We start from the raw sequence: 90,235 nt of genomic DNA, 5'->3' as shown, positions 1-90,235 counted from the left end.
ACTTAGACATAGCCTTGGTCTAAGCTCCTGCGGTAGCCCACTTCAAAACTCGTAAGTCATGTACTCTTAACTCGTCACTCAAAAATACCAATCATTCAAGGGATTTTCCCTTACCCCAGCGCCACATCCAACACCATCATGATGCTAAACCCCGTCAACGTTGCCATGGTCGCCAAATCGGTATTGCCTGCTTGCTGCGCCTCGGGGATCAACTCTTCCACCACCACATAAATCATGGCACCCGCAGCAAAAGCCAAGGCATAAGGCAGAATAGGCTGCATTACCAACACCGCAGCGGCACCAATTACCCCGGCGATGGGCTCCACTACGCCCGACAATTGCCCATACCAGAAGGCCTTCCGACGCGTCATCCCTTCCCGGCGCAAGGGCACGGATACGGCAGTACCTTCGGGGAAGTTTTGAATCCCAATCCCAATTGCCAGGGCTACGGCTGCCCCCAAACTCGCGCTGGGTATCCCTTGAGCTACTGCACCAAAAGCGACTCCGACCGCCAAACCCTCCGGGATGTTGTGCAAGGTAATGGCCAAAACCAGCAAAATGCTGCGCCTCCAACTGGTGGGCACCCCCTCCGCTTTCTCAAAGCCCAGGTGCAAGTGGGGCAGATATTGGTCGATAAAATGCAGAAACAAACCTCCACCCATAAAACCAATTAGAGCAGGCAACCAGGCAGGCAAACTTTTGCCCTCACTCATTTCAATGGCGGGCGCCAATAGTGACCAAAAACTGGCCGCAATCATTACTCCAGCAGCCAGGCCCAACATGGCATCGAGTACCTTTTGGTTAATGGTTTTGAAGAAAAAAACCAATGAAGCCCCCAAAGCCGTTACGCCCCAGGTGAAACAGGTGGCCAGCAAGGCTTGCAAGACAGGATGCAAGCCGATGAAACTTTCGGTAATGGTATTGATTGACAACATAGCTTGATCTTTATTTGATTGACCAAAAATATAATTTAGATTGGTCTAAATAAAGATTGAAGCACTACTTTTTTAAACCTACAATCGAAGGGTTCTACGATTTTTAAAAGATTAAAATTCCGGAAAGTACAAGACGATTTACACCTCCTCAATCTTCGAAGCCTTGATTGGTGGCACTTGTGGTATGCTGATGCCAGCCTGATCAAAACGTTTTTTTACGGATTCAAACATGTCGCAGGAGATGACAAAGGCATCGGCAGAGTTTTTGGCCCAAACCCAGGCCCGCACCCGAATGCCGTATTCATCGATGCGGATTACCCGCACCAAAATTGCCGGCTTACCCTTCTCAATGTCCTCGGGCGTACGATTGTCGCAGCGCAGGGGATGTTTGATGGCTTCATCAAATAGAATACTTTTGACCAAATCGATGTCCGACTTGACATCTACCGTAATTTCAAACCAGGCACAAATTTTATCATCCGCAAAATCGGCATTGATGATGATTTCCTGGTTGATCACCGAATTGGGGATGATGATGCGGCGGTTTTCAAAATCGCGGATGATGGTGTGCCGCAAGGTGATGTCCTCCACTTGGCCGCTGAGCTTGTTGTCGCGCAAACGCAAGCGGTCGTTAATGCTAAAGGGCTTGAAAATAACAATAAAAATTCCACTTACAATATTGGATAGGGCATTTTGTGAGGCCAAACCAATCGCCACCGCTAAAATCCCCGCTGCACCTAACAATGAGGTTGCGATCGCTTTCAAACTGGGCACCGAAGCAATGGCCCAACTGATGCCAATCACATAAATCACCCCGGACAAAAAATGCCGCAAAAAATGGTAATGAATGGGATCACCCTTGATCAGCTTGATGGCTTTTTCAATGAAACGTTTGGAGACCCGGTCCATGATGTAAGCCACAATGGAAGTGGCCAGCAAAATGCCGAGGAAGGTAACGACCAAGCCGAAATGGGTGCGGAAAAATTCGTTCATTGCAGGGTATGTGGGTTGGGGGTAAAGGTAGTTGGTTTTTTAGAGATAAGAACAAGAAATCGGCGCGATGGATCGCTGCCAGTGCGAAAAAAAATTAAAGAACATATTCCTATTTTAGTTCCTAAAACCTACATTCCCCCAATCTTTCCTACCTTGCACCTTCAAAAAACAAGCATGATGAACTACTGGCTCGTCAAATCCGAACCCGACGCTTACAGCTACGATGAACTGGAACGCACTGGCCGCGGCATGTGGGATGGTGTGCGCAATTATGCAGCCCGCAACAACCTGCGCGCCATGCAGGAAGGCGATCAGGTTTTGTTTTACCACAGCAATATTGGTCTGGAAGTGGTGGGCATTTGCCAGGTAGCCAAAGAGCATTACCCCGACCCCACGGCAGAATCGGGCGATTGGTCGGTGGTGGAGGTGACTCCGGTGCGGCGTTTGAAGCGGGGAGTTACTTTGAAAGAAATCAAAGCTACGCCAGAATTGGCGAACATTGGCTTGATCAAGCTGAGCCGTTTGTCGGTGATGCCAGTGACGGCAGAGGAGTTTGAGAAGATCCTGGCGATGAGTGAGGAGTAGTTTTGATGCTAAACGAAGTGCTCTAAGGTGTCCCTTGAGTGCCTAAGGTTTCTAAGGTGGTGAAAATAAATTCTGTGCACTTCTTTTTTCACCACCTAAGCAACCTTAGGCACTCAAGAAGCACTTCAGCTTGGAATCGTAATTCACCCATTTTCAAGTCCAGCATGGGATCGAAAAACCAGTAGTTTGCTGTCCAGAAACAAAACTACATGAACGACTCAAACATTCTGGACAAGCCGATCATCCACCCGGCCATTGAAGCCAAATGCCAGGAAATTGGCTTTACCATGCCTTCCGATCTGTACATCGGTACCTTACTAAAAACCTTAATTAGCTCCAAACCGGCAGCCAATGTGCTGGAATTGGGCCCCGGAATCGGCCTGTCCCTGTCCTGGATGATCGACGGCCTGGATGCCCATTCCAAACTCACCACCGTTGACAACGACCCGGCCTTGTGTGCCATCGCGCAGGATTTTTTTGGTTCCGATTCCCGCCTCAACATCGTTTGTGTGGACGGAACGGAATGGATCAAAAATTACCAAGGTGATGCGTTTGACCTGATTTTTGCCGACGCCTGGCCTGGTAAATACAGCGAGATAGATGAAACCCTGGCTTTACTGAAAATTGGTGGCTTTTACGTGATTGATGACATGTCCGCCCAACCCAATTGGCCAGCCGGACACCAGGACAAAGTGGATGCGCTGGTGGCTTATCTGGAGCAACGCGAAGACCTGACTTTAACCAAAATGAATTGGTCGACCGGCGTCATCATTGCAAGCAGAAGGTTTTGGCTTAAAAGATCTTTGGCCCCAATCCCTCCAACAAATACCCCTTGACATAATCTTCAATACCTGCTTCCAGACTGTAAAATGGCTCAGCATAACCCACGCTGTGCAACTTGGCCATGTTGGCTTCGGTGAAGTATTGGTAGGTATCCCGAATATCAATGGGGGTATCCACAAAGTCGATTTTGGGCTCCAGCCCCATAGCTTTGAAGGTATTGCTGGCCAAATCCAGGAAGGTGCGGGCCTGGCCCGTCCCCAGGTTGTACAAACCATTTTGGGGCCGCTGTTGGTACAAAAAGTACATCACCTTCAGAACATCTTTGACGTAGATGAAGTCTCGGCTTTGTTCACCGTCCTTAAAATCAGGGCGGTGGGAGCGGAACAATTTCATGCCACCCGTTTCTTTGATTTGGCGGTAAGTATGCCAGATCACGGAGGCCATGCGCCCTTTGTGGTATTCATTGGGGCCGTAAACGTTGAAGAACTTCAAACCAGCCCAGAAAGGCGGCGTTTTTTCCTGCTGCAAAGCCCAGATGTCAAAGTCATTTTTGGAGCGCCCATAAGGATTAAGGGGTTGCAATTGGCCTACTATTTCGTGCTGGTCTTCATACCCCAGTTCACCCAGGCCATAGGTAGCTGCACTCGAAGCATAAGTCATGGGGATGTTGAAACGGGAACATTGCTCCCACAATTTTTGAGTGTAATGCAGATTAAGGTGGTCAAAAATGGCAGTGTCCTGTTCGGTGGTATCGGTGCGTGCGCCCAAGTGGAAAATGAAATCTACGCTGGCATGCATGCGCTCCAGCCAGGAAAACAGTTGCTCCCGATCCAGTTTTTGGATGTAGGATTTGCCCAGGAGGTTGCGATTCTTGTCCGGCCGGCTGAATTCATCCACCACTACGAGGTTCAAATGCCCGGCATCGTTGAGTTGCCGTACCATGGCGCTACCAATAAAACCTGCTGCTCCAGTTACTATGATCATTGCAAATGGGTTAATTATTGGCTCAAAGGTACAAAATAGCTGAGCTTAAAGGACGTTGAACGGAAAGAACAATCATTCCTTTTTTGGAGGGGGCTGATAATCCAGTGGCAACAAATCGCCCAACAATTGGGATGCCCAAAATCCCTCTACCTGCACGGCAGCGGGCTCGAGGATACGTCCCGTAGCGTCCAGTTCAATGGAGGCTTTGTCCAAAAAAATCAGGGAAGTACGTGGTCCGTACTGGCCAGGTGCCCAGGAGTAGGAGGATTTGGTGTATTTTACTTGCAAGTAATTTTTAAATTGTAAAAAAAGACTGGAATCTCTTTCCACCAGAAAATCTGGATAGTCCACTTTATTGGTGTCTACCCTTTCGATGAATTTCTGCACCTCCGAGGCATTTAGCGTCTGCTGATAGGGATTGTCCTTACGAACCGCCTGATAAAAAGGGATTTTTTTCAAAGCATTTAATGCCGATTTGCTTTGGGCGCTTTCCCGAAAATTGGGATTGGGCATACGCTCTACCCAGTGCAATTCAAACCCCTGTTCTTGCAGTTTTCGCTGACGAACAGCATGACCAAAGTGCAACAAAGAACCTTCATACGCCAATAATTGATTGTTTTTCCAGCGTCGCTCCTGTTGCTTGCTGCCAGTCATAAACGTAAAAAAAGGATACCCGGTAATGACAAAATTGTGATTGACCACATTGTATTCATACTGGCTTAGGTCGTAATTGATTTTGTATCCAAAAGCTTTGTGTTCAATCTGTAGCGGTTCATCGGCGCTTGCCCGCATGGTGAACGTGGCGGTATCATAGGCAAATTGCAAAACCTCTGGATTGAGAATGGTACAATCGCTGGCAAAAAAGGTAGTGCCAATGGCCAGTTCTTTAAACACTTCGAGATTTTCGTACCATGCCTTTCCACGTTTGGCATTGACTTCAAAGGTCTTTATTTCATTGACTTTGGGGACTAGTTTAAAAACAAGAATTTTTCCTGCTAAGGATTCGGTTATGGGAAAAATCAAGGTCTCGTACCCCAAATAAGAAACCACCAACTCAACCTGTAAACCCATCGGCTTGATGCTGAAATTTCCCTCAATATCACTTTGGACTCCAATGGTGGTATTGTTGTAATAAACGTTGGCAAAAGCCAGAGGCTCGTTGGTGCTGGCGTCGACGATGCGGCCCCTTAGGCTTTGTGTATGTCCAGCAGATGCCAATCCAAAAATCAGCAGAAAAGAAAGCAATGTAGGCAATCGGGAAGCTGGCATAGGTGGGAGATGAAGGGTTCCAAGTTCCAAGGCTCAAAACCCCGAAACTCGGAACCAACAAAACAATTATTCTGCATAAGCCTCCAGCGGCGGACAAGTACAAATCAAATTCCGATCGCCAAAAGCATTGTCGATCCGGCTCACCGAAGGCCAAAACTTGAAGCCTTTGCGCAGGTAGGGCAGGGGATAGGCCGCTTTTTCACGGGAATAACTGTAAGGCCATTCATCCGCTGTGACCAGATCAGCCGTGTGGGGCGCGTTGCTCAGTACATTGGACTTTGCATCCGCTTCACCCGTGGCAATTTCGTCAATTTCTTTCCGAATCAACAAAAGGGCGTCACAGAAACGATCCAGTTCGTCTAAACTTTCACTCTCCGTCGGCTCGATCATAATCGTACCAGCAACCGGGAACGAGAGGGTAGGCGCGTGGAAACCGTAATCCATCAAACGTTTGGCCACATCTTCTGCACTGATCAAGGCTTTGAATGGGCGCAAGTCGACGATCAATTCGTGGGCGCTGCGGCCTTTTTCACCCGTGTACAACACCTCGTACTGGCCTTCCAGACGGGCTTTGATGTAGTTGGCGTTCAGGATGGCGTATTCCGTAGAAGCTTTTACCCCCACTTTGCCCAACATGCGCACATAGCCATAGCTGATCAGCAGGATGCTGGCACTGCCCCATGGCGCAGCAGATACGGCGTGGATGCCTTGATCACCACCGGTAGCAACCAGGGCGTGTTTGGGCAAAAATGGCTTCAAACTGTTGTTGACACAAATTGGTCCCATGCCCGGACCACCGCCGCCGTGTGGAATGGCGAAGGTTTTGTGCAGGTTCAGGTGACACACATCCGCACCAATTTCGGCAGGGCTGGTCAGACCTACTTGAGCGTTCATGTTGGCGCCGTCCATGTATACTTTGCCACCGTGTTGGTGGATGATGGCACAAATTTCTTTGATGCGGGTTTCAAACACTCCGTGGGTAGAGGGGTAAGTCACCATCAGGCAGGAAAGATTGGCACTGTGCTTTTCGGCTTTAGCCCCCAGGTCCTCCAAGTCGATGTTGCCCTGGTCATCGCAGCTAACTACCACCACTTCCATACCCGCCATTACGGCGCTGGCTGGGTTGGTACCATGCGCAGAAGATGGAATCAGGGCTACATTGCGGTGAGTATTGCCATTGGCTTCGTGGTAGGCGCGAATGGTCAACAAACCAGCGTATTCCCCTTGTGCGCCAGAATTGGGCTGTAGCGAGCAGGCATCAAACCCCGTACAAGCGCAAAGGTAGGCTTCCAATTCATCAAAAATTTGCTGGTAACCCTTTGCCTGATCAGCAGGAATGAAGGGATGCAAATTGGCAAAAGCTGGCCAACTTACCGGCATCAACTCGCTGGCGGCATTGAGCTTCATGGTGCAGGAGCCCAATGGGATCATGGAGTGGGTCAGGGACAAATCCCGGTTTTCCAGGCGCTTGATGTAGCGCATCATTTTGCTCTCGGTATGGTAGCTATTGAATACCGGATGGCTCAGGTATTCGGTTTCACGCTGGAGTGGAGCGGGGATTTGAGGCGTCAGGGTTCCACTAAAATCAATCGCCGCATTGGCATTTTTGATTTTGGCAAAAACCTCAGCAATGTCACTCAGATCAACTGGCAGAACTGTTTCATCCAAGGTGATTTGTACGGCTCCGACTGGATAGTAAAAATTGATTCCGGCAGCCAATGCAGCCGTTTGAATGGCTTGCTGAGTGTCAGCATCGGTTTCAATGAACAGGGTATCGAAGTAGTAGGTATTCTTTTGGTTGTAGCCAAGCGCTTGCAGGTTTTTGGCCAGAATTTGCGCGCTGCCATGCACCCTCTGGGCAATGGCTTTGATGCCCTTTGGCCCATGATAAGCTGCGTACATGCCCGCCATGATGGCCAACAATGCCTGCGCTGTACAGATATTGGAAGTCGCTTTTTCACGGCGGATGTGTTGCTCGCGGGTTTGCAGTGCCATGCGCAGGGCCCGTTTGCCGTGGCTGTCTACAGATACCCCGATGATGCGACCGGGGATCAAACGTTTGTATTCGTCTTTGGTGGCAAAAAAGGCAGCGTGTGGGCCACCATAACCCATAGGTACTCCAAAACGTTGGGAGTTGCCTACCACTGCGTCGGCGCCCCATTCACCCGGAGGGGTCAAAAGGGCCAGGGCCAGCAGATCAGAACACACGGTAACCGTAATGTCTTTGGCGTGGGCTTCCTCGGTCAGCGCGCGGTAATCTTCCACTGATCCATTACCAGCAGGGTATTGGAGCAAAATGCCGAAGCAGTTTTCATCCAATACAAAATCAGCAACCGCTTTTATCACCACCTCAATCCCCAGTGGTTTGGCTCGGGTGATCAACAAATCGATGGTTTGTGGGTAAACCTGATCGGAAACGAGATAAGTATTGGCGGTTTTGCGTTTTTTGCTCACCACACTATGGAACATGGCCATGGCTTCCGCCGCAGCTGTACCTTCATCCAACAAAGAAGCGTTGGCGATGGGCAAGGCAGTCATGTCGCTGACCATGGTCTGAAAATTGAGCAATGCCTCCAAACGCCCCTGGGCAATTTCCGCCTGGTAGGGCGTGTACTGGGTATACCAACCTGGGTTTTGGAAAATATTGCGGGAAATAACCGAGGGAGTAATGGTTCCGTAGTATCCCAAACCCAGGTAAGAACGGAAAACCTGGTTTTTGGCGGCAATTTTTTCCAACTCACGCAAGTACTCGAATTCAGAAAGTGCGTCGGGCAAAGCCAGGTCCCCTTTGAGGCGAATGGCTGCGGGTACCGTTTCATCGATGAGTTGATCGAGGGAAGAAACGCCGATTGCCGTCAGCATTTCTTGTAATTCTGCGGCATTGGGGCCAATATGTCGATCAATGAACTGATCAAAAAATGTCATTGTGCTCATGTTGCAAAACCCTGCTTGGTTTGGTTAGGAAAAAGAAAGCGCAAAGGTAGTAATTCAAGCAATAAAAATGATGGTCCTATTGTGCTTAATTACCATGACAATGATCAATTGCGCAACACTGGAACTCAAAACGAGGATCTTTGGTTGAGCACTTTTGATTTTTATTTTATCTTTAATCACAATTAAAAACATCAAACCCTGTAATCATGCAAAACGTGCAATTCCCAGTCCAGTTTACTTTCAAAATTGGTACTCTTTCCAACGATTTTTTGGTTGAAGACGCCATGGGCAACGACATTGGCTACGTGCGTCAAAAAATGCTCAAACTGATTGATGAAGTTGTAGTGTACGACAACGACCTCAAATCCAATATTTTATTCACCATCAAAGCAAACAAGTGGATTGATTTTTCAACCACTTATACCTTTACCAATCACATGGGCCAGGAAATTGGCCGGATTGGCCGCAAAGGCTGGGCTTCAATCTGGAAAGCCCGCTATGAAATTTTTGATGAAAAGGTGAACCAGGATTTACTGATTCAAGAAGAAAATGCCTGGGTCAAGGTAGCAGACGCTGTACTCAGCGAGATTCCCATCCTGGGGCTGTTTACCGGATACCTTTTTAATCCCTCTTACATCGTCACCCGCCCCGATGGCACCGAAGTCATTCGTTTGAAAAAGCAGCCTTCACTGGTGGGCCGGCGCTTTTTGCTGGAAAAATTGAACAACTTCGAACCAGGTGAAGAAGAACGAGTCATCCTGGGTTTGATGATGATGATTTTGATGGAAAGACGGCGGGGCTAATTAAGACATCCGAAAAACTGGCTTGGGGTACCCCGGTTGAAATGCCGCCTCCTGGTGCAGCAACAACTTATAATCGTATTGATTCTCGATGGTTTTGCAGGCCTCCCGGATGAGGTGTTGAATCTCTTCCGGGGTACTTTCCACGCGCATGTTGAGGAGTAGATTGACCGAGGACTTGGGCAAAATATTGAGCTGAGCCTCCACTTGGGTGTTGTTGGTAAAACTGACCTTGGTTTCGCCGTCAATTAAAAACTTCAGGTGCCCAATATTGTAACCTTGGGCCACGGTTTTGTGGTAAATTTCATTGATCAGGTATTCAGTACCTTGCAGTGCGTTTTCGCCAGTTACTTCCATGGATTGATCCAGCCAGGCCAGTCTGGCCTCGCCCTGGGCGTAGGTATCATAGTCGATTTGCAAGGATTCGAGTTTTGCGGCGCGTGAATCTGCATCAATGGTTTCCAACCAGTTTTTCAAGCTTTCTGGATCAAAGGTGTTTTGGTACAACACGATTTTGTCGCCATACTTTTCCTGGATCAATTGCTGAACATTTTGTAAGACTTCGGCACTGATCAAATCAATTTTGTTGACGACGATGATTTTGGCTTCTTCGAGCTGCTTTTTAAAAATATACAAAATCGTTTCGTCAAAACTTACGGCATCTTTTAAAACCAATTGCAGCAGCCGAACGTCGGCAAAAGTGGAAAGACTCACCACCGCATCGGGGCGGTAGAGTAGCAGGGGCTTCAATACGGTGGCCACAATGTCGGTACAAGAGCCCACCGATTCTGCAAAAATCACTTCCGCCTGGTATTCTTCCAGCAAAGCCTGAATGTTGTTGTCCAGATCCTGGTAATTGCAGCAAAAACAACCGTTGATCACTTGTCTGCTGGGAATATCCTGGTTTTTAAACAGTCCATGATCCACCAGAATCATCCCCTGGTCGTTGGTGATGACGCCAATTTTTTGACCTGCCTGGATCAATTGACGGGCAGCCTGGTGGATGGCCGTGGTTTTGCCACTGCCCAAAAAACCGCTTAAAAGATGGATTTTCATGGTTTTTTATTTTGAACAAGCGATGGGGATTTATACATCATAACAATCACAATCCTCTTCACATTTCGGGGGCACTTGCAAAGGATACCCCAACACGATTTCTGCCTCAGTGGCCTCGCGCACCGCATCAATAATGACTTCAAAAACAAAATCTTCATGCGCGGAAAGGGTTAAGGACACCCGAGGTTTATCCCCCACTTTAAACCCATTCAGCTGCTTTTGCAAATCGGGATGAATGGCCGCTGAGCCGTGTAAAAACCCGATTGGGTCACGGCTCAGGGTATCTTCCAGGATTTCTCCGGCCTGATTTTTCATCAAATAGCGGATAAAAACCACCCGATTGTTTTCGATCTGCATCAGCTGGTTTTTGCTTTGACCACAGTTTTTTGAACATCGATTTTTCCATAAACCACTTGTACTGTAGCTTTTCCTGCTTTCAGACTAACCGTGCCAAATCCGGTTTCCGTTGATAAAAACGAAGTAAAATCGCCGATTTTGGAATCTACGTACAAGGTTTTGTCCACTGCATCGTAACGTACCCCGGTAAGCGCCTGTAAGTAGCCATAACTGGACAACGCCCTGCCGTACCAGTGACCACATTCGTATTCATTAAAGGGGTTGCGGATGCGCCCATCGTAACGGTTGCGGCTGACTTGCAGGATTTCCAGCCCTTCGGCCACATTGCCGACCAACATCAAGTGGGATGCAACCTGGTGTTCGATGCCTGTCCACACTTCGTCGCTGTATACAAAAGGTAGGGAGAGTTTGCCACCCTTGGGCCAGGAACAAAGCAATAAACCACCGTCATCGCCAAACGCGAAGGAGGGACGCTGAGGGTTGGCGTGTTCGCTCAGATTTTGTTTCAGGTTGTATTTGTGCACTGCCTTGAGGTGGCTTTTGATTTTAACCTGATCCACCACATCGTTCAAGCCACACATCAGCGCAATCCAGGAACCCAATACACCATCGGAAAGGCAACCTTTGCCGTATTGGTATTTCGGGCCTTCTTTTACCAGCAACTCCTTGGCCTCTTTGGAATATTCACCCCCAAAACTTTGGGCCTTGGTGGGGTCTTCGGCAATCAGGCCTTTGAACTGAATGTCTTGGATGAAAAACTCCCCGTCGTAGAGGCGGGTTTCCATTTCTTTTTTGCCTTTTTCTAAAATGGACTGGTAGCGGGCCATGTCCTTTTTGAGGTAGCTGCCCATAGTAATGAGTGCATTCAAAGCCCCCAGATAAAAGCTGCTGTGCATACCATCTGCGCCCCAAAATTCAATGTCGTAGGTATTGTGATGGGGTTCTTCAAGTACTCCTTTTTCTTTCGGGTCCCAGGTGCTGATGCAATAATCCAGGCTCTTTTTCACCATGGGGTAAATCTTTTTGAGCCAGGTATCGTCGCCACTGATGCGCCACTCGCGGTGCACTTTCATGATGCCACCCAATTGGCCATCGGCAGCAGCGTGGAATTCGTGGGTATTGGGCGTGATTGGCAAACGGGTGCGGAAGTTTTGGTGCCCCTTGTCGTCCTGGCTTTCACAAAATTCCGTATTGCGTAAACTGCGCTCCAGGGCCGGAAACAAGTGGGCTATGGCTTGTGCATAGTTCCACACGTGGGTACAGGAACCGTGACAACAACCCCAGGAATCCCCACAACCTTCAAAATTCCACAAACGGCCATCGTACTGCCGCATTACCGTGGGGGATTTGAGGATGGTCAGGTTGGCCGCTACTGCTTCGATGACTTCGAGGGGCAAGGTGCTTTTGTAAAATGCATCGGTAAAAAGCAGGGTGTTTTTCCGCAGTTCAGGGTATTGTTTTTGCCATAAAGCTGCTACTTCTTCAATGTTTTTGAACTGGCTGCTGTACCAAGGTTTGAAATATTGCCCAGCAAAATCCTGGTCGTATTTGTCCAAACCAATGTCGCCGGGAGAGTTGCAGCAGCCTGATTCAGGGTCGCAATTTTCCTTGCGGATGCCCAAGGTGCCGTGGGTTTGTTTGGTGTCGGGCGTGTACCAGGCGACGAATACTTTGATGGTTTTTTCCTGCCCTTTGGCCAGGCTGAAGGGCACGTAAAGTGAAGCACCTGGTGCGGCTTTTTCTACAGGAGCTACTGCCTTGGTTTCCGCATTTTTGACCGTATTCCAGGCCATCGTGAGGGGATCCCACCAGCCTCCCCGGAACCAGCAATGGTCAACAATGGTGTTGTCTTCTTCGGTGAAAAAGGCAAAATCACTGCGCAATGGGTCTTCTTTGGTGCCTTCTTCCGTTAAGATGAACCCATTTTTTAAGGGGCGGATCAGGTTGTTTCCACCATTAACTTTTAAAAAATTGGGCGAATTGACGGAGAAAATGGCCTCCAAGGGTTTTTCACCCAGGTTTTTAAAACTGTACTCCAATGCACCAATGGGCAGGCTGGAGTTGTTTTCGTCGGTTGGAATAAATGGACTCCAACCCGTCAGGCGCACCTTAAGTGGCAGGTCTTTGTCGGCAAGGTCAATGTGCGAAAAAGGAAAACGGATGTTACAAGTGGCCTGACGAAAATGGGGCAAACCCGTAGTTGCGCCAGTTGAGCCGTTGCCGGCGTCGCGTTGTCCGAATTTTTTCCAATTGGGTGGAGGGCCTTCCAGCACCTTGGCACCATTGGGCAAACCTTTGACGGAAATGGCTGCAAAAATATTGGGTACGCTAAAAATATCGGGCTTGTTTTTGATCGACATATGGGAAATCGCCCCGGTTCCTTCCAGACAAAACATACCTGCCCCGATACCCCCAATCGGAAAGGCGACTTGGTTGAGGTATTCTCCGGTATAGGGCGAATTGTAAGGTCGGAGGCGTTTAGGAGGCTGTTCAAGCGCTACTTCGGCTTGCACATTGGGTGGTGGTACATTTTCCTCTGCTTTGGTCACATTGAGCGGAAAGGTTGCGCCCAGGGTACCGATACCAATGTTGCGGATGAATGCGCGGCGATCTGATGTTTTTTTCATTGGCAAAAGTTAAAGGTGTTGTGGTTTACTGCCAATGAAAAGTAATAATAATCAATGAATTTTGAAGTTTTTTACTACAATTTATTCGGCATTTTAAATTTGGGGCCATTGTCAAAAACCAGAACCCAATCTTCCTCTGAAGGAGGGACAACGCCAAATCTTTCTTTATCCGCCACACCAATTCTGAGTGCTGTACAAGTGCGGGGATTGTACCTATGCATGTCCATAGGTTTGCCGGAGATTTTTTTGACATTGACCTCAAAAGCCTGGCCTTGGGGAAGCTACATCACATAAAAGCTGCCGTCGGAAGCCCTGGCTGCACAAATGAAACACATCTTGCTCGAAAGAAAAAAATCAAAGGGCTAATGTTCCTTTTACCAACATTACCACCTTTCCGCCGAGTTCAACACGATCGGGCAATGCCATCACATATACTTCGCCACCCCGTTGGGAGCATTGAAAGGCTTTGAGTTGTTGTTTTTTCAATTTTTGCTGCCAATAATGCGCCAGTACCGAATGCACTGAACCCGTTACAGGATCTTCATCAATGCCTATCCAGGGGCAAAAAGAGCGGAGCAAAAAATCGAATTCCGGATCATCTGAAGGGGACATGACGACCACCTCTTTTAGGCTGGAATCGGCTGCTATCATGCTGGAGAAGCTTGGCTGCAAGTTCCTCAAAATCCCAGGTTCTGCTATTTCAATAAAAAGGCTTTCCAATGCTGTACAAAAGCCAAGTTTTACATGTTTTTTTAGCCCCAAGCTGGCCAATATCTTAGGGTTTAATACCCAATCCTCCAGCTCATATCGGGGGTATTTCATCCAGATGATTTCGGAATCTTGTTCTACTTCTATCTGAATGCCTTCAATGGTGAAAAACTGTAATTGCCTGTATTTTTCAAATTCAAAGACCACTTTTGCAGCGGCCAGGGTTGCATGACCACAAGCAGGAATCTCGGTGGTCTGTGTGTAATATTGGATATAAAAATGGGCGGCTTCCTTTTTTTGGATAAAAGCGCTGACGGGAAATTGTAGCTCCTGAGCAATGGAAAGCATCGAGGAGGCATCCAGGGAGTGGTCAAGCACGCAAACACCAGTGGGATTGCCCTGGAATGGAAAGCTGGTAAAGGTGTCTACGATAAAAAAAGGAATTTTCATCGCAACAAAAAGCTTGGGTGGAATAGGTTAGATTGCATCATGGCTCATTTGAGTATGGTCCTCAAATTTACACTTTTCCGCTAAAGTTGAACCCTAAGGCTTGAACCTATTTTGAGAGATCGGTAGGAATTTAAACTGCACTATTATATCTGAGGTGCCCCCTTATGTGCCTTAGGTGGTATGAAAAATAGCCTCTTCGCGCTTGTGCGCAAGAATTTTATTTGAACCACCTAAGGCACCTAAGAATCACCTCAGACCCGTTCAATCACCATAGCCGAGGCACCACCACCACCATTACAAATGGCTGCCAAACCAATTTTGGCTTCTTTTTGGTTCAACACATTGGTCAAGGTAGTCACGATACGCGCACCGGAAGCACCGAGCGGGTGACCCAGGGCACAAGCGCCACCGAATACATTGACCTTGGCCTCATCGATCCCCAAAACCTGGTTGAAGGCCATCGGCACTACCGCAAAAGCTTCGTTCACCTCAAAAAAGTCGACATCACTGGTGCTGATGCCGGCCCGTTTCATTGCTAAGGGTGCCGCAATGGTGGGGGTAGTGGTGAACCACTGTGGCTCCTGCTCAGCATCGGCAAAAGCGAGGATTTTGGCAATGGGGGTGAGACCCAGTTTTTCCACCATTTCTTTGCTGGCCAAAATCAGTGCTGCGGCACCATCATTCAAGGTACTGGCGTTGGCTGCAGTAACCGTTCCAGTTTTGCTGAAGGCCGGGCGGAGGGTGGGAATTTTGCTGAAATCTACTTTTTTGTATTCTTCGTCTTCCACCAGGTCGATGGCATCGCCCTTGCGCTGGGGAATGCTCACGGGTACGATTTCGTTTTTGAACCAACCCTGTTGCGTTGCTTCGGCGGCCAGGGTGTAGGAGCGGATAGCAAATTCGTCCTGGGCTTCGCGGGAAATGTTGAATTTCGCCGCGGTAGCGTCGCCGCAGGTGCCCATGGCCTGGTGGTCGTATGCATCGGTGAGGCCGTCTTTGGCAAGTCCGTCGATGAGTTCCATATTGCCGTATTTGCTACCCCAGCGCGCGGAAGGCACGTAGTAAGGGATATTGCTCATGCTTTCCATCCCACCTGCTACCACCAGATCGGTGTAACCCAGCATGATAGATTGGGCACCGTACATGATGGATTTCATGCCGGAAGCGCATACTTTATTGATGGTGGTACAAGGTACTTTGTCGGGAATGCCCGCACCTCGGGAGGCTTGCCGGGCGGGAGCCTGGCCCAGATTGGCGGAGCAGACGTTGCCCATCAGCACTTCCTGAACTTGATCGGGGGCAACTCCAGCTTTGGCCAGCGCACCTTTGATGGCGATGCTGCCCAATTGGGTAGCGCTAAAACCAGCCAGTGCGCCGCCAAAACTGCCCATTGGGGTACGAACGGCCGAAACGATGAATACTTCTTTCATATAAATGGTTTGGAAAGGACTTGGACACAAAATTAAACCTGTTTTCCAGTCCAGTATTCAACAGCAAGGGAATTATTCCGGTTGACTTAAAGCGCGAAAGTTTTTTTCGAAAATCAAAACCCTGTTGTTCAGGTTTTTGAAGCAAAAAATAGCAGGTAGACGCAGAAAAAATAGTTTTTATTTGCAAAAAGGATTGTTTAATCCAAAAACCTGCTCTATATTTGCAGTCCTAAACAGCGCGGCGTGGAGCAGTTGGTAGCTCGTCGGGCTCATAACCCGAAGGTCGTAGGTTCAAGTCCTGCCGCCGCTACTAAATAAAGCTGGATGATGTAATGTCATCCGGCTTTTTTATTTTGTGCTCGATTTCAGAGCGTAGTTACATCAAAACCCATTTCCCAATGATCATCCAGGAACTTATTCACTCACTCCCCCAAATCGGCAAAGTGGAATGGATTGGCTTGCGGCCTGCCGCGCGCGCGCGCCTAGTGCCAGTAGCATCCGTAGAAGCCCAAACCGAAAATGGGTTGACTGGCGATCGGTATGCAGGTCAAAACGGCAAACGCCAGGTGACCTTGATTCAGGCGGAGCATTTGGTGGCAGCAGGAGCAATTTTGGGGCAAGAACCCATTGATCCTCAATTGACTAGGCGGAATATTGTGGTGTCAGGAATCAATTTATTGGCTTTAAAAGACCAGCAATTCCGCATCGGGGAGGCCGTATTGGAAATGACAGGCAAGTGTTTTCCCTGTCAGAGAATGGAAGAAAACCTGGGGCCAGGAGGCTATAATGCGATGCGTGGGCACGGCGGCATTACGGCCAGGGTGATCAAGGGAGGGAGCATAAATCTCGGCGATGAAGTTGCCTTGATTCTGCCTGAAAAATTGGTGTAACTTTTTTAAGACTTAAACTGTTTTTGAGTGTGTGTTTGGAATTTTACTTCGCGCTCCAAATACACACATATCAACCCAAACAGCACGAATTGCTATTATGGACAACATGATCAACATTACCCTCTTCGATCGGGAAGGGGTAAAACACGAACTGGAAGGCCCGACAGACATGAACATGAACCTCATGGAACTGTGTAAAGCCTACGAATTGCCAGTGAAAGGAACCTGTGGCGGGATGGCCTTGTGCTCTACCTGCCATGTATACGTACTGAGCGATCACGATTTGCCGGAGATGAGTGAGGATGAAGAAAACATCCTGGATCAGGCCTTTTTTGTGAAAGACAATTCCCGCTTGGGTTGCCAGTTGCATTTGCATGATGAGCTGGAAGGGCTTAGCGTCCAGTTGGCACCTGAGTCAGAAAATTAAAACATATGGGCGCTACCAAAGATAAGCTTTTTACGGCTGAACAAAACCGCCTGGCCCAATTGTTTCGGGCTGTAGCACATCCGGCGCGGATTGCCATTCTGGAGTATTTGCTACAGGTGCAGGGCTGTGTGTGTGGAGATATTGTACACGCCATTCCACTTTCGCAGTCTACGGTGTCGCAACACCTGAGTGAACTAAAAAAGGTTGGCCTGATCAAAGGTGAGGTGGAAGGTGTGCGGGTTTGTTATTGCATTGATCAGAAGGCCTGGACGGAGGTAAAAACCATGCTGGACGGCTTCATGGCCAAAGCCAAATGTTTCTGCTAACTTCGACAAATCCAAATGTTTATCAACCTTAGATGCTCCTTAGATGTCTTAGATGGTTCAAAAGAAACATTTTTTTGAACCATCTAAGACATCTAAGAACCACCTAAGAGTTATTCCGTTTTGGAGATCAAGCCACCTTTGCGGCTATCCACCTCCACCGTCACCTTATCTGCTTTCCCACTCACAATCCAGCGCACTTTTACAAATCCCATTCCGGGGATGTTCGGCACTTCGATCGTTTGTGGAGTGTATTTCTGTTCTTTGGTTTGGTTGAAATCCTCATTTTCAACAACCATTCCAGCTATCACCGTAGCATTTTTCAAGCTGATGTAATCTGGCCTTTCAATTTTGTACTTCAAGTCGTGTGCCGAGTGGGTGGGCATGATGCGGCTGTTGTACACAGTAGCCGTAATTTCCGTTAGGTTGTTGGCCAGGGACTTCTTCACGATGCTGAATACCTCCAGTTTTGGCATTTGATAAGCGTGCAGGAGGGTGAAGGACATGTTGCGGTGGGCATCTTCTTCCAACAGAAAGCCTGGGTGGTTGCGCAGGTAATTCTTTTTGGGGCCACCAATTTCAATGTCACCAAACTGCGGGTGTTTGAACGGTTTCCACTGCACATAACCATCGCCCATCAACAGATATTTGTCAAACTCTTCAAAATCGGAGTTTTGGAGGCGATTTTGTTGTTGTGCGTTGGGCTGCTGGTTAAACAATTTGAAGGGCGTCATCAATTCATTGCTGAAGGTAAACACCCCGCGGGTCAAGGCAAACCAGTCGATCTCACCACCGTATACTGTGTACAAGTCTTTGTGAATGATGAAATATTTGTATCCGGGGACAATTTTTTCCCCAATTCTACCAATCACATCGTATACCGCAATGTCACTCTGGTTGTAAAAGGGATCGTCCTCGGCAGCGCCCGGGCCGCGCAGGAACATCCCTCCATTGTTGTGGTAGCTCTGGGCACCTGCGATGTTGGGATGAGCCAGAACGAAGTTTTTGATGTTGCGGGTTTCAGGCAGGGTGCCGGGGTAAAACAGGGCACCATTCTGGACGTAATTGGGCTGCCAGTTCCAGGCCCAGTCGCGGTTGGGATCGTAGGTGCCCCAGTTGTCTTCATTCACCTGGCCATCGCCGTCGTTGTCAAGTCCTTCAGAACCCAATAATTCATACTCACCTGCTTCGTCGTTACGGGCTGGCACCATGCGGGTAGGATAAACAGGATCAACTTTCCAGCGGCCAAGTGGGTTTTTGCGACGCATGGTCACAATGTTGCCGTCACCATCCAGGTCGTCTAGTTTGTCTTCATCAATCACCCCATCGTCGTCGTCGTCCAGGGGCATCATTCCTGAGCGGGAGGTGCTGGTGGTGTTGGGATTGTGGATGAAGTTTTCACGGCCATCCAGGTTGATGGACGGGATGATGTAAAAGACCCGGTCGCGCAGCAACTCACGGATGAAAGGCATGGTATAAAAATTCTCAGCCAGGTACCAGGCGGTGTACATTGCGATTTCACCGCCCTGGATCTCGTTGCCGTGGATGTTTCCATCGATGTAAAATCCAGGTTTGTGGTCAGGAATGCCGGATTTGAAATCGGTGATGGTCATCAGCCACATCTCGCGACCCTGGAAGGACTTGCCGATGGATTGCAATTTGACCAAATCAGGGTGTGCCTTGACCATGCGTTGGCAAAAATCGGTGATTTGAGCATGGTCGTGGTACTTCCGCCACTCCTCCTTGACCTTGGGATCGGCGGGTGAACCTACAGCGCGCATGCCGTTGAGGTCGGCAGGGCTGATGTTGGGTTGGGTTTGCGCAAAGGCAGCAACACTCAACAAACAGAAGAAAAACAATAATTTATTCATAGTGTGGTGAGTCTAAAAGAGTTGTTAATTGAGGGTGAATTCCACAGTTTTGGTGCCTGCGGTAGGACAGGTGACGGTGACGGAGATTTTACCCGTACCATTTACCAACCAGCTATATTCCACAAATTCGCCAGCCCCCATCGAAGCTTGTTGGTTCATTTTTTTGCCAGAAAGGAGGGTTTGCGTAGTAGTATGATTCAAGGTGGTGCGCACTTTGGACACGTACTTGACCCGATTGCCCAGGTCGGCAAAAGTGGGCAGAAACCCTTTATTGATCACTTGCACCGTGATGCGGTTTACGCCAGCGGAAAGGGGCTCTACTTTAGTATTGACGATATCCAGACTAGGCATGGCTGCGGCCAAATCCAATAAAAATTTATTGTGTTTTTGGGCAATGTCGTCGAGGTAAGAAACGGGTGGGTTCCACCGCGCATAGGGCAACAAACCTCCAACTTCCACCTTTTTACCCGGAAAATCAGGGTGTTTGATTTCCTTCCAATCAGCAAATACGGCTACTTTTTCGGCGTCGGCCCATTTAAAGAAAATTTCGTCTGCACTTAAGGTCGCAGCAGTTGGTGCTTTTGGTTTTTGTGAAGAATCTTGGGGCGGCATTTGTGGCCACCAACCTGGGGTACCAAAACCAAAACGGCCAGCATGGTAATAGGCGGTTTGAACCAAACTTCCTTTGCCCAGGGGCATGGCGGGTGCATTTTTTAGCCCGGTAGAGGTATTGTACATTTTGGAGACGTATTCGCCTACTGCAGCGTCTTTTTCCAAGGGGCCGGTTACGATGCGGTTGCGGGCCTTGGCAGCATCGAATTTGGTGGGAGCAGAAAGGTTGTTCTCAGGACCAAATACAATCACCCCGTAGATGTTGAGGTTGCGGTACAACACTTCCAGCACGGCCTTGGTTTCTGCTTCCGAAGCAGCGTAAATGCCCGATTCTTTTTCAAAATAAGGGTAATTGAAGGTGAAGTTTTTATTGATGTTGATCCCACCTTCGCCATCTTCATTCCACTTGTCGTCCTTGTCATTGTCGGTACCTTCGCTAAGCAGCAGGTATTTGCCCGCTTCATTTTTGCTTGGATCAGCCTTGATCAAAATGCGCGGGTCGCTCTTGCTAGGAATCAAAGTACCACTGGGGTCTTCCACTCGCATTTGGGTGATCAGACCATCTGCATTGAGGTCTTCAAAAGGGTCTTCGTTGACACGGCCATCGCGGTCTTCGTCGCTAGCAGTGGCATTGCTGGAGCGCTCAAATTTACTTTTTCCCTGATCCCAGGCATCGGGATTGGCGCAGGCGATGATGTAAAGGGTCTTTTTGCTGAGCAAATCTTTGACCTGATCGCTGGGATTAGTCAGCATTTTTTCAGCCATCAACAACAACGTTTCACTACCAGCAGGATGACTGCCATCGAGTCCAGCTACCAGCAACAATGCGGGTTTGCTACCTGGGTTGCCTTGGGAAAGGGTAAGTAGCCAAAGATCTTTGCCCCCTGCACTTTTGCCCGCTGAACTGACATTGGCCAGACTGGCGTTTTTACTCGCCAGATCCTTGATGCGGGCAGTCAGTAGAGGGAAAGTAGAGTAGGTTTTTTGGGCGGATAAACTGCCCCAAAATCCACAAAAAATGAGTAAAGCTAGAAGCCTCATGTGTACGAGTTTAACTGATTTTTGATTAGGACGAGGTCCTTCAATCAGGTAAATATGGGAAAAGGTAATGGGATGTGCAAGGAGCCTTGCTCATGGAAAGATGAATAGCTCTATTATGGTAGGATCAATAGGGTAGAAATAGACCAATTGCGTTGAGAGAATAAGGATGCTTCGTTTAATTGCTGAATTTTTCCTGGTAGGTTTGGAGGGTTGCTAGGGCCATTTCTTCGGTCATACCTTCTAATTGTAAATGAGTGAGAATGAATTCGTGTACTCTTTCTACTGGTAGACTTACAAGCATGGCTATTTTTTCAAGGGAAAATTCATGGGTTGACCAAATGTTTAGGATAACGTCAAGTTTCCCTTGTTCAATCCCTTGTTCAATCCCTTGTTCGATTCCTTGTTCGATTCCCTGCTCGATCCCTTGTTGTTTAACATCTTCTAAAATTGCTTCGCGGAGTCCCATAGTAATAACGGTGTTTGAAAGAGTGAGTAAATCCTGTTCAAAATTAGCATTTATTTCTGAATTTGTAAAGGGGACGAAGTAGTGAATAAAATCGATGATCAAACTAATCTTTTCCCGAGGAATGTTACGTGTTTTAAGTCGTTGGATCATATCCAGCTTTAGCAAACGTAAACTTTGATCATCCATCGGGCGATTCAAATGTTGCCAAGCAGCTTCCATTACCGCAGCAAATGGATTCGGGTCTTTGGCCAATTCTGCTGGAGGGTGATCCCGCAATACATAGGTGTTGAATTCGTAAGTTAACTTGGTTCCAAAAAACATTTCCTCAAATGCTTTAAAATGGTAAGTTCGATCCCAGTCCGTGTAAATGGCTAGCCCGATCACTTTTCGTTGGAACCTGTCTCGAATGCGGTAAATGCACTCAAACATACGTTGGGCAAAAAATGGGTCTTGGTACCCTTGCACTTCCACATGAATTAGAAACCACACCTCGTTGCCGTCTTTGAGGCAAACCTTTATTAACTTATCTGTATGACGGCGATGTCCAGGGCTATCAGGGATAAGTTTTTGCAGCTCAGTGTCTAAAAACTCAATTCCACGCTCAAAATCTACCACTTTTACCAAGTCTGGGAAGAAGAAAGCAAGAAAGTCATCAATGAGACTTTCAATGATGCCTTTCCATAGGGCGTCTTTAGAAACTTGCATGGATTTAATTTTAAACACAACTTAATGTTTTAACTTGTAATTTTAAAATAATTGTTAAAATAAATTTCACTTCACACTTTTTCAACATAATTTCGCCTACTACTAAACATCCTTCCTTTTTTATTCTTTTATTCCAATTTAAATTTTTCTTATCTTGCTATCTTCAAAATAACCTTAAAGCATAAAGTATGGAACCAAACACTTCTAGTCAAAGCAATGCGCCAAACGACAGCAACGTTGACGCCACCAAAGAAAAAAACCTTCGCCTATTCCAACGGGGTCTGACCTGGATGGCCGTCGGAGTTGGAATCATGGGCCTGAGCTTTATGATCCAGTTTTTACTTTTTCAATCGGATGATCGTTCATTTATTGTACCTATGTATGTGTTAACAACCCTTGGCGCCTTATGTGTCATGAAGGGTTTAGTCGATGCGTTTGGCTTTTGACGCATTATTAGTTCTCTAAAATCTACCCACCTTTTTTAGTGCCTCCAAAATAAATATGGCCTTTGTTTTGCTTTTTTTTAGATAATTCCGTTCTTGCACCAGAATGGCAAATGCTGTTCTTACTTGTAATCATCAAAACAAGGTGCATTGAACAAGTTCAGGCAATCCCTAAGATCAATTGGCGCTTGGCTACTTATCCTGCTCATCGTGGTGCAGTGGATAGGTGGTCGTGTGTTCATCAATGTGGTCTATACTGCCCGGATCGAGCACCTGATGGACGCCAAAGAAACCGCGATTGCCCAGAAGCTAAAAGCGGAAATTGGGGTCACCGCCCATGTAAAAATTCAAGACAAAAAAGACCTCAAGGTCGTCCAGGGGATGGGCTACGGTGCGCCCTTTCTTTTCTCCGAAGAAACCGACGGTGAAATCCAGTACTACACCGTTGACGCCAAGTCTCCACATGGCCTTCGCCATGAATACAAGGTTGACCAGCCGCAAAACCAAGAGGATCGTTCTGCACCAAAAACTTTGACGGAGCGCTTTTTCTCCGATTTTTGCTTTGAGGAACACCTCATCCTGGACATTAAACCATTTTTTGAACATTGCACAAAAACTGCTCAACCGCTTATTTTTCAAGATTTGGTCGATTTGTCTGAGCTTTCCATCCTTACTCCACCGCCACAATTGGCCTGATTTTTCATGTTTTTTTCATTTTTCAAAATGACCATGCACTCTTGCAGTGCCATGGCTAATCCTCATTGGTTTAATTTTTTTCGATGAAAAATCACTTCCAATACATACTCGTGTTGGCTGTATTGCTCAGCCAATTGGGCCTGGTATATGCTCAAACGCCTGCTGATGACCTGATGATGAAAAAGCGGGAAATCTGTTTGGCTGCCTCTTATGAAACCGGCTCCTGGGATCAATACTGGGAAGGTACCCGCCTGCGCGAAAACGGCAATATTGGCACTTTTTCCAGAGACATCATCATGCCAATGTTTGCTTATGGCATTACCGACAAAATCAACCTCCTTGCCGGAGTTCCCTACATTTCTACGGATGCAACGGGTGGGCAACTGGTTGGTGCTAAAGGGCTACAGGACATGGGCATTGCAGTCAAGGCGGAACTATTCAACCGTCAGGTAGGCCCGGGCAAGGTTTCCTTTTTGACTACTGCTGGTTTTTCTTTTCCCGTATCCAATTATTTGTCGGATTACATGCCCTTTAGCATCGGCCTCAAAACCAGAGAGGTAACCTTGCGCGGCATCTTGCAGTATCGTTTCGACAATGGCATCTACGCTCGTGGCGCCTTTGCCCACCTTTGGCGGGGACAAAGCAAGATCGAACGGGATTATTACTACAACAATGGCAGCTACTATTCCGAGTGGATGGATGTGCCCAATGCCTTGAACTACCATGGTGCGGTAGGAGCCTGGCTGTTGAACAACTCCTTGAAACTGGAGGCCAATTACATGGCAGTTCATTGCCTTACAGGTGATGACATTCGGATCTACAATGCGCCACAGCCGACCAACAAAATGTCCTTCGACCAGGTGGGGTTATTTGGTCAGTATTTTTTCAAAAACATCAAGGCAATCCAGGGTTTGAGCATCCTGGCCTATTATTCCCAAGTCATTGATGGCCGCAACATGGGGAAATTCCAAAACATGGGTGCCGGAGTAGCTTATCAGTTTAAACTCTAAAATTGTCAATTCGTCATGAAAAATAAATGGATACGTATCATTTTGGCTTTTGGCCTGGTGTATGCTTTTTCTTGTGAAAAAGATTTGCTGACCCACGCTGATTATGCTGATTATATTTTCGCCAGCCTGGATGAAAAAGGAGGTTCATGGAAACCAATCCTATTAACCGGGGGCAACCAAATTTCCATTCCCACTCCTAAGGACGTCACTTCCGACGACTATAAAAATGAATTGGCAGCCCTAAAAACGGCGATGGCCAATTTGACCAGTGATCAAAAGAAAGCTGTTGAATATTGGACCAACAATCCAGTTTTGCGCTGGAACGAGATTGCACTTGAGTTGGCAGCCAAGTACAACATCATTCCACAACCCAATGCAGATGGGACTTATACTTTGCCGGACCCTGCAAATCCGAGCAAATATCCACAGTTCCCTTTTGCGCATCCACCTTACACTTCACGGGCCCTGGCTTATTTGAGTGTAGCCCAATTTGATGGCTTGATCAGTGCCTGGCACTACAAGTATACCTTCAATCGCAAGGCGCCATCTGATGTAGACAACAGCATCGTGCCTGCCTATGCAAAGACCTCTCTGCCTGCTTATCCAGCCGACGGTGCAGTAGTTGCAACGGCATCGCGGGATATCCTGACCGCCATGTTCCCACTGGAAAAGGACTATCTGGCGGCCAAAGCTACGGAACACATGTCCAGTTTAACCTGGGCTGGTGTTAACGTAAAAAGTGACATCGACGCTGGTGCCACCATTGGTGTGGAAGTTGCCAAAGTCGCTATGGCCAGAGCACGTACCGATGGCATGAGCAAGGCCCAGGCGCCAAGACCCGTTTCTGATTCCATTAAAGCAGCTGCGCTCAAACGTTTTGGCTGGCAATGGGACAATCAGGAAACCCCCGTTCGCCCGGTTGGTTTGGCACCGCTGTTTGGCAAGGTAAAAATGTGGAATGTACCAAATGTAGAAATAGTTCGCCCCGGGCCACCGCCAGCACCAGGTTCTGCAGAGTTTAATACCGCAGCCAAGGAATTACAGGATATTGCCAAAAAAATCACCCCGGAACAGCGCAAAATTGCCAACTGGTGGTCAGATGGTTTGGGCACTTACACCCCTCCCGGGCACTGGAATCGTTACGTCAAAGATTTGTTGATCGAGTATAAATTTAACCCACTGCGCTCCGCCCGTACTTTTGCCTACCTGAACATGGCTGTTATGGATGCAGGAGTTAGCTGCTGGGATGCAAAATACTATTACCATTACCCTCGGCCAATCCAGACGATTCCGGGGTTCAAGACCATATTGGGTACTCCAAACTTTCCTGCCTACACTTCCGGGCACAGCACATTTTCGGCTGCTGCTGCGGAAGTTGTAGCGTACGTTTTCCCCAACGAAGCCCAAAAAGCGAGAAATTGGGCAAATGAAGCGGCTGAGTCCCGGATTTTAGGAGGTATTCACTATCGCTTTGATGCGGAAGTGGGGATCACCCAAGGTAAAAACGTTGCACAATACAGCCTCAATAGAGCAAAACAAGACGGAGCTGAATAAGAGCCCCCTGTCTAAAATACTTGAAATGCCAGGGCAGAAGCTTGAATGAGCTCCTGCCCTTTTTATTTTAAGCAAGTACTACCAAGTATTTGATAAGGTTTCTTCACATTTGTCACCCTACTTGCCTAAACATTTCTTGCAACTATTGCAGGCATTGTGTATCCTTACTTCGACAATACCACGAAATGATGACACGAAATCAACTCATTCAACTGACGGTTATTAGCGTAATTTGGGTATCAGCGGGTTTGCTGACCGCTTTGTATGAATATTTTTTTCTAGCCAACTACCCTGGAGTGTTAGAGACGGCCCCCATGCAGGAGTTCAATTTGGAAAAAAATGCCATCGCAGCCATGGGTGGCTTGTTTGTGGGAAGCCTGCTGTTTGGGTTGCTGGAGCTGTTTTATTTTCAAAAAAAGATGACTAGGGAAAAATTCTGGATAGCCATTCTTAAAAAGATCGCCATTTATTCTGTGCTATTGTTTGTACTGCTCCTGAGCATTTCTTACGCATTCAATAGCATCCTTTCAGGTCGAAGCATTGGTGATCCATTGGCCTGGCAGGAGACCCGAAAATTTATCGGTTCAATCGCATTTTGGCACCCCGTTTCCCCAATCCTACTCTTGGTTTTGCTTTCCTCTTTTTGGCTGCAATTATCCGAGCGTTTTGGGAGCAATGAATTGTGGATGATGTTCAGTGGTCGGTATTTTAACCCCAAAGAAGAGCAAAGGATTTTTATGTTTCTAGACCTTAATCATTCCACCACCATTGCGGAAAAACTGGGTAACGAAAAATTTTATCGATTTTTAAATGACTTCTTTCATGATATTGCTGCCGTCATTACCCATCATAAAGGTGAAGTAGTGGAGTACGTGGGGGACCTGGTGATCATCAGCTGGACTTTCCCCAGTGGTTCTTTTGAAACCCGCTGTTTGACTTGTTACCAGGATTTTGAAAAAGCGATCGAAGCAAAAAGGAGCACCTACCTCAGCCGTTATGGAATTGTCCCACAATTTAAAGCAGCCGTCCACTGCGGGAAAGTGATCATCGGGGAGATGGGGCAGATCAAAAAATCCATCAAATTTTCTGGCGATGTGCTCAATACTACCTCGCGGGTCGAGAAGGAATGTGGCACCCTTGGTGCTAAAATGGTCATCACGGATAAGCTGGTTGATATCCTGTCGAACCCACCATATTCACTGGAAAAAGTAAGCAATATCAGTTTGAAGGGCAAAGAAAAACCGATTGATTTGTATAAGGTAGGAGTGTAATGGGGTAAAAAAATAAAAAAAATTGGAACGGAACGAACTGCGTTCGACACATTGGGATGTAACGTCTTTATTCAGAACATCTTTAACCTTGATAAACACATCCCAATGAAAAAGTTAAGCATCAATGCACTTTTCACTTTTGTTGCCTCCTTGGTCACATTTTTGGCATCAGCTCAAAATCCATTAGTGGTCAATCCCTCTGCTTTAACGGCTGCGGCACCCAACCTGGTCATTACCAACATTGTTCCAGAAAAAATGGTGTACGTCCCAGGCGAAACGGTCAATTGCAAAGTAACCGTTAAAAACGTAGGCTCTGCCAAAGCAATTGGTACCCTGGATGACCCTGCCAAAGGTTACATGGTTGACCTGGTTTTGTCTACCGATGCCAGCGCCCCAATCGCCTTTGCCGTAGTGCCAAATCCTTACGAATACCAGGAAGACATGCTGGTAATCGGCGGTCGCTACAGCAATACCAAAACTTTGGCTCCTGGCCAGGAAGACACTTATCTGGAGAGTTTCCCTCTGCCCAAAGTAATTGCTAAACCTTGCCAATTGGGCTACGTAGCCATTGGCGCTATTGCTGACCCAGGTAAAAAAGTAGCGGAAACCAATGAAAATGACAATACTCGCTTTGTTCGGGTGAAATTGGATTGCAGTGGTTCAACCACCGCCCCTCGCCCTGACCTGGTGATTACCTACATGGCCCTCGCCAATCCCGTAGGTGGCCCTGGTTTGGCTTTTTCAGACTTCAAAATTGAGGTAAAAAACATTGGTACTGGCCCTGCAGTAGGTACGGATACTGATCCGGCGAATGGCTATATGGTAGACATCATCACCTCTTCCAACACTGCTGCACCAATGGCTTATGCGCCACTAGCTGCTGCCGGGCAGTTTCCCGAAGACAAACTGGTGATCGGTGGACGGATTTCCAACACCAAAACCCTGGCACCAGGCGCTTCCCAAATCTACTATGTGAATGACATGAAGCTGCCGATGGTGGATTTGCACAACTACTGCGGAAGAAACTTTTACCTGGGCGGTATCGTGGATCCAGGTTTAAAAATCGCCGAAATTCTGGAGACAAACAATCAGCGCTTTATTGAATTCAGAGTGGATTGTAAGATGTATACCGGCGGGAAGTAGTGATGAATGATGAGTGATAAATGGTGAATTGCTGCCGCAGCGACTTAGACAATGTCGCTGCGGCAGCAATTCACCATTTATCACTCATCACTTATCATTAATTAAGGTGTTTCTGGGCCCAAAGAATTAATCCACGCCGCCATTTTCAGAGCATCCGCCTTCGGTACCTGAGGCATGGGGGCCATTTCAGTAGCGTATTCGGGCCAGTTTTTAGGCTCAGGTTTGTGAATCAATTCTACAATGCGCTCATTGCTGTACTTGCGCTTGGCGATATCGGTAAAAGAAGGGCCAACCTGGCGGGTGTTGGTGTTGTGGCAACCCAGGCAAGTCCACTTGGCCAACAGTGGTTGGACCTTGTCGTAAGAAGGGGCTTTAGCATCTACAGTCTCCTTGCCTTTTTTGGCTTTGGGGACTTTAACTTTCATATCCTCCACTACCTTAGCTGGCGTAGCTTCCATTCTTTTGGTGCTCACTTCGGACATGCTCAGTTTCGCGCCATCTGGAATATTGTTGAGGGTATAATATGCTGTTGGGTGCAAAACGGGCAAGCCATCACGTGAGCGGATACCCTCCACTTTGATTTCGTGCAGGTAGTATTGCTTGATGTTGTCAATTACCAAACGTACTTTCATGCCGTCTTCGGATACTTTCACCCCTTTGATGCCCAATGGAGCATCGCTGATGGGCGGGCTGCCGTATACTGGGTGGTATTTGTAAATAAAATTTTTGCCGGAATAAGAAGCGAGGTTTTCGGCACTGGCTTTGTCGACAGGCAAAGTGAATTCAATCTCAAATCCATCAGGCATCGCACGAACCGTTTTCATTTCCATCGGCACTTTCCCCGTCCAGGCCAGGCGCTGCAAACCAGAAGTAGCCGTTCCTGCTGAACCCCACCCCCGGTTGGTTTCACCTACGTACAAGGAGCCATCGTGACCCCAGGTCATGCGCAGGATACCCGATTGAAACCCACTGCGAAAATCAAAGGCTACCCCCTGGTATTCACCCTTCACTTTTTCCATCACCACCCGCATCACGCGACTTTGGCCCTGGTCGCCTACAAAAACCTGACCCGCAAAAGGCCCAAATCCGCCCTTGGTTTGATCCGGTAAAATTTCGGAATTGGAAATGCCTAAAATTCCGTGAGGCAACCACACTGCAGGCAAAGTAACTTCCGGCAATTTGCTTTTGATGGCAAAAAGGGTGTTGGGATTGGCCTCGTTGTTAATGTTTTCGGGTTTTTCGTATCCACCAGTTCCATTCTTAACTTTGCGTGGATCGACCACTGCATTGAACTGATCTGCAGTCATTTTTACCGGAGAATTGGCGATTTTATCCGTCCATACCAAACCAGCCGGGTGGCCAGTGAAGGCGCCTTTTTTAACGTGCCAAATCCCACCAGATCCCATGTAGTCGCCCTGGTTGTCGTCGTAAAATAACTCACCATCAATCATGCCCAAACCACAAGGGGAACGCATCCCGGTGGCCCAGGGCTCCATTTTGCCATCGGGTGTGATGCGCATGGTCCAGCCACGACCAAAAACCCGGCTTTCTCCCCGCCACCATTCCTGATCGCCGAATGCTACGTTGCCAGTGACAAACATACTCCCGTCAGGAGCAAATTTTGGTCCGTAAGAATATTCGTGATAGTGGCCGGAAATGGGCCAGGCGTACACCGTTTCATAAACGTCGGCTACATCGTCGCCATTGGTGTCCATCAATTTGGTGAGCTCGCCTCGCTGGGCAGCATAAAGGGCATTGTCTTTGGAAGCAAGCCCCAATGGTTCGTGCAATCCGGTGGCAAAGAGCTTGTAGCGAGGCAGCGTTCCGTTGCTCATTTCCGGGTTTTCTACCAGGTATACGTCGCCGCGGCGGGTACAAAGCGCGAGGCGGCCGTCTTGCAAGGTGGTTATACCGCCTACTTCCAGGAGCATTCCTTCGGTAGTAGGGAGGGTGATGATTTTGTAATAATCGTCTTCCGTAGGTGTTTTAACCGGAGGAATCACGCTCCAGCTAAAACTGGTAAACACTTGTATGATGAGCAGACCGACAAAACATAAGCCAGTTTGGATAAAATATTTCATATTGAGGAGTTGAGAAGGTTGAGGAGTTGAGAAGGTTGAGGCTACCGCGAGCGACTCAATTATTCAACTCTTCAACTCGGTTACCAAATAATCGAGAACTTCGCAATGCCTGTCTTTACGGGCACGACCAATTCTTTTTTGCCATTAAAATCGCGAATCGAGGCTTTTAAGTCACCACCAAGAGCGATATAATACTTACGGTCGTCGATGGCAAAAGAGCCATCGGGCATGGCCATGATGTCCTTACCTTCCGCCAATTTGAGGTGCGCTCCGTCAGGAATAGCCCCATTCAGGGCAATCTCCCGCACCAGGCTATTCTGGTCTACGCTGGGATAGCAACGCTCTTCCACGTCGATTCCCTTGTAACTGTAGCGGAAAATAGGTCGCCCAGTTGCTTCTTCGATGGCGTAACCTTTGGTTTTGAAGTCTGCTTCCTGATAGGTAGTTGGAAATGCATCACTTCGGCCCTGAATAATGCCCAGGCTTTGGCCAATAAAAGTAAATTGAGTCACCCCCATTGGGCGGAAACTTCCATCTCCCCGATCGTTCCACATCGGAGTGGCATCGACAAAATCACCCCGCCAAACACAGGCCACATTGCCCGCTTTAAGATCGTAGATGTAATGCAGGCCACCAGGATCGCCTACTCCAATGGTATGAGTAAGGCGGCGCGCCCGGTCGCGTTCAAAGTCCAGGAAAGCCCGGAGCAACCTGGTTTTGTTCCCCACTGCTACCTGAATGGGTGAGGTAGGGTTGGGATCGGGCGGATAAGAACCAAAGGTGGTCAAAGTGGAACGTTGGATGGCCGAACCTTCGATGACCCAGCCCAGCCGTGGTGGCATGTAGCCAGCATCTTTGTAGTAATAGAGGGTAAAAGGGTGTGCACCAGCCTTGAGTTGCACGCTACTTTGTTTGGAGTCCCACCAACTATCCGGACGCTCGTTGAAGGCTACATTCTGGTTGTCAATTTGCAGTTTGTACCCACCAGTCGTATTGAGCGACATTAAGTAATAGCCATCTTCTGGCACATTCAATACGCCATCAAAACGAACCCCGGAAACATCCTCCAGATCCAGCACTTCAATCGTGACTGCGGGAAGTTTCCCACTGGATTTGGGGGTTTGGGCGTTAAGTTCCTCCGCATTTTTGAACTTGCCTTCGAAGTACTTGTAGGTGATATCGCTGGTGCTGGCCGTTTTGGCCCCCAGGGAGCGGTACTTGATGTTGCGGAAAGCAACAGCACCGTGGTCGCCCTGGATGAAAATAGGACCAAGAGGCACTTCTTTTTGATCGATCGGGCCACCCGTTGGCAGTGGAATTTCCAGATTTTGGTGTACGGTTACCCCATTGATGATCACGTAGTGTAAACGGGCATTTTCGATTTTATTGCCCTGAGCGTCAAATCGGGGTGCCTGAAAGGAAATTTTCAGGTTTTGCCACAAACCAGGTGCTTTGGCTGCATTAGCCAGGGGGGCTTTGCCCATATAAATTTTGCCAGGAGCACTTTCCCAGTTGCGGTAAATACCGCCAAGGTCACCGAACTTGGGCGATTTCACACCCCAGCTATCGAACAATTGTACCTCGTAGCGTCCTTGCAGGTAGATGCCCGAGTTGGACCCCTTGGGCATCATAAAATCCAGTTCCAGCTCCAGGTCACCGTGTTCCCAGGCGGTAAGCACTTTGTACCCTTCAACGGTAGCCCAATCCTGTTTTTTGTTGGCCTGATCCAGGATGTCGTGGTCTTTGTCGGATACATTGTTGAGCAAGATCCCTTTTCCTGGTGTAACTTTCATGCCGCCATTGCGATCCATCACCACATCGCCCACAATTTGCCAATTGCTGCCCGTGGTTTTGAAACTGCTCATGTCTTCGAGTGAGAGGGGTTTGAGTGGGAATTTTTGGGCCCACCCCATCACAACACTCAGCATGGAAATAGCAAGTAGTAGTGTTTTAACAGACTTCATTGAATGTGTTTGTTGAAAAAAGTAAATATGTCAATGGCCTCCGCCAGATACAAGCGTTGGTATTTCGTCCTTGGCTTTTCGCTCCTTAATGAACAGCCACAAAAAGGCAGATGTTGCCAAACTCAGGGCACAAATGATAAAAATGAGGCCCTTGTCCTCAGCAGCACTGATGGCTTCACCTACCCCCAGGCTGGCCACCAACTGGGGTAAAACTACCGATAAATTGAACAAGCCCATAAACATTCCCATTCGCGATTGGTCAATGGTTTGAGACATGATGGCAAAAGGTAAACTTACAGTGGCCGCCCAACCTATCCCCACAACGCCCATTAATACATAAATACTGGACACCGATTGGCCAAATAAAAATATACTTGCATAGCCCAGGGCCATGATGGCAATACACAACAAGTGGGTTTTGACTCGCCCGATTTTGCTGGTCAATGGTTGCAACAAAATGGCAGGCAGTACTGCTGCGACTGCGTTAAAAATCAAAAAGGAGATGGAAACCACCTGTCCCATTTGATCATCACTCAGTCCCACTATTTTTTGCTGTACATAAGCAAACATGTACACAAACATGGTTTGAATGCCCAGCCAAGTAAAGGAATGTGCCGCGAGGATTTTCTGAAAGTCGATCAAATGGGCGTATTTGGAGCCAAAGGCCGGTTTTTTCAACAAAAAGATCAACAAAATACTACCGATGGTCAGTCCTACACAAATGCCTTGCAACAAGGAACTAACTGCTTGGTCCAGCAGTCGGGCAACGATGCCAATGAATGCATACAACAGGTAGCCCCACAAAGGACTAATGGCTACGACAATTTGTGAAAAAGAAGCTTTTTGCTGAGGCTCTTCGGTAGTATCGGCTTCGGCTTGTAAGGTTCGAGGTTCTTCGATGAAAAACGGAGGAATCACTGAAATGAGCAGCACCAGGATGGCTCCAAAATAAATCAGGGTATAATTGCCCCAAATGGCGCCAATGGCGTATGCGGCCACCCCAAAGGTGCCGGAAATGGTTTGCATCCAGGTGTAGCCTTTGGTTCGTGCATCACCTGCCGGAGTAACGTCAGCAATGATGGAACGGGTAGGATTGAAGCTGATGTTGATGGCCAAATCCAAGGTGAGCGCTATGGTGATGGCTACGCCCAACAAGGCATCGGTGCCCATGGCTTTGGAAATGACACCGATATTGGGCAAGGCTAGCAACATCAGGGCGGCCAATGCCCCGCCAATGAGGATAAAGGGCCGGCGGCGGCCACCCCAAAACCAGACATTGTCGCTAATCAGGCCAACAATGACTTGCCCGAAAATACCTGCAATCGGCCCAGCTGCCCAAACCAGGCCAATTTCGTGAATGGCCAGGCCGTATTTGGTGCTCAAAATCCAACTCAAGGCAGAAATTTGAACCGAAAGCGCGAACCCCATCGCGGTGGAAGGCAAGCTGAGTAAGGCATAGAAAGGTGCTGCTAATCTTTTTTGGATGGCTAACATGTGAACTGATGTTTTTGAATTAGCGTAAAGATAGGCGGAAGAACGGAATCATGTTCATCTGGCTTCACCCTACATTTATGCTTAAGCCTCCTTTTTAAAAAATTTCACCGTTAGCAGCGGTATTTCTATCAATTCCTCACCACATTTTGTACCCAAACCCCTTTTTCGGTTTCCACCCTTACCACATACATCCCCATGGGCACAGTATTCAAATCGACACTGGCTTCACGGTTGTTCAACACTTGGATGGAAGGATTCATCAAGGCACCGTTTACGCTGTTCACTACCACTCGGCGAATATTTCCAGTTCTTTCTTCCAACACCAAACGGGTAAGGCCTGAACTTGGATTCGGATAGAGTGCAAAACCACCTTTCTCCGCCTCGGTCGTTCCCACTGTCATCCCACTCGTACGCGCCACCAGCCATAGCTTCGGGTCAAACTGCGCCTGGGTAACGTTAAAACCAGGATATACCGTAAACTCCTGCCCGCTGAAGGTGTTTTCCAAACGCGCTTCATAGGTTTTGCCACCAGTCCCCGTCAGCACAATTGGTACTGGCATTTCAAAAAAAGAAACCGAACTATGTGAAGTTGTTTGATTCAGGCGAATGATTACTTTTTGATCCCCTTCCTGCCGAACGTTGATCTGATAGGTGGGATAGCCCTGGCCATAGTACCAGTCTTTAAAAAACTCGGTTAAGTCTTGCTTACCTGCTGCTTCCAGGTGAGCTTTAAACTGGGGCGTTTTAGCAAAGCCATAAGCGTGTTCGGGGGCATTGAGGTAATTGCGTACACCTTGAAAAAAGGCTTGATCCCCTAGTTTCCAGCGCAACATGTGCAGCACCATTGCTCCTTTGTTGTAGGACAAGCGACTGCTAAAAATGCGGTTGACACTGCTCGTATCTGTTACAAACACACTACCACCTGCCTGACTGATGGCACTGTTGATTCGCCCGCTTTTAAAACTTTGCCAGTACTGCGGTTGCCGGAATTCGTAGGCCAGGCCCGACAAATAAGTGGCAAAACCTTCGTTGAGCCAAATGTCTTCCCATGAACCACAGGTCGTATGGTCGCCAAACCATTGGTGCGCCAATTCATGAGCGAGCAACTCATACCCATAATTGATCACAAAGGTCATGGTTTGGTGCTCCATGCCTCCACCCCAACTGAACTGGGCGTGGCCGTATTTTTCCTTGCGGAAGGGGTAGTCTACAAAAAGGGAATCGAAAAGCTCGATTACCGGGATCAAATCTTTGGTACCTGTTTGAGCAAAAGACTTGTGTTCGGGGTAAACGTAGTTCTCAATAGGCAAACGCCCGGATTTCAGCTCGGCATATTCGGTGTAGCGCTCATAGTTGGTCACCGCAAACGCGACCAGGTAGTTGGCAATGGGATAGCGGTGTTTCCAGCGGTAGATTTTGTCGTTGCCTTTTTCAATTTCAGCTACCAACAAGCCGTTGCTGGCCGCTTTGTATTCTTTCCTGCAGGAAATCCACATGTCCAGGGAGTCAATCTTATCGGTCAGGGTTTGTTTGCAGGGCCACCAGTCGCGGGCACCGTAGGGTTCGGAAAGGGTCCAGATGACAGGGACACCACTATGGGTAGTTTGTTCAAAAGAGCCAAAGCCGTTATTGGCTGGCTCGCCTTGCCAAAAAATGGCCAATGAATCCAAAACGGCTTTGTTTAAAGCTTGAGGTAAGTTGATGCGCAAGACCAGATTGCTGTGGGTATATGCGACTTTTTTGCCTTTGTACAATACGGAATCCACCCGTAGCGGCTTATTGAGGTCGAAATGAATGGCCGAAAAATTGGCAGCCAGGGTTTGGAAATAGGTCGTGATTTTACCCGTAATGTAGCGGCGATTGGGGTCGATGGACAGCTCCATACGGTGGTATTTCACATCGTAATCTTCGGAGGGCGCCACTTCCGGACTCAGCAGGCTGGTCGTGTAGGCTTTGGCTTCCGCTTCGGCAATGGTGTTGATGTCCGTGGGGTTGAAGCTGAGCGTTTGAGCATTGGAGCTAAACGCTGTAAGAAAGGCAAGCAAAAACACGAAATAGGTTCTCATTTTCATTTAAGTTATTTCCACATTAGACACAAAGATATTGGATTCATCCTACCCTACTGCAGAATAGTTTGGTCAATTGGGATACATTTAAGCCATTCAGAAGATTTACAAACCCATTTTTGCAGCAAGCCGCTCCAGGTGTTTTTGCACCATCCGAATTTCGCCATAGGAATATTCGTCTCCCAGTGCAGCTTTAGCTTCGCCCAAAAGCCCCGATTCGCTTTGTTGCAAATAAGCCGAAATCGCCTGAATTTTGCTCTCCGCCACCAAATCCGCGATGTCCAGGTGTCCGGTACCAATGAAATGGGAAAGGTGGCCTTCAATGGTGGTGGTGGCGAAACCCCGTTCAGCGGCAATTTCTTCAATGGTTTTTCCTGCTTTGTACAAATCGTAAGTCAGGGTTTTGGTGTCCGTTTTGGGTGGTTTGGGGGCTTCTTCTAAATCGGGCAAAAACAATTGCATTTCCTGCAAGCCATTTTTTTCCACATAGGCATTTACCAGATTCAAAATATCCGTACCAAACTGTTTGATTTTAGCCTGCCCCATGCCCTTCACCCTTTTCAGTGCAGCGGTGCTGGTTGGCAACATCTCGACCAGTAAAGTCAAGGTTTTTTGGGGCAAAATCATGTAGCCCTCGGTACCGTGATTGGCCGCAAGGTCTTCCCGCCACTTGTGCAGGGCGAAGTACAAATCAGGATGAGAGGTTTGTTGGGCGATGCTCTTTTTGTTGACTTTAGGTTTGGCCGGTGCGCGCGAGTAGTCGATTTCGGCATTGGCCTTGGTTTGGAGGTACTGTTGAGCCACAAAGCTCGACTTGGCCTGTGCGAAACAGGCTTTTTTGATAAATAGCTCTTTTTCCAGGAATTGCAGGGCTTCTAGGGCGAGTTTTTCGATGGCCTTGTTGTCGGTCGCCAGGGGGACTTCTTTCAGCAGGGGCATCAGCAGTTCCAGTTTTTCTTCAAAATAGGTACAGGCTTTTTGGATGCGCTGCTGTAAGTCCGCATTTTCTTCCGGTAGGACAGTCTGCTGAAAATAAGCTTCGATTTGGGGTTTAAACTTGTCACCGATCACCACTATTTCATTGCGACACTGCTGTTCGATAAGCAAGACCTGGGCCACAGCCTCGGAAGAAACTGTGTTTTCATGGCTCAAGAAGGTACGTTTGGCATTTTCCAATTGTCGTTTCAGCACCCGGAAATCGAATAACTCATGGATCAAGCCTTGTTGGTAATCGATTTTAGATTGGGTCAAATGGCTTTCGTCAGGGGTGTTTTTATCCGCCTCTTCGGTGTAATTCTTGACTACTGTATCGGTGCGCACACTGGATTGGCCTATTTTAGAATGGAGCACAATGCCCTCAAAACTCTTGCAGCGACTCAGCGCCACGTATACCTGCCCATGCGCAAAAGCGGCCTGCGCATCAATAATGGCGCGCTCAAAGGTCAAACCCTGGCTTTTGTGAATGGTGATGGCCCAGGCCAGTTTCAGCGGATACTGTTTGAATGTGCCGAGGATTTCTTCTTTGACCTCCTTGCTCTCCTCATCCAGGGTGTATTTGACGTTGTTCCATTCGTCGGTTTTGACGTCAATTTCTTCGCTGTCTCCGGGGCATTTTACATAAATCACCTCCCCTACTATCCGCGTCACTTTACCGATTTTGCCATTGTAATATCGTTTTTCCTGGGAAATGTCATTTTTGACAAACATCACCTGCGCATCCACTTTGATGTCCAAAAGTTCATCAGTAGGATAGGAAAAGCTGGGGAAGTCGCCAGTAACGATTGCTTTGTACTGGATGGCTTTGCACGCAATCAGGTCCAACTTCGTGGCATTGATGTCGCGGGCAGCCTGGTTGTGCGAGGTGAGGGTAATGTAAGCGTCTTCTTCCTTGGGTTGAAAATTGGCGATGTAGCGGCTATTGAGCTGGTTCAGAACTTCCTGATCAATTTTGTTGTCGCGCACCTTGTTGAGCAAGGCAATAAAATGTTCGTCGGATTGCCGATAGATGTGTTTGAGCTCGATGCGTACAGTATCGGTTTGTTGCAAGGCCTGGCTACCGAAGAAGTACGCGGTTTTGTAATGTTCACGCAGCAGGTTCCATTCTTCGTCTTTTACAACTGGCGGCAACTGGTGTAAATCACCGATCATCAACAATTGGACCCCCCCAAATGGCCGTGAACGATCCCGGTGGCGGCGCAGCACCTCATCAATCCCATCCAGCACATCGGCACGCACCATACTGATTTCGTCAATGACCAGTAGGTCGAGGCTTTTGATCAAATTGATTTTTTCGCGGGTGAAACGCCGCATTCGCGAGGGATCCTCCATTTGGCCTGGTAGATAGGGGCCGAAAGGCAGCTGAAAAAAAGAGTGGATGGTCATCCCTCCCGCATTGATGGCAGCTACCCCAGTGGAGGCTACGACGACCATTCGTTTGACCGATTCCTGGCGGAGTTGGCGTAAAAAAGTCGTTTTCCCTGTACCGGCCTTACCAGTTAGAAATACATTTTTGCGGGTATTGCGCACATAATCAAAGGCCAGTTCTAATTGTGGATTGCGCTGCAGATCCATTGAATTTTCGTTTTGTGTGGATAAACTAAACAATACGCAAGTGCCAAACCAAAGATATGGTTTGTACACAAAACGAAAGGTAAGATGTAATGAATAGTTTTAAATTAAAAGGCAAAACAAAAATATGGATTTAGGTTTACATAAACAAGATTTGATGGAAAAATAGTTAAAAAGTTGAGCAGTTGGGGTTACCTCAGCGACTTTGACAAGGTTGTGTCTAAGCATCTGCGGTAGCCTCAATTGCTCAACTCCTCAACCAAAATCACAGATTCCCTCTCCGCTCCTGTTCCCGCTCAATGGCTTCAAAAAGCGCCTTGAAATTGCCTTTGCCAAAAGAGGTCGCCCCCTTGCGCTGGATGATTTCAAAAAACAAAGTAGGGCGATCTTCTACAGGTTTAGTAAATATTTGCAGGAGGTAACCCTCTTCGTCGCGATCCACCAGGATATTCAGGTCTTTGAGGGGTTGCAGGTCTTCGTCGATTGTGCCGACCCGCTCCAGCAAGTCTTCGTAATAGCTGGCTGGCACTTCCAGAAATTCCACGCCCCGGCTGCGCAATTCCCCAACGGTATGGATGATGTCATTGGTAGCTACAGCGATGTGTTGAACGCCGGGACCGCCGTAAAAGTCGAGGTATTCATCCACCTGCGATTTTTTGCGCCCAGCGGCTGGTTCGTTGATGGGGAATTTGATGTAGCCGTTGCCGTTGGAAACCACTTTAGACATCAAAGCAGAGTATTCGGTGGAGATGTCCTTGTCGTCGAAGGTGAGCAGCAGTTTGAACCCCATCACTTCTTCATAAAATTTTACCCACTGGTTCATTTGCCCCAGTTCCACGTTGCCTACGCAATGATCCACGTATTGCAAACCCACGCTGCCCCGGAAGGCTGCACTTTTGCGGGCAACAAAACCGGGCAAGAATACGCCACGGTAGTTTTTGCGTTCTACAAAGGTGTGGATGGTCTCGCCGTAGGTTTTGATGGAAGCGACAACGACTTCCCCGTATTCATCCTGCAACACTTTGGGTTCGGCGGCGGATTCAGCGCCTCTGCGCAAGGTTTCTGCATAGGCAAGGCGGGCGTCTTCTACCCACAGGGCCATTACCTTAACCCCATCGCCATGGCGGCGTACGTGTTCCGAAATTTCGGAATACGGAACCAGAGAAGTAGTGAGTACCAAGCGAATTTTGCCTTGCTGCAACACGTAGGAGGCGCGGTCCTTCACTCCGGTTTCTGGTCCAGCGTAGCCGATCATTTCAAAACCAAAGGCATGTTCGTAAAAATGGGCAGATTGTTTTGCATTCCCGACGTAAAATTCAATGTGGTCGGTGCCGAGTAGCGGCAGGAAATCAGTGGGGGTATTCAGGGCGGTTTGGGGATTTTCGAGAATGAGTGGCATGTGAATTTGGTTTTATTTGGTTGAGGGAGGTTGAGCAAGTTGAGGGAGGTTTAGGCTCTGCGAACCGCGTGGACAAAGGCTGCGTCTAAGTCGCTCGCGGTAGCCTAAACCTTCCTCAACCTCCCTCAGCCTTCTCAACTTCCCCACAAAGTTTCTCCAAAAGCTCCACTCAAGCCAATACATTTTTCTAATTTTGTCATAAGCAAAACTTATACTGAATCATGGAACTACGTCAATTGCGCTATTTTGTGGCCGTGGCCGAGGAACTACATTTCAGTAAAGCGGCCCAGCGGCTGTACGTTTCTCAACCCGCGCTGAGTCAACAGATTGGCTTATTGGAAAATGAGATTGGGGTAGAGCTTTTTATCCGCGCCAGCCGCCAGCACTTGCGCAAAGTGGAGCTCAGTGAAGCGGGCCAACATTTTTTTCAGGCTGCGCAAAAAATCCTGCAACTCAGCCAGCAAGCCATCGAACAAGCCCGCGAAATTGGCCTGCACCAGCAAGTGCTACATGTAGGTGTGTACAAAACTGCTTTGCGCGAACGCATCGTGGAACTGCTACAGGTGCTCAATCGGGATTTTCCCAATGTGGAGGTCAAACTGGTGGAGTTTCCCACGCCTCAAAATGTACAGGAAGCCGTTTTGGCCGAACAAATCGACCTGGGGCTCACCTTACTTCCGTTGCATTATGCCGAACTCAACGCCAAAGTCATCAAAAAAGGTAGCCTGCGGGTCATCCTGTCTCAGCAACATCCCCGGGCACTGGAAGTTTCCCTTAGTTTGGCATCTCTATGGGATGAGCGCTGGGTGGAAATCACCCGCAGCCTGCACCCGGTTTACGACGAAATTGAACAGATGTGCCAGTTGGCCGGGTTTAGTCGGGTGGGGAAAATTGTGCAGGAAGTATCTTCCTTGGAGCTGTTGATCAGTCTGGTGGAGGTGGGTCGAGGAATTGCTTTCATATCCTCAGCTTATGACTTGAGCAAGGAGCCTAATATTGTGGTGAAGGAGCTGGTGCACGCCGATGACAGTCCTTTTGTTTCGGTGGCGATTGATAGTGCCTTAGTGTATTTGGGGAAGAATGGGTCGCCGCTGATAAGGGCGGTGGTTGGGGGGATTGGGGAAGGGATGCTGGTGTGAGTGGTCGCTAATCGGCTCTGGCGACTGGACTGGTGGTAATCCGAAAGGGTGATGCCCTTCCTTGAGAGATGGCGCCCTTGCAGGGCTAGGTGACCATCACAAAATTTCTTTATAGCTGATGATTTAGCCAAACCTGTCAAATAAAGACCACAACAATTTTTATCTAAGGAAGGATTCTTATTATCTTCATCCAAACAATCCTTCTCGATATGACCACTCAACTCCCCGTCACAATCCCCATCTCCAAAGGCAAACTTTTACTCTCCATCCTTGGAGCATTCGCCTTTGTAGCCAGCGGTTTCTGGTTTGTGTTGGATCCGCCAAGTAGAACAGGTTCATCGATGGAACCGTTGCTGATTCGAGTTTTAGGCCTGGCTTCAATTCTGTTTTTTGGTGCTATTGGCCTTGTGGTCATCCGCAAACTTTTTGACCCTCGCCCGGGACTAGTCATCAATGAACAGGGTTTAATGGACAACTCGGGTGGGCTTTCCGCTGGGTTAATTGTATGGCAAGACATTGAAGATTTTCAGGTGCTGCAAATCCAACGCCAACGCTTGATCCTCGTTTTGGTCAAAAATCCTCAAGATTATATTGATCGGCAAAGCAGTGGCTGGAAGCGAAAATTGATGGCCATGAACTACCGGCAGTACGGTACACCTATAAGCATCAGTACCAATGGTTTGAAAATTTCATTTGCAGCACTACTGACAATACTAAATCATCAACTGGAGGTATTTCAACAACAAAAACCTTAATCCGTTTCAAAATGAAACCCAAACAAACACCCCTCATCCAAGCCACCGAACTCCTGCAACTCGCCAGCTCGCCCAACCTGGTCCTCATCGACGCCACCAACGGCAAAAATGCCCATGAAAATTATACCCAAAAACACCTCGCGGGTGCCCTATTTGTAGACCTCGACACCCAACTGGCCGACATCAAAGCAGATGTATCCCAGGGCGGCAGGCACCCATTGCCCACTTTGGCACAATTTTCCGAAACCTTGGTTAAACTCGGCATCAGCCCCCAAAGCCACGTAGTGGTGTACGACGACAAAAGTGGCGCCAATGCGGCTGCCCGCTTTTGGTGGATGCTCCTGGCCATCGGGCATTCCAGAGTTCAAGTTCTCGATGGTGGCATTCAGGCTGCTGAGCGCGCTGGATTTCCTATGAGTGCAGCCTTAGAGCAGCCAAAAGAATGCCTCCCCTACCCGATCCACGGCTGGCAATTGCCCCAAGCCGATATGGCTGAGGTGGAACAGGTCGCCCAGGATCCCAATTACTTGGTCGTTGATGTGCGGGATCACGACCGTTACCTCGGCTTGGTGGAGCCCATCGATTTGATTGCCGGGCATATTCATGGAGCCATCAATATACCCTTCAGTGAAAACCTGGATGTCAATGGTTTATTTAAGTCGTCAGCCGAATTAAAAGCCATGTATCAGGAAGCTTTTGCCGAAAGACCCGCCGATCACTTGATCGTTCATTGTGGCTCGGGGGTGACGGCTTGTCACACTTTGTTGGCAGTGGTCCAGGCAGGTTTGGAGATGCCTAAACTCTACGTCGGCTCCTGGAGCGAGTGGTCGAGGAATAAATGTTAATGATCGGTTTAAGCGACGGAAGCGCAAAAAATTGCCTAATAACTTGGTATCGATTTGTATCTTGTTCAGCACAAAACCAAGTTCACCATGCGTCTTTCCCTAGCCTTACTCCTTGCAGCCTGCCTGCTCAACAGCTGTCAATCCGAACCTACCCCTAACAAAGGTTCTGCCCAATACAGCGACCTGCTTGCCCTCTTCAAAAACTGGCGTAGTTTTGAAACGCCACCCCTACGCGATGGGGCTCCCGATTATACCGCTGCCACTTTTCAAAAACGCCAACCCGAGTTCAAAAAACTGCGAGCTCAACTCCTGGCCATGGATACCAGCAATTGGACCATCCCACAAAGGGTAGATTGGACCATCCTCTGGGCGGAAATGAATGGTTATGATTTCAACCAACGCGTGCTCCAGCCCTGGGTGCGTGACCCCGCTTTTTACCAATCCATCTACACCGACCGCAGCGATGTACCGGCGCACGAAGGCCCAACCCACCACCGGGTCACCGATCTTTGGACTTATACCTTTCCTTTGAGTCCAAAAGAAAAAGAACGTTTATTGAGCGATTTATGGGTTATCCCTGCCCTGAACGAACAAGCTCAACTTAATCTGACGGGCAATGCCAAAGACCTCTGGACTGCCGGAATACGCGACATTCGCTCCCAAAGTGACAACTTAAAGGCCATGCTGGATTTGCCGGGGGTAAAGGCCGATACGGAACTGGCCAAAACCATCCAAACCTGCATTGCCTCCACCGATCATTTCGTCGACTGGCTGGAAAAAGAGGCCAAAACCAAAACCGGGCCCTCTGGCATTGGCAAAGAAAACTATACCTGGTACCAGCAAAACGTCCATCTCGTACCCCTAACCTGGGATGATGAAGTGATGCTACTCAAACGGGAACTTGCCCGCGCCTGGTCGGCCCTCAAACTTGAAGAACACGCCAACCGCAAACTCCCGGAACTCGTCGCTGTCGACTCTCCCGAAGCTTACAATGCCCTGGCCAAACGGGCAGCACAAAGCCTGCTCAATTTTCTCAAAAATGATGAGATCATGAGCATGAAGGACTATTTCACTCCGGCCCTGGAAGCCCATTTGGGCAAATTTGTGCCGCAGGAAAAACGCAATTTTTTCTGGATCACCGTGCATTACGACCCTCGTCCGCTGTATTCCCATTTTTACCACTGGTTTGAACTGGCCTTGATGGACCAAGAGCCACATGCCAATGAGATCCGCCGTGCACCCTTGCTATACAACATTTTCGACTCCCACAACGAAGGCATCGCCACCGCTGTAGAAGAAATGTTCATGCAGGCGGGCTTGTACAAGGACGATCCCCGGGTGCGCGAGATTGTGTACATCATGCTGGCCCAACGGGCTGCCCGCGGCCTGGGCTCCCTCTACGCCCACGCCAACGAAATGACCATGGCCGAGGCCGGAGGCATCCATATGGACTACACCCCACGTGGCTGGATGAAAACCGAACCGGAACTGCGGATTTTTGAACAACACCTCTATCTCCGCCAGCCAGGCTATGGCACGAGTTATGTGACCGGAAAGTACTTGATCGAAAATGCCATGATGGATTTTGCAAGGATGCAAGAGCTGAAAAAAGAGCCTTTCCAGATCAAAGCTTTTTTAGATCGCTTCAATGCCATGGGGAATATTCCGGCGATTTTGGGCCATTGGGAGATGACTGGGGTGGAAGCTCCGATATCAGGGAATTGATGATTTTCTTTTTTTGAGTGCCCAAAGAGCCTTATGCCAAAAAAATCTTAACAATACTCAACCTAGCATCAGAATGAAAAAAACACAAGCAACCCGCCGCCGCTTTTTTAAAACCCTCAGCGCCGGAGCCGCCGCCCTGGGCTTAGGGTCGCCCTTTGCATTGGCTAGCAATGCCAGTAAAGAAGAGCCAGCCAAAGAGGGTGATCAGGTATTGTTCGTCGGAGACAATATTGCACTGGCCAATACCAACTATGGCAAAGTAAGGGGTTTCATCCTACGAGACATTTACCATTTTCTGGGCATCCCCTACGGAGCGGATACCTCGGGGGCCAATCGCTTTATGCCACCCCAAAAACCCAAGCCCTGGACCGACACCTACCCTGCCCTCTGGTGGGGCAACTCGGCGCCGCAACAAATGGAAAACCGCTACGCCAACAAGTTCGCCTCCTTCCGTGATCAGTGGAATTACGACGATGTGAGCGAGGATTGTTTGCGCATCAACATCTTTACGCCGGGATACAACGACAGCAAAAAACGCCCGGTTTTGTTGTGGATGCACGGCGGCGGATTTTGGAATGGCAACGCCATTGAGCACGAAGGGTACAAAGGCGAAAACCTGGCTCGGCTAGGTGACGTGGTTTTTTGCTCCGTCAACCACCGCCTGGGCCCTCTCGGTTTTACTGACCTTTCTGGGGTAGGTGGTGAAAAATACGCCTCCTCTGGCAATGTGGGGATGCTGGATTTGGTGGCTGCCCTGGAATGGATACATGACAACATTGCCAACTTTGGCGGCGATCCCAACAATGTAACCATCATGGGGCAATCCGGTGGTGGCTCCAAAGTGTGTACCACCACGGCCATGCCTGCGGCAAAAGGTTTATTCAGCAAAGCAGTCGTTTTGAGTGGGGCCAGGGTTGATTTGGGTCTTCCCGATCTTTCCAAAAAACTGGGTGCCTATATCCTGAAAGAGGCCGGGTTGGAGCCTGCTCAAGTAGATCAACTCCAACAGATGCCCTGGCAGAAATACTACGAAATCGCCCTGCGAGCCGCTGGAAAACTAGCCGTGGATTCGGGTAAAACTGCTGCCAGCGCTTCCCAGATTTTCCAGCCGCGGGTCGATGGCAAACACATTCCCGACCATCCTTATTGGCAAAAGCCCTCGCCCTACGCGGCCAAAGTTCCGATGCTGATTTGTTCGGTAACCAACGAAAGTTCCAGTACCTGGACCGATTCCAGCAGGGAGTCCATCACACTAGATGGCTTGAAGGAACAATTTAAAGGCACTTATGGGGAAAAAGCAGGTGCAATTGTAGATGCCTACGCCAAAACATTTTCCAATAAAAAACCAGCCGAAATCTGGTCGATGATCACCAATCATCGCCAAAGATCAGTTCTATTGGCGGATTCCAAATCCAAGCAAGAAGCGCCAGTGTATCTGGCCTGGTTTGGCTGGCAACCGCCATTGTTCGACAATCGGCTACGCGCCTTCCATTGCCTGGATATTTGCTTCTGGTTTTACAATACCGACACCATGTTATCGCACACCGGTGGTGGGGCACGCCCTAGGGCATTGTCTCAAAAAATGGCCGGTGCACTGTTGCAGTTCATGAAAACGGGTGACCCCAATGGTGGTGGATTGCCCAAATGGGCCAAGTATTCTTCAGACAAGGGCGAAACCATGTTCCTGGACGATACCTGTGCCTTGCAAAATGACCCTGATCGGGAAGCGCGTAAGGTTTTGCCGCCGTATGTGATTAGTTGATTTGTAGAGAAGCACGCTTGTGCGTCTCATGCATGAGAATTGGAGACGCACGGCCGTGCGTCTCTACCCCGCCACAAATTCCCAAGCCTGCTCCTCCGACCAAAACACATTCCGCTTCCCTGGAGTGTAAAACCCACAATGCCCGCCATACCTCGGTGCCATCAAGTGGAAATAAGAAGATTTTTCCGCCAGTTCATACGGAAAACAGGAAGGGCTTAAAAAGGTGTCATCTTTGGCATTGATCAACAAGGTTGGAATGCAAATGTCGGGTAAAAACAGGATGCTGCTGTTACGGGTCCAGTAGTCTTCAGCACTCTCAAAACCATGCACCGGCGCCGTAAAAGCCCCATCAAACTCTCCAAAATTGCGCGGCTTGGGGATGCTGACCTGAAACTGATCCGGAAAACGTTGGGCTTTTTCGTGCATCTTAGGGTTCAGGGTGCTCATGAAGCGGTACATGTAAATCCAGTTCTTCAATTTATTGAACTCTTCATTGGCGCTGGGCACATCGCATGGCACCGAAATGGCTACGGCTTTTTTGATTTCGGGGTACACCTGGGTACTTTTTTCACCAAGGTATTTCATCACCACATTGCCACCCAGGCTAAACCCAATCAAGGCAATTTCGCGGTATTGATTTTTGGCCAAAACATGTTGCAGCACCACGTCCAAATCACCCGTTTCCCCGATGTGGTAGGTCCGCAGCAGTCGATTGTTTTCCCCACTACAACCCCGGAAATTCATGCCTAGTCCATCCCAGCCTTCCAGAAAAAAACGCCGGATCATCCCTTTGATGTAACCACGTTCAGCTGAACTTTCGAGACCGTGTAGAACCAGCACCAAGCGGTCACTGCCCTGGGCCGCCCAATCCAGATCCAAAAAATCCCCGTCGGGTGTATCGATGCGTTCGCGGGTGTAATGCAAATCTGGCACTTTACGCCGCAGTGAAGGGTAGATGGTATTCACATAAGTATTGCGGAACAACCAAGGTGGAAGGTAATCGTCTTTTGAAATAAAGGGCATACGTAAACCTGTGTTAATTTGGCGACATTTTAGCGCAAATTTAGTCGTATATTTGAATAATGAAAAGCGGGTTCCGACATACTATGACCTTGTTTCTGCTGTTTTACAGCCTCTCGGGTTTTTCTCAACAGTACTTCAAGTTGCTGGAGAAATCAGACAAGCCGTATGAGCAAAAAATAGCCCGCTTTTCCAATGGCGACCTGCTGATCTGTGGCTCTCCAGTACGGGGTGAAACGGCCAACCGCAACGGTGGCATCAATATTCTCAGGCTTGATCCCTGTGGCAATACAGTATGGAGCAAAAACTTCGAATGGAAGCAAAATTTCATGACCTTCAAAGATGTCAAGATCAGCCCGAGTAATGAGGTATTTGTCTATGGAACCGCCTATGAAGGAGGTAGTGAATACATTTTTATTCTCAAACTCGGCCCCAAAGGTAACGAATTGGCCTATCGCATGATGCACATGGGCACGGTGGACAATTTCACCTACAACATCCAGGTTTTGCCCAACGGCAACCTGATGGCCTATGGCCTGGTGCTGGATTTTAGTACGGCCAAACGAGGCTTTTTGTGCATTTTCGATCCAAGTTTGACCATTCAATGGGGAAAGGTATTTGCTCCTTTTGAATCCACTGGTGAAGCAATTTTGACCGAAGATGGTGGTTTCCTTTGCCGTTCCGGGGTTTACACCTTTCGATTTTCTTCCACTGGCGACTTATTGTGGGCTACCACTTTTGATTCCAGTGAAAATACTGGGGGGTATTATCCAGTGGGTGGACCCATTGCCGTAGAAGGTGGTTTTGTTTTTGAAGCAATTAAAGGTGACCAATCCTTTTTTTATAAAATCAATCCTCAAGGTGAGGTTGTTTGGAACAGCCCTGATTTCAAAACGACGGGCCGCGCTGCCGACGTGCAAGTACTGGATCAGGGGGATTTGTTTGCCGTTTACAATCATCCTGGAAGCAATGAAAACTACCCCAGTCAATTGACGCTGAGTCAAAGTGGCCAAATCAGCCGACAGCGCAGATTGCTGATCGAACAGTCCCTCAAAACGGATGGCATCTATCAAACCCTGGCCAGCAAGGGTCGGGTCAGCATCATCGGGAGCCAGGATCTGAGGGCATCATCGGCTGATCGCTATGCGGGATTCATGCTGCAAGCTGCCATTGACTCCAATCAGGGCACTTGTTTTCGCTGGGAAGATTTCAGTTCAACCCGACCCCATTCCAGTCAAATTGTAATTGCGCCCCAAACGGTCAGTTTTTTCCCTTTCAATCCACGGTACCTCGAGGCAAAGATTGACAATGCCCCCTGGAAATTTTCCTTTGCTGAAAGTTGTGATCTGACCAAAAATCGGATTGTTTCTATTGATAGCACTTTGAGTTGCGGGTTAGATTGGAGCGTGGAATTGCCAAATGCCGATTTCGTTTGGGAGGATGGCACCCCTTCAGCCAGCCGGGTCCTTTCCAAACCCGGCATTTACCGGGCCTCCGATTACAATTGTATTGCCCCAACCATCCTTGAATACGAAGTAAAACGGGAACCTTGCGCTTGTTTGGTCTACCTGCCCAATGCGTTTAGCCCCAATGACGATGGCCGCAATGATCAACTGAGTTTGTTCAGCAATTGTCCCTTACAAAACGTGGAAATGAGTGTATACAGCCGTTGGGGCGACCGGCTGTTTTCGGCAAGTGGGGCGGATGTGCACTGGGATGGGCGAGGGCGCCAAAACCCTGCTGACCCGGGGGTATACATGGTAGCAATCCGCTACAAGGTATTGGATGAAAGTGGCAACATGCAGGAAGGAACTTTGACCCAGCAGGTGCAATTGTTGCGGAATTAACCTGGATTTTTATAATCTTGTCACTACTAATTTCATCCCAAACCATAAAGCAGTTTGTCATGTTCCATTCCCTATTTGCACGCAGCATTTCAGCATTTCTTTCCCTGGGCTTTTTGAGCCTGTTTTTGGTTCCAAATCATTCATTCCCTTTCCCTCCCAAACCTAAAAAAATAGCTACCATCGCCTACTACATGGGCAATGGCCAAAACCTGGACAAATACAAATGGGAGCAAGTCACCCATGTCATTTACAGTTTTTGTCACCTACGTGGTCAACGCCTGGCCGTAGATGATGCCAAGGATAGCGTCGCCATCCGCAATCTGGTTGCCCTTAAGAAAAAACACAAACAGCTCAAAGTAATGCTTTCTTTGGGCGGTTGGGGTGGTTGCGAAACCTGCTCCGGGGTCTTCTCCAAAGCTGAAGGTCGCCAGGAATTTGCACGTTCCGTCAAAGAGCTCATGCGGGAATACGGTGCCGATGGCATCGACCTGGATTGGGAATACCCCGGCATTGAGGGTTATCCCAGGCATGCCTTTATGCCCGAAGACAAGGCCAATTTCACTGCCCTGGTGCAGGAATTGCGACAGGTTTTGGGTAAAAAAGCCGTCCTGAGTTTTGCCGCCGGGGGCTTTGCCAGTTTTATTGAAAAATCCATCGAATGGGACAAGGTAATGCCTCTGGTCAACTATGTGAATTTGATGAGTTACGACCTGGTGAGTGGGTATAGCACCGTTACTGGGCACCATACGCCTTTGTTTTCCAATGAAAAGCAACAGGCCTCTGGAGCGGATGGCGTGCAGCAATTGCTAAAAATCGGTGTGCCTGCCGAAAAGATCATTCTAGGTGCCGCTTTTTACGCCCGCAGCTGGGTGGAGGTTGAAAATGTCAATCGGGGCTTGTACCAGTCGGGGAAATTCAAATCCTTTGTGCCTTACCACCGCATTTCCAGCACTTTTACGGCGGAAGAGGGTTTTGTGTTTTACCGTGATTCGGTCTCACAAGCACCCTGGGCCTACAGCCCACAACGCAAGGAATTTGCTACTTTTGACGACTACAGTTCAGTGAAACTCAAAACCCAATACGTGATGAAGCAAAAACTGGGCGGGATCATGTTTTGGCAATTGACCGATGATAAGCCGGGAACGGGTTTGTTGCAGGCGATTTGGGAGGCGCAACAGTAGTTTTTATAAAACACTCAACTAAACTTTTGATAACGATCAATAAATCCGGTATGAAAAAAACGCTCACACTGCTTTACCTCCTCGTTGGGGCCTTGTCCCTTTTTGCCCAAAACCTTACCCAACAAATCCAAGCCTTCGACACCTACGCCGAAAAAGCCATGCAAAGTTGGCAAATGCCTGGCATGGCGGTAGCTGTGGTAAAAGACGGACAAATCCTCTTCAAAAAAGCCTATGGAGTTCGGCAATTGGGCACCAACAATCTGGTCAACACCCAAACCCAGTTCGCCTGCGCCTCCACCACCAAAGCGATGACCGCTGTATGTATGGCCATCCTGATCGATGAAGGCAAAGCCACCTGGGATGACCCCGTCAGCAAACACCTGCCCGAATTCCTGCTCTACGACCCTTATGTGACCCGCGACCTCAAAATCCGCGACCTTTTCACCCACAACAGCGGCGTAGGCAATGCCGATTTTTTGTGGAGCATCATGGATGTGACTGGTGATGAGGTGCTGCGCAAAATGCAGCAGGTGGTACCCAGTTACCCGCTGCGGGCCAGTTTCATTTATCAAAATATTTTTTACCTGGCCGCGGGCAAGGTGATTGAAAAACTCAGTGGCCAAAAATGGGAGGTTTTCATCCAGACCCGAATTTTCAAACCGCTGGGTATGAACAACACCTACCCCACCCTGCAAAGCACCCCCACCAGCAACTTGTCCAAACCCCATTTCCGGGTCAATGGCAGCATCAAAGTGATTGAAGCCACCAGTGCCGACCAAATTGGCCCAGCGGGCAGTGTCCATTCCTGCATCGACGACATGAGCAAGTGGATGATCTGCATGTTGGACAGCAGCAAATACGCTGGAGGCCGCCTCGTGGAGCCTCATACCTGGGCCGAGTTGTTTCGCCCACAGGTGCTGGTTCCGGCTGGCCAGTTCTACCCCACCATGCAGTTGATCAAACCCAACTGGACGACTTATGGACTGGGCTGGTTTCAACACGATTACAAAGGCAAAAAAATCAATTACCATACCGGGAGCCTGGCCGGGGAAATTGCTATGCATGCACAATTGCCCGAGGCCAAACTGGGCATTTATGTTTTTGGGAATTTTGACCATGCTGAAGTACGCCATGCATTGGTGTACAAGGCTTTTGACCTCTTTGCGCTGGGTGGTAACCGCGATTGGAATGCGGAGTTTTTGACCCTCTACAAAGGAATTCAAGACCAGGCTGACAAGGAGGAGACAGCATTTAAGGCCAAACAAGTTCCCAATACCCAACCCAGAAAACCCTTATCGGAATACCTTGGGAAATATACACATCCTCTTTATGGTGAAGCAGTGGTCGCATTGGAAGGCAACAGACTTGTCGTCACCCTCAATCAATTTGTCAGCGCGAAGCTAAGCCACTGGCATTACGATACTTTTCGCGGGCCATACACCCAGGATTGGTACGGTACTGCCATGGGCAGCTTCAGCCTGGATGCAGAGGGCAAGGTGGGAAAGTTGACTTACGAAGGGATGGAGTTCACACGTTTAAATTAACGTGCGGTTTGAATTAATTAATTTTTTACCGCAGAGTTTCCCGGAGTATACACAGAGTTTCGCAGAGTTTTATTAGTTTTTAAGAGTTTTGCCACCTCTGGTGGCTGGAGGTCGAGTATGATTAAAATTTGAATCTCAGGCATTTAGTGGTCATTCAGTGCGTCTCTGAGTACTCTTAGCCACCGAAGGTGGCCTAAACTCTGCGAAACTCTGTGTTTACTCCGCGAAACTCTGCGGTAAAAAATGTTGTGAATGAACGGCTTTTTGTAGAAAAACACAATAATTCATTGATATTCAATGCAAATAAATCAAAACTCACGTTTAGATTGACGAAGCCTACCTCAAACGTTTCATCAATATCCTGGTAAAAAGCTATTTTGAGGGGTACAAACAAAATTCATTAGCCCTTTAAATCTTCAGGATGAAAAAGTTTATCCTTTACTGCCTGCTCCTTGGAGCTGCCCAATTTGTTTTTGCTCAAAAAACCATCATCAACGTCGACCTCAACAAAGAGATTGGGGAGATGCACCCTTTTTGGGCCTGGTTTGGTGCCGACGAGCCCAACTACGCCTACATGCGCGACGGGAAAAAACTCCTCAGTGAACTCAGCGCGATGAGCCCAGTGCCCGTTTATTTTCGCGCCCACAACCTGCTCACTTCCGGGCACGATACAATGAACCTCAAATGGGGCTCCACCAACGTCTACACCGAAGATGCCAATGGCAAACCCATCTACGATTTTACCATCCTGGACAAAATTTTTGATGCCTACCTCCAACGGGGCATCAAACCGATGGCGCAATTCAGCTTTATGCCCGAAGCCCTGTCCACCAACCCTCAACCTTATGAGCACCACTGGCAGCCAGGCATGCCTTACGATAAGGTATATACTGGCTGGGCTTACCCACCGAAAGACTACAAAAAATGGGCCGATCTGGTTTACACCTGGGTCAAACACGCGGTAGAACGTTACGGCAAAGCGGAGGTGGAAAGCTGGTACTGGGAACTTTGGAACGAACCCAACATCGGCTATTGGAAAGGCACGGTAGAGGAATATTGCAAGTTGTACGATTACACCGCCGATGCCGCCAAAAGAGCCTTGCCGACCATCCGCATGGGTGGCCCCGAAACAACCGGGCCGAGCTGGAACAAGGCGGCTGATTTTTTAAAAACCTTCCTCACCCATTGTATTTCGGGCAAAAACTACGCGACTGGGAAAATTGGGGCTCCCCTTGATTTCATCACCTTTCACGCCAAAGGTGCGCCCAAAATTGTGGATGGACACGTACAAATGAACATGGGCACCCAGTTGCGCGACATCTCGGAAGGTTTTCGCATTGTGGCCTCCTACCCTACCCTCAAAAGTTTGCCGATCATCATTGGGGAGTCCGACCCGGAAGGTTGTGCAGCCTGTGGCATGAAAACCAATCCATCGAATGCCTACCGCAATGGCACCATGTATTCCAGTTATACTGCTGCCTCTTTTGCCCGCAAATACGCACTGGCAGATCATTTCAAAGTGAATCTGAGAGGGGCAGTGAGTTGGTCTTTTGAATTTGAAAACCAGCCCTATTTCTACGGTTTCCGCGATTTGGCCACCAATGGCATCGACAAACCTGTACTGAACGTCTTCCGCATGTTCGCCCTGATGAAAGGCAAACGGGTGGAGGTCAATGGCAATCAAAACTACAGCTACACCGCCATTCGGGATTCCAGCGTACGTGGCCCCAAAGCCGATATCGATGGCATTGCCAGCAAAGATTTGCGCTCGGTAGCGGTGATGCTTTGGCATTACCACGATGATGATGTAAAAACGGGCAAGGCGAGCATTGAACTCAGCCTGAAGGGCTTTACTGCCAAAACGCTCAACCTGCACCATTACCGCATTGATGATGAAAACAGCAACTCCTATGAGGTGTGGAAAAAAATGGGCTCGCCGGAAAATCCTACTGCGGAGCAAATCGCAATTTTGGAAAAAGCTGGTCAATTGACCCTATTGGGTTCGCCCGCTTATGTAAAAACGAACAACGGAGCTATAAAAATGGAGATTGAATTGCCGCGCCAGGGCGTTTCGTTGTTGAAATTTGACTGGTAAAATGTTGTTGCTATCCTGGATTTGGTCGTTGATCTCCTATTCATTGGGACTGATCAAAAAAACTTACTTTTGGTATAGTTCAGCTTAAAATCAGGTCTATGAGAACTTTATTGTTGTTTCTGATAGGTAGTCTTGGCGTATTAAATGCTCAGGATTCGCACAAAAACGATACTTCCATTGAACTCCAGGCAAGTACACCTTGCGATGAGGTGATGAAATCCATGCTCCAGATCAAAGAAAGTGGAGTCATTGATTTTATCCGTTGGAATTTGGTTTTGACACCAAATAATTCCTTTGAATTGAGCATCAAATATGGTAAAAGCAAGCCCAATACGTTGGGGTTTGTGATCGAATACCATCAGGAGGTCAAAGGGACATTTAGCACTCAAAAAAGCACTACCCCAAAAGGAGACATCTACCAATTGAGTGCTGCGAATTCCGACCTTCGACTTTCGCTGCTCAAACTCAATGAAAACCTCTTTCACTTACTCGGCCCCGAACAACAACTGATGGTGGGCAATGGTGGCTGGAGTTATTCTTTGAACCGTAAAAGTCCGACTCGTCAAAAGGCGGCATTTCCTACTTTGGCCACGGCTACCCTCACCAAAGCAACGCCTTACGTGGCGGTTTATGATGGGAGAACACCTTGTACCGAATTGGCCAATGAATACGCCATTCCAGTAAGCAACGAATGCATCAAATTGAAATGGAGGTTTACGCTTTACCGCGATTCCGTGACCTTGAAATCGACGACTTATACCGCGATCAGAATTTTCCGCCGGGCTCAGCCAATCACGGGCACCTGGTCGATTGAACAAAAAGGAGAAACTGTGATTTATCAGCTCCATCCAGATGACAAAAAGGATGAGGCCTTGCAATTTTTGGTGGGAGATGACAATGTTCTGTTCTTTCTGGATAAGCAGCAGCGGCTGATGGTGGGGGATGAGAATTTTAGTTTTGCGTTGAATCGAAAATTGAAGTGAGGGGAAAATAAACTTATGCAGCAGCAAAGCCTGTATATGGTCTAGTTACTTACTCCTATTACGCAAGTTTGATTCAGATAAGGTGCAACTAAAGTGTATAGCTTTAGTCTATTTAATCTCAGGTTTTTAAACCGCAGAGTTTCGCAGAGTGCACGCAGAGTTTTACGGAGTTTTTAAGTTAGGCCATCTGCGATGGCAAAGAGTACCCAGAGGCCGCATTGAACAGCAGCTGGTACGAAAAATCAAATTTCAGTAGTATCCGAACGCTCGCCACCGCAGGTGGCAAACTCCTTAAAACTAAAAGGAACTCTGTGAAACTCTGCGTGCACTCTGCGAAACTCTGCGGTTTAAACCTTCGTAATGTGAGTTACTTAGTCGCCTCCACAATTGTAATGAACTCTTCAGCCTTCAGTGAAGCACCGCCTACCAGGCCGCCATCCACGTCAGGTTGAGCAAAAAGTACGGCTGCGTTGCCTCCATTCACACTACCTCCATACAGGATGGTTGTAGCATCTGCGGCTGCGGCGCCATATTTGCTGGCCAACAAGGCACGAATCGCCGCGTGCATGTCCTGAGCTTGTTCAGGAGAAGCGGTACGCCCGGTGCCGATGGCCCAGATGGGTTCGTAAGCGATTACTACCTTGGCAAAATCTTCGGCACTCAGGTGGAACAAGCCAGCTTTGATTTGTGCTTCCACGTGGGCGATATGGGTGCCCGCATCGCGAATATCCAGACTTTCACCACAGCAAAAGATGGGCAACAAACCACCTGCCAATACCTTATCTACTTTTTTGGCCAGCAGTTCGTCCGACTCCGCAAAATATTCGCGGCGCTCTGAGTGCCCCAAGATGACGTAGCCCACGCCTACTGATTTCAGCATGTCCACTGAAATTTCGCCGGTGTAAGCACCCTTGTCCTCCTGGTGGCAGTTTTGGGCACCAGTGTACAAATTGCTGACACCATTGATCAGGTCCTGTACCATGGCCAAGTGAATAAAAGGGGTACAAAGCACCACCTTCGTATCGGAAGGTTTCAGGCGCGCTACAATTTCTGTTGCCAGCTCACGGCCTTCGCCGTAATTTTTGTTCATCTTCCAGTTGCCAGCAACGATTTGTTGACGTGTTTTCATGTTTATTTTATTTATCCGAGGGCAGCCGCAAGGGCTGCCCCTACAGGGCTTTGCGCTTTTCCTTGCCCATTTCCGCATACTTCACATTGGCTTCGATGCGGTGGCCGGGGCGTGACCATTTGATTTCTTCGGCGATTGCCACCTCTTCCTCCACGATTTCAGGAACAAAACCATCGGCAAAGGGGCGTTTGGGCAACAAACCCAGGGCATTGAACATGTCCATGTCCTCGTAAGCGTCTGGATTTGGGGTGGTGAGCAGTTTTTCGCCAGCAAAAATGGAGCCAGCTCCAGCCATAAAGCACAAGGCCTGACCTTCTTGGCTCATTTCGGTCCGACCTGCTGACAAACGCACTGTAGTTTGAGGCATTACGATCCGGGTAGTGGCCACCATCCGAATGATGTCCCACATCGGGATCGGCTCGATGTCTTCCATTGGGGTGCCTTCTACTGCAACTAAGGCATTGACTGGTACTGACTCGGGAATAGGATTGAGCTGAGAGAGGGTCAACAACATCTTGCAGCGGTCCTCAACCGATTCCCCCATGCCAATGATGCCGCCTGAACAAACCGAGAGGTTGGCTTTGCGTACATTGGAGAGGGTTTTGAGGCGATCGTCGTAGCTGCGGGTAGAAATGATGTCGTCGTAATATTCTTCGGAGGTATCGAGGTTGTGGTTGTAGGCGTACAGCCCTGCATTGGCGAGGCGTTTGGCCTGGTGCTCGTTGAGCATGCCCAGGGTACAACACACTTCCATGTCCAGGCCCCGTACGGTTTTGACCAATTCAATGACGTGGTCAAAATCGGCATCGTCCTTGACAGAGCGCCAGGCGGCCCCCATGCACAAGCGGGAAGCACCAATCGCCTGGGCTTGCAGTGCTGCCGAACGAACGGAATCCACGGTCATCATGGGCTCGTTTCCAACACCGGTATGGTAGCGGGCGGCCTGTGGGCAATAGCCACAATCCTCGGGGCAACCTCCGGTTTTTACAGAAACCAATGTGCTGATCTGCACTTCGCGTGGGTTGTGGTATTGGCGGTGTACGGTTGCCGCCTGAAAAACCAGTTCCAACAAAGGAGTATGATATACTTCCAGGATCTCTTCTAAAGTCCAGTGTTTTTGCGTTTCAGCCATGTTTGAGTTTTTAAGTCGACAATTTTATGCCAGTTACCATACAATCCGGTCTTTTGCTAGGAGGATATGAATTGCCACGTGTTTTAGCGCGTGGATCAGGATTGCCTATTTTGATCGGGCTTTAGCCCAAGCCTTGATTTTCAAGCCAGGGCTAAAGCCCAATTCTAGGGTATTCCGATGCCCCCAGGCTGATGAAGTTTTTTGAAATAACCGTTCTCAAACTCTAGGCTCAAAGCGCATGAGTTGCCTCCAGCTTTAGCTGGTGGATAGGCAATGCACTTTAGTTTTGGGCTTTAGCCCCATGAGCAAAATTGAGTTTTGGGCTAAAGCCCATTCAAGTTCTGGCAATTGATCCACCAGCTAAAGCTGGAGGCAATTCAATCGATAGAGCCTAAGAACGATTATTTCAAAAAACTTCATAAGCCTAGGGCTATTCATGTCCTCCGAGCAAAATGTCCAGTGTATGCTCAATTACTTATTCCCTTTACGCAGCAAAATGCTGACCGAATTCCCACCAAACCCCTGGGCATTGACCATTATGGTTTTGGGTGCCGGGACTTCCGTGGAAGCGTCGGCAAGATAGGGAATTCCAATAAATTGACCGTGGATTAACATCAATAGGGCAAATTCCAGGCTCAAGCCTCCCGAAGCGCCGAGAGTATGGCCTATTTTCCATTTGTTGTTGGTCACCGCTGGCATATCCTGGCCAAACACCGCTTGAATGGCGTGCATTTCCGTAGCATCCCCTTGTTTGGTCCCTGGCGCATGGGTGACCACTACATCCACTTTGGGGCAACCCGCCTCTTCCCAGGCCATACGCATGGCACGTTGTAGGCCGTCTGCATTTTTGGTGACGTTGGTGGGCGTCCCGCCCCATTCGGTCGTGAAGCCAATGCCTTCGATCCAGGCTATCGCTTCAGCAGGGTCTTTTTCCATACAAAAACAGGCCGCGCCTTCCCCTAAGGCCATTGTGTTGGCCGTTTTTTCCAAGTCCAGAGAACGCACCGGATAATCGTAATCATCCACTCCGGCCATGATGCGCAAGGCCTTCATTTGGGCGATGGTGAAGGGCGTAAGCGGTGCCTCGGTGCCACCAGCCAGATACTTTTGTACCCGCCCGCTTTCCAACCAGGTCACCCCGCTAAGAATAGCATGGAGGGCAGTGCTGCACGTAACCGAATGCTCGGCTACCATGTCTCCACTGCGCAAGTGGTAGCCAATCCAGGAGGAAAGATTACCCAAAGTAGTCAAAGGAGAGGTCATGGGCGAAAGGCCACCTTCGATCCCACCTTCCCATTGCTGGTGGTAATGCTCCCAGGTATTGGTAGCGCCCCGCGAGGAGCCAATTTGAATGCCCAGACCTGGTCCCGCTTGCCAACCTGCTCTGGATACTGCTTGTTCTGCCGCCGTGATGGCCAGCAGTACCGAGCGATCCACCTGAAAATAGTGTTTATCGCTGGCACACAATTTTATGATCCTTGACTCTGCCGCTACAGGCAAACGCCCCATCCAGTGCCCGTAAGCATCTTGTACGAGATGGTGTCGATCTGTTTGAAGATAGCTGCCCCAAGGATCAAAACCCAAAGCGGAAATACTGCCCCAGCCGGTTATGCCGATTTTACTCACCATTTATGATTTCGGATTACAGATTTCGGATTTCGGAGGTTTTTCAGGCTCAGGCATTTCCGAAATCCGAAATCCCCACTCCGAAATCAAGGGCTTTTTCTATCGCCGCATACACCTGATCCAATTGGACATCGGTGATGCAATAAGGCGGCAGAACGTACACCACATTTCCCAAAGGCCGCAAAATTAAACCATGCTGAAGGAAAAATCGGTACAAATGGTCTCTTAAATTATTAAAATAACCGCTGTTGCTTTCGGTCTTGAATTCGATGGCGAGAATAGTGCCTGTTTGCCGTATGTTCAGCACCTGTTGGTGGCCTTTTATTTTTGCCAAAAACGCAGCCTGGCGTTGCACCAGGCGTTGGATGTTTTGTTGGGTTTCTTCCGACAGTAAAATATCCAAACTCGCCAGGGCCACTGCGCAACCCAATGGGTTTCCGGTGAAAGAATGGCCGTGGTAGAGGGCTTTCATTTTGTCGTCGGAATAAAAAGCCTGATAGATTGCCTCGGTACAAGTGGTCAGTGCCATGGGCAACATTCCACCCGTCAAACCTTTGGAGAGGGCGATAATGTCTGGTTTTTCGGTACAGTGCAAGGTAGCAAATAGTTTTCCCGTCCGGCCAAATCCAGTCATCACTTCATCCGCAACGCACAGTGCACCGTATTTTTTACACAAGGCCATCAATTGGTCCAACACCTCGGGGGCGTACATCAACATCCCAGCTGCCCCCAAAACCAGGGGCTCAAATACAAAAGCGGCTACGTCGCCTTTTTGCAAATGGGCTTCCAGCGCTTGCAGGCAAACGGCTTCCTGACCGGGTACGGGCGTAGGTATACGTTCAACCTGGTACAAAAAATCCTGAAAGGCATCGTAAAAGGACAAATCACCCCCCACCGACATGGTGCCAAAGGTGTCTCCATGGTAAGCCAAATCAAAAGCAATAACTTTTTTGCGGGGGATGCCCTGGTTGTAAAAATACTGGATGGCCATTTTGATGCCAACTTCCACGGCGGTGGAACCATTGTCGGAGAAAAAAACCTTGCTTTGCCCTTCCGGCAGCAAGGGCAACAAACGTTCGGCCAGCTCAATCGCACTTGGGTGGGTGAAACCCGCAAAGATGACGTGTTCGAGTTTGTGGGCTTGCTCGGCCAGTTTTTCGGCCATATAGGGATGGGCGTGGCCGTGGATATTGGTCCACCAGGAGGCTACAGCGTCGATGTAGACCTTGCCCATTTCGTCGTACAATTCGGCGCCTTTGCCCGCCACAATGGCGATGGGGGCATCGGCGGTTTTCATTTGGGTGTAGGGGTGCCAGATGTGGGCACGGTCGCGGGTGATCCAGTTGGGTTGTGGAGGCATTGCAATAACAGTTTGGGTTAGCCCCATACAGGTTCTATATGAGACAGCAAAAATGCGGGGACAAAGTTCATTTTTTTAGGAAGGCAATCAAATTTTTGAAGTCGGGAAATTCATTTTCGAGTTTGGTGGCGTCCAATTGTTTGAGTAATTCGACAGCGTGTTTGATCTCGTGGTACTCCCCTTTTTTGGTTCCTTTGGTAGCTTTTTTGAGGATATCCTTAGGTTCGGGAATTTCGGCAGGCCTTCTTTTGGGGAGTTTTTTGGAAATGTCGGCATTAAAATAGTCGTCTAATATGTCAGGTTGTGAAATGAACCAGGCTTCAACCGCCTGAATCATGTAAAAAATTTGATCCTTGTATTTTTCCAGTTTTTGTGTTTGTAAATCTTTGGTGCGATTTGTTTCGGGTTGATCCAAATCCATCAATAAACCAACTTCCTCCCCTTCGTTTTTGAAATGCAGAAACTTCTTTATTGCCTGGGATTTCCCATTACCAAGGATGATTTTGGGTTTATTCTGGTCCATCTTTTTGGAGAGCAGCTTTTCAAAACCTTGACGAAGGTCTCCATTCGGTGAACTTTGCTCGCCTTCAATGATTAAGGTCTTTTTAGTTGCCATACCGTACTCCTCCAAAGTCGCCTTGTTTCCACATTTGACCAATGGTGTAGTCCTCGTACCATTCGGCGAATTGGTCGGTGGAGAAGGATTTTACGATGGTTCCGTTTTGTTCATCTTTTTCAAAAATCTTTAGATTCTCTACGTCAAAATAATTGAGCAGGTTATCCGAATGGGTTGAAATTATAAACAAACAATCAGAGGAAACCTCTTTTATTGCACTTGCTAAGTTAAATAGCATATCAGGATGCAAACCCAACTCCGGTTCGTCAATGCAAATCAGTCTACCTTTATTGGGATTAAAAATGACTGCTAGCAGGCACAAATATCGCAAGGTTCCATCTGAAATATTGGAAACATGAATTGAGCTGTTGAACCCTCGTTCTTCAAGCATCAGTTCAATATTGCCACCGATAAAATTAAAGTCGAATCCGGAAAAATTGGGGTTAACTTCTTCAAGCATTTCCACAACTTTTCGATACACGTCCTTATGGTTAATTTTAATCGTATTGAGCAGCTGAGTTAAATTCGAGCCATCAGCAGAAAGTCTATTTTCTGAAGTAGGAAGAATTGGCCTTCTAATAGGACTATTGGGAGTTGTATCAAAATAATCATAAATAACAATATCTCGAACTCCTTTTCTAAAAGCATTTGCTGTATTCATCTCTGGATTGTAATCCTTTATTATTAAGTGTCTTAAAGCTAAATTACCAGAATCAAAATTCTCTATTTCATACCACTCTTTGTCAACTCCCTCGCTATTTAGTTGAAAAAACTTGAGCAAACCATCGTTAAACTCAAGGAAATTCAGGCCGTTTGCACTATGAAGACTTTCATTAACAGTATAATTTTTTAATCCAGGGGATTCTACAATAGAAATCGTGTAAACAATATCACTACTTAGAATTTTATGCTCAGAATATTTTTTAAGAATAGAAGCATCTATTGTAAATTCTAAGGAAATTGTTCTCTGACTATTTGAATCCTTTGCTGAGCTAGCCTTGTGAAACATATTATTAAAACCTCCCAAAAAATCCAATATGTATTTTCTGAGCCCCATTCCGACCATTCCTTCCTTCAATAACCGCAGCGCCTTCAAAAAATTCGACTTACCCGAACCATTGATCCCAATCAAAATATTCGTTTCAGGATGCAACTCAATCGTCGTTTTCCCAAAACTATAAAAATTCGTCAGCTCAACTTTTTTGATCATCGCCCTCGATTTTGTAGTGCAAGTTACAAAAATTACCCTGGATTCACAAAGCTTCCCCGCACTACCTCCGCCTCCTGCGCAATCGCCTCAGCCGAAATCTCCCCCATCTCCCCCACTCTCCCCAACACCTTCACCCCACTCAGCGCCTCAATTGCTTGTTCCGAAGCCACATTCTCCGCTCCATTGTACAACAATCCAGCCAGAAGAATCCCTCGCGAACGCAACACTTCCAAACTCAACAAAGTATGATTGATGCTCCCCAAATAATGCCGACTGACCAGGATCACGGGCAAGTTCAGGTGTTGGATCAGGTCCAGCATGGTTTCTTGATGGTTCAAGGGCACCATCAAGCCACCAGCTCCTTCTACGATCAAGGGGCGGGTGGTGTCGGGCAGTTGGAAATCCTGAACTTTGATTTCCACCCCATCAATGGCCGCCGAGGCATGGGGCGAAAGGGGGGTATTCAAACGAAAACGTTCGGGGTGAATGCGGGTATGTGGGTTGCTGACCCAGCGCTGGATTTTCATGGAGTCGGAATTGTCCAGGTCTCCCGATTGGATGGGTTTCCAGTAGTCGGCTTGGAGTGCCTCGGTGAGGATGGCGGATACGATGGTTTTGCCGATTTCGGTGCCGATGCCGGTTACAAAGTATTGGTGTTGCATGGTTGATGAACTTGAAGTTTGCTACGACCTCAATCATCTCAATGGTGCAAAAACACCAAAGCGGCATTTTTTTAGCACAAAGAAAAAAGAGAGGACACAAAGGACACAAAGTTAGACGTTGACGGTTCTTTGTGCTCTTTGTGTGTCTTTGTGCTCTTTGTGAAAATAGGTCGCTTTGGTATTCATTCAAAAATCGAGATGATGAATGAAATAGTCATCACATTATTTCTTGTTGAATGACCTCTAATAATGCTTGGATCTGCTCTTCCGTATTAAAACTGTGCAAACAAATCCGCAGCCGTTCCTGCCCCTTGGGCACTGTCGGGTGCAAAATCGGCCACACCGCAAATCCGTGTTCTTGTAACGTTTTTGCCAGTTCCCGCACCGCCGAATTACCCGGATACACCAGGCTCTGGATGGCACTGCGGCTAGGAATAAACAGTGGACGCAATGAAGCGGGCATTTGTTCGGTAAAAAAGCGGATATTTTTCCGCAAGGCCTTTAATGCAGTGCCCTTTTGCATTTCCTTGTAGGCCGCCTGAACGCTCGCCAAACTATGCCAGGGCAAGGCGGTTGTGTAGATGAATGGTTTGGAAAAATTAATCAAGTAGTCAATCAAATAGCCCGGGCCACAAATGGCTGCACCATGCCCGCCCAAAGCTTTGCCAAAGGTGTAAATCCGGGCCCAAACTCGCTCTGCAAGCCCTAATCCAGTGACCAATCCCCGGCCCTGGTGCCCAAGAATCCCGGTTGCATGAGCTTCATCAACAATCAATACGGCCCCGTATTTTTCGCACAACTCTACTATTTCACGCAAAGGTGCTTCATCACCGTCCATGGAGTAGACACTTTCCACAACTACAAATACTCTCCGCCCGATCAAAATCTTATCCTGATTCAATGCGCCTGTGGCCAATTTCAGTTTTTGCTCCAAATGGCTCAGATCATTGTGTCGAAAGGAAAAATTAGCAGCCAGGCTTAACTTTAGTCCCTCCCGCAAAGAGGCGTGAATCAGCTGATCGTAAATGATAACATCATGTCGATCGGCCATACAGGACAACAAACCTTGATTGGCAGCATAGCCCGAATTGAACAAAAGTGCTTTTCCACTTTGGTGAAAGGAGGCCAGAAAAGATTCGAAAGCTTCCATTTCCTCCCGGTTGCCACTGATCATACGCGACCCGGTTGCACCAAAAGTACTATCTTTATCCAAAGCGGTTTGGATGGCCGTTTTTACCACAGCATTTTGCGCCATTCCAAGGTAGTCATTGCTGTAAAAATCGATCAAATCCAAAGCCCCCGGTAAACGACGCAAGGAATCATCCTGCTCCCGATTGAACAGTTCGGATATCATTTTTTTTGCGATGTGAATTTCGTTTTTCATCTCAAATCTCTTTCTACTGAACAAATCGTTAACTTTACTGATTCATTTGAAATGCGCATTACAAATAAGTTTACCCAGCTATGGAATTTGGGAAACTCCCTGACATCAGCAAAGTCGATTTTAGTTTGCCCGAGGATGCCTCTGGCACTGCTGAAACGTTGCGAAAGTACAACAAGTCTGAAAAATTCCACTTCTACATTGGCTGCACGGGTTGGTCGATGAAAGAATGGGTGGGGTCTTATTATCCGGTGGGTACCAAGCCGGAAGGTTTTTTGCGGGCCTACGGCAAACAATTCAATACCATTGAGCTGAATACCACCCATTACCGCATCCCCAGCCCGGAGCAAATCCAGAACTGGAAAAAAGATACGCCAGCTGATTTTCGTTTTTGCCCCAAAATCCCTCAAATCCTGAGCCACAGTCGGGATTTGGGCCTCAGCAATCCCCTTTTCCTCAATTTTTGTGAAGTCACAGCTCAGTTGGAGGAAAAACTGGGGGCCTGCTTTTTACAGCTCCCACCCCATTTTGGCCTGCAACAAGCGGGAATCCTGGAGCGCTTTGTAGAACGTTGGCCCAAAGAACTCCCCTTAAATGTGGAAATGCGCCACGAATCCTGGTTTGAAGACCCTGCTGATGAACGGGAAAAAGCTTTCGGTATGCTGGCCAAAGCGGGTATCGGCACCGTGCTCACCGATGTAGCCGGACGGCGCGATGTGTTGCACATGCACCTGACTTCGGCAGTGGCCATGATCCGCTTTGTGGGCAATGCCCTGCATCCGAGCGATTACAGCCGCATTCAGGACTGGATTCCTCGTTTGCGCGGCTGGCACGAGGCGGGTCTGCAGGAGGTATATTTTTTCACCCATGAACCTGATAACCTGTTGGCGCCCGAACTGGCGGCCTATTTACATCAATCCCTGATGCCCTTTCCTGAAATTGTGGCCCGTGGGCCAGAAAAAATCACCACCGATGCCGCTGGTCAAATGAGCCTATTCTGATGAAAGCACTGGAACTGAATAGCGACTTCAAAATTGCCCTCGATCTGATCGAAAAAGAGGGCAAAAACCTGTTCATCACCGGCCGTGCCGGGACCGGTAAGTCTACCCTGCTGCAGTTGTACCGCAATACTACCCGCAAAAAAGTGGTGGTTCTGGCCCCCACCGGAGTTGCGGCCCTCAATGTACGGGGGCAAACCATTCATTCCTTTTTTGGCTTTCCTCCCCGTTTGATCTCCCCGCGTGAAATCAGCAAACGTAAGGATCGGCGGCTTTACCGCAATATGGATGTCTTGGTCATTGATGAAATTTCGATGGTCCGTGCCGATATGTTGGACAACATTGACTTTTTTCTGCGCCTTAATCGGGACAGTCCCTTGCCTTTTGGCGGGGTGCAAGTTGTCTTTTTTGGCGACATGTTCCAGTTGCCTCCGGTGGTGTCTACCGACTTTGAACTGGAGGTTTTTAGCAGCACTTACGAGTCCCCTTTTTTCTTTTCTGCCCAAATCTTTCGGCAAGGTTTTGAATTGGAAATGTTGGAATTGCGCAAGGTATACCGCCAGGACAACCGGCATTTTTTGCGCTTGCTCGACGCCATTCGCCTGAATCATGCAGACCAGGACGACCTGGATGAATTGAATGAGCGGTATGAGCCCAACTTTGAATCCGAAGAACTCTACATCACCCTTTGCGCCCGCAATGCTACTGCCGACCGCATCAATCAACGGGAGCTCAGCAAAATTGACGAACCCGAGCGCAAGTACCTGGCTTCGGTAACCGGTGATTTTAACCCCACCCAATACCCCGCAGACGCAGCCTTAACCTTGAAATTGGGTGCTCAGGTGATGTTGTTGAAAAACGATCCCGAGCGCCGTTATGTCAATGGTACCATTGGCAAAATCATGGCTCTGGAGCAGGAATCGCTAAGGATTTTGATTGAAGAAAATAACCTGGAGTGGAAGGAAATTGAAGTAATACCAGTAACCTGGGAGATCATTCGTTACAAAAGTGACCCGGCGAATCCCGATGAAATCCTGTCCGAAGTGATTGGGACTTTCACCCAATTCCCCTTGCGTTTGGCCTGGGCGGTCACCATTCACAAAGCCCAGGGCAAAACCTTCGACAAGGTCATCATTGACCTGGGTACGGGTGCTTTTGAACATGGGCAAACTTATGTGGCGCTGAGTCGTTGTCGCACGCTGGAAGGCATTGTGTTGCGGCAGCGCATCCGGCCACAGGACCTGTTGACGGATCTGCGGATTGTGGAATTTTATCAAATTATGCAGGGAAGATAGTTGAGGCGCTATTAATAGTTCCGATAGCCTCGGATGCCCGAAAAAATCCGTTCAATAAATCGACGTTCTTCCGTGATGATGCGGGCTTTGCCGTACAACTCTTCGTCCGTTTCAACCATTTTTCCCGCCGTGGTAATCATTTTATTGGGAAAAATCACCTCAACCGCCACTTCCGATTTTTCACCATCATCTCGGGGAGATAAGGCTTTCCAAGCTACTATCCCCTCCAAAACCCCAAATTCCTGAAAGTCCAGGCTCTCCAAACGTACAATTACTTTTTGATTGACTTTAATCCGGCCTGACCGATTGAAAGGAATAAACATTTTGCCAATTATCTCTTTGTTCTTGTTGGGGATAACCACCATCAATTGTTCATCTTTGTACACAAAGCTGTTCTCGGCTACATTTCGGCCCACAATTTGAACCAGACCACTGCGCGGAGATTCAATGAGATGGCGCTGTTTCCAGGTGTTCACGCCCTCCCGCAAGTGGTTAAAGGACTCTCTCAGCACATCTGACGCAAAATTGGTTTCATTGTCGGCCCCACTTTCGAGGCTGCGCACCTTGATCCGTAAAGCAGTAAGTTCAGATTCCCGATCGCGAATTTCGGTTTCAGTACGAATCAATTCCTTGTTGAATTCCATGATTCGACTCTGTACCCGATTGACATCATCCTGAGAGGCTTGATTGACGGAAACAAGGTGTTCCTTGTTTTTGCGTTCTTGCTCGGCCATGGCTATCTGCTCCTGAATCTGCCGACGCATTTCTTTTTGGTAGTCGAGACTGCGATCCAGGCGGCTGATTCTGCTTTGAGAAGAGCGCAAATCAGAGCTGGAAAGATCTTTGTACATCTCAGAGTTGTACTTGAGTTGTACATCTTGGAAATCAAACAAATCAGCTTGCAGTTCTCCCAGCACCAGGTTGGTTGGGACTTTAAACCTCAAGAGTTCCTCATCCCGCATACTGGACAAAGCAGTGATGTAATCCTCAAGCGTCAGTACATGGTGAAAATTAGCGGTACTCCGAAAGGCAATCAGCACCTGGCCAGAATCCACACGAGTATTGTTTTTGACCACCACTTCATCAATCCGATTGGCATTGGGTGCAGTAATGCGTATGGGCGGATCTTTGGAAACCAAACGAATATCAGCCTCCACCACATCTGGATATTTTACCAAAAAAGACAACCACATCAACGCAACAAACAAGGCCAAGGCCGTTAAGCTTCCCCAACGCACCATCCAGGAGGGAGGTGTCCCCAGTATTTCCTGGACCTCTTCACTGCGGATTTCAATGTCTTCTAATTCTTTCATCATACATTACGAACCAAGTTCCAACTGATTTTTCACCAATTGATAATACGCCCCCCGCAAGTAGGTCAACTCGGCGTGGGTACCTTGCTCTACGATTTCCCCATCTTCGATCACGATGATGTTGTCGGCATTCATGACGGTACTGAGGCGATGCGCCACGATAATCAGGGTTTTGCGCCGGAAATATTCATCCAGGTTTTCCATGATCACCATTTCGTTGAATACATCCAGGGCGGTGGTGGCTTCATCAAAGAACAGGTATTCCGGATTTTTGTACACGGCACGGGCAATGTACAAACGTTGTTTTTGCCCCTGGCTCAAGCCAAGGCCTTCGGAGCCAATTTTGGTATTGTAGCCCATCGGCAAGGCTTCGATAAAGCTTTGGATGTTGGCTACTTTTACTGCCCGAAGCAGTTTTTCCTTGTCAATGATTTCGTCGCCCAAAGCTACATTGCGGGCAATGGTGTCGTTAAAAATATAACCTTCCTGCATCACCACTCCACATTTTTCCCGCCAGATGCGGTTGCTGAGGTTGCGCATCAACACATCCCCCACCCGAATTGCACCTTCGCTGGGTTCGTAAAAATTGAGGAGGAGTTTGAGCAAGGTTGTTTTGCCACTGCCACTACGGCCCACAATCGCAGTGGTTTTTCCTTTGGGGATCCGAAAATCCAGGCCCTTGAGTACCATCGGAGAATTAGGGCCTTCGTAATGAAAACTCAGGTTGTCGATCACAATGTCGCCGGTTTCAGGCAAAATGGTCATTTTTTCCTGGGGGTTTTCTTCGTCCTCCTTCAGGTGAATTTCATTGATGCGCTCCATGCTGATGGAGGCTTCCTGCCAGGCTTGTAAAAAATCGACCAAACGATTGATTTGACTATTGAGTTGTCCGATGATGTACTGTGCAGCGACAAGCATCCCCAAGCTCATTTGTGCATTGACTACTGCTTGAGCGATCAGGTAGATGATCAGGAGGTTTTTACCTTCATTGATGGCTACTGCCCCAGCCCGTTGCAATTGTTCGACCCGCAGCTCGCTCATATTGGTGCGGAACAAACGGGCTTGTCCACGCTCCCAGGCCCAACGTTTTTGTTTTTCCGCATTGTACAACTTGATTTCCTGCATGCCGTTGACCATCTCCATCAGGTTGACCTGGTTTTCGGAGGATTGCGCAAAATGGCGGTAGTCCAGGTCACGCCGTTTTTGCATGAACCAGTTTACCCACAGGAAATTCACAGCAGTACCAATCAGGAAAACCAGAAACACCTGAACATTCCAGGAAGCCAGGATGATGCCGAAAGCCAAGAGGTTGAAAAAGGAAAAGGCCGAAAGTAAGGTAGTCGAGCTCAAAAAGCGTTGTACCCGCTCGTGGTCGGAGATGCGTTGCAACAAGTCGCCCATGACCCTACTGTCAAAAAAACGGATCGGCAGTCGCGTCAACTTGATCAGGTAATCAGAAATCAAACTGATGTTGACCCTCACCCCGACGTGCAACAGAATAAAAGTACGGATGTATTCTATCAAAACTTGGGTCAAAAACAGGACACCTTGCGCAACCAAAACGAGGGTGATAAAATTGAGGTTTCGGTTGCCAATACCCACGTCCACTACCCCACGGATGAGGAAGGGAAAAATGAGTTGCAACAACATGCCCAAAAACAAACCTACACAAAGCTGGATGACCAGGTTGGAATAATTGCGAAAATATTTGGCAATGTAGCCAATGCCACCCTTGTTTTGTTTTTCACCATCGCGGGAATAAAACTCGGGGGTGGTTTGTAACAAGAGGACTACTCCATGCGGTTCTTCTTCTTCGGATTCGACGATCCAGTGCCGCATGAACTCGTCTTTGTCCAATTGATAACGCCCTTTGGCGGGGTCGGCAATCCAAACGCGGTTTTTATAAATGCGGTATACAACGACAAAATGCTCGTTTTCCCAGTGCACCACACAAGGCATAGGGATCACTGACGCCAACTGCTCGAAGGTGGTTTCTACGGCCAGGGTTTGCATGCCGATGGCTTCTGCCGCATCGCTAATGCCTAGCAGGGTTACGCCCTGGCGGCCTACGTGACTGAGTTCACGCAGGTATTCCAGTGAGTAAAATCGACCATAATGACGGGCAATCATCCTTAGACAAGTTGCGCCACAGTCCATTTTGTCGAGCTGTTGATAAATAGGAAAGCCGTCGTAAATCATGGTTCTCTCTCTGAGTTCTGGGTAGTTTTATTGTTGGTGTATTCTCAGTGATTACTGTTTAGACGTAAGCTCTTTTACGTTGTTACAAATTTTAATGGGCAATATAAGTTTTTTGTGCAAAAAAGTGTAACTATTTTATTTAGTTGCTCAGTTTTGCAACGAATTCCTGGTATAAAAATCGTTTTTCGCTGTTCAATCGTAACAAATAGGTGCCCGATGGAAGCTCTTTTATACCAATCCGCTCATTCACCTGCAATTGTTGCCCCAATTTCCGCCACCAGACGACCCTTCCCATCAAATCCAGCAACTCCAGTTCCAGCGGCAGTGCTTCTTTGAGTTTCAATTCGAATTGCAGAACGTCTTGCGCCGGATTGGGGAATACTCGGGCCGCTTCAACCAGGGTAAAATCCACGATACTGGTGGAAGTGACCAACACCGACTCCCCACTCTGGCAGTTTTTACTGTCCGTAATCGTCAGGAAATAAGTGCCTTTGGGGATATTGCTCAAGTTATCAGTGGTAGCATTATTGCCCCATTGGTATCGATAGGGTGGCGTGCCGCCGCTGGGTTTGGCCAGAATGGAACCATTTGACAAGTCTCCTTTAGGCTGAACCACCGTAAAGTTGGCTCGAATGGGATCAGGCTGCGGAACGGAATAAGTAAAAAACAAGGAACAATTGTCCGCATCACTCACCAAAAGGGAGTATTGCCCGGCGCGCAAGTTGCTGATTTTGCGTACATCCAGGCTCAACACCTGCCCCTGGGCGTTTTGCCAGGTCCAGCGATAAGGAGCCAGGCCACCGCTCAGGCTAATGGTCAATGCACCCGAAGCCCCGCCATTGCACTGCACCGGCGTGATGGTGTCGGCTACTGCAATTCCTTTGTCGGGTTCTGAGACGATAAAAGGCCCAAAAGTGGCTTTACAACTGTCTGAATCGCTCACCAGCAAGGTATATGTACCCGCTTTGAGGTTGTTGATGCTGCTGTTGCCGAGGCGATTGTTCCAGGTGTATTTGTAGGGGGCACGGCCACCCTGGATGTCTACCGTAATGACTCCACTCGCTTCACCCCGGCATTTGGGGCTGGTAATGTCTAATTTGACTACCTTTAATGGAGCATTGCCCTGAATGCTGGCTGGCGGCAGGGAATCCCGGCATAGCCGCGCATCCTGCACGATAGCGTAATACGAGCCACCACCCACCTGGGTCAAATCTTCGGTATTGGCAATCGGGAGTTTGGTATTAAAGTCGTACCAGGTATAAGTGTAAGGTACATTACCACCCGAACTGGAAACGTACACTCCGCCCCCAATCAAGTTGTCACACAAGCTATTGCGAATGCTGTCCCGACGAATCCGCAAACGGGCGGGTTCATTAATGGATTGCACAGTGGACGTAACCTGACAACCTTTGGCATCAACCACCAACACCTGATAATCGTTGTCTGCTGGCAGGTTGCCCACTTTAACCGTCGTTTGGGAGGTACTGATGGAATTCACCACGTTGTTGAACACGAACAAATAAGGAGCAGTGCCGCCGGTGATGCTGGCACTCACTTCTCCGTCTTTTTTCCCAAAACAACTGATATCCGTGGCCACAAAAGCAGTGAGTTGGATGGGGTCGCCTGCGTTGCGCAATTTGATGGTGGAAGGTTCCACAGTACAGCCATTGCCATCTGTCACGGTTACGCTGTAATCGTCGGCGGGTTGGTTGACAATGGCACTAGTGCGTGCTCCAGTGCTCCATAAATAACTATAGGGCAAGGCCCCTCCACTCGCCGAAACACTCAATACATTAGAGCGATCGCCCTGGCATACACTGCCGATCTGCACTTTGGTTTCCGCGTTCAGCTTATTGGGCTGGGTAAGATTAAAATCGAGGTTGAGCGGACAGCCATTGTTGTCCAGCACAAAAAGACGGTAATTGCCCGCAGGGAGGCGGTATGCGCTAGGCCCGGTAGAAGTACTGCCAATCCAGGAATATTTGTAAGGTTGGTTGCCTCCACTGATGGCCAATTCGATAAAACCCGTAGAGTCGCCATTGCAATTGATTTGCCCCAGGGCCAACACTTCGTGGGTCAGCTTGGGCGGCGTGCTGAGCAGGATGGAATCTTTTTTCAAAATACAGCCCAGTCGATCGGTAATGGTTACGGAAAACAGACCTGGTGGTAAATCACGTCGCTCATCCAGGGTAGAACCATCGTTCCAGCGGAAGCTGATGCCTGGATTTTCGACCCGCAGCATTTGAACATTGATGAAACCGTCCCGGGAGCCAAAACAAAGGGGTGGCACGGCGGTGATGTTGGCCACCAGGGGCTGTTTTTCCGGCTGCAAAACAAAGCTGGTGTCAATAATGCAACCCTCTGCGTCACGGATGCGCACTTTGTGTGAACCTACCCCAAGGTTGAGCACTGCATTGCTGGTATCTCCTCTTTCCCACGTGTAACGAAATGGCGCCACGCCTTGAGGAACAACGCTTACGGCCCCATTGGTCAGCCCCAAACAGGTGGGTGCATTGATAGTGGCCGTCAAGGCAATTTTTGAACTGGCATTCAAGGCTATTTTGAGGGTATCTGCGGTACAGCCTTTGACATCGCGCACCAACACTTTGTATTGCCCAACGCCCAGGCTGAGCAAGTTCGCGGTGCTTTGCCCAGTGCTCCAGGTGTAGCGGTAGGGAGCGATTCCCCCGCTAACCAAGGTATTAATTCTTCCGGTGGTATCGCCAAAACACCTGGGCGCAGTAAGACTACTCGTACTTACTTGTAAAGCCGCCGGACTAGCAACCGGGATTATCAGGGTACTCGTACAATTGTTGGCATCCGTGATGGTCACGGCATAATTACCCGCCGCCAGATTGCGGATGACGGGCACAGTAGTACCATTTCCCCAGTTATAGCGATAGGGTGCACTACCTCCCCGGCCACTTACCCGAATCATGCCATCGCGCAAACCTGAACAGGTGACCGCCAAATTTGAATCGACGCCCACTGTCAATAAAGTGGGCGAACTCAGATTAAAGTTACGGGTGTACAAGCAACCCGCTCCATCCGTGATGCTCACTGCATGATTGCCTCTGCCTATTCGTTCCAGGTCTTCCTTGATCGAGTTGTTGCTCCAACGGTACTGGAAATTGCCTGCTCCGCCAAACACACTCAAATCAATGCGGCCATCCAGACTGGTAAAACAAAGCGGCTGGATGAAACTGGCCAATACCCGCACCGAATCCGGCTCGGTCAGCAGCAGATTGTCTACCACTGTACTACAAGTGCCGCTGGTGATGGTAACGGCGTAGGTTCCGCCGGGCACCTTGCTCAATATGGCCGTGGTGTCGCCATTGCTCCATTTGTAGCGGGGGTTGCCGCGCACGTCCAGGTTGATCTGGCCGTCTTTGGCACCGTAGCAGGTTACAGGTTGGATGTCGATGTTGCGCACTTCAATCCCGGGTCCATTGATGAGGGCATTGCGCAAAATAAAGCGGCAGCCCCGGCTCGAATTGTCGGTGATGGTCACCCGGTAAGAGCCTTGCTGAAGCCCAGTGATTTTAAAAGCACCCGCCGCAACATTGCTGGAATCGCCCTGAATACCCGCACCACTCCAGGTGTAACTAAATGGGGCCAGGCCATTGAGCGGCGTGATGGTAATGCTGCCGTTGTTGCCGTTGCACACACTCACATCGGTAGTGCTGCGGCGGATCGAGTCGATGCTATTGGTGGTGGTCACTACTACGTTTCCGGTATTGCTACAGGATTTGGCGTCGGTGATGGTCAGTTGGTAGCGGGATTTTTGCCCTTTTTCGAGGCCAGCGCTGATGCGAATGGCGGTAGTTTCTTCACCCGTGCTCCACAAATAACGGATGGCCCCCGTTCCACCGCTAATGCTGGCACCCAATAGCTGGGTCGATTCCACACACAAGTTGAAGGAGTCGGAGGGGCTAAAGGCGATGTTGGGGATAGGGTTGATTTTTAAGGTAAAGTCGCCTGTTTTTTTACAACCCAGCGGGCTGGTCATTTCAAAAAAATACTTGGTGCTCGCACCCGGGCTGACCAGGGGATTGTCGATGAGGGTGCTGGGGCTGGCGGGTAAGGCGCGGTAAAAAGCCAGACTGGCCTGGGTGAAATGGTCGTCCTGGAGTTTTACTTTATTCAGGTCAAAAATTTGCTGTGCGCAAATCTCGGGTTGTTCGGTCACCACTGGATTGGGCAGTGGATTCACCACCACAAGGACTTCCGCCCGGGTATTGGAAAAACATCGCAGTCGATTGTCGACGGCTTCGGCGTAATAGCGGTAAGTGATCGGTGTAAGGCCATTGTTGGCGGGGATTTGGGGCAAAAAAACCTGCCCGGAACTTACGGCAGTGCCCCTAGTAGCTTGGGTGTACCAAAAAATGAGATCGCCTTGTACTGGAGTGGCGTTCAGCGTGGGTACTTCGCCAGAACAGATGGTGTCGCCCTTTGCATTGGGCGGCAAGAGGATGGTGTCGTCGCCTGCGCCGTTGCAGTTGTTGTCGATGTTGTCGCAGGGGACTTCGGGGCGCCCGGGGTTGATGTTGGCATTTGAGTCATTACAATCCGTGTTGTTGGTCACATATCCCGTGGGCGGGGTGGCGGCGCAACTGTAAATGAACAGCGCCGCATTGCCAAAACCATCCCGATCAGCATCCGCGTAAAAGGGTTGTTCCGGCCAGCCCTGATAAGTAGAACCGTGCAAGGCAATGTGGTCCAAACCGATGTCGCCCAAAGAGCCATTTCCCTTGATGCCCACAAAACGGAATTGCATCAGGGTTCCATTCGCATATTGGCGCAAGCTCAGGGATTCCTTGATCCATTGGTTGCCCTGACTGCCCTGGCGGGTCCACAAGCTTTGCCAGCTCAAACCGCCATCTACCGATACTTCCAAACGCAGCGTCCCGGTTGAACTGCCGAACATGTGGTAATAAAAGGACAGGTGGCAGGTGTCAGAATTTTTTTTGTCCAATAAAAAACAGCCCGATTGTAATACTGCCTGGCTGCCGTTGGCGCATTGGAAACCAGTGGTTTCGATGTAGGCATAGTTGCCGTTTCCACTCATATCGGCGTCGGGACCGGTATCCGGGGTGGGTGTTGGGTCTTTGAAGATGAGCCAGTTGAAACTGCTGCCGGGAAGGTTGCGCCATACCCCAGTTTGCACACAAACTGCATTACAAATGGGGTCACAGATGGGCTGGTTGTTGAAGGTTTCCAGCGTAGTAGGCTTGGGTGGCAAACAACCCGTTCGGACGCTGATGGGGCAAGAGTTTTCGGAATAAGCGCCTCCATTGCAGGTTCGGCGTACGTAAATATCGTAAGGGGTATCGGGCAAAAGGCCTTGCAAGGTGTAGGGCGGGCAGGAGATGAAGGACAAGACCCGACCTTGGGCGCCCGCCTGTGCGCCAGTACCCGGAACAAACCCTGGTGGGCCGTATTCGATGACCGAAGCGCCCGTACTACAGCCATCGGTGGGTGACCAATTGAGCAATACGGTGGTGGTATCTTGTGAAACGATGTGAACGGATTGGGCGGGCAAACAGCTCAAAGGGGCAAAAATGAGTTCTACGAACTCCAAACGCCCAGTATCTTGTTCGGAATCATCACAAATCAACAATTGCCATTCGCCGTTTGCGCTGGTTTTGTTGTCGTTAAAATTGAGGAAGGATTCTTGTGGCAAATAAGGCCGGTCAATGAAGGGTGCCGTGCCCTGGTCAATCGGGGTGCAGGCACTGGTGGTAAAACGCACAAAACCCTGGCAATTGGCGCTGTCGGGCACACCATAATTGTCGTCCCCGCCCCCATTGTTCATGGTCAAAATAACCCGGGTGCCATTGGGCGAAATCAGGCGAACGGTCACGTCGGCAGCCCACTGGTGTTGGATGCGCAAACGTACTTCCTTGAGGTAAACATCCTTTCCCAAAATTGTCCCCGGTGCATTGTTGACCCGAATGTTGAACAGGTTGGCCAGGAAGAAACCCTGGTTATCGGGGCAGGTGTAATCCCGGATCGCCCAGGCGGTATCGCAGCGGGAGGGGTTCGTTAAAGTTGGTGTGCCAGTCTGGCCATAACCCCAGGTAATGCTGCATAAATACAGGGCTGCCAGTAGCAGCAATGGATATGTTGGTGTTGCCTGGTTTGGGTTCATGTTGTGCATAATCGTGTTTTGGGAAAAATCTGGGGCTAAAAGTACGGATTTTGGGGGAAGGGGCAAGGGGAAAAATTTGGAGAGGGGGTGGCGGAAGGGGGGGGTAAGGATTGGGGTATTAAACACGAGGGCTACACTAACATAACGTCTGTCACGACTTGATTCGGTGATACACTAGGTCCACCTGGGTGAGGTTCAGCTAAGGCGAATTGAGAATAAACGCTAATTACAATATCTGCCTCGATATTTTTCAAAAAGCTTGGAAGCTTTTCTATCGATAAATTTGTCATCAACTTTATCAAGTAAGTCTAGTGAATTACAGCCGCAAGAAAAAGTACTATTTTCTATAGACAAATTAATGTTTTTCGCAACAACATCTACAATAGAAGAATGATTACCCATCTCAAAAAGGTTAACTGCCTTCACATTAAGGTTATAACACAATTGTTCTTTAGATTCCTCCAGCCCTGATTTGTAAAAGAAAACAATTGCCTCATCGAGATAAAAAATGCTTTTCAAATACTGTTTAGTTTTTAAAAAGATTCCAGCTATATTTGACTTAGTTATTCCAAGATTAAAGCAAAGTAAAGAATATTCCTCCTGATACTTTTTAAGGTCATTCTTATCATTTTGACAAATTTCCTCGATGGAATTGATTAGAATTGATAGTGTTTTTTCAAGTTTATCATAATCTTTTATTTTTGAGAGTATTTGAATAAATGGACTAAACTGCAGAATAATTCCACCATTTATCATATCACCCTTGGTGTAAAGAGGTAGTTTTCTGAATTCGTCAATCGCTAAAAAATAATAAAAAATCGCTGAGTCTAACTGTGATAACTGGCGATAACAGTGCCCAAGAATTCCTGCAGCGTTAAATAATACATAAGAATCAATGTTTTGGCCAGCAGTTTTCATATTGATTATTTTCGATAAATACTTAATTGAAGATTCAAACGAACCTTCCTGATATTTTTGAAAACCTAGCGCTTGAAGGATATTAATATCAAGTTCGAGGAGGTCGTCGTCAAAGATATTTCTATCTAAAACATTTGGAAGTTCTGGAATTGAACGAGCTTTAGATACATACAACAAAGCTTCAGTTGGCATCTCCTCTTGAATATAATGAAGTGATAGCGCATAATATATCTCCCTGATTTCTTCAAAAAATATTATTGAATCTTGATATAGATTTTCTGCGCGTTTTATAGATGCATTAATTACAGAATCAATAGTAATTGCTCCCCTACTTGTGGGGTCAATTTTTTTCGGCCAAACTGTACTTTTGTCATAAGCGCAAAAGTTTAGAATTGAACTGTTAAAATCATTCCCATTATAAAATTTGTACCCTTTAAGGTTTGAGAATGCAAAGTTCGAATTATTAAAAGTACATGAATCAAAAGAGTTACCTTTATAACTGTGTCTCATAATTGAATTATCAAAGGTGCTTTTCTTAAATGTACTTTCACTAAAAACCGATGTTCTTTGCTCTTTCCGCGCTAGAATCGATATATAGGGTTTTAAATAATATGTTGATTCGTAATCATGTAAAGCCCTCTGAGTATTCCCAATATAATAGTAAGCATCTCCCCGATAAAGATAAGCGACAGCAAAGTTTTTATCTAATTCTATGGCTTTAGTGAATTCATTAATAGCAGATTGAAAATCACGTTTCCGAAGATGCAATCTGCCTGATTTATAAAAATCTGAAGCCTTATTGGAAATAGATTTAATTTGATTAAAAATAACTTGTGCTTCTTCAATTCTGTTTAAGCGCAGTAAACAATATACTTTCATGGTTTCAATTTCTCGAATAAGTTCTCCATTCGTATTTATCATTTCGTAATACTTCAAAGCTCCTTTAAAATCAGATTCGTCATATTTCGATCTTGCTATTGACCAAAATATGACAAAATCGGTCTTTTTCTGTAAATAACCATTTTTAATATCGAAGGCATTCATAAACTTTTCGCTCTCTTCGCCAGAACCGGGAATGGTTGGGCTTAAATCATCAATAATTGCAAATTTTAAACACGCGGATGATGTATCATCGCATGATTCAACATAGTCTCCCCAAATAATTATATCTGCATTATTCGCTTTGCCGATTTTTCTAGCATCACTAAAGCTAGATGGTTTTTCGTATTTATCAAAAAATTTTGCTTCAATATTTAAATTGTCACTTTCTTTAAAAGAAGAAAATCTATTAACTATTGTTCTTTCCAAACATATATCTCGCTTTAAACAATCATCTAAGTTTTCGAATGGAAGTATCATAATATTGAAAGAATTTCCACTTTTAAAGCCACTGTTATTCTCATCTTTCCTGCCAAAAATCGCATCCATAGATGATTTAAGTATTTGTCGGTTTTCCGAATTAAATTTAAAGTTGTCTTCTTTTAGCGTAATTTCATCAACCTTGACCTCACCTGATTCAATATTTACAAACTCAATATTTACTTTATATTCTTTAATTATTTCTGAAGCATTGGTGGTAATAGGCCGAACAGAGCCAAAAATTACGAACCTTGCTTTTTCATATACTCTTTTTGGATTTCCATTAGTCAATTCTTCTTCATTTTGCCTGTGATATTCAAGCTTGGCTATTGATCTCCTCATCAGGAGTTTATATCCTGAAGGTAAGTTATTCGAAATTGCCGTTTCATATATTCTCGTTAAATCTTGAGTAATTTGATCCTTTGAACCATCATTATAAGTAAAATCATCTACATATATATTGTTGACTTGTCCGGTTAAAACCAGAGAAATAAATATTTGAATAGCAAAAAAGACGATGAAAACAAATTTATTTTTCATAATTCAATATTTTAAATTCATTGCTGCATGAATTTTTGATAAAAATAGGCTAATTCACTTAAATTTTCTTTTATGGGTCAAAATAAGCCTATGACAAAAGTAACAAAAGAAGGATAGGAAAGCAATAAGCAAAGCAAAAAAATCAGATCAAAAACTTTTAAATACAATCTGAGCGTGGTCAACCTAAGGAATGATAACTGAAATATCTCGAATGAAACTGGAAAGCGGCATTCCTAACAATGAAGTGGTGTCTAAACCTTAGATGTTGCTTTCATAGTCAACACATATTTTAATTATAAGGGCAGGCTATTATTTCTTTCTTTACTCTATCCGAATAGAATGTCATCAAACATGTATCGGTTTTTGAAATTAATTTTAGTTCATGAATCATATTATCGACTTTCAAAGAAATTCTTTTTGAAAGCCAGGTGTTTTTAATAATATTTGCAGGAGTGCCATCGATAAAAATCTCTGAGTTACTGTATTCCGAATTTACTAAGATCGTTAGTTCCATATATTTTGAAGTTCCCTGAAGCATCCTTTCATTCCTAAGTGATTCTCTACTATTATCGATTTCATTCAGGTCATTGTTTTCAGAATCTAAAGTGCTAGAATTTTCGTAAGATTTTGAGAAATAGTTTGGCTCATCTTTTTCTATTTCTTTCAATAAAAATTTTTCCAAACTCTGTTCATTATTTTTATTAGGCTTTATTAGAATCTTAAAGCTTTGTGTTTCATAGTTTGCATGAATAACTTGAAATTCTAAGTATTTTTCATCTATATCTTCAATTTCAAACTCAAAAGCCCCATTTGAGTCTGTATTAGAAAAAACACCAATCAAATCTATAACTTCTACTCGCGCATTTTTTAATGGTACATTATCATCAGCATCGTACACCTTTCCAAAAATCGACAGTTTGTTAGCATTAGATATATGAAAAAAATAATTATACGACAATCCTACTATTCCAATAATTAGGCTAACAACAATCAAAGGAAGTATGATAGGACCACATCCTAATGTACTCGTTGGTGCCGCAGTTGGTTTTGGTGCTTTTTCCTCTAAAGTTATTGAGATATTTACTGTTAATTTGAGGATATTACTCCTCAAGTTATTGATTGAAAGTTGATGATCTTCTCGGCTGGAAAGACCCATTATATCCATTTTTTGAATTTCATGAAATCTTGCATTTAACAATATAATTTCATTTCGATATTTAGTTAGCCCAGAATTATGTGCAATTATATCTTCTAAATATTTAATTGCTCCAAGAATTTCATCTTTTCCAATTAATTCTTCAACATGTTTCAGCCTTTTGTTCATACCTATTTTTTAATTACATTAATAATTGCGAAAACAACAAAACCAATCATGGTTAGAATTAATAATATATTTTCTAACCCAAGCTTTATCAACTAGCTGCACAGTCACTATGCTGGTTCATGGTCCCACCCTAGTCCAAATCTTAAACTTTAACTCCTAAAATAAAACCCTAGTAAATTGTTTTTCGCTGGAACAGGTCTTACCGACAACAACTGTGTAACCTAAGTTGGTACAGCGTTTTCGACTCGTACCATATAGCCATTTCAAATCGCGTGCGCCACCAACTCCTTTCTTAACTCAATATCCTTTTGAATATCTTCAATCCGCTGAGAAAGCAACTCCAGCAAATCCCACTTATTCAACGCATACAACTCCGCGATACTGAATACCAAGCGAATCGCATATTCTCGGTAATCAACAAGCGTGTCATTGAGCGTGACTTGATACTCGAAGTTTTTTGATAAAGAAAGTGAAACCGGAGGTGTCATTATACAAACATGCTGGTCTCGACTTTGCTCTAGCCAGCCTTTAGACTTCAAAAAAGCAACGATGGTTGAATGCTGTGGTATTTGGTTGACTTTCATAGCATTTTTATTGACTGAACAATTTAAACGCACGTTGGGCTACTGCTTCTTTAGTTTTCCTGGTCAGACTCATCTGCTTGGGGGCCAATGCCCAATTCATCAATCCAGCATTTCCAAGAGTTCTTCCAAAGATTCATCTCACTTCAATTCCTCGGTTTGGCTAAAAAAGGTTTCTTTTGTAGGAGGAGTATAGTGTTGGTGGGCAATCATTTCGTCCAAACTTAGCGACTTTTCAACTGGTTTAACGGCTTCTAAAAAGCGTAGATCTTCCATATGGTGGCAGTGTTTTCATTTATAGTCAATGCTTGAAATTTCACCATCAGGCAATCTCCCCTCCCTCACGAACTGTGCTAAATGCTCATCGGTATCTCGCCATGCACCAAACAAACCCTTCCAGGACTCACCTTTTTCTGGAATGCTTTCTACATATTCCTTCCTGAGGCTATTGGTCAATTGCATGATCAGGCGCAATTTCAAATCAGGACCAAGGTGGTTTAGCATGGCCATGTAATCCAAAATAATTCGATCTTCAGTGCTCATCATCTTGGAATTTTCGATTCAAATCGCAGCACGTATTTTAACCAAGCGGAAAATATGCTCCAACATAAAATAGTGTTCCAACTCCGATGCTTCTTCAGCGCTGAGCATTTGCTCCTTTTTTTTCCATACCAGGTCATCAAAACGATGTTGTGTCGCTTCTGAAGGCCGATAAGCCAAGATTTGCACAGGAGCAGATTGTGCTAAAAAAGTGGCCACCTCATCATATATCTTGATGTTCTCCATGTTTGTGGATGCATTTTTAGATTCAACTTTTCAAAGTTAGGTCATTTTTTTGATTGATTCAATGTCTTTAAAAGGATTGTTGGAAAAGAACGGAGAGTAGTAAGCATGAAGATTGAAGGAAGTTATCAAAACCACAAAGGCCCCAAGAGAAAATTCTCTCTGAGCCTTTGTGACTTTATAGCGCAGTAGTTCAACCTCCCCCCTAGTCCAAGTCTTAACATCCACACTAAAAAAGTGCGCCCGGTTCAACCCTACACAAACCTCTCCCGATAAGCCTCAATCGTACGTACCGCCTCAGCCTCAGTTTGCCCTTCTGCTTGCAGATAAGCACGCAAGATTTCGATCAGCCTTTCGGGACTGACATCTACCAGTAGGGCTATTTTCTCAAGGGAAAACTCCTGGAGTGCCCAGAGTTTGTGAACGAACACTTGTTTCTCCAGTTCGATGCCCTGTTCAATGCCCTTTTCGATACCTTTCTCGATGCCTTCTTCGATACCCTTCAAAAAAAGGCCGTCAGTTTCGATGTCATAGTGAATCGTCATGGCTTCCACTTCGGTTTTTACGATGAGTTCCATTTTTCTTAAACGTGATAAAATTAGCAATTGTTTTTGAAACTTTTTGATTCGATTGGACTTGCGTAGGATTCATTTCAGGTTGTACAGTATATCCCTTACCACTTTTGCGGGGTCATCATCACCAAAGTCACAAAGAATGGCCAGTACGACTTCTTCCGGGATTTCCGAATGAAGGAACTGCTCTTTAGGAATCTGCTTTAGCACAATCACCTCATATTGCAAATCAAGCCCACTAAGGGTCAATTGATTTTGATGGATGTGATTCGGATTGGCTAAAGTACCGCCATAGATCACTATTTGTCGCAATGGCAAGCCCGTGATGTGGTGAAAAAGCGCATAATGCAGTAGGTTTCGCTTCCGCAAATCTTCGTCCGTAATGTGAAATTCAATTTGCAGTCCATAATCCTGTTCTGGGTCGTCGTGTACCACTCGGCGTATATGGTCCATTTCTGCTTCTTGAGTGACCTGCATTTTCGCATCAATAGGCGCAAGTTTTGGCGGCTTGAGTCCCAATAGTTTATTCAACAAAGGCAACAAGAGGGATTCGATGTTTTCTTTGAATATCCGGTCGTAGTTATTGGCCATGGAAACAAATTAGACTACAATATAAAGTTTGTTGTTTTTATTATAAAATATTTTTTGTGTTTTTATTTTAAAAAATGCAGGCTAGTCCAAGTCTTCCTCTTTTTTCCATCCATCCTGCCCAAACTGGATTTTGGAGGCATTAGCAAGGAGAAAAGCTGTCTTAGCGCTTGCGAAAAAGAAGGATAGAAGATAATTGTATTCTGTCGGGTATTAACAAAACACTAAAAAAACGCAAAACCTTAAAATAAATCTAGTGTTGTTTGATAACGTGCTTTTCCGGCTAGTGCATCACTGCTGTCCAATAAATGTACAGCCAAAGCCATTGGATTCAACATTTAAAATCCATCGTGAAATGATAAAATTGAGTATCCTATTTTGTGCGGTACTATTCATAGCTAGCCCTACTACTTTTGTGTCTGCCCAAAAAAATCTGGTCTTGCAGAGTGCCAACGTAGTGTACAAAATCAAGAATGCCGGGGTCAATACCAACGGAAGTTTCAAAAAAGTAGCTGCGGAGGTACTCTTTGATGCCAATAACCTCGAAAAAAGTAAAATTTCTGCCACCGTACAAGTCAATTCTCTGGATTCCGGTATTGGCCTTCGCGATAAGCATCTGAAAGGTGAAAATTATTTTGATGCCGAAAAATACCCGGTGATTTCCTTAGTCGCCACCAAAATCACCAAAACGGATAGTGGCTATTTGGGAACTTTCAACCTCAGCATCAAGGCCATTACTCAATCCATACAGTTGCCTTTCACCGTGACGCCCAATGGCAATGCACTAGATTTCCAAACCACAGAATTCAGTATTAATCGCCTGACTTATGGTGTTGGTAAATCTAGCATCACGCTCAGCAACACGGTAAACATCTCCATTAAAGCCACTTTTTCAATGTAATGCAATGATTGACCTAAATACCCTCAAACTGCTTAGAATCCCCTTTTCAATTCTCCTGATGCCCGTCTTTTTGTTGGCCCTCAGCCAGATTGACACAACATATTCCTGGATGGATGTATGCATTCCCTTTTTCATCATCCATCTCCTCGTCTATCCAGCTAGCAATGGCTACAATAGCTACATTGATCGGGATGAAGGCAGCATTGGCGGACTGGAAAAACCACCAATGCCCACTAAAAAGCTGTTTTACGTTACCTTGATATTGGATGTCATGGCAATTTTACTCGCGGTTTTTTTGGTCAATATAGCTTTTTCATTGTGTTTACTCCTTTACATTCTGGCATCTCGCGCATACAGTGCTCGGCAAATCCGCTTAAAAAAATACCCCATTTTGGGATTTCTGGTTGTAACCTTTTTCCAGGGTGGTTTTACGTTTTTCATGTCCTACCTGGGTGTTACCAAAGTAATGATGGATCTAAATGCTACTACCATTTTGGTTTTGGCAGCTTGCTCACTACAAATCGCTGGTGTATATCCGCTAACGCAGATTTATCAGCACCAGCAAGATTTGGATGATGGCGTAGTGACCATCAGTTACAAATTGGGGTATCGGGGCACTTTTGTATTTTCGGCAGTAATGTTTGCTGCCTGCAACCTTTGTTACTACTTGTATTTCAACAAAATGAATCAGGTGGGTGACTTTTTTATTCTTCAAGCCTTTTTTGCCCCGATTGCGGTTTTTTTCACTTATTGGCTAATCCAGGTTTTCAAAAGCACCACTCAAGCCAATTTCCGGAATACCATGTTGATGAACATCATTGCCGCAATTTCCATGAATGCGTGCTTTGCTGTTTTATTGCTAAAAAATTAAACGAATGAGTTACCTCCAAAATATTGCTACTGCCGTTCCTGAATATGGATACAAACAAGAAGTACTGACTTCATTTTATACCAATTCTACTGATGATGTAGCCGTAAAACGAAAAATGAAAATCCTCGATTCCAAATCGGGGACCTCCACCCGCTACTCCGTGCTGGAGGATTATGGATTGTCTCCCGAACAATTTACTTTTTTCCCAAAAAACAAACAACTACTCCCCTCGCCTACACTTTCCCAGCGCATGGCCATTTTCAAAAAGGAAGCGCTCCCCCTTTCCATTAAAGCCATCCGGAATTTACCCGATTTTGAGGAGCAGAAAGACAGCATCACCCACCTCATCACCGTTACCTGCACGGGATTGTCGGCACCGGGTTTGGATATTGAATTGTTACAAGTGCTATCCTTGCCTCCAAATACCCACCGCAGCAGCGTCAATTTTTTGGGCTGTAATGCTGCCATCATTGCCCTCAAACAAGCTGATGGCATTTGCCGCAGTTCGCCTAATGCAAAGGTATTGGTGGTGTGCACAGAGCTGTGTACCCTGCATTTTCAAACCATTTACAACCAGGATTATCTGCTCTGCAACGTCCTCTTTGGCGATGGTAGTGCTGCTGTTTTGCTCAGTAGTCAGCCCCAAAACGAACCTTCCAGTAAAAATTTAGCCATTACGGGTTTTGATTCCTTTTGCATTCCTGACAGCCGCAATGAAATGGCGTGGCAGCTTTCCGAAACCGGTTTTATTATGAACCTAAGCTCCTATGTAGGCGATTTGATCAAAAACAACATGAAAAAAATGCTCGACGGAGCAGGAATCACCCCAGAATCGATCAACCATTGGGCGGTTCATCCTGGTGGCAAAAAAATTGTTGAAAATTTCGGTAAAGCCTTGGGGCTCAGCCCGACTGATCTGGCGGCTTCCTACCAAATACTCAGGGATTATGGAAACATGTCGTCACCAACTGTCCTTTTTGTACTTAAAAATGTTCTGGATCAATTGGAGCACTCAGCTGAAGAACAAACCATTTTTGCCGCTGCATTTGGTCCTGGATTGACCGTAGAAACCATGCGATTGTGCTATGCTTGAAAATCGAAGTTTGCAAAAAGAATTATTGGACGAAGCCGGGATTCCCGCCGCCGACTTGTTTCAGAACCTGCGGGAACTGGATCGAATCAATACGCTATTGGGAGGGTACAACATTACTTTCTCTGCACTAAAAAAAGTGGTGCAGCCCCATCAAAAATACACCCTTATTGACATTGGGTGCGGTGGCGGCGATACCTTGAAACACATCCAAAAAAGGCGGCTGCGCAAAAACATGGATTTCCGGCTCTTCGGAATCGATTTGAAACCCGAATGCATTGAATACGCCACTCGCCAACAAAGGACTCAGGACATTCAATTCATTTGCGATGACTACCGCAATATGTTTCTGCATATACCCGAGGTTGACATCATTCACGCTTGTCTTTTCTGCCATCACCTGGATGAAAACCAGTTGATTGAACTCATTCACTTTGCCCTCGATCGAAAAATCGTTCTTTTGATCAACGATTTGGAACGAAATACCTTTGCCTACTTTGCCATCAAAATACTCACCGCCCTTTTTTCTAAATCCTATTTGGTAAAAAACGACGCCCCCCTTTCGGTTGCCCGCGGTTTTACCAAAAAAGAATGGATCACTTTGCTCAAAAAAGCTGGCGCAACCCATTTTTCCGTAATCAATAAATGGGCTTTTCGCCACGAAGTCATCGTCTATGGAAACAAATAATACCCCTAAAATATACCCTTGCGCCATTATTGGTGGGGGCTTGGGTGGGTTGTGCCTGGCCATCCAACTCGCTCAACGAGGTATGGAAGTCGTTTTGTTTGAAAAAAACAGTTACCCGCAGCATCGGGTCTGCGGAGAGTACATCTCCATGGAAAGTTGGGATTTTTTGACTAAACTAGGAGTTCCACTAGCTGATCTCCAACTTCCGATCATCAAACAATTGGGCATATCTGCCGAAAGTGGATTTATGCTGCAAAGCTCCCTTGCCTTGGGCGGCTTTGGGATCAGCCGGTACAGTTTGGATCAGTATTTGTGCCAGTTGGCGCGCAGTAAGGGCGTTACAGTTTTAGAAAATTGTAAGGTAAACGATGTAAAGGCCGCCGATGATCAGGTATCGGTTATCCACACCAGTCAAGGCCATTATTTTGCACAATTGATTTGTGGAAGTTTTGGGAAATATGCCCCGAACTTCGCCAAACCCAGCCATCCCATTTCCAAAAATTCACCCAACTACATTGGCGTCAAGTACCACATCCAGACGGATTTGGCGGCAGATCGCATCGAATTGCACAACTTTCAGGACGGTTATTGTGGGATTTCGAAAGTAGATAAGGATCAATATTGTTTGTGTTACCTTTCCAAAGCCAGCAACCTACAACAAGCGGGCAATGACCTAAAAACCATGGAAGAAAAGGTGCTGTATAAAAACCCATGGCTGAAGAAATATTTTACCCAATCCACTTTTTTGTATGATTCGCCCCTGGTAATCAGCAACATCTATTTTCATCCCAAAGCTGCTTACCTCAACGGCATGTTTATGCTGGGCGATGCCGCTGGAGCAATCACTCCTCTTTGTGGCAATGGTATGAGTATGGCCATGCGGGCTTCCAAAATATTGGCGGGTTTGATTTTGCTTTATCACCGCGGTGAAATTGATAAAACGGCATTGGCCAAGCGCTATATCGCTGCCTGGAAAGCCAATTTCAACAACCGAATTTGGGCAGGGCAATACCTCCAGCTTTTGTTTGGCAAAAAACAAAGCACTCAATTGGCCCTAAAAACATTGAATCGCCTGCCAGCACTCACCCAGCGGTTGATTGGGTTAACGCATGGGCTGCCGTTTTAGGCTTGGCGGTGGGGTGTCTGGGGTCTTCAGGGATGACTTTTCCAGGTTTTAAACCACAAAGGCCCCAAGAGAATATCCCTCAGAGCCTTTGTAACTTTATAGCGCAGCAGTCCAACCTACCCCGCCACCACAATATTGATCATCCGTTTCGGAACAACAATCACTTTTTTCACTTCCTTACCTTCGGTCCATTTTTGCACCGCTTCCAGCTCCAGAATGGCTTTTTCCAAAACCTGTGGAGGGGTATCCGCCGCAAAAGCAGCCGTGGTGCGCAATTTGCCGTTGATTTGCACGGGGTATTCGATGGTATCTTCCACCAAATAAGCCTCGTTCAAAACCGGGAAATTGGCGTGGTGTACCGAGCCAGATTTGCCCAGGCCCTGCCACAATTCCTCCGCCAAATGCGGCGCAAAGGGGGCGATCAACTGCACCATTTCTTCCAAAATCGCTACCTTGTTGCAGCCTGCTTTTTGCAGGTCGTTGGTAGCAATCATGAAGGTACTCACGCAGGTGTTGAAGGAATAGCGCTCCACATCATCGGTGATCCGTTTGATGGCCGTGTGCAGGATTTTCCATTCCTCGCGAGTAGGTTCGGCATCTGAAACTGACCAGTTGCCTTGTTTGTCAAAAAACAACCCCCAGAATTTGCGCAAGAAGTTATACACCCCGTTGATGCCTTTGGTGTCCCAGGGTTTGGCTTGTTCGATTGGCCCCAGGAACATCTCGTACATGCGGAAACAGTCGGCGCCGTATTGCTCAACAACGTCATCGGGGTTGATCACGTTGTACAAGGATTTCGACATTTTGCCGACCTCCGATTGAGTGATCAACTGGAAAGCGCCCGTCTTGCCTGCTTTCGGCGTTACCACTCCATTTTGGAAAATGGCGTCGGTGCCCTCAAAAATAGCATCGGCGTAATCGGGACGCCAGGCGATGAACTGTTTCACCCCAGTCTCATCCAGGTGTGAGGAAGGTAAGCCATAATCCGTCACGTAATCTACCAATACCGGCAATTTGGTGAATTTGTGGCCCTTGGCCTCTTCTTCAGCCAACAAAGAAGCACAAATGAAGCGGTTCACCCCATTCACCTTATCCTTCTGCATGTACAGGTTTTCTACTACGCCCTGGATCATGCCCTGGTTGATCAACTTTTTGAAGGGTTCAACCGTAGGCACCAAACCTTTGTCGTACAAAAACTTGTGCCACATCCGGGAGTACATCAAGTGGCCAACCGCGTGTTCGGTGCCGCCAATGTACAAGTCCACCTCCCGCCAATAGTTCACCGCATCCTGGCTGGCGAACTCCTGATCGTTCTGCGGGTCCATGTAGCGCAAGAAATACCAGGACGAGCCCGCAGAACCGGGCATGGTGTCGGTTTCACGCGTCATGCCATTCGGCAAATTCACCCAATCCGTTGCCCGCGCCAAAGGTGCCTGGCCGCCGGAACTGGGTTTAAAATCATCCATATCGGGCAATTCCAAAGGCAAATCCGCGGGAGCCATTGCCTCAGCAATCCCATCGGCATCGTAAGTCACGGGGAAAGGCTCACCCCAGTAGCGTTGGCGGCTAAACAAGGCATCGCGCAATTTGTAGTTGACCTGGCGTTTGCCCAGGCCCATGCTCTCGATGCGGTTCAACATCTCATCAATGGCAGCTGGCACTTCCATGCCATTCAAAAAGCCGGAATTGATGATGATGCCCTCTTTATCGTGGCGGGTGGAGCCGGGGTAATTGGACTTGTCGACTACATCGATGATTTTTAAGCCAAACTTGCGGGCAAAAGCATCGTCGCGGTCATCATCACTGGGTACGGCCATGATGGCGCCGGTACCGTAATCTTTCAACACGTATTCGCCAATCCAGATTGGAATTTGTTCTTCGGTAAATGGATTGATGGCGTAAGAGCCCAAAAAGGCCCCGGTTACTTCCTTCACATCGGCCATACGTTCGCGTTCGGAGCGGGCTTTGACGTAGCTCAGGTAAGCGTCTACTTTTTCTTGTTGATCAGGGGTAGTCAATTCCGGCACCAAATCGTGCTCGGGGGCCAACACCATATAAGTCGCGCCAAAAATGGTATCCGGGCGCGTGGTGAAAATTTCAATTTTTTGCTCCGAACCCGCAATGGGGAAGAACATTTGTGCACCTACCGAACGGCCAATCCAATTGCCCTGCATGCGCTTCATGGCATCTGACCAATCGATGTTGTCCAAATCGTACAACAAACGGTCGGCATAGGCGGTAATGCGCAAGGACCACTGCATCATGGCCCGGCGTTCTACGGGGTGACCGCCGCGTTCAGATACACCGTCTTTCACCTCGTCGTTGGCCAATACAGTGCCCAAGGCTTCGCACCAGTTGACGTAGGATGCTTTTTTATAGGCCAGGCGGTAGTTCATCAACACATCTGACTGCTCCTTTTTGCTCATGCCCTGCCATTCGGCAGCGCTGAAGCTTTTGTCCTGAGAGTTGGCGGCGTTGACCTGGGTATTGCCTTCTTTTTCAAAACGCGCCACCAGGGTTTCGATGGGCATCGCCTTGTTTTGGTCTTTATCGTAGTAGTGTTTGAACAACTCCGCAAAAATCCACTGCGTCCACTTGTAGTAAGAGGGCTCACAGGTGCGTACTTCGCGATCCCAATCGAAGCTGAAACCCAAATTGTCTAACTGCTCGCGGTAACGGGCGATGTTGGCGGCAGTGGATTTGGCGGGGTGTACTCCGGTGGTGATGGCGTATTGCTCCGCTGGCAAACCAAAGGCATCGTATCCCATGGGGTGCAATACGTTGAACCCTTTCAGCCGCTTGTACCGCGCATAGATGTCTGAAGCGATGTAGCCGAGGGGGTGCCCCACATGCAATCCGGCTCCCGATGGGTAAGGGAACATGTCCAAAACGTAAAACTTCGGGCGATCGCTCTGGTGGCTTACTTTGTAGACCTTGTGCTCATCCCAGTAGGCTTTCCACTTTTTTTCGATTTCGCGTGGTTTGTATTCC

At 47.5% G+C, this 90,235-nt stretch carries 69 protein-coding genes, 1 tRNA gene and 1 pseudogene; 30 read left to right on the top strand and 41 right to left on the bottom strand.

What is annotated here, in order from left to right; translation table 11 throughout:
• Nucleotides 1–110: 110 nt before the first annotated feature.
• Nucleotides 111–935, bottom strand: a complete 825-nt coding sequence (locus SFV55_RS17435; protein WP_320030811.1) for a ZIP family metal transporter — start codon at nt 933–935, stop codon at nt 111–113.
• A 138-nt stretch (nt 936–1,073) separates the two neighbouring features.
• On the bottom strand, nt 1,074–1,928 hold the full coding sequence (locus SFV55_RS17430; RefSeq protein WP_320030810.1) for a mechanosensitive ion channel family protein: 855 nt from the start codon (nt 1,926–1,928) through the stop codon (nt 1,074–1,076).
• Between the two features lie 177 nt (nt 1,929–2,105).
• Here SFV55_RS17430 and SFV55_RS17425 point away from each other — a divergent pair, with 177 nt between their 5' ends.
• Both SFV55_RS17425 and SFV55_RS17420 read left to right on the top strand, forming a co-directional pair.
• Nucleotides 2,106–2,513 carry an EVE domain-containing protein gene (locus tag SFV55_RS17425; protein ID WP_413776718.1) on the top strand — a complete coding sequence of 136 codons (408 nt, stop codon included), beginning with the start codon at nt 2,106–2,108 and terminating at the stop codon, nt 2,511–2,513.
• Between the two features lie 209 nt (nt 2,514–2,722).
• On the top strand, nt 2,723–3,349 hold the full coding sequence (locus SFV55_RS17420) for an O-methyltransferase (RefSeq protein WP_320030808.1): 627 nt from the start codon (nt 2,723–2,725) through the stop codon (nt 3,347–3,349).
• Here the strand turns inward: SFV55_RS17420 and rfaD are convergent.
• The 3 genes from rfaD to gcvP all read right to left on the bottom strand — a co-directional run bounded on the left by rfaD (nt 3,306) and on the right by gcvP (nt 8,483).
• Complete coding sequence (rfaD, locus tag SFV55_RS17415) at nt 3,306–4,280, bottom strand: ADP-glyceromanno-heptose 6-epimerase (RefSeq protein ID WP_320030807.1); 975 nt, start codon at nt 4,278–4,280, stop codon at nt 3,306–3,308. The two genes, SFV55_RS17420 and rfaD, sit on opposite strands and share 44 nt — an antisense overlap.
• Nucleotides 4,281–4,352: 72 nt before the next feature.
• A complete protein-coding gene (locus SFV55_RS17410) occupies nt 4,353–5,549 on the bottom strand; it encodes a carboxypeptidase-like regulatory domain-containing protein (protein WP_320030806.1) in 1,197 nt (398 codons plus the stop codon).
• Nucleotides 5,550–5,615: 66 nt separating this feature from the next.
• Nucleotides 5,616–8,483 (bottom strand): aminomethyl-transferring glycine dehydrogenase, encoded by a 2,868-nt coding sequence (gene gcvP, locus SFV55_RS17405; protein WP_320030805.1) that lies wholly within the window; start codon nt 8,481–8,483, stop codon nt 5,616–5,618.
• A gap of 206 nt (nt 8,484–8,689) precedes the next feature.
• Here gcvP and SFV55_RS17400 point away from each other — a divergent pair, with 206 nt between their 5' ends.
• Nucleotides 8,690–9,286, top strand: coding sequence for a hypothetical protein (locus tag SFV55_RS17400; protein WP_320030804.1), 597 nt, complete (start codon nt 8,690–8,692; stop codon nt 9,284–9,286).
• Here SFV55_RS17400 and SFV55_RS17395 read toward each other — a convergent pair whose 3' ends face one another.
• From SFV55_RS17395 to SFV55_RS17370, 6 genes and pseudogenes are all read right to left on the bottom strand, one after another.
• The gene (locus SFV55_RS17395) at nt 9,287–10,339 is read right to left on the bottom strand and encodes a GTP-binding protein (protein ID WP_320030803.1); all 1,053 of its coding nucleotides are present in this window, start codon (nt 10,337–10,339) and stop codon (nt 9,287–9,289) included.
• Between the two features lie 30 nt (nt 10,340–10,369).
• Complete coding sequence (locus SFV55_RS17390) at nt 10,370–10,696, bottom strand: hypothetical protein (RefSeq protein ID WP_320030802.1); 327 nt, start codon at nt 10,694–10,696, stop codon at nt 10,370–10,372.
• A complete protein-coding gene (locus tag SFV55_RS17385) occupies nt 10,696–13,323 on the bottom strand; it encodes a GH116 family glycosyl hydrolase (protein WP_320030801.1) in 2,628 nt (875 codons plus the stop codon). The genes SFV55_RS17390 and SFV55_RS17385 overlap by 1 nt, the downstream gene beginning before the upstream one ends.
• 74 nt (nt 13,324–13,397) lie before the next feature.
• Nucleotides 13,398–13,589: pseudogene (locus SFV55_RS17380) on the bottom strand (putative collagen-binding domain-containing protein); the annotation flags it as partial.
• 88 nt (nt 13,590–13,677) lie between these two features.
• On the bottom strand, nt 13,678–14,481 hold the full coding sequence (locus SFV55_RS17375; RefSeq protein WP_320030800.1) for a PhzF family phenazine biosynthesis protein: 804 nt from the start codon (nt 14,479–14,481) through the stop codon (nt 13,678–13,680).
• Nucleotides 14,482–14,732: 251 nt separating this feature from the next.
• Nucleotides 14,733–15,911, bottom strand: a complete 1,179-nt coding sequence (locus SFV55_RS17370) for an acetyl-CoA C-acyltransferase (protein WP_320030799.1) — start codon at nt 15,909–15,911, stop codon at nt 14,733–14,735.
• Nucleotides 15,912–16,148: 237 nt separating this feature from the next.
• Between SFV55_RS17370 and SFV55_RS17365 the strand changes: the two genes are divergently transcribed.
• The 4 genes from SFV55_RS17365 to SFV55_RS17350 all read left to right on the top strand — a co-directional run bounded on the left by SFV55_RS17365 (nt 16,149) and on the right by SFV55_RS17350 (nt 17,554).
• Nucleotides 16,149–16,221: transfer RNA gene (locus SFV55_RS17365), tRNA-Met, on the top strand.
• A gap of 88 nt (nt 16,222–16,309) precedes the next feature.
• Complete coding sequence (locus SFV55_RS17360) at nt 16,310–16,801, top strand: MOSC domain-containing protein (RefSeq protein ID WP_320030798.1); 492 nt, start codon at nt 16,310–16,312, stop codon at nt 16,799–16,801.
• Between the two features lie 97 nt (nt 16,802–16,898).
• A complete protein-coding gene (locus SFV55_RS17355) occupies nt 16,899–17,228 on the top strand; it encodes a 2Fe-2S iron-sulfur cluster-binding protein (protein WP_320030797.1) in 330 nt (109 codons plus the stop codon).
• 5 nt (nt 17,229–17,233) lie between these two features.
• Nucleotides 17,234–17,554, top strand: a complete 321-nt coding sequence (locus tag SFV55_RS17350; protein WP_320030796.1) for a metalloregulator ArsR/SmtB family transcription factor — start codon at nt 17,234–17,236, stop codon at nt 17,552–17,554.
• 110 nt (nt 17,555–17,664) lie between these two features.
• Here the strand turns inward: SFV55_RS17350 and SFV55_RS17345 are convergent, their stop codons facing one another.
• The 3 genes from SFV55_RS17345 to SFV55_RS17335 form a co-directional block, all read right to left on the bottom strand.
• Nucleotides 17,665–19,422, bottom strand: a complete 1,758-nt coding sequence (locus SFV55_RS17345; protein ID WP_320030795.1) for a M14 family metallopeptidase — start codon at nt 19,420–19,422, stop codon at nt 17,665–17,667.
• A 24-nt stretch (nt 19,423–19,446) separates the two neighbouring features.
• Nucleotides 19,447–21,075 (bottom strand): M14 family metallopeptidase, encoded by a 1,629-nt coding sequence (locus SFV55_RS17340; RefSeq protein ID WP_320030794.1) that lies wholly within the window; start codon nt 21,073–21,075, stop codon nt 19,447–19,449.
• 175 nt (nt 21,076–21,250) lie between these two features.
• Nucleotides 21,251–22,246, bottom strand: coding sequence for a hypothetical protein (locus SFV55_RS17335; RefSeq protein ID WP_320030793.1), 996 nt, complete (start codon nt 22,244–22,246; stop codon nt 21,251–21,253).
• 188 nt (nt 22,247–22,434) lie between these two features.
• Here SFV55_RS17335 and SFV55_RS17330 point away from each other — a divergent pair, with 188 nt between their 5' ends.
• The 6 genes from SFV55_RS17330 to SFV55_RS17305 all read left to right on the top strand — a co-directional run bounded on the left by SFV55_RS17330 (nt 22,435) and on the right by SFV55_RS17305 (nt 28,363).
• A complete protein-coding gene (locus SFV55_RS17330) occupies nt 22,435–22,692 on the top strand; it encodes a hypothetical protein (RefSeq protein WP_320030792.1) in 258 nt (85 codons plus the stop codon).
• Between the two features lie 147 nt (nt 22,693–22,839).
• Nucleotides 22,840–23,385 (top strand): hypothetical protein, encoded by a 546-nt coding sequence (locus SFV55_RS17325; protein WP_320030791.1) that lies wholly within the window; start codon nt 22,840–22,842, stop codon nt 23,383–23,385.
• Between the two features lie 83 nt (nt 23,386–23,468).
• On the top strand, nt 23,469–24,395 hold the full coding sequence (locus SFV55_RS17320; RefSeq protein ID WP_320030790.1) for a transporter: 927 nt from the start codon (nt 23,469–23,471) through the stop codon (nt 24,393–24,395).
• A 15-nt stretch (nt 24,396–24,410) separates the two neighbouring features.
• Nucleotides 24,411–25,949 (top strand): phosphatase PAP2 family protein, encoded by a 1,539-nt coding sequence (locus SFV55_RS17315; protein WP_320030789.1) that lies wholly within the window; start codon nt 24,411–24,413, stop codon nt 25,947–25,949.
• A 185-nt stretch (nt 25,950–26,134) separates the two neighbouring features.
• The gene (locus tag SFV55_RS17310; RefSeq protein ID WP_320030788.1) at nt 26,135–27,220 is read left to right on the top strand and encodes an adenylate/guanylate cyclase domain-containing protein; all 1,086 of its coding nucleotides are present in this window, start codon (nt 26,135–26,137) and stop codon (nt 27,218–27,220) included.
• Nucleotides 27,221–27,325: 105 nt separating this feature from the next.
• The gene (locus SFV55_RS17305; RefSeq protein ID WP_320030787.1) at nt 27,326–28,363 is read left to right on the top strand and encodes a CARDB domain-containing protein; all 1,038 of its coding nucleotides are present in this window, start codon (nt 27,326–27,328) and stop codon (nt 28,361–28,363) included.
• 101 nt (nt 28,364–28,464) lie between these two features.
• Here the strand turns inward: SFV55_RS17305 and SFV55_RS17300 are convergent, their stop codons facing one another.
• The 6 genes from SFV55_RS17300 to hppD all read right to left on the bottom strand — a co-directional run bounded on the left by SFV55_RS17300 (nt 28,465) and on the right by hppD (nt 39,935).
• The gene (locus SFV55_RS17300) at nt 28,465–30,444 is read right to left on the bottom strand and encodes a hypothetical protein (protein ID WP_320030786.1); all 1,980 of its coding nucleotides are present in this window, start codon (nt 30,442–30,444) and stop codon (nt 28,465–28,467) included.
• 80 nt (nt 30,445–30,524) lie between these two features.
• Nucleotides 30,525–32,408 carry a family 16 glycoside hydrolase gene (locus SFV55_RS17295; RefSeq protein ID WP_320030785.1) on the bottom strand — a complete coding sequence of 628 codons (1,884 nt, stop codon included), beginning with the start codon at nt 32,406–32,408 and terminating at the stop codon, nt 30,525–30,527.
• A gap of 30 nt (nt 32,409–32,438) precedes the next feature.
• Nucleotides 32,439–33,902, bottom strand: a complete 1,464-nt coding sequence (locus tag SFV55_RS17290; RefSeq protein WP_320030784.1) for an MFS transporter — start codon at nt 33,900–33,902, stop codon at nt 32,439–32,441.
• Between the two features lie 128 nt (nt 33,903–34,030).
• Nucleotides 34,031–35,968, bottom strand: coding sequence for a M1 family aminopeptidase (locus SFV55_RS17285; protein ID WP_320030783.1), 1,938 nt, complete (start codon nt 35,966–35,968; stop codon nt 34,031–34,033).
• 105 nt (nt 35,969–36,073) lie between these two features.
• Nucleotides 36,074–38,539, bottom strand: coding sequence for a helix-turn-helix domain-containing protein (locus SFV55_RS17280; protein ID WP_320030782.1), 2,466 nt, complete (start codon nt 38,537–38,539; stop codon nt 36,074–36,076).
• A 262-nt stretch (nt 38,540–38,801) separates the two neighbouring features.
• A complete protein-coding gene (gene hppD, locus SFV55_RS17275) occupies nt 38,802–39,935 on the bottom strand; it encodes a 4-hydroxyphenylpyruvate dioxygenase (RefSeq protein ID WP_320030781.1) in 1,134 nt (377 codons plus the stop codon).
• A 221-nt stretch (nt 39,936–40,156) separates the two neighbouring features.
• Between hppD and SFV55_RS17270 the strand changes: the two genes are divergently transcribed.
• From SFV55_RS17270 to SFV55_RS17250, 5 genes are all read left to right on the top strand, one after another.
• Entirely contained in the window at nt 40,157–41,074 is a 918-nt protein-coding gene (locus SFV55_RS17270) for a LysR family transcriptional regulator (RefSeq protein WP_320030780.1), read from the top strand.
• Nucleotides 41,075–41,283: 209 nt separating this feature from the next.
• Nucleotides 41,284–41,829, top strand: a complete 546-nt coding sequence (locus SFV55_RS17265) for an STM3941 family protein (RefSeq protein ID WP_320030779.1) — start codon at nt 41,284–41,286, stop codon at nt 41,827–41,829.
• 11 nt (nt 41,830–41,840) lie between these two features.
• Nucleotides 41,841–42,674 (top strand): sulfurtransferase, encoded by an 834-nt coding sequence (locus SFV55_RS17260; RefSeq protein WP_320030778.1) that lies wholly within the window; start codon nt 41,841–41,843, stop codon nt 42,672–42,674.
• An 87-nt stretch (nt 42,675–42,761) separates the two neighbouring features.
• On the top strand, nt 42,762–44,399 hold the full coding sequence (locus SFV55_RS17255) for a hypothetical protein (protein ID WP_320030777.1): 1,638 nt from the start codon (nt 42,762–42,764) through the stop codon (nt 44,397–44,399).
• Between the two features lie 73 nt (nt 44,400–44,472).
• Entirely contained in the window at nt 44,473–46,161 is a 1,689-nt protein-coding gene (locus SFV55_RS17250) for a carboxylesterase family protein (protein ID WP_320030776.1), read from the top strand.
• A gap of 63 nt (nt 46,162–46,224) precedes the next feature.
• Here SFV55_RS17250 and SFV55_RS17245 read toward each other — a convergent pair whose 3' ends face one another.
• A complete protein-coding gene (locus SFV55_RS17245) occupies nt 46,225–47,184 on the bottom strand; it encodes a YheT family hydrolase (protein WP_320030775.1) in 960 nt (319 codons plus the stop codon).
• Nucleotides 47,185–47,267: 83 nt separating this feature from the next.
• On the opposite strand from SFV55_RS17245, the gene SFV55_RS17240 reads away from it, so the two are divergent.
• The 5 genes from SFV55_RS17240 (at nt 47,268) to SFV55_RS17220 (ending at nt 54,831) form a co-directional block, all read left to right on the top strand.
• Nucleotides 47,268–49,028, top strand: coding sequence for a gliding motility-associated C-terminal domain-containing protein (locus SFV55_RS17240; RefSeq protein ID WP_320030774.1), 1,761 nt, complete (start codon nt 47,268–47,270; stop codon nt 49,026–49,028).
• A gap of 59 nt (nt 49,029–49,087) precedes the next feature.
• Complete coding sequence (locus SFV55_RS17235; protein WP_320030773.1) at nt 49,088–50,209, top strand: glycoside hydrolase family 18 protein; 1,122 nt, start codon at nt 49,088–49,090, stop codon at nt 50,207–50,209.
• A 50-nt stretch (nt 50,210–50,259) separates the two neighbouring features.
• Complete coding sequence (locus tag SFV55_RS17230) at nt 50,260–51,753, top strand: serine hydrolase (RefSeq protein ID WP_320030772.1); 1,494 nt, start codon at nt 50,260–50,262, stop codon at nt 51,751–51,753.
• A 421-nt stretch (nt 51,754–52,174) separates the two neighbouring features.
• Nucleotides 52,175–53,848: a GH39 family glycosyl hydrolase gene (locus SFV55_RS17225; protein ID WP_320030771.1), complete on the top strand. Its 1,674-nt coding sequence runs from the start codon at nt 52,175–52,177 to the stop codon at nt 53,846–53,848.
• Between the two features lie 98 nt (nt 53,849–53,946).
• Nucleotides 53,947–54,831, top strand: a complete 885-nt coding sequence (locus SFV55_RS17220) for a hypothetical protein (protein WP_320030770.1) — start codon at nt 53,947–53,949, stop codon at nt 54,829–54,831.
• 367 nt (nt 54,832–55,198) lie between these two features.
• Here SFV55_RS17220 and tpiA read toward each other — a convergent pair whose 3' ends face one another.
• From tpiA to SFV55_RS17180, 8 genes are all read right to left on the bottom strand, one after another.
• Nucleotides 55,199–55,960, bottom strand: a complete 762-nt coding sequence (gene tpiA, locus SFV55_RS17215) for a triose-phosphate isomerase (RefSeq protein ID WP_320030769.1) — start codon at nt 55,958–55,960, stop codon at nt 55,199–55,201.
• Nucleotides 55,961–56,000: 40 nt separating this feature from the next.
• The gene (gene bioB, locus SFV55_RS17210; RefSeq protein WP_320030768.1) at nt 56,001–57,092 is read right to left on the bottom strand and encodes a biotin synthase BioB; all 1,092 of its coding nucleotides are present in this window, start codon (nt 57,090–57,092) and stop codon (nt 56,001–56,003) included.
• Between the two features lie 471 nt (nt 57,093–57,563).
• Complete coding sequence (locus SFV55_RS17205; protein ID WP_320030767.1) at nt 57,564–58,721, bottom strand: beta-ketoacyl synthase N-terminal-like domain-containing protein; 1,158 nt, start codon at nt 58,719–58,721, stop codon at nt 57,564–57,566.
• 46 nt (nt 58,722–58,767) lie between these two features.
• The gene (bioA, locus tag SFV55_RS17200; RefSeq protein ID WP_320030766.1) at nt 58,768–60,078 is read right to left on the bottom strand and encodes an adenosylmethionine--8-amino-7-oxononanoate transaminase; all 1,311 of its coding nucleotides are present in this window, start codon (nt 60,076–60,078) and stop codon (nt 58,768–58,770) included.
• A gap of 67 nt (nt 60,079–60,145) precedes the next feature.
• Entirely contained in the window at nt 60,146–60,601 is a 456-nt protein-coding gene (locus SFV55_RS17195) for a DUF4276 family protein (RefSeq protein ID WP_320030765.1), read from the bottom strand.
• 82 nt (nt 60,602–60,683) lie between these two features.
• Nucleotides 60,684–61,904, bottom strand: coding sequence for an AAA family ATPase (locus tag SFV55_RS17190; protein ID WP_320030764.1), 1,221 nt, complete (start codon nt 61,902–61,904; stop codon nt 60,684–60,686).
• Between the two features lie 32 nt (nt 61,905–61,936).
• Nucleotides 61,937–62,566, bottom strand: coding sequence for a dethiobiotin synthase (gene bioD / locus SFV55_RS17185; protein ID WP_320030763.1), 630 nt, complete (start codon nt 62,564–62,566; stop codon nt 61,937–61,939).
• Nucleotides 62,567–62,783: 217 nt separating this feature from the next.
• Nucleotides 62,784–63,950 (bottom strand): 8-amino-7-oxononanoate synthase, encoded by a 1,167-nt coding sequence (locus tag SFV55_RS17180; RefSeq protein ID WP_320030762.1) that lies wholly within the window; start codon nt 63,948–63,950, stop codon nt 62,784–62,786.
• A gap of 80 nt (nt 63,951–64,030) precedes the next feature.
• Between SFV55_RS17180 and SFV55_RS17175 the strand changes: the two genes are divergently transcribed.
• Both SFV55_RS17175 and SFV55_RS17170 read left to right on the top strand, forming a co-directional pair.
• Nucleotides 64,031–64,948 carry a DUF72 domain-containing protein gene (locus SFV55_RS17175; protein ID WP_320030761.1) on the top strand — a complete coding sequence of 306 codons (918 nt, stop codon included), beginning with the start codon at nt 64,031–64,033 and terminating at the stop codon, nt 64,946–64,948.
• Nucleotides 64,948–66,240, top strand: coding sequence for a PIF1 family DEAD/DEAH box helicase (locus SFV55_RS17170; protein WP_320030760.1), 1,293 nt, complete (start codon nt 64,948–64,950; stop codon nt 66,238–66,240). The genes SFV55_RS17175 and SFV55_RS17170 overlap by 1 nt, the downstream gene beginning before the upstream one ends.
• Nucleotides 66,241–66,251: 11 nt before the next feature.
• Here SFV55_RS17170 and SFV55_RS17165 read toward each other — a convergent pair whose 3' ends face one another.
• The 11 genes from SFV55_RS17165 to SFV55_RS17115 all read right to left on the bottom strand — a co-directional run bounded on the left by SFV55_RS17165 (nt 66,252) and on the right by SFV55_RS17115 (nt 82,571).
• The gene (locus SFV55_RS17165; RefSeq protein WP_320030759.1) at nt 66,252–67,556 is read right to left on the bottom strand and encodes an HlyD family efflux transporter periplasmic adaptor subunit; all 1,305 of its coding nucleotides are present in this window, start codon (nt 67,554–67,556) and stop codon (nt 66,252–66,254) included.
• A 3-nt stretch (nt 67,557–67,559) separates the two neighbouring features.
• Nucleotides 67,560–69,752 (bottom strand): peptidase domain-containing ABC transporter, encoded by a 2,193-nt coding sequence (locus SFV55_RS17160; RefSeq protein WP_320030758.1) that lies wholly within the window; start codon nt 69,750–69,752, stop codon nt 67,560–67,562.
• A 139-nt stretch (nt 69,753–69,891) separates the two neighbouring features.
• Nucleotides 69,892–75,912 carry a T9SS type A sorting domain-containing protein gene (locus SFV55_RS17155; RefSeq protein WP_320030757.1) on the bottom strand — a complete coding sequence of 2,007 codons (6,021 nt, stop codon included), beginning with the start codon at nt 75,910–75,912 and terminating at the stop codon, nt 69,892–69,894.
• Between the two features lie 213 nt (nt 75,913–76,125).
• Nucleotides 76,126–78,720 carry a tetratricopeptide repeat protein gene (locus SFV55_RS17150; RefSeq protein ID WP_320030756.1) on the bottom strand — a complete coding sequence of 865 codons (2,595 nt, stop codon included), beginning with the start codon at nt 78,718–78,720 and terminating at the stop codon, nt 76,126–76,128.
• Nucleotides 78,721–79,009: 289 nt separating this feature from the next.
• The gene (locus SFV55_RS17145; protein WP_320030755.1) at nt 79,010–80,044 is read right to left on the bottom strand and encodes a hypothetical protein; all 1,035 of its coding nucleotides are present in this window, start codon (nt 80,042–80,044) and stop codon (nt 79,010–79,012) included.
• A gap of 263 nt (nt 80,045–80,307) precedes the next feature.
• Complete coding sequence (locus SFV55_RS17140; RefSeq protein WP_320030754.1) at nt 80,308–80,628, bottom strand: hypothetical protein; 321 nt, start codon at nt 80,626–80,628, stop codon at nt 80,308–80,310.
• 138 nt (nt 80,629–80,766) lie between these two features.
• Nucleotides 80,767–80,901: a hypothetical protein gene (locus SFV55_RS17135; RefSeq protein WP_320030753.1), complete on the bottom strand. Its 135-nt coding sequence runs from the start codon at nt 80,899–80,901 to the stop codon at nt 80,767–80,769.
• Nucleotides 80,902–80,916: 15 nt separating this feature from the next.
• A complete protein-coding gene (locus SFV55_RS17130) occupies nt 80,917–81,168 on the bottom strand; it encodes a hypothetical protein (protein ID WP_320030752.1) in 252 nt (83 codons plus the stop codon).
• An 18-nt stretch (nt 81,169–81,186) separates the two neighbouring features.
• Nucleotides 81,187–81,411, bottom strand: coding sequence for a hypothetical protein (locus tag SFV55_RS17125; RefSeq protein WP_320030751.1), 225 nt, complete (start codon nt 81,409–81,411; stop codon nt 81,187–81,189).
• Nucleotides 81,412–81,662: 251 nt separating this feature from the next.
• Nucleotides 81,663–81,986 carry a hypothetical protein gene (locus tag SFV55_RS17120; protein WP_320030750.1) on the bottom strand — a complete coding sequence of 108 codons (324 nt, stop codon included), beginning with the start codon at nt 81,984–81,986 and terminating at the stop codon, nt 81,663–81,665.
• A 69-nt stretch (nt 81,987–82,055) separates the two neighbouring features.
• Nucleotides 82,056–82,571, bottom strand: coding sequence for a hypothetical protein (locus SFV55_RS17115; RefSeq protein WP_320030749.1), 516 nt, complete (start codon nt 82,569–82,571; stop codon nt 82,056–82,058).
• A 352-nt stretch (nt 82,572–82,923) separates the two neighbouring features.
• On the opposite strand from SFV55_RS17115, the gene SFV55_RS17110 reads away from it, so the two are divergent.
• Genes SFV55_RS17110 through SFV55_RS17090 form a run of 5 tightly spaced genes read left to right on the top strand, consistent with a single transcriptional unit; the run spans nt 82,924 to nt 87,244 of the window.
• Nucleotides 82,924–83,469, top strand: coding sequence for a YceI family protein (locus SFV55_RS17110; protein WP_320030748.1), 546 nt, complete (start codon nt 82,924–82,926; stop codon nt 83,467–83,469).
• 4 nt (nt 83,470–83,473) lie between these two features.
• On the top strand, nt 83,474–84,340 hold the full coding sequence (locus SFV55_RS17105; protein WP_320030747.1) for a UbiA family prenyltransferase: 867 nt from the start codon (nt 83,474–83,476) through the stop codon (nt 84,338–84,340).
• 4 nt (nt 84,341–84,344) lie between these two features.
• Nucleotides 84,345–85,433 carry a type III polyketide synthase gene (locus SFV55_RS17100; RefSeq protein WP_320030746.1) on the top strand — a complete coding sequence of 363 codons (1,089 nt, stop codon included), beginning with the start codon at nt 84,345–84,347 and terminating at the stop codon, nt 85,431–85,433.
• Nucleotides 85,426–86,118: a methyltransferase domain-containing protein gene (locus tag SFV55_RS17095; RefSeq protein ID WP_320030745.1), complete on the top strand. Its 693-nt coding sequence runs from the start codon at nt 85,426–85,428 to the stop codon at nt 86,116–86,118. Before SFV55_RS17100 ends, SFV55_RS17095 begins: the two co-directional genes overlap by 8 nt.
• Entirely contained in the window at nt 86,105–87,244 is a 1,140-nt protein-coding gene (locus SFV55_RS17090; RefSeq protein WP_320030744.1) for an NAD(P)/FAD-dependent oxidoreductase, read from the top strand. The genes SFV55_RS17095 and SFV55_RS17090 overlap by 14 nt, the downstream gene beginning before the upstream one ends.
• A gap of 116 nt (nt 87,245–87,360) precedes the next feature.
• Here the strand turns inward: SFV55_RS17090 and SFV55_RS17085 are convergent.
• A partial coding sequence (locus SFV55_RS17085; RefSeq protein WP_413776717.1) for a leucine--tRNA ligase occupies nt 87,361–90,235 on the bottom strand: 2,875 nt, incomplete at its 5' end.

The sequence above is a fragment of the Haliscomenobacter sp. genome (assembly GCF_033763495.1).
GTDB lineage: Bacteria > Bacteroidota > Bacteroidia > Chitinophagales > Saprospiraceae > Haliscomenobacter.
Note: the sequence above shows the minus strand (reverse complement) of the source record. Positions and strands in the feature narration are given on the sequence as shown.

Excerpts from the sequence above, each read along its gene's own strand:
- SFV55_RS17400 (WP_320030804.1), top strand. The coding sequence starts at position 8,690 with ATGCAAAACGTGCAATTCCCAGTCCAGTTTACTTTCAAAATTGGTACT.
- SFV55_RS17285 (WP_320030783.1), bottom strand. The coding sequence starts at position 35,968 with ATGAGAACCTATTTCGTGTTTTTGCTTGCCTTTCTTACAGCGTTTAGC.
- bioA (WP_320030766.1), bottom strand. The coding sequence starts at position 60,078 with ATGCCTCCACAACCCAACTGGATCACCCGCGACCGTGCCCACATCTGG.
- SFV55_RS17150 (WP_320030756.1), bottom strand. The coding sequence starts at position 78,720 with ATGAAAAATAAATTTGTTTTCATCGTCTTTTTTGCTATTCAAATATTT.
- SFV55_RS17360 (WP_320030798.1), top strand. The coding sequence starts at position 16,310 with ATGATCATCCAGGAACTTATTCACTCACTCCCCCAAATCGGCAAAGTG.
- SFV55_RS17165 (WP_320030759.1), bottom strand. The coding sequence starts at position 67,556 with ATGATGAAAGAATTAGAAGACATTGAAATCCGCAGTGAAGAGGTCCAG.
- SFV55_RS17355 (WP_320030797.1), top strand. The coding sequence starts at position 16,899 with ATGGACAACATGATCAACATTACCCTCTTCGATCGGGAAGGGGTAAAA.
- SFV55_RS17270 (WP_320030780.1), top strand. The coding sequence starts at position 40,157 with ATGGAACTACGTCAATTGCGCTATTTTGTGGCCGTGGCCGAGGAACTA.
- SFV55_RS17310 (WP_320030788.1), top strand. The coding sequence starts at position 26,135 with ATGATGACACGAAATCAACTCATTCAACTGACGGTTATTAGCGTAATT.
- SFV55_RS17410 (WP_320030806.1), bottom strand. The coding sequence starts at position 5,549 with ATGCCAGCTTCCCGATTGCCTACATTGCTTTCTTTTCTGCTGATTTTT.
- SFV55_RS17370 (WP_320030799.1), bottom strand. The coding sequence starts at position 15,911 with ATGAAAGAAGTATTCATCGTTTCGGCCGTTCGTACCCCAATGGGCAGT.
- SFV55_RS17175 (WP_320030761.1), top strand. The coding sequence starts at position 64,031 with ATGGAATTTGGGAAACTCCCTGACATCAGCAAAGTCGATTTTAGTTTG.
- SFV55_RS17095 (WP_320030745.1), top strand. The coding sequence starts at position 85,426 with ATGCTTGAAAATCGAAGTTTGCAAAAAGAATTATTGGACGAAGCCGGG.
- SFV55_RS17395 (WP_320030803.1), bottom strand. The coding sequence starts at position 10,339 with ATGAAAATCCATCTTTTAAGCGGTTTTTTGGGCAGTGGCAAAACCACG.
- SFV55_RS17430 (WP_320030810.1), bottom strand. The coding sequence starts at position 1,928 with ATGAACGAATTTTTCCGCACCCATTTCGGCTTGGTCGTTACCTTCCTC.
- tpiA (WP_320030769.1), bottom strand. The coding sequence starts at position 55,960 with ATGAAAACACGTCAACAAATCGTTGCTGGCAACTGGAAGATGAACAAA.
- hppD (WP_320030781.1), bottom strand. The coding sequence starts at position 39,935 with ATGCCACTCATTCTCGAAAATCCCCAAACCGCCCTGAATACCCCCACT.
- SFV55_RS17280 (WP_320030782.1), bottom strand. The coding sequence starts at position 38,539 with ATGGATCTGCAGCGCAATCCACAATTAGAACTGGCCTTTGATTATGTG.
- SFV55_RS17425 (WP_413776718.1), top strand. The coding sequence starts at position 2,106 with ATGAACTACTGGCTCGTCAAATCCGAACCCGACGCTTACAGCTACGAT.
- SFV55_RS17240 (WP_320030774.1), top strand. The coding sequence starts at position 47,268 with ATGACCTTGTTTCTGCTGTTTTACAGCCTCTCGGGTTTTTCTCAACAG.
- SFV55_RS17225 (WP_320030771.1), top strand. The coding sequence starts at position 52,175 with ATGAAAAAGTTTATCCTTTACTGCCTGCTCCTTGGAGCTGCCCAATTT.
- SFV55_RS17260 (WP_320030778.1), top strand. The coding sequence starts at position 41,841 with ATGAAACCCAAACAAACACCCCTCATCCAAGCCACCGAACTCCTGCAA.
- SFV55_RS17205 (WP_320030767.1), bottom strand. The coding sequence starts at position 58,721 with ATGGTGAGTAAAATCGGCATAACCGGCTGGGGCAGTATTTCCGCTTTG.
- SFV55_RS17315 (WP_320030789.1), top strand. The coding sequence starts at position 24,411 with ATGAAAAATAAATGGATACGTATCATTTTGGCTTTTGGCCTGGTGTAT.
- SFV55_RS17120 (WP_320030750.1), bottom strand. The coding sequence starts at position 81,986 with ATGGAACTCATCGTAAAAACCGAAGTGGAAGCCATGACGATTCACTAT.
- SFV55_RS17265 (WP_320030779.1), top strand. The coding sequence starts at position 41,284 with ATGACCACTCAACTCCCCGTCACAATCCCCATCTCCAAAGGCAAACTT.
- SFV55_RS17170 (WP_320030760.1), top strand. The coding sequence starts at position 64,948 with ATGAAAGCACTGGAACTGAATAGCGACTTCAAAATTGCCCTCGATCTG.
- SFV55_RS17125 (WP_320030751.1), bottom strand. The coding sequence starts at position 81,411 with ATGGAGAACATCAAGATATATGATGAGGTGGCCACTTTTTTAGCACAA.
- SFV55_RS17390 (WP_320030802.1), bottom strand. The coding sequence starts at position 10,696 with ATGCAGATCGAAAACAATCGGGTGGTTTTTATCCGCTATTTGATGAAA.
- bioD (WP_320030763.1), bottom strand. The coding sequence starts at position 62,566 with ATGCAACACCAATACTTTGTAACCGGCATCGGCACCGAAATCGGCAAA.
- SFV55_RS17235 (WP_320030773.1), top strand. The coding sequence starts at position 49,088 with ATGTTCCATTCCCTATTTGCACGCAGCATTTCAGCATTTCTTTCCCTG.
- SFV55_RS17105 (WP_320030747.1), top strand. The coding sequence starts at position 83,474 with ATGATTGACCTAAATACCCTCAAACTGCTTAGAATCCCCTTTTCAATT.
- SFV55_RS17345 (WP_320030795.1), bottom strand. The coding sequence starts at position 19,422 with ATGAATAAATTATTGTTTTTCTTCTGTTTGTTGAGTGTTGCTGCCTTT.
- SFV55_RS17420 (WP_320030808.1), top strand. The coding sequence starts at position 2,723 with ATGAACGACTCAAACATTCTGGACAAGCCGATCATCCACCCGGCCATT.
- SFV55_RS17375 (WP_320030800.1), bottom strand. The coding sequence starts at position 14,481 with ATGAAAATTCCTTTTTTTATCGTAGACACCTTTACCAGCTTTCCATTC.
- SFV55_RS17350 (WP_320030796.1), top strand. The coding sequence starts at position 17,234 with ATGGGCGCTACCAAAGATAAGCTTTTTACGGCTGAACAAAACCGCCTG.
- SFV55_RS17190 (WP_320030764.1), bottom strand. The coding sequence starts at position 61,904 with ATGATCAAAAAAGTTGAGCTGACGAATTTTTATAGTTTTGGGAAAACG.
- SFV55_RS17435 (WP_320030811.1), bottom strand. The coding sequence starts at position 935 with ATGTTGTCAATCAATACCATTACCGAAAGTTTCATCGGCTTGCATCCT.
- SFV55_RS17100 (WP_320030746.1), top strand. The coding sequence starts at position 84,345 with ATGAGTTACCTCCAAAATATTGCTACTGCCGTTCCTGAATATGGATAC.
- SFV55_RS17250 (WP_320030776.1), top strand. The coding sequence starts at position 44,473 with ATGAAAAAAACACAAGCAACCCGCCGCCGCTTTTTTAAAACCCTCAGC.
- bioB (WP_320030768.1), bottom strand. The coding sequence starts at position 57,092 with ATGGCTGAAACGCAAAAACACTGGACTTTAGAAGAGATCCTGGAAGTA.
- rfaD (WP_320030807.1), bottom strand. The coding sequence starts at position 4,280 with ATGATCATAGTAACTGGAGCAGCAGGTTTTATTGGTAGCGCCATGGTA.
- SFV55_RS17135 (WP_320030753.1), bottom strand. The coding sequence starts at position 80,901 with ATGGAAGATCTACGCTTTTTAGAAGCCGTTAAACCAGTTGAAAAGTCG.
- SFV55_RS17300 (WP_320030786.1), bottom strand. The coding sequence starts at position 30,444 with ATGAAATATTTTATCCAAACTGGCTTATGTTTTGTCGGTCTGCTCATC.
- SFV55_RS17155 (WP_320030757.1), bottom strand. The coding sequence starts at position 75,912 with ATGCACAACATGAACCCAAACCAGGCAACACCAACATATCCATTGCTG.
- SFV55_RS17115 (WP_320030749.1), bottom strand. The coding sequence starts at position 82,571 with ATGGCCAATAACTACGACCGGATATTCAAAGAAAACATCGAATCCCTC.
- SFV55_RS17140 (WP_320030754.1), bottom strand. The coding sequence starts at position 80,628 with ATGAAAGTCAACCAAATACCACAGCATTCAACCATCGTTGCTTTTTTG.
- SFV55_RS17130 (WP_320030752.1), bottom strand. The coding sequence starts at position 81,168 with ATGAGCACTGAAGATCGAATTATTTTGGATTACATGGCCATGCTAAAC.
- SFV55_RS17245 (WP_320030775.1), bottom strand. The coding sequence starts at position 47,184 with ATGCCCTTTATTTCAAAAGACGATTACCTTCCACCTTGGTTGTTCCGC.
- SFV55_RS17160 (WP_320030758.1), bottom strand. The coding sequence starts at position 69,752 with ATGATTTACGACGGCTTTCCTATTTATCAACAGCTCGACAAAATGGAC.
- gcvP (WP_320030805.1), bottom strand. The coding sequence starts at position 8,483 with ATGAGCACAATGACATTTTTTGATCAGTTCATTGATCGACATATTGGC.
- SFV55_RS17385 (WP_320030801.1), bottom strand. The coding sequence starts at position 13,323 with ATGAAAAAAACATCAGATCGCCGCGCATTCATCCGCAACATTGGTATC.
- SFV55_RS17295 (WP_320030785.1), bottom strand. The coding sequence starts at position 32,408 with ATGAAGTCTGTTAAAACACTACTACTTGCTATTTCCATGCTGAGTGTT.
- SFV55_RS17255 (WP_320030777.1), top strand. The coding sequence starts at position 42,762 with ATGCGTCTTTCCCTAGCCTTACTCCTTGCAGCCTGCCTGCTCAACAGC.
- SFV55_RS17145 (WP_320030755.1), bottom strand. The coding sequence starts at position 80,044 with ATGAACAAAAGGCTGAAACATGTTGAAGAATTAATTGGAAAAGATGAA.
- SFV55_RS17220 (WP_320030770.1), top strand. The coding sequence starts at position 53,947 with ATGAGAACTTTATTGTTGTTTCTGATAGGTAGTCTTGGCGTATTAAAT.
- SFV55_RS17330 (WP_320030792.1), top strand. The coding sequence starts at position 22,435 with ATGGAACCAAACACTTCTAGTCAAAGCAATGCGCCAAACGACAGCAAC.
- SFV55_RS17290 (WP_320030784.1), bottom strand. The coding sequence starts at position 33,902 with ATGTTAGCCATCCAAAAAAGATTAGCAGCACCTTTCTATGCCTTACTC.
- SFV55_RS17340 (WP_320030794.1), bottom strand. The coding sequence starts at position 21,075 with ATGAGGCTTCTAGCTTTACTCATTTTTTGTGGATTTTGGGGCAGTTTA.
- SFV55_RS17320 (WP_320030790.1), top strand. The coding sequence starts at position 23,469 with ATGAAAAATCACTTCCAATACATACTCGTGTTGGCTGTATTGCTCAGC.
- SFV55_RS17305 (WP_320030787.1), top strand. The coding sequence starts at position 27,326 with ATGAAAAAGTTAAGCATCAATGCACTTTTCACTTTTGTTGCCTCCTTG.
- SFV55_RS17110 (WP_320030748.1), top strand. The coding sequence starts at position 82,924 with ATGATAAAATTGAGTATCCTATTTTGTGCGGTACTATTCATAGCTAGC.
- SFV55_RS17335 (WP_320030793.1), bottom strand. The coding sequence starts at position 22,246 with ATGCAAGTTTCTAAAGACGCCCTATGGAAAGGCATCATTGAAAGTCTC.
- SFV55_RS17195 (WP_320030765.1), bottom strand. The coding sequence starts at position 60,601 with ATGGACCAGAATAAACCCAAAATCATCCTTGGTAATGGGAAATCCCAG.
- SFV55_RS17090 (WP_320030744.1), top strand. The coding sequence starts at position 86,105 with ATGGAAACAAATAATACCCCTAAAATATACCCTTGCGCCATTATTGGT.
- SFV55_RS17180 (WP_320030762.1), bottom strand. The coding sequence starts at position 63,950 with ATGAAAAACGAAATTCACATCGCAAAAAAAATGATATCCGAACTGTTC.
- SFV55_RS17230 (WP_320030772.1), top strand. The coding sequence starts at position 50,260 with ATGAAAAAAACGCTCACACTGCTTTACCTCCTCGTTGGGGCCTTGTCC.